At 61.0% G+C, this 113,651-nt stretch carries 99 protein-coding genes, 1 tRNA gene and 4 pseudogenes (2 of these 104 cut by a window edge); 48 read left to right on the top strand and 56 right to left on the bottom strand.

Annotated elements, in window-relative coordinates:
- From ACIGHL_RS13460 to ACIGHL_RS13445, 4 genes are all read right to left on the bottom strand, one after another.
- Positions 1–553, bottom strand: the 5' portion of a protein-coding gene (locus tag ACIGHL_RS13460) for a xanthine phosphoribosyltransferase (RefSeq protein ID WP_045431064.1). Its footprint begins 20 nt before the window's first position; only the first 553 of its 573 coding nucleotides appear in the window; it begins with the start codon at positions 551–553; its stop codon lies off the left edge, out of view.
- A 190-nt stretch (positions 554–743) separates the two neighbouring features.
- Positions 744–1,334, bottom strand: coding sequence for a 3-keto-disaccharide hydrolase (locus ACIGHL_RS13455; RefSeq protein WP_128120231.1), 591 nt, complete (start codon positions 1,332–1,334; stop codon positions 744–746).
- A gap of 5 nt (positions 1,335–1,339) precedes the next feature.
- Positions 1,340–2,959 (bottom strand): alpha-amylase family protein, encoded by a 1,620-nt coding sequence (locus ACIGHL_RS13450; RefSeq protein ID WP_128120232.1) that lies wholly within the window; start codon positions 2,957–2,959, stop codon positions 1,340–1,342.
- Positions 2,960–2,961: 2 nt separating this feature from the next.
- A complete protein-coding gene (locus ACIGHL_RS13445) occupies positions 2,962–4,497 on the bottom strand; it encodes an alpha-amylase family glycosyl hydrolase (protein ID WP_128120233.1) in 1,536 nt (511 codons plus the stop codon).
- Between the two features lie 175 nt (positions 4,498–4,672).
- Between ACIGHL_RS13445 and gap the strand changes: the two genes are divergently transcribed.
- The 5 genes from gap (at position 4,673) to ACIGHL_RS13420 (ending at position 10,402) form a co-directional block, all read left to right on the top strand.
- Positions 4,673–5,692, top strand: a complete 1,020-nt coding sequence (gene gap / locus ACIGHL_RS13440; protein ID WP_128120234.1) for a type I glyceraldehyde-3-phosphate dehydrogenase — start codon at positions 4,673–4,675, stop codon at positions 5,690–5,692.
- 12 nt (positions 5,693–5,704) lie between these two features.
- Entirely contained in the window at positions 5,705–6,304 is a 600-nt protein-coding gene (locus ACIGHL_RS13435; RefSeq protein ID WP_128120235.1) for a cyclodeaminase/cyclohydrolase family protein, read from the top strand.
- Positions 6,305–6,724: 420 nt separating this feature from the next.
- Positions 6,725–7,891 (top strand): iron-containing alcohol dehydrogenase, encoded by a 1,167-nt coding sequence (locus ACIGHL_RS13430; protein ID WP_128120236.1) that lies wholly within the window; start codon positions 6,725–6,727, stop codon positions 7,889–7,891.
- 3 nt (positions 7,892–7,894) lie between these two features.
- Positions 7,895–9,397 carry a CoA-acylating methylmalonate-semialdehyde dehydrogenase gene (locus ACIGHL_RS13425; RefSeq protein ID WP_128120237.1) on the top strand — a complete coding sequence of 501 codons (1,503 nt, stop codon included), beginning with the start codon at positions 7,895–7,897 and terminating at the stop codon, positions 9,395–9,397.
- Positions 9,398–9,637: 240 nt separating this feature from the next.
- Positions 9,638–10,402, top strand: a complete 765-nt coding sequence (locus tag ACIGHL_RS13420) for an IclR family transcriptional regulator (RefSeq protein WP_128120238.1) — start codon at positions 9,638–9,640, stop codon at positions 10,400–10,402.
- 322 nt (positions 10,403–10,724) lie between these two features.
- Here the strand turns inward: ACIGHL_RS13420 and rep are convergent, their stop codons facing one another.
- Positions 10,725–12,734, bottom strand: a complete 2,010-nt coding sequence (gene rep / locus ACIGHL_RS13415) for a DNA helicase Rep (protein WP_128120239.1) — start codon at positions 12,732–12,734, stop codon at positions 10,725–10,727.
- 265 nt (positions 12,735–12,999) lie between these two features.
- On the opposite strand from rep, the gene ACIGHL_RS13410 reads away from it, so the two are divergent.
- A complete protein-coding gene (locus ACIGHL_RS13410) occupies positions 13,000–14,640 on the top strand; it encodes a putative bifunctional diguanylate cyclase/phosphodiesterase (protein ID WP_128120343.1) in 1,641 nt (546 codons plus the stop codon).
- A 37-nt stretch (positions 14,641–14,677) separates the two neighbouring features.
- On the opposite strand, the gene ACIGHL_RS13405 is transcribed toward ACIGHL_RS13410, so the two are convergent.
- From ACIGHL_RS13405 to ACIGHL_RS13395, 3 genes are all read right to left on the bottom strand, one after another.
- On the bottom strand, positions 14,678–16,648 hold the full coding sequence (locus ACIGHL_RS13405) for a BCCT family transporter (protein ID WP_046162946.1): 1,971 nt from the start codon (positions 16,646–16,648) through the stop codon (positions 14,678–14,680).
- Positions 16,649–16,872: 224 nt separating this feature from the next.
- Positions 16,873–18,372, bottom strand: a complete 1,500-nt coding sequence (locus ACIGHL_RS13400) for a YifB family Mg chelatase-like AAA ATPase (RefSeq protein ID WP_128120240.1) — start codon at positions 18,370–18,372, stop codon at positions 16,873–16,875.
- A gap of 33 nt (positions 18,373–18,405) precedes the next feature.
- Positions 18,406–18,669 carry an accessory factor UbiK family protein gene (locus tag ACIGHL_RS13395; protein WP_127838288.1) on the bottom strand — a complete coding sequence of 88 codons (264 nt, stop codon included), beginning with the start codon at positions 18,667–18,669 and terminating at the stop codon, positions 18,406–18,408.
- Between the two features lie 395 nt (positions 18,670–19,064).
- Here ACIGHL_RS13395 and glnK point away from each other — a divergent pair, with 395 nt between their 5' ends.
- The 5 genes from glnK (at position 19,065) to sutA (ending at position 23,111) form a co-directional block, all read left to right on the top strand.
- Positions 19,065–19,403: a P-II family nitrogen regulator gene (glnK, locus tag ACIGHL_RS13390; RefSeq protein ID WP_003096476.1), complete on the top strand. Its 339-nt coding sequence runs from the start codon at positions 19,065–19,067 to the stop codon at positions 19,401–19,403.
- Between the two features lie 124 nt (positions 19,404–19,527).
- A complete protein-coding gene (locus tag ACIGHL_RS13385; protein ID WP_128120241.1) occupies positions 19,528–20,844 on the top strand; it encodes an ammonium transporter in 1,317 nt (438 codons plus the stop codon).
- A gap of 80 nt (positions 20,845–20,924) precedes the next feature.
- A complete protein-coding gene (locus ACIGHL_RS13380) occupies positions 20,925–22,178 on the top strand; it encodes an ammonium transporter (RefSeq protein ID WP_045430941.1) in 1,254 nt (417 codons plus the stop codon).
- 97 nt (positions 22,179–22,275) lie between these two features.
- Positions 22,276–22,701 carry a secondary thiamine-phosphate synthase enzyme YjbQ gene (locus ACIGHL_RS13375; RefSeq protein ID WP_128120242.1) on the top strand — a complete coding sequence of 142 codons (426 nt, stop codon included), beginning with the start codon at positions 22,276–22,278 and terminating at the stop codon, positions 22,699–22,701.
- Between the two features lie 74 nt (positions 22,702–22,775).
- Positions 22,776–23,111 carry a dormancy-specific transcriptional regulator SutA gene (sutA, locus tag ACIGHL_RS13370; RefSeq protein ID WP_128120243.1) on the top strand — a complete coding sequence of 112 codons (336 nt, stop codon included), beginning with the start codon at positions 22,776–22,778 and terminating at the stop codon, positions 23,109–23,111.
- A gap of 110 nt (positions 23,112–23,221) precedes the next feature.
- Here the strand turns inward: sutA and ACIGHL_RS13365 are convergent, their stop codons facing one another.
- From ACIGHL_RS13365 to lptM, 6 genes are all read right to left on the bottom strand, one after another.
- Positions 23,222–23,917 carry an HAD family hydrolase gene (locus tag ACIGHL_RS13365; protein ID WP_128120244.1) on the bottom strand — a complete coding sequence of 232 codons (696 nt, stop codon included), beginning with the start codon at positions 23,915–23,917 and terminating at the stop codon, positions 23,222–23,224.
- Positions 23,914–24,813, bottom strand: coding sequence for a tyrosine recombinase XerC (gene xerC, locus ACIGHL_RS13360; protein WP_128120245.1), 900 nt, complete (start codon positions 24,811–24,813; stop codon positions 23,914–23,916). The genes ACIGHL_RS13365 and xerC overlap by 4 nt, the downstream gene beginning before the upstream one ends.
- Positions 24,814–24,894: 81 nt before the next feature.
- Positions 24,895–25,590 carry a DUF484 family protein gene (locus ACIGHL_RS13355; RefSeq protein WP_128120246.1) on the bottom strand — a complete coding sequence of 232 codons (696 nt, stop codon included), beginning with the start codon at positions 25,588–25,590 and terminating at the stop codon, positions 24,895–24,897.
- Positions 25,587–26,417, bottom strand: coding sequence for a diaminopimelate epimerase (gene dapF / locus ACIGHL_RS13350; RefSeq protein ID WP_216706992.1), 831 nt, complete (start codon positions 26,415–26,417; stop codon positions 25,587–25,589). Before dapF ends, ACIGHL_RS13355 begins: the two co-directional genes overlap by 4 nt.
- 10 nt (positions 26,418–26,427) lie before the next feature.
- The gene (gene lysA, locus ACIGHL_RS13345; protein WP_128120247.1) at positions 26,428–27,675 is read right to left on the bottom strand and encodes a diaminopimelate decarboxylase; all 1,248 of its coding nucleotides are present in this window, start codon (positions 27,673–27,675) and stop codon (positions 26,428–26,430) included.
- Positions 27,676–27,685: 10 nt separating this feature from the next.
- Entirely contained in the window at positions 27,686–27,826 is a 141-nt protein-coding gene (lptM, locus tag ACIGHL_RS13340) for an LPS translocon maturation chaperone LptM (RefSeq protein ID WP_019341253.1), read from the bottom strand.
- 200 nt (positions 27,827–28,026) lie between these two features.
- On the opposite strand from lptM, the gene cyaY reads away from it, so the two are divergent.
- Positions 28,027–28,359, top strand: a complete 333-nt coding sequence (cyaY, locus tag ACIGHL_RS13335; RefSeq protein WP_128120248.1) for an iron donor protein CyaY — start codon at positions 28,027–28,029, stop codon at positions 28,357–28,359.
- 151 nt (positions 28,360–28,510) lie between these two features.
- Positions 28,511–28,918: a nucleoside diphosphate kinase regulator gene (gene rnk, locus ACIGHL_RS13330; protein WP_128120249.1), complete on the top strand. Its 408-nt coding sequence runs from the start codon at positions 28,511–28,513 to the stop codon at positions 28,916–28,918.
- Positions 28,919–28,951: 33 nt separating this feature from the next.
- On the opposite strand, the gene ACIGHL_RS13325 is transcribed toward rnk, so the two are convergent.
- The 3 genes and pseudogenes from ACIGHL_RS13325 to ACIGHL_RS13315 all read right to left on the bottom strand — a co-directional run.
- Positions 28,952–31,783, bottom strand: a complete 2,832-nt coding sequence (locus tag ACIGHL_RS13325; protein WP_128120250.1) for a class I adenylate cyclase — start codon at positions 31,781–31,783, stop codon at positions 28,952–28,954.
- A gap of 169 nt (positions 31,784–31,952) precedes the next feature.
- Positions 31,953–32,198, bottom strand: coding sequence for a TIGR02647 family protein (locus ACIGHL_RS13320; RefSeq protein WP_128120251.1), 246 nt, complete (start codon positions 32,196–32,198; stop codon positions 31,953–31,955).
- A gap of 78 nt (positions 32,199–32,276) precedes the next feature.
- Positions 32,277–32,534: pseudogene (locus ACIGHL_RS13315) on the bottom strand (hypothetical protein); the annotation flags it as partial.
- Between the two features lie 155 nt (positions 32,535–32,689).
- Here ACIGHL_RS13315 and ACIGHL_RS13310 point away from each other — a divergent pair.
- Positions 32,690–33,655 (top strand): magnesium transporter CorA family protein, encoded by a 966-nt coding sequence (locus tag ACIGHL_RS13310; RefSeq protein ID WP_216706991.1) that lies wholly within the window; start codon positions 32,690–32,692, stop codon positions 33,653–33,655.
- On the opposite strand, the gene ACIGHL_RS13305 is transcribed toward ACIGHL_RS13310, so the two are convergent.
- The 5 genes and pseudogenes from ACIGHL_RS13305 to ACIGHL_RS13285 all read right to left on the bottom strand — a co-directional run.
- Positions 33,656–34,183 (bottom strand): hypothetical protein, encoded by a 528-nt coding sequence (locus ACIGHL_RS13305; RefSeq protein ID WP_128120252.1) that lies wholly within the window; start codon positions 34,181–34,183, stop codon positions 33,656–33,658.
- Positions 34,184–34,254: 71 nt separating this feature from the next.
- The gene (locus ACIGHL_RS13300) at positions 34,255–34,737 is read right to left on the bottom strand and encodes a GNAT family N-acetyltransferase (RefSeq protein WP_128120253.1); all 483 of its coding nucleotides are present in this window, start codon (positions 34,735–34,737) and stop codon (positions 34,255–34,257) included.
- Positions 34,738–34,795: 58 nt separating this feature from the next.
- Positions 34,796–36,190: an argininosuccinate lyase gene (argH, locus tag ACIGHL_RS13295; RefSeq protein WP_128120254.1), complete on the bottom strand. Its 1,395-nt coding sequence runs from the start codon at positions 36,188–36,190 to the stop codon at positions 34,796–34,798.
- Between the two features lie 98 nt (positions 36,191–36,288).
- Positions 36,289–36,840 (bottom strand): annotated as a pseudogene (locus ACIGHL_RS13290) (methyl-accepting chemotaxis protein); the annotation flags it as partial.
- A gap of 306 nt (positions 36,841–37,146) precedes the next feature.
- A pseudogene (locus tag ACIGHL_RS13285) lies at positions 37,147–37,449 on the bottom strand (HAMP domain-containing protein); the annotation flags it as partial.
- 1,041 nt (positions 37,450–38,490) lie between these two features.
- Between ACIGHL_RS13285 and ACIGHL_RS13280 the strand changes: the two are divergent.
- The 9 genes from ACIGHL_RS13280 to ACIGHL_RS13240 all read left to right on the top strand — a co-directional run bounded on the left by ACIGHL_RS13280 (position 38,491) and on the right by ACIGHL_RS13240 (position 46,923).
- Positions 38,491–39,573, top strand: a complete 1,083-nt coding sequence (locus ACIGHL_RS13280) for a sensor histidine kinase (RefSeq protein WP_128120256.1) — start codon at positions 38,491–38,493, stop codon at positions 39,571–39,573.
- Positions 39,570–40,316 (top strand): LytR/AlgR family response regulator transcription factor, encoded by a 747-nt coding sequence (locus ACIGHL_RS13275; protein WP_045430882.1) that lies wholly within the window; start codon positions 39,570–39,572, stop codon positions 40,314–40,316. Before ACIGHL_RS13280 ends, ACIGHL_RS13275 begins: the two co-directional genes overlap by 4 nt.
- A 134-nt stretch (positions 40,317–40,450) precedes the next feature.
- Positions 40,451–41,389: a hydroxymethylbilane synthase gene (hemC, locus tag ACIGHL_RS13270; protein WP_128120257.1), complete on the top strand. Its 939-nt coding sequence runs from the start codon at positions 40,451–40,453 to the stop codon at positions 41,387–41,389.
- Positions 41,386–42,156 carry a uroporphyrinogen-III synthase gene (locus tag ACIGHL_RS13265; protein ID WP_128120258.1) on the top strand — a complete coding sequence of 257 codons (771 nt, stop codon included), beginning with the start codon at positions 41,386–41,388 and terminating at the stop codon, positions 42,154–42,156. Before hemC ends, ACIGHL_RS13265 begins: the two co-directional genes overlap by 4 nt.
- A gap of 16 nt (positions 42,157–42,172) precedes the next feature.
- Complete coding sequence (locus ACIGHL_RS13260; protein ID WP_216706990.1) at positions 42,173–43,450, top strand: uroporphyrinogen-III C-methyltransferase; 1,278 nt, start codon at positions 42,173–42,175, stop codon at positions 43,448–43,450.
- Positions 43,447–44,685: a heme biosynthesis HemY N-terminal domain-containing protein gene (locus ACIGHL_RS13255; protein ID WP_128120260.1), complete on the top strand. Its 1,239-nt coding sequence runs from the start codon at positions 43,447–43,449 to the stop codon at positions 44,683–44,685. Before ACIGHL_RS13260 ends, ACIGHL_RS13255 begins: the two co-directional genes overlap by 4 nt.
- 129 nt (positions 44,686–44,814) lie before the next feature.
- On the top strand, positions 44,815–45,306 hold the full coding sequence (locus ACIGHL_RS13250) for a disulfide bond formation protein B (protein ID WP_045430867.1): 492 nt from the start codon (positions 44,815–44,817) through the stop codon (positions 45,304–45,306).
- A gap of 251 nt (positions 45,307–45,557) precedes the next feature.
- Positions 45,558–46,022: a sigma D regulator gene (rsd, locus tag ACIGHL_RS13245; RefSeq protein WP_128120261.1), complete on the top strand. Its 465-nt coding sequence runs from the start codon at positions 45,558–45,560 to the stop codon at positions 46,020–46,022.
- Positions 46,023–46,137: 115 nt separating this feature from the next.
- The gene (locus ACIGHL_RS13240) at positions 46,138–46,923 is read left to right on the top strand and encodes an AlgP family protein (protein ID WP_128120262.1); all 786 of its coding nucleotides are present in this window, start codon (positions 46,138–46,140) and stop codon (positions 46,921–46,923) included.
- Here ACIGHL_RS13240 and ACIGHL_RS13235 read toward each other — a convergent pair.
- Positions 46,896–47,375: a TIGR02444 family protein gene (locus ACIGHL_RS13235; RefSeq protein ID WP_216706989.1), complete on the bottom strand. Its 480-nt coding sequence runs from the start codon at positions 47,373–47,375 to the stop codon at positions 46,896–46,898. The two genes, ACIGHL_RS13240 and ACIGHL_RS13235, sit on opposite strands and share 28 nt — an antisense overlap.
- A 68-nt stretch (positions 47,376–47,443) precedes the next feature.
- Between ACIGHL_RS13235 and ACIGHL_RS13230 the strand changes: the two genes are divergently transcribed.
- Genes ACIGHL_RS13230 through ACIGHL_RS13210 form a run of 5 tightly spaced genes read left to right on the top strand, consistent with a single transcriptional unit; the run spans position 47,444 to position 51,860 of the window.
- On the top strand, positions 47,444–49,354 hold the full coding sequence (locus ACIGHL_RS13230; RefSeq protein WP_128120264.1) for an ATP-binding cassette domain-containing protein: 1,911 nt from the start codon (positions 47,444–47,446) through the stop codon (positions 49,352–49,354).
- Positions 49,351–49,932: a mechanosensitive ion channel family protein gene (locus tag ACIGHL_RS13225; RefSeq protein ID WP_128120265.1), complete on the top strand. Its 582-nt coding sequence runs from the start codon at positions 49,351–49,353 to the stop codon at positions 49,930–49,932. The genes ACIGHL_RS13230 and ACIGHL_RS13225 overlap by 4 nt, the downstream gene beginning before the upstream one ends.
- Positions 49,933–49,937: 5 nt before the next feature.
- A complete protein-coding gene (locus ACIGHL_RS13220) occupies positions 49,938–50,699 on the top strand; it encodes a TerC family protein (protein ID WP_128120266.1) in 762 nt (253 codons plus the stop codon).
- Between the two features lie 52 nt (positions 50,700–50,751).
- Complete coding sequence (locus ACIGHL_RS13215; RefSeq protein ID WP_128120267.1) at positions 50,752–51,384, top strand: LysE family transporter; 633 nt, start codon at positions 50,752–50,754, stop codon at positions 51,382–51,384.
- Entirely contained in the window at positions 51,381–51,860 is a 480-nt protein-coding gene (locus tag ACIGHL_RS13210; RefSeq protein ID WP_045430843.1) for a YaiI/YqxD family protein, read from the top strand. The genes ACIGHL_RS13215 and ACIGHL_RS13210 overlap by 4 nt, the downstream gene beginning before the upstream one ends.
- 48 nt (positions 51,861–51,908) lie before the next feature.
- Here ACIGHL_RS13210 and ACIGHL_RS13205 read toward each other — a convergent pair whose 3' ends face one another.
- Positions 51,909–52,376 carry a thioesterase family protein gene (locus ACIGHL_RS13205; RefSeq protein WP_128120268.1) on the bottom strand — a complete coding sequence of 156 codons (468 nt, stop codon included), beginning with the start codon at positions 52,374–52,376 and terminating at the stop codon, positions 51,909–51,911.
- Between the two features lie 156 nt (positions 52,377–52,532).
- Positions 52,533–53,195, bottom strand: coding sequence for an isoprenoid biosynthesis glyoxalase ElbB (gene elbB / locus ACIGHL_RS13200; RefSeq protein ID WP_128120269.1), 663 nt, complete (start codon positions 53,193–53,195; stop codon positions 52,533–52,535).
- Between the two features lie 315 nt (positions 53,196–53,510).
- Here elbB and hemB point away from each other — a divergent pair, with 315 nt between their 5' ends.
- Together hemB and ppk1 are read left to right on the top strand one after the other, a co-directional pair.
- A complete protein-coding gene (gene hemB, locus ACIGHL_RS13195) occupies positions 53,511–54,524 on the top strand; it encodes a porphobilinogen synthase (RefSeq protein ID WP_128120270.1) in 1,014 nt (337 codons plus the stop codon).
- A 19-nt stretch (positions 54,525–54,543) separates the two neighbouring features.
- Complete coding sequence (gene ppk1, locus ACIGHL_RS13190; protein ID WP_128120271.1) at positions 54,544–56,748, top strand: polyphosphate kinase 1; 2,205 nt, start codon at positions 54,544–54,546, stop codon at positions 56,746–56,748.
- 46 nt (positions 56,749–56,794) lie between these two features.
- Here ppk1 and ppx read toward each other — a convergent pair whose 3' ends face one another.
- Positions 56,795–58,297 (bottom strand): exopolyphosphatase, encoded by a 1,503-nt coding sequence (ppx, locus tag ACIGHL_RS13185; protein ID WP_128120272.1) that lies wholly within the window; start codon positions 58,295–58,297, stop codon positions 56,795–56,797.
- A gap of 200 nt (positions 58,298–58,497) precedes the next feature.
- On the opposite strand from ppx, the gene trxA reads away from it, so the two are divergent.
- The 4 genes from trxA (at position 58,498) to ACIGHL_RS13165 (ending at position 62,909) form a co-directional block, all read left to right on the top strand.
- Positions 58,498–58,824 (top strand): thioredoxin TrxA, encoded by a 327-nt coding sequence (gene trxA, locus ACIGHL_RS13180; protein WP_019341284.1) that lies wholly within the window; start codon positions 58,498–58,500, stop codon positions 58,822–58,824.
- Positions 58,825–59,053: 229 nt separating this feature from the next.
- On the top strand, positions 59,054–60,313 hold the full coding sequence (rho, locus tag ACIGHL_RS13175; protein ID WP_045430829.1) for a transcription termination factor Rho: 1,260 nt from the start codon (positions 59,054–59,056) through the stop codon (positions 60,311–60,313).
- Between the two features lie 124 nt (positions 60,314–60,437).
- Positions 60,438–61,904 (top strand): 4-hydroxy-3-polyprenylbenzoate decarboxylase, encoded by a 1,467-nt coding sequence (gene ubiD / locus ACIGHL_RS13170; RefSeq protein ID WP_128120273.1) that lies wholly within the window; start codon positions 60,438–60,440, stop codon positions 61,902–61,904.
- 33 nt (positions 61,905–61,937) lie between these two features.
- Positions 61,938–62,909 carry a CDP-6-deoxy-delta-3,4-glucoseen reductase gene (locus tag ACIGHL_RS13165; protein WP_128120274.1) on the top strand — a complete coding sequence of 324 codons (972 nt, stop codon included), beginning with the start codon at positions 61,938–61,940 and terminating at the stop codon, positions 62,907–62,909.
- An 84-nt stretch (positions 62,910–62,993) separates the two neighbouring features.
- Here ACIGHL_RS13165 and ACIGHL_RS13160 read toward each other — a convergent pair whose 3' ends face one another.
- From ACIGHL_RS13160 to ACIGHL_RS13150, 3 genes are all read right to left on the bottom strand, one after another.
- Complete coding sequence (locus ACIGHL_RS13160) at positions 62,994–63,653, bottom strand: SPOR domain-containing protein (protein WP_216706988.1); 660 nt, start codon at positions 63,651–63,653, stop codon at positions 62,994–62,996.
- Complete coding sequence (gene argS, locus ACIGHL_RS13155; protein ID WP_128120275.1) at positions 63,654–65,396, bottom strand: arginine--tRNA ligase; 1,743 nt, start codon at positions 65,394–65,396, stop codon at positions 63,654–63,656.
- A 115-nt stretch (positions 65,397–65,511) separates the two neighbouring features.
- Entirely contained in the window at positions 65,512–67,734 is a 2,223-nt protein-coding gene (locus ACIGHL_RS13150; RefSeq protein WP_128120276.1) for a primosomal protein N', read from the bottom strand.
- A 204-nt stretch (positions 67,735–67,938) separates the two neighbouring features.
- Between ACIGHL_RS13150 and rpmE the strand changes: the two genes are divergently transcribed.
- The 3 genes from rpmE to ACIGHL_RS13135 all read left to right on the top strand — a co-directional run bounded on the left by rpmE (position 67,939) and on the right by ACIGHL_RS13135 (position 70,367).
- Complete coding sequence (gene rpmE / locus ACIGHL_RS13145; protein WP_019341291.1) at positions 67,939–68,151, top strand: 50S ribosomal protein L31; 213 nt, start codon at positions 67,939–67,941, stop codon at positions 68,149–68,151.
- Between the two features lie 26 nt (positions 68,152–68,177).
- Complete coding sequence (locus ACIGHL_RS13140) at positions 68,178–68,972, top strand: thermonuclease family protein (protein ID WP_128120277.1); 795 nt, start codon at positions 68,178–68,180, stop codon at positions 68,970–68,972.
- A gap of 126 nt (positions 68,973–69,098) precedes the next feature.
- On the top strand, positions 69,099–70,367 hold the full coding sequence (locus tag ACIGHL_RS13135) for a malic enzyme-like NAD(P)-binding protein (RefSeq protein ID WP_128120278.1): 1,269 nt from the start codon (positions 69,099–69,101) through the stop codon (positions 70,365–70,367).
- A 130-nt stretch (positions 70,368–70,497) separates the two neighbouring features.
- Here ACIGHL_RS13135 and ACIGHL_RS13130 read toward each other — a convergent pair whose 3' ends face one another.
- A complete protein-coding gene (locus ACIGHL_RS13130; RefSeq protein WP_128120279.1) occupies positions 70,498–72,951 on the bottom strand; it encodes a penicillin-binding protein 1A in 2,454 nt (817 codons plus the stop codon).
- Between the two features lie 184 nt (positions 72,952–73,135).
- Between ACIGHL_RS13130 and ACIGHL_RS13125 the strand changes: the two genes are divergently transcribed.
- From ACIGHL_RS13125 to hemE, 11 genes are all read left to right on the top strand, one after another.
- On the top strand, positions 73,136–74,200 hold the full coding sequence (locus ACIGHL_RS13125) for a pilus assembly protein PilM (RefSeq protein WP_045430802.1): 1,065 nt from the start codon (positions 73,136–73,138) through the stop codon (positions 74,198–74,200).
- A complete protein-coding gene (pilN, locus tag ACIGHL_RS13120) occupies positions 74,200–74,772 on the top strand; it encodes a type 4a pilus biogenesis protein PilN (protein WP_128120280.1) in 573 nt (190 codons plus the stop codon). Before ACIGHL_RS13125 ends, pilN begins: the two co-directional genes overlap by 1 nt.
- Positions 74,769–75,392, top strand: a complete 624-nt coding sequence (gene pilO, locus ACIGHL_RS13115; RefSeq protein WP_046162909.1) for a type 4a pilus biogenesis protein PilO — start codon at positions 74,769–74,771, stop codon at positions 75,390–75,392. Before pilN ends, pilO begins: the two co-directional genes overlap by 4 nt.
- Entirely contained in the window at positions 75,389–75,916 is a 528-nt protein-coding gene (gene pilP / locus ACIGHL_RS13110) for a type 4a pilus biogenesis lipoprotein PilP (RefSeq protein WP_128120281.1), read from the top strand. The genes pilO and pilP overlap by 4 nt, the downstream gene beginning before the upstream one ends.
- 51 nt (positions 75,917–75,967) lie before the next feature.
- A complete protein-coding gene (locus ACIGHL_RS13105; protein ID WP_128120282.1) occupies positions 75,968–78,079 on the top strand; it encodes a type IV pilus secretin PilQ in 2,112 nt (703 codons plus the stop codon).
- A 5-nt stretch (positions 78,080–78,084) separates the two neighbouring features.
- Entirely contained in the window at positions 78,085–78,630 is a 546-nt protein-coding gene (aroK, locus tag ACIGHL_RS13100) for a shikimate kinase AroK (RefSeq protein WP_128120283.1), read from the top strand.
- 23 nt (positions 78,631–78,653) lie between these two features.
- Positions 78,654–79,745: a 3-dehydroquinate synthase gene (gene aroB / locus ACIGHL_RS13095; RefSeq protein WP_128120284.1), complete on the top strand. Its 1,092-nt coding sequence runs from the start codon at positions 78,654–78,656 to the stop codon at positions 79,743–79,745.
- 20 nt (positions 79,746–79,765) lie between these two features.
- Complete coding sequence (locus ACIGHL_RS13090; protein WP_128120285.1) at positions 79,766–81,259, top strand: AAA family ATPase; 1,494 nt, start codon at positions 79,766–79,768, stop codon at positions 81,257–81,259.
- A gap of 171 nt (positions 81,260–81,430) precedes the next feature.
- Positions 81,431–85,879: a glutamate synthase large subunit gene (gltB, locus tag ACIGHL_RS13085; RefSeq protein WP_128120286.1), complete on the top strand. Its 4,449-nt coding sequence runs from the start codon at positions 81,431–81,433 to the stop codon at positions 85,877–85,879.
- A gap of 111 nt (positions 85,880–85,990) precedes the next feature.
- Positions 85,991–87,409: an FAD-dependent oxidoreductase gene (locus ACIGHL_RS13080; protein WP_128120287.1), complete on the top strand. Its 1,419-nt coding sequence runs from the start codon at positions 85,991–85,993 to the stop codon at positions 87,407–87,409.
- 163 nt (positions 87,410–87,572) lie between these two features.
- Positions 87,573–88,637: a uroporphyrinogen decarboxylase gene (hemE, locus tag ACIGHL_RS13075; protein ID WP_128120288.1), complete on the top strand. Its 1,065-nt coding sequence runs from the start codon at positions 87,573–87,575 to the stop codon at positions 88,635–88,637.
- 55 nt (positions 88,638–88,692) lie between these two features.
- Here the strand turns inward: hemE and ACIGHL_RS13070 are convergent, their stop codons facing one another.
- The 26 genes and pseudogenes from ACIGHL_RS13070 to dnaG all read right to left on the bottom strand — a co-directional run.
- Positions 88,693–88,986 (bottom strand): hypothetical protein, encoded by a 294-nt coding sequence (locus tag ACIGHL_RS13070; RefSeq protein ID WP_128120289.1) that lies wholly within the window; start codon positions 88,984–88,986, stop codon positions 88,693–88,695.
- 143 nt (positions 88,987–89,129) lie between these two features.
- Positions 89,130–89,570 (bottom strand): excinuclease, encoded by a 441-nt coding sequence (locus tag ACIGHL_RS13065; RefSeq protein ID WP_128120290.1) that lies wholly within the window; start codon positions 89,568–89,570, stop codon positions 89,130–89,132.
- 33 nt (positions 89,571–89,603) lie between these two features.
- The gene (locus tag ACIGHL_RS13060; RefSeq protein ID WP_128120291.1) at positions 89,604–90,830 is read right to left on the bottom strand and encodes a beta-ketoacyl-ACP synthase; all 1,227 of its coding nucleotides are present in this window, start codon (positions 90,828–90,830) and stop codon (positions 89,604–89,606) included.
- Positions 90,830–91,558: a 3-oxoacyl-ACP reductase FabG gene (gene fabG / locus ACIGHL_RS13055; protein ID WP_045430769.1), complete on the bottom strand. Its 729-nt coding sequence runs from the start codon at positions 91,556–91,558 to the stop codon at positions 90,830–90,832. Before fabG ends, ACIGHL_RS13060 begins: the two co-directional genes overlap by 1 nt.
- Positions 91,555–92,007: a hotdog family protein gene (locus ACIGHL_RS13050; protein WP_128120292.1), complete on the bottom strand. Its 453-nt coding sequence runs from the start codon at positions 92,005–92,007 to the stop codon at positions 91,555–91,557. The genes fabG and ACIGHL_RS13050 overlap by 4 nt, the downstream gene beginning before the upstream one ends.
- Positions 92,004–93,190, bottom strand: a pseudogene (locus ACIGHL_RS13045) (beta-ketoacyl-[acyl-carrier-protein] synthase family protein). The gene ACIGHL_RS13050 and the pseudogene ACIGHL_RS13045 overlap by 4 nt, the downstream one beginning before the upstream one ends.
- A complete protein-coding gene (locus ACIGHL_RS13040; RefSeq protein ID WP_128120294.1) occupies positions 93,187–93,714 on the bottom strand; it encodes a DUF3261 domain-containing protein in 528 nt (175 codons plus the stop codon). Before ACIGHL_RS13040 ends, ACIGHL_RS13045 begins: the two are co-directional and overlap by 4 nt.
- Positions 93,711–94,964, bottom strand: a complete 1,254-nt coding sequence (locus ACIGHL_RS13035) for an NAD(P)/FAD-dependent oxidoreductase (protein ID WP_128120295.1) — start codon at positions 94,962–94,964, stop codon at positions 93,711–93,713. Before ACIGHL_RS13035 ends, ACIGHL_RS13040 begins: the two co-directional genes overlap by 4 nt.
- A gap of 148 nt (positions 94,965–95,112) precedes the next feature.
- Positions 95,113–97,452: an MMPL family transporter gene (locus tag ACIGHL_RS13030; protein WP_128120296.1), complete on the bottom strand. Its 2,340-nt coding sequence runs from the start codon at positions 97,450–97,452 to the stop codon at positions 95,113–95,115.
- Positions 97,436–98,056, bottom strand: a complete 621-nt coding sequence (locus ACIGHL_RS13025) for an outer membrane lipoprotein carrier protein LolA (protein ID WP_241509130.1) — start codon at positions 98,054–98,056, stop codon at positions 97,436–97,438. Before ACIGHL_RS13025 ends, ACIGHL_RS13030 begins: the two co-directional genes overlap by 17 nt.
- A complete protein-coding gene (locus tag ACIGHL_RS13020) occupies positions 98,053–98,478 on the bottom strand; it encodes an acyl-CoA thioesterase (protein ID WP_128120345.1) in 426 nt (141 codons plus the stop codon). Before ACIGHL_RS13020 ends, ACIGHL_RS13025 begins: the two co-directional genes overlap by 4 nt.
- Complete coding sequence (locus tag ACIGHL_RS13015; protein ID WP_128120297.1) at positions 98,471–100,009, bottom strand: HAL/PAL/TAL family ammonia-lyase; 1,539 nt, start codon at positions 100,007–100,009, stop codon at positions 98,471–98,473. Before ACIGHL_RS13015 ends, ACIGHL_RS13020 begins: the two co-directional genes overlap by 8 nt.
- Positions 99,996–100,937 carry a lysophospholipid acyltransferase family protein gene (locus ACIGHL_RS13010; protein ID WP_128120298.1) on the bottom strand — a complete coding sequence of 314 codons (942 nt, stop codon included), beginning with the start codon at positions 100,935–100,937 and terminating at the stop codon, positions 99,996–99,998. The genes ACIGHL_RS13015 and ACIGHL_RS13010 overlap by 14 nt, the downstream gene beginning before the upstream one ends.
- Complete coding sequence (locus tag ACIGHL_RS13005; protein ID WP_413818139.1) at positions 100,934–101,758, bottom strand: glycosyltransferase family 2 protein; 825 nt, start codon at positions 101,756–101,758, stop codon at positions 100,934–100,936. Before ACIGHL_RS13005 ends, ACIGHL_RS13010 begins: the two co-directional genes overlap by 4 nt.
- Entirely contained in the window at positions 101,755–103,434 is a 1,680-nt protein-coding gene (locus tag ACIGHL_RS13000) for an acyl-CoA synthetase family protein (protein ID WP_128120299.1), read from the bottom strand. Before ACIGHL_RS13000 ends, ACIGHL_RS13005 begins: the two co-directional genes overlap by 4 nt.
- Positions 103,431–104,009: a COG4648 family protein gene (locus ACIGHL_RS12995; protein WP_128120300.1), complete on the bottom strand. Its 579-nt coding sequence runs from the start codon at positions 104,007–104,009 to the stop codon at positions 103,431–103,433. The genes ACIGHL_RS13000 and ACIGHL_RS12995 overlap by 4 nt, the downstream gene beginning before the upstream one ends.
- A gap of 82 nt (positions 104,010–104,091) precedes the next feature.
- Positions 104,092–104,349, bottom strand: a complete 258-nt coding sequence (locus ACIGHL_RS12990; RefSeq protein ID WP_045430740.1) for an acyl carrier protein — start codon at positions 104,347–104,349, stop codon at positions 104,092–104,094.
- A gap of 1 nt (position 104,350) precedes the next feature.
- Positions 104,351–104,623, bottom strand: coding sequence for a phosphopantetheine-binding protein (locus tag ACIGHL_RS12985; protein WP_045430738.1), 273 nt, complete (start codon positions 104,621–104,623; stop codon positions 104,351–104,353).
- Entirely contained in the window at positions 104,604–105,413 is an 810-nt protein-coding gene (locus tag ACIGHL_RS12980) for a lysophospholipid acyltransferase family protein (protein WP_127838333.1), read from the bottom strand. Before ACIGHL_RS12980 ends, ACIGHL_RS12985 begins: the two co-directional genes overlap by 20 nt.
- The gene (locus ACIGHL_RS12975) at positions 105,389–106,108 is read right to left on the bottom strand and encodes a beta-ketoacyl synthase chain length factor (RefSeq protein WP_128120301.1); all 720 of its coding nucleotides are present in this window, start codon (positions 106,106–106,108) and stop codon (positions 105,389–105,391) included. Before ACIGHL_RS12975 ends, ACIGHL_RS12980 begins: the two co-directional genes overlap by 25 nt.
- Positions 106,109–106,431: 323 nt before the next feature.
- The gene (gene trxC, locus ACIGHL_RS12970) at positions 106,432–106,866 is read right to left on the bottom strand and encodes a thioredoxin TrxC (RefSeq protein WP_128120302.1); all 435 of its coding nucleotides are present in this window, start codon (positions 106,864–106,866) and stop codon (positions 106,432–106,434) included.
- 104 nt (positions 106,867–106,970) lie between these two features.
- Positions 106,971–108,248: a bifunctional O-acetylhomoserine aminocarboxypropyltransferase/cysteine synthase gene (locus tag ACIGHL_RS12965; protein ID WP_128120303.1), complete on the bottom strand. Its 1,278-nt coding sequence runs from the start codon at positions 108,246–108,248 to the stop codon at positions 106,971–106,973.
- Between the two features lie 92 nt (positions 108,249–108,340).
- Positions 108,341–110,131 carry an SLC13 family permease gene (locus ACIGHL_RS12960; RefSeq protein WP_128120304.1) on the bottom strand — a complete coding sequence of 597 codons (1,791 nt, stop codon included), beginning with the start codon at positions 110,129–110,131 and terminating at the stop codon, positions 108,341–108,343.
- Between the two features lie 214 nt (positions 110,132–110,345).
- A tRNA-Ile gene (locus ACIGHL_RS12955) sits at positions 110,346–110,422 on the bottom strand.
- Positions 110,423–110,540: 118 nt separating this feature from the next.
- The gene (gene rpoD, locus ACIGHL_RS12950) at positions 110,541–112,397 is read right to left on the bottom strand and encodes an RNA polymerase sigma factor RpoD (RefSeq protein ID WP_128120305.1); all 1,857 of its coding nucleotides are present in this window, start codon (positions 112,395–112,397) and stop codon (positions 110,541–110,543) included.
- Positions 112,398–112,464: 67 nt separating this feature from the next.
- Positions 112,465–113,651, bottom strand: the 3' portion of a protein-coding gene (dnaG, locus tag ACIGHL_RS12945; protein ID WP_128120306.1) for a DNA primase. 748 nt of this gene lie beyond the right edge of the window; 1,187 of the gene's 1,935 nt are visible here — the last part of the coding sequence; its start codon lies beyond the right edge, outside the window; its stop codon occupies positions 112,465–112,467.

Here is a 113,651-nt window from a genome sequence, read left to right as displayed (position 1 = left end):
GGCCGTCGCTGAGGGCGGCCACGCGAGCTAGGGATTCAACCCGGAAGCCCGCTTCTTCCAGTTCCTGCCGGCCGGCCTGGAAGGATTTCTCGATGACGATGCCAAGCCCGGCGATGCTCGCGCCGGCCTGCTGAATGATCGAAATCAGACCCTTGGCCGCTTTACCGTTGGCCAGGAAATCGTCGATGACCAACACCCGGTCGTTTGGCGACAGGTGATTGGTGGAAATCGCGATGGTGCTCTCGACCTGCTTGGTAAAGGAGTACACCGAGGCCGTCAGTAGGTGATCGGTCAGGGTTAGCGACTGATGCTTGCGAGCAAAAATGACCGGCACGCCCAGTTCCAAGCCAGCCATGATCGCTGGCGCGATGCCCGAGGCTTCGATGGTGACGATCTTGGTGATCTTCTCGTCGCGGAACCGGCGCGCGAATTCCTGGCCGATCTGCTGCATCAGCACAGGGTCGATCTGATGATTTAGGAAAGCATCGACCTTCAGTACGCGGTCGGAGAGTACGATGCCTTCATTGCGGATCTTCTGTTTCAGCTGTTCCACGAACGCGCTACCTCAAGCGTGAGCGGCCGGGTTTGCCTGACCAATCGGGGTGCTGAAAACCAGTTGGGCGCTGCGCCATGGAGGCGAGCGCCCAGCTCGTTTCGATTCTGCATCCGTCCGTCACTGCTTACCGCAGCCTGGAAAGCCGCGCATTCTCGCTCAATTCTGCTCGCAGGTCCAAGTGGACCGTTCAGTCCGGTGTTTCGATCGACAGGCGGCGGAAGCGCGCCGCTTCGCCGTGGTGTTGAAGCACCACGTGGCCTTCGAAGGATTGGGCAAAGCGAGGATAGCCACTGAATTTACTCTGGGTGATACGTTCCCGCAGCGCCGGCTCATCGAGCCGGTAGCGCAGCACCCGTTGCCCGTCTAGCCAGTGCTCGACTTCGCCGTTGCGAAGGCTCAACGCCGCTTCGATGAACTGTTCGGGCTCAGTCTGCGTTTCGATATCAGGTCGCAGCAAGCCGTAGAGCGCGCCGTTGCGCGTTGTCGGTTCGCGGCCATCGGGATGGCCGCGGTCATCGAGCAGCTGCATTTCCGGGCCGCTGTGCCAGCTGAGATCAGCACCTTCGTCGACGCAACAGAACACACCGGAATTGCCGGCAAAGGGCAGGGCGAATTCGAAGCGCAGGATGAAATTCCGGTAGCGTTGCCGGGATATCAGATCGATGCGCCGCGAACCGGCCAAGGCGCAGAGCTCGTCGCCTGCAACACTCCAGCAATCGTGAGGAAAGTCGTCTCCATGCCAGGCGCGCCATTGGGATGCATCGAGCTGGTGGGGCATCTGGATTACCCGAACAGTTGCTGTTTGCGCCGCAGCCAACGGTAGCCGTACGGCCCGAGGCGGATTTTCAGCGGCGAGCCTTCGGGCTGATCGTAGTTGCTGTCGGCGAGCACATCGACCATGTCCTGTAGATCGTCGGCGGTGATTTCCACTGTGGTTTCCTTGTCGGCCAGGTTGACCAGCATAAGCACGCTGGAGCCGTTGTCGTGGCGGATGGCGAACACCGCCGGATCCTCGACTTCCACCGTCTGCCGCTTGCCGATACCGATTTCACGCAGCCCGACCCGCGTGCGGATCATGTTGCCCGTGCGGGCCATCAGTGAATCGCTGCGCAGGGTCTGGGCGAATACATTGATCTTGTCGTAGGCGAAGGGGCCTTCATCGATCAGCGGCGCCGCCAGCTCGCCGGCGGTGCAGGAAAACCCGGCGTTGGGCTCGTTGGACCACTGCATCGGCGTGCGCACGGCCTGGCGCTCAGGGCGCTCCATGTCGTCGCCCATGCCGATTTCCTCGCCATAGCGGATGATCGGTGTGCCCGGCAGCGAAAACAGTAACGCATGCGTGGCGGCGATTCGGCGCTCATCGCCATCGAGCATCGGTGCGAGCCGCCGCCGAATGCCGCGGTTATACGCGCGCATCTTCGGATCGGGGGCGAAGGTGTCCATCACCTCGTTGCGCTCATCTTCTTTCAGCCGATCCAGGCTCAGCTCGTCATGGTTGCGAATCCACAGTGCGTACTGCGAATGGCTGGGCGGCAGCGGTTGGCTGTTCAAGGCGCGGACCAGCGGCTCGGCCTGTTGCCGGGCCAACGCCAGGAAGAGGTGGTTGTTGGTCCAGAAGTCCAGCAGCAGGGTGACGCGGTCCGCCTCGTCCCCGAAGTACTCGACATACTTTTCCGGGTCGGTGTCGATCTCGCCGAGCAGTACGGTTTCCGGGCGGCGCATGGTGACGAAGTCGCGCATGTGTTCCAGCAGCCAGTAGCCCTTTTTCAGATCCCCACCACCGGCCTGGCGCACCATGTGTACCGCGGCGTCGATGCGAAAGCCGGACACGCCCAGGCGCAGCCAGAACGACATGATCCGCTCGATTTCGTGAATGACCCTTGGGTTGGCGAGGTCCAGGTCCGGCTCGTGCTTGTAGAACAGGTGGCGGTAGTACTGACCGGCTTCCTCATCCCAGGTCCAGATACTGTCTTCGACCGTCGGAAAGATCGGCGCCATCGAAGTGTCCGGCTCATCTGCCCAGATGTAGTAGTCGCGGTACGGCGAATTTCGGTCGCGGCGCGCCTCCTGGAACCATTTGTGCTCGCTGGAGGTGTGTTGCACCAGCAGTTCGACGATCACGTGCAGGCCGAGCTCCTCGGCCTTTTCCAGCAGCGCCACCATGTCAGCCAGATCACCGAATTGCGGGGCGATCTGCAGGTGGTCGGTGACGTCGTAGCCGGCGTCGAGGAACGGCGAAGCGTAGCAGGGCATGATCCAGACGGCGGTGGCACCCAGGCCGCGGATGTAATCCAGTCGTTCGGTGATGCCGCGCAAGTCGCCGCAGCCGTCGCCGTTGCTGTCACGGAAGAGTGCGGGATCGACCTGATAGATCACCGCGTTGCGATACCAGAGTGGACGCATGCTCAGCTCTCCGCCGGGCGCAGGACCAGCGCCTGCCCGGCTGACAAATTGCCATTAAAGGGTTCGCCTTCCCCGACGCCATCGCTGGCGATCTCCACCAGCCAATGGGCGCTTTGGGGAAACGCGTGTGGGTGATCGGCAAAATTGATACAGACCAGGCGGCAGTCGTCGCCCTGCTGTCGGTGGTAGGCCAGAACATCGGGGTGCGATGGCAGCTCTGCAAAATCGCCGTGATGCAGCGCCGGGCTGGCCTTGCGCGCGGCGAGCAGGCGCTGGTAAAGCGCAAACATCGAATTCACCGCGCCGGTCTGGCGCTCGGCCGCCAGTTCGTCGGCCTCGGGTGGGAAGGGCAGCCAGGGTGCAGCGCCGTCCCAGCCATGCGGCGGCTCAGCTTGCCAGGGAATCGGCGCCCGGCAACCGTCACGGCCGCCCGGATCGACACGGGTCTCGGCAGTGATCACCGCGTCTTCCAGCCCCAGCTCCTCGCCCTGATAGATGAAGGGTGTGCCGCGCAAGGTCAGCAGCAGCACTGCGGCGGCACGGGAGGCCCGTTCGGAGCCTTGATAGCGGCTGCGCTGGCGCACATTGTCGTGGTTGGACAGTACCCAGGTGGGCCAGGCGCCGGCCGGTTGCAGCCAATGCTGCACGTCGCGGATGCAGGTGCGAAACAGCACCGGGTCCCAGGGCGCGTCGAGCGGGTTGAAGTTGAAGGCCAGGTGCAGCTCGTCGCCGGCGCCGTAGTACTGCAGCACGCGTTCGGTGGAGCGGATATTCACCTCGCCCACCAGCATGCGGTCGCCGGGGTAGCTGTCGACCAACTTGCGCAAGCCGCGCAGCACTTCGTGGCTGTAGGGCTGGTCATTGAAATCCGACAGCGGTTGGCCGGCCTGGCAGCGCGGGTCGTCAGCAAAGCTCGGGTCCTTGCCGGTGCAGTGGATGACGTCGATGCGAAAACCGTCGATGCCGCGATCAAGCCAGAAGCGCAGCACGTCGTGCATCGCCTCCACCACTTCGGGGTTGCGCCAGTTCAGATCCGGCTGCTTGGCGAGGAACAGGTGCAGGTAGTACTGCTGGGTCTGCTCGTCCCAGGTCCAGGCGCTGCCGGCGCCCAGCGCGGCACGCCAGTTGTTGGGCTCGTCACGCCAGATGTACCAGTCCCGCTTGGGGTTGTCCCGCGAGCTGCGCGACTCGACGAACCAGGGGTGTTCATCGGAGGTGTGATTGGGCACGAAATCAAGCAGTACGCGAATGCCGCGGGCGTGGGCTTCGGTGATCAGCCGGTCGATATCGCTCAGCGAACCGAACAGGGGGTCGATGTCGCAGTAATCGCTGATGTCGTAGCCGGCGTCGGCCATCGGCGAGCGGAAGATCGGCGACAGCCACAGTGCGTCGACGCCGAGCTGCTGCAGATGGTCGAGATGCCGCAGTACGCCGTTGAGGTCGCCAATGCCGTCACCGTTGCTGTCAGCGAAGGACCTTGGATAGATCTGATAAATGGTGGCGCCTTTCCACCAGGGTGCTGGGAATGACTCGCTCATTGCTCGTGGCCCTTCTCCTGAGTGCGGCAAGCCCGGCGTAACGGGCCTGTGAGAGTTACGACTGACGAGCGGTGCCTGGGTTTCCCCGATTCATTGATCTCCGTCGGACGGTACTGAACGCCACCGCGGATACTCCGACTAACCTTCACCAGCCTCAACGACCCAGGAGAGCACCATGTTGCGAGTTGCTATCAATGGTTATGGCCGTATCGGCCGAGCTGTACTGCGAGCCCTGTTCGAGCGAAACCTGGAAAACCAGATCCATATCGAAGCGATCAACGACCTCAGCGAGCGCTCGGCGATGGCGCATCTGACGCGCTTCGATACCACCTTCGGCCGTTTCCACGGCCAGGTCGACTTGCGCGATGACGTGATGCAGATCCGTGGCCAGTCGATCCGCCTGCTTCAGGAACGCGATCCGACGCAGCTGCCGTGGAAACAGCTAGGTGTCGACGTGGTGCTGGAGTGCTCGGGGAAATTCAAGAAGCGCGACCTGATCGATCAGCACCTGCAGGCCGGTGCCCAGCGGGTGTTCGCCTCGCACCCACTGGACGGCGCGGATCTGACGGTCGTCTACGGCGTCAACCATGAGCTGCTCGACAGCAGCCATCGTGTGATCTCCAACGCCTCCTGCACTACCAATTGCTTGGCACCGCTGGCCAAGGTGTTACATGAGTCAGTGGGGATCCGCCAGGGCCTGCTGAACACGGTGCACTCCTATACGAATGACCAGAGCCTGCTGGACAAGGCGCACAAGGATCTCTACCGCGCCCGTGCCGCAGCCGAATCGATTATTCCGTCGACCACCGGTGCGGCCAAGGCTATCGGTCTGGTGTTGCCCGAGCTGGCCGGGCGTCTGGACGGGTTGGCGGTTCGGGTGCCGACACCGAACGTGTCGCTCGTCGACCTTACCTTCACCTCCGAGCGAGCTCCGGGAAGCGTTGAGGCAATCAACCAGATCCTCCGCGAAGGCGCCCAGAAAATGCCGCTCGGCGTCATGGAGTGCAACGACCTGCCGCTGGTCTCGCGCGATTTCTTCGGTCACCCGACCTCGTGCGTAGCCGACCTCAGCCACACGCGCGTACAGGGCGACCTGGTCAAAGTGCTGGCCTGGTACGACAACGAATGGGCCTTCTCCAACCGCATGCTCGACGTGCTGCTCCATTGGGGCGACGGTAATGCGCAGGCTAGCTGACGGATCGACCGGATGAGCGATGAGGCGAGCATCTGGACGCAACGGCTGGCCGATTTCCGGGCGGCTACGGCGGCCAACCAGCCAACGCCCGGTTGCGGTGCGGCCGCTGCTGTTACGGCCGATATCGGGCTTGCGTTGGTGCTCAAGGGTCTGCGTATCAGCGAGGCCCACGGGTCCGATCCGACTCGCCGCGCGCTGTTGCAAGCGGCGGAAGCACTGTCGGGCAGGCCCGGCACGTTCGCGGATGATGACGTCCAGGCTTTCGGGGACTACCTCAATGCTGCTCGGAACGGTGAACCCGAACAGAAGCAGGCCGCGTCTCGTCAGGCTTGTGCCGTGCCGCTGGCTTTGGCGCATTGCTGCCTGGAGGCGCTCGAGCTGGCGGTTGATGCTTGGCCATGTACCGACCCGAACGTGCAAAGCGATGCCCAGGCCGGCGCCGTGCTCATTCATGCCGGGCTCAGCGCAGCCTTGATCAACGTGGATGCGGATATGGCAAGTCTCGAAGACGCCGCCACCCGTGATCAGGCCGTGCAGACTCGCACGCGCTTGCAGGCTGAGGGCGACGACCTGTTGCAGCGTCTGTTCGGTCAGGCGTTGTCCCGTTCTTAGTGCAGATTGATCGCCAGCAAGCTGGCTCCTACGAAAGCCTGCGTCGACGGCCACTCGTGGTCTGTACGTGCCCCCGCGCTGACGATCTCACCAACAATGAAAAGGCAGGGTTCAGTGCGGCAGTGGCATAACTAGCCCCACATTCCGGTAGGAGCCAGCTTGCTGGCGATCCGGTCCCGCTCCCTCGTCACGTTCATCAAGTAGCCATACGGCCCTGACACACCGGTTCTCACGATAACGAGAATAAACGTCTCGTTTTAGGTTGACGCCTACCGTCATTGTTTCTAGTCTCCAGCCACCTGAGACGAACTTTCTCAATCGAGACCTGAAGTTTTCTTATGCAATCCGTTCATATAGCGCCTCATCTGGCTGGCCTTTAGACCTGTCCGAGCGCAGCGCGAAACCTAATCGGAGAAGCCAATGAGCCATCGCATCGTCCTGCCGCGCCTGATGGAAGTCGGCGCCGGCGCCAGTCAGCAGATCGTCTCTGTGCTGCATAACCTTGGCTGCAAACGACCACTGATCGTGACCGACCGGATGATGGTCGAGCTGGGCTATGTCGCCCGAATCAGCGAGATCCTGGCCAACGCGGATATTCCCAGCGACTGCTTCGCCGACACGCTGCCGGAGCCGACTGCGGCATCGATTCGTGCCGGCGTCGAGATGGTGCGTCAGGGTGATTACGATTCGATCATCGCCCTCGGTGGCGGGAGCCCCATCGATTCGGCCAAGGCCATCGGCATTCTTGGCAAATTCGGTGGCGAGATGCGCGACTACCGTTTCCCGCGTGACGTCAGCGAGGCGGGTCTGCCGCTGATCGCTATTCCGACTACAGCGGGCACCGGCTCGGAAGCGACCCGTTTCACCATCATCACCGACGAGACCAGCGACGAGAAAATGCTCTGCGCCGGCCTCGGTTTCATGCCGGTCGCCGCGCTGATCGATTACGAGCTGACCCTGTCGCTGCCGCCGCGGGTTACTGCCGATACTGGCATCGACGCGCTGACCCACGCCATCGAGGCCTATGTCAGCCGCAAGGCCAGCCTCTACAGCGATGCCCAGGCCCTGCAGGCCATGCGCTTGCTGGCGCCGAATCTGCGTGCGGCCTATCACGAGCCGAGCAACCGCCAGGCCCGCGAGGCAATGATGTTGGGTGCGACCCTGGCTGGCATTGCCTTCTCCAATGCATCGGTGGCGCTGGTGCACGGCATGAGCCGGCCCATCGGTGCGTTTTTCCATGTGCCGCACGGGCTGTCCAACGCCATGCTGCTGCCGGCGATCACCGCGTTCTCGATTCCCTCCGCGCCGGAGCGTTATGCCGACTGCGCGCGTGCCATGGGCGTGGCGGGCGAGGGCGACAGCGTCGAGGCAGCCAACGAAAAGATGCTGACCGAGTTGCGCGCAATCAACAAGGAGCTGCAGGTGCCCAGCCCCGAGCAGTTCGGCATCACCCGCGAGCGCTTCTTCGAACTGCGCGAAACCATGGCAAAGCAGGCGCTTGCTTCGGGTTCGCCCGGCAACAACCCGCGAGTGCCCACGGAAGCTGAAATCATCGACCTCTACGAAATCGTCTGGAACCAGGAGTGACCCATGCAGACCCTCGGTAATCTGATCAACAACGAGGCGGTCGCTGGCCGTTCCGAACGCCATTCGACCGTTTACAACCCCGCTACCGGTGAGCCACGTCTTTACGTCTCGCTGTCCTCGGCCGACGAAACCCGTGAAGCCATCGCTGCCGCCCAAGCTGCGTTCGAAGGCTGGTCCAAGACGCCCCCGCTGGTCCGTGCTCGCGTCATGTTTCGCTTCAAGGCGCTGCTCGAAGAACGGCGCGACGACGTCGCGCGGCTGATCTCGCTGGAGCACGGCAAGGTGTTCTCCGATGCCCAAGGCGAAGTGACCCGCGGCCTCGAAGTGGTGGAGTTCGCCTGCGGCATTCCGCACCTGCTCAAGGGCGAGTTCTCGCCCAACGTTGGGCGCGATATCGATTCCAACTCGCTGATGCAGCCGCTGGGCGTCTGTGTCGGCATCACACCGTTCAACTTCCCGGTCATGGTGCCGCTGTGGATGCTGCCGGTGGCCATCGCCTGCGGTAACACCTTCGTCCTCAAGCCGTCGGAAAAGGACCCGAGCGCAACCATGCTGCTCGGTGAATTGCTGGCCGAAGCCGGGCTGCCCGCAGGCGTGCTGAATATCGTCAATGGCGACAAGGAGGCCGTGGACGTGCTGCTGACCGACGAGCGCGTGCAATCGGTGAGCTTCGTCGGCTCGACGCCCATCGCCGAATACATCTACAGCACTGCGTCGGCCCACGGCAAACGCTGCCAGGCGCTGGGCGGGGCGAAGAACCACATGGTGATCATGCCCGACGCCGATCCGCAGCAAGTGGTCGGCTCGCTGATGGGCGCCGCGTATGGCTCGGCCGGTGAGCGCTGCATGGCGATCTCGGTCGCGGTCTGTGTCGGTGATGAGGTGGCGGACAACCTGGTCGAGATGCTCAAGGGCGAAATCAGCCAGATGCGCACCGGCCCAGGCACGGGCGTTGAACCCGAGCCGCACATGGGGCCACTGGTCACACGCGAACATCAGCAGAAGGTGTCCGGCTACATCGATCTGGGGGTGGAAGAAGGCGCGACCCTGGTCTGTGACGGGCGTGGGCTGACGGTCGAGGGTTACGAGAACGGCTTTTATGTCGGCCCGACACTGTTCGACCGGGTGACACCGCAGATGCGTATCTACAAGGAGGAAATCTTCGGTCCGGTCTTGGCGGTCGTGCGCGTCAACACCTTCGACGAAGCGTTGAAGCTGGTTAACGACCACGAGTTCGGCAACGGCACCTCGATCTTCACCCGTGACGGCGACACCGCGCGACAGTACGAGGAAGAGGTCAAGGTCGGAATGGTGGGCGTCAACGTGCCAATCCCGGTGCCAATGGCCTTCCATTGCTTCGGTGGTTGGAAGCGCTCGATCTTCGGCCCGCTGAACATGCATGGCCCTGACGGTGTGCGTTTCTTCACTCGGATGAAGACCGTGACTCGGCGCTGGCCGACCGGTATCCGTGCGGGTGCGGATTTTTCGATGCCGACTATGAAGTAGACATCGCGGCGTCGTAGGGTGGGCTTCAGCCCACCGATCGGCAGCGGCAAGGCGTAACTGCTGACGAAGCGTGCTCGTTCTGATTCGCGTGCCGACGCGCATGGTTTTTGCGGCTGGTGGGCTGAAGCCCACCCTACCGATTACGCTGCGGGCCCCGCGCTCCGTGCTGGTCCGCGATCTATCCTTTAGACTTTGCCGCCCTTCGGGCGGCTGTTTTCTTCTACTGCAACGGGATTGACCATGCGCAGTACCCCCCGTGAAAAAGGTTCATCCATTACCCGCGTGCTCGAGATCATCGAAGCCGTAGCCAGCGCCGCGGAGCCGCTGACCCCAAGTGCATTGGCGGACAAGCTGGACATTCCCAAGCCCAGCGCTCACCGCCTGGTGCAGACGCTGGAGAAGGAAGGTTTTCTGCAATTCGGCCTCAAAGGCGGCCTGCTGCCGGGCGATCGGTTGCATGCGACGGCGGTGAATATCCTCGGCAGTGGTCGTCACAAGGCGTTGCGCCAGGCGATCCTGCGGCAGTTGTCCGATGAGATCGGGGAAACCTGCGGCTTGTCGGTGCCCGATGGTCTGGACATGCTCTATTTCGACCGCGTGCAGACCAACTGGCCGCTGCAGATCAACCTGCCCATCGGTAGCCACACGCCGCTCTGGTGCACCGCCAGCGGCAAGCTTTACCTGGCCTCGCTGCCGGACGACCAGCTGGAGCGCATCCTACCCAGGCTGCCGATCCGGCAGATGGCGCGCAACACAGTCACCGATTTGAGTGCCTTGCGTGACGACCTGGTGCGGATACGTGAAGAGGATCTGGCCACCGATTCAGAGGAGTTCATCGACGGGATGGTCGCCTGCGCCGTGCCGGTGCGCGATGCCCGCGGCGAATTGAGCGCCTGTTTGTTTACCCATGCACCGGTGATTCGTTGTTCGATGGAATCGCTGCTCAGCTTCGTACCGCGCCTGCGTGCGGCGGCGAAGGAGCTCGAGGCGATCGTCTCCGGCTGATAGTCCACGCTGTATGCCAAACGACAAGACGGCCCCAAACTGACTGTAGGAGCCAGCTTGCTGGCGATCCGCGGCCCCGCGAATGCCATGATCGCGAGCAAGCTCGCTCCTACATAGAGCGCAGCAGCGCCGTTCGATGTTGCGGGTGTCGCCAGCAGGTAGGGTGGATGACGCTCTTTTCATCCACCGTGATCCCGCTCGGTGGAGCGCCACTCCACGAATGGGTAAAGCGCCACCCGGTGGATCGCCATCCGGTATATCGTCCCCAGTGAATCGGTGAAGCGTGATCCGCCCTACGTCTGCATGAGCCACGCTGGCGCTGCTACTTCTTCAACATCGCCCGCATCGCGGCCAGCGCGTCGTTGCCGCGGGCAGCTTTCACCTCCACCGGCGCGTCTTCCTGGCCTTCCCATTCCAGGTCTTCCTGCGGCAGTTCGTCGAGGAAGCGGCTGGGCATGCACTCGATGATCTCGCCGTACTGCTTGCGCTTGGCGGCAAAGGTCATCGCCAGGTTCTGCCGCGCCCGGGTGATGCCCACATAGGCCAGGCGGCGCTCTTCCTCGATGGTGTCAGCCTCGATGCTGGAGCGGTGTGGGAGGATTTCTTCCTCCATGCCAAGGATGAAGACATAGGGGAATTCGAGTCCTTTGGACGCGTGCAGGGTCATCATCTGCACGCCGTCAGCGCCTTCTTCCTCTTCCTGCTGACGTTCGAGCATGTCGCGCAGCACCAGTTTGGCGATGGCTTCCTCGATGGTCATCTCGCCTTCTTCGTCTTTCTCCAGCGTGTTTTTCAGCGCGTCGATGAGGAACCAGACATTGCCCATGCGGAAGTCGGCAGCCTTGTCACTGGACGTCTGCTGGCGCACCCAGGTTTCGTAGTCGATATCCATGACCATGCTGCGTAGCGCGGCGATGGGGTCGTTCTGCGCGCACTGCATGCGCAGGTTGTCCATGTAGCGCTTGAAGCGGGACAGCCGGTCGGTGAAGCGGCTGTCGAGGTGTTCACCAAGACCCAGCTCGTCGCAGGCGGTGTACATGGAAATCTTGCGCGTGGTGGCGTAGTTGCCGAGTTTTTCCAGAGTGGTCGAACCGATTTCCCGGCGCGGCACGTTAATCACCCGCAGGAAGGCGTTGTCATCGTCCGGATTGACCAGCAAGCGGAAGTAGCTCATCAGGTCCTTTACTTCCTGGCGGGCAAAGAAGCTGGTGCCGCCCGACAATCGATAGGGGATCTGGTGGTGCTGCAACTTCAGCTCGATCAGCTTGGCCTGGTAGTTGCCGCGGTAGAGGATCGCGAAGTCGCTGTAGGGCCGCTGGGTCTTCAGGTGCAGGGTGAGAATTTCCATCGCCACGCGCTCGGCCTCGGCTTCCTCGTTGCGGCAGCGAATCACCCGGATCGCGTCGCCATGCCCCATCTCCGACCAAAGCTGTTTCTCGAAGGCGTGCGGGTTGTTGGCGATCAGCACGTTCGCGCATTTAAGGATTCGGCTGGTGGAGCGGTAGTTCTGCTCGAGCATCACCACCTTCAGCGAGGGGAAGTCGTCCTTCAGCTGCATCAGGTTTTCCGGCCGCGCGCCGCGCCAGGCGTAGATCGACTGGTCGTCGTCGCCCACCACAGTAAAGTGGGCGCGCTCCTGCACCAGCAGCTTCACCAGCAAATACTGGCTGGCGTTGGTGTCCTGGTATTCATCGACCAGCATGTAGCGGACCTTGTTGCGCCACTTCTCCAGCACCTCGGGGTGGTTCTGGAACAGCTTCACCGGCTGCATGATGAGGTCGTCGAAATCCACCGCGTTGTAGGCTTTGAGCGTGCGCTGGTAGTGGGTGTAGACGATGGCGGCGGTTTGTTCCTTCGGGTTGCGCGCGTTGGCCAACGCTTCTTCGGGAATGATCAGGTCATTCTTCCAGCTGCCGATGTAGCCCTTGATCTCGTCCACGCCGTCATCGCCGGCGTATTCCTTCTGCATGATGTCGGTCAGCAGCGCCTTGATGTCACCTTCGTCGAAGATTGAAAAGCCGGGCTTGTAACCCAACTTGGCGTATTCCTTGCGAATGATGTTCAGGCCGAGGTTGTGGAAGGTCGAAACCGTCAGACCGCGGCCTTCGCCGCCGCGTAGCAGGCTGCTGACACGCTCCTTCATTTCGCGGGCGGCCTTGTTGGTGAAGGTCACGGCGACGATGTACTGGGCACGGATGCCGCACTGCTGGATCAGGTAGGCGATCTTGCGAGTGATCACGCTGGTCTTGCCGGAGCCGGCGCCGGCGAGCACCAGCATGGGGCCGCCGACGTAGTTCACGGCTTCCTGCTGCCGGGGATTGAGTCGGGACATCGTCGTTTGGTCTATCGAAACGGGGGCGAGAGTTTAGCAGGGCTATGGCTGTGAATTGGTGCTGTCGACCGGCTGCGGCTACCGGTCGTCGCCAGCGAGGCTGGGTTATCCATTGCAATGCTCTAGTCTATGCGCCGCGGCGCCCGCTTTAGGCTGCTCAGCTTGCCGCCCCGCTTCACACAGGGAGGTGTATCCGTCGAGGTGGCATTGCCACCTTCTGCTCCGTACGAACCGGGGAAACACCGTGACATCTTCTATACAACCCATGCGTCTGGTTCTGCTGGCCGATGTGCCCACGTGGACCGAAGAGCTTCAGGTTGCCCTGTCGTCCGTGCGCGGCCGCCATCGGCTGAGCGTGGCTGAAGACTGGTCGGCCGCCATTGATCTGCTTGCCGAGTCCGGTCACGCCTTGTTGATTGCCACGCCGGGCTGTCGCCCCGCCTCGGCGCACTTCCCCTGGCCTACCGTTCTGTTGCTCGAAGACGAACCCGCGGAGCTGCCGGAAGGTGTCATTGACTGGCTTCCCGGCCCCCGTTTGAGTACCGACATGCTGCGGCGTTGTGTGCGCTATGCCCGCGAACGGTGCAACTTGGAGGGCGCCCTGCAAAGGCTGGCCGTGCAGGACCCGCTGACAGGCATTGCCAATCGCCAAGGCTTTCAGGCATTGCTTGCATCGCGCCTGGCCGAGCACGAAGGAGAAGGACTGACGCTTGGGTGCCTGGATCTGGATAACTTTCGCCGGGTCAACGATGCCCTGGGGCATCAGGCTGGCGACCGCCTGATTCTGCAAGTCGTGGCGCGCCTGAAGGCACAGCTGGAGGTGGGTGACACCCTGGCCCGCCTGGGTGGCGACGAGTTTGCATTGTTGCTCGATACCGAGCGGCAGCCTGATCGTGCTGGTCGGATCGCTGACCGTATTGTCGAGGCACTGGCCGAGCCCTACTGGATTGACGGCGACACCCTGATGCTCGGCTGCAGTCTTGGGCTGGCGAATGCGAAGGCCGATACGGACCCCGACCAACTGCTCTGGCTGGCGCAGGTGGCCATGCGTCAAGCCAAGGCGAGTCAAGGCTGTTCCTGGTATCTGTACAACGAGCGGGTCAACCGCAGCGCCAGTCACCTTGCTGATCTGGAAGGCGAGTTGCGCCGTGCGCTGCGGCGCGATGACCTTGAGCTGCACTATCAGCCGCGACTTTGCATCGACACCGGCCGCATCGTTGGTATGGAGGCGCTGGTTCGCTGGCCGCATGCCGAGCGTGGTCTTCTCGGGCCAGACGAGTTCATCCCCATGGCCGAAGAAAGCGGCTTGATTGTGCCGCTCGGCTACTGGGTGATCGCACGGGCGCTGCGCGACATGCAAAGCCTACGCGAAAGCGGTGCAGGCGAGCTGCACATGGCTGTCAATCTATCGTTCCGCCAGTTTCAGGACAGCCAGTTGCTGGCAACCCTGAAGCGGCTGATCGAGGAACGCGGCGTGGATCCGCATTGGCTGGAGTTCGAACTCACCGAAACCGCAGTGATGCGCCGCAGCGATCAGGTTCGCGGCACCATGAACGCCCTGGCGGCACTAGGTGTGCGCTTCTCGCTGGATGATTTCGGTACCGGTTTCTCCTCGTTCGTACACCTGAGTCGACTGCCGATCAGTCTGCTCAAGATCGACAAGAGTTTTGTCGGTCAGATGGCGGCGCGCCCGCAGAATGGGCGGCTGGTGCGCGCGATGATCAGCCTCGCGCATGACCTGGGTCTGGAGGTGGTAGCCGAAGGGGTGGAGGGCGCCGCTCAGCTCGGTCAGCTGCGTCGCTTCGGAGCCGATCAGGTTCAAGGCTATCTGATCAGCAAGCCGCTGCCGCTTGCGGAGCTCAGGCCCTTTCTCAATCGTGGCCGGACGGCCGAAGCCAGTTGCTGAAACGAAGCGCCGGGCTTAGAGCCCGGCGCGTTGTTGCTTAGCGAACCATGTGCAGGAAGTGCATGTGCTTCTCGTACTGGTCCAGGATGTCGCCAATCACGCCATCACGGCTCCAGCCCATCACGTCATAATTTTGCCCGCCTTCCCTGAGGTGAACCTCGGCGCGGAAGTAGGTCGCCTCGTCAGAATCGCCCTCTTCGGTGGCGACAAAACTCGGCATCGGATAGCCGCGCGGGCGGATCTGATAGATGAAATCAGGCGCGCCCTCATGGGTGATCTGCAGCCCGGTGCGGTTGTCTTCACCGCCTGTAAGCTCCACGGCGTACCCCTGCTTGCGCAGTTCTTCCGCCACTTCAGCGCACGCGGGCGCCGCAATTGCAACGATGAAGCGCTCCACGTCGCGACGGCGTGGGTACTTGGTCAGGTTCTGCACTCGACGGCGCCAGCCACCTTCAGACTGTGGCGCTGTGGGCGTGGTGCTGACCGTCTGATAGCGCAAGCCTTGCTTGGTGGCATCCACGCGCAACGCCTTGAGCAAACCCCACATGGCGCAGAGCAGCACGATGGTGAAGGGCAAGGCACTGGCAATGGTTGCGGTCTGCAGCGCGGTCAAGCCGTCCGCGAGCAGCAGGGCGATGGCGACCGCTCCCATGGAGCCGGCCCAGAAGACGCGCTGCCACACAGGTGTCTGGCCCTGACCGCCGGAGGCGAGCATGTCCACGACCAGCGCACCGGAGTCCGCCGAGGTGACGAAGAACACCACCACCATGATGATTGCGATCAGCGACAGCAGCGAGGCGAAGGGGAAGTACTCGAGGAAGGCGAACAGTGCCAGTGAGCTGTCTCGCTCGATGGCTTCGCCCAGGCTGGTGACGTGTTCCCAGAGGATCATGTGGATCGCTGTATCGCCGAACACTGTCATCCACAGCAGGGTGAAGGCTGTCGGGACCAGCAGCACGCCGGTGACGAATTCACGGATGGTGCGGCCTCGCGAAATGCGCGCGATGAACAGCCCAACGAAGGGCGACCAGGCCAGCCACCAGCCCCAGTAGAACAGCGTCCAGCCGCCGATCCAGTCGTTCGGCTCGTAGGCGTAGAGGTTGAAGGTCGCAGTGACGATCTGTGAGAAGTAGTTACCGGTGTTCTGCACGAATGTCTGCAGGATGAACACGGTCGGCCCGGCGATCAGCACCAGCAACAGCAACAGAACGGCCAGCGTCAGGTTCAGTTCCGAGAGTCTCCGTACGCCCTTGTCCAGGCCAGTCACCACCGAGATAGTCGCCAGCACGGTGGTGCCCGCAATCAGAGCGATCTGCACCGGGACGGAAATGGGCACGCCATACAGGTGATTCAATCCAGTGTTGATCTGCGTGACGCCCAGTCCCAGCGAAGTGGCGACGCCGAGGACGGTGCCGATAATGGCGAAGATGTCTACCGCATGGCCTATCGGCCCGTAGATGCGTTCGCCAATCAGCGGGTACAGGGCGGAGCGCAGCGTCAGTGGCAAGCCCTGGCGATAGCTGAAGTAGGCCAGAATCATCGCGACGATCGCGTAGATGGCCCAGGCATGCAGGCCCCAGTGGAAGAAGGTGATCTTCATGGCCTCGCGCGCAGCCGCGACGGTGCCGCCTTCGCCAACCGGCGGCGAGAGGAAGTGCATGACCGGCTCGGCGACGCCAAAGAACATCAGGCCGATGCCCATGCCTGCCGAGAACAGCATCGAAAACCAGGTCAGATAGCTGTAGTCCGGCTCGCTGTGGTCAGGGCCCAGCTTGATCTCGCCATAACGGCTGAGCGCCAGCAATACAACCATCAGCAGGATGACGGCGACTGCAAGAATGTAGAGCCAGCTGACATTGGCGATGATCCAGGCCTGGACGTCGCTGAACATGCCTTGAGCATGTTCCGGAGTGGCGACGCTGTAGATCACTAGCAACAGGATGAGCACGGCAGAACCGTAGAACACCGGGGGATTGAGGGTGGGAGAGGAAGACTTGTTGGCCTCCATGCTGCGCTCCTTGATAACCGATTGGGGAGTGGCCGCCTGTGGCGAAGAGGACGCAATCTAACATACTGGTCAGCTTTCGACCGGGCCCGCTCCGCGGCGATGGGGTTGGACCCTTGGTTCTGACCGCACCAAGCAGCAAGTTTCGGCGTATTTTTCTCACCTTGTCGGGAGGCTGTTCGAGCCCTGCCGACGCCCGTTGCGCCGGGCAGGAAGCTGTTCGGGTTTCAGCCCGTCTGGTTGCCGGGTCGGTATTGCAATGCCTCGGCCAGGTGTGCGCGACCAATGGCGTCGGCCGGCTGAAGATCCGCCAGTGTGCGTGCGACCTTCAGGATCCGATGCGCAGCGCGTAGCGACAGTCCCAGGCGTTCGCAGGCGCGCTCGAGCCATTGCTGGTCCTCCGGCTGCAATGAGCAATGGTTGCGCAAACCGGCAAGATCGAGGAAAGCATTGGCGCAGCCCTGTCGCTTGAGTTGAATACGCCGCGCTTCGGCCACCTGCGCTGCGACCCGCTGCGTGGTTTCGTTGCCAGCCAGTGGTGCGTTCAGCGCCGTGGCTTCGCGAGCGACCGTCAGATGCAGGTCGATGCGGTCGAGCAGCGGCCCGGAGAGCTTGCCGCGGTAGCGTTGAATCTGGTCTGGCGAACAGCGGCAGCGACCGGTGGAATCGCCCAGGTAACCACAGGGGCAGGGGTTCATCGCCGCGACCAACTGGAAGCGTGCTGGAAAGCGCACCTTGTCGCGCGCGCGGGCGATGACGATACAGCCTGATTCCAGGGGCTCGCGAAGCACTTCCAGGACCTTGCGGTCGAATTCCGGCAGCTCATCGAGAAACAGTACACCTTGATGCGCCAAAGTGATTTCCCCCGGCCTTGGCCGACTGCCGCCGCCAACCAGGGCTGGCCCTGATGCGCTGTGATGGGGCTGTCGAAAAGGGCGCTGTGGCCAGTGCGCCAAGGGAGACTGGCTGGCGACAGACTGAATTGCTGCGACTTCCAGCGCTTCCTGTTCTTCCAGAGGTGGAAGCAGGCCGGGTAGCCGGCTGGCAAGCAATGTCTTGCCGGTACCAGGCGGACCGGATAACAACAGGTTGTGGCCACCCGCGGCGGCCACCAGCAGCCCACGCTTGGCGGCAGCCTGGCCCTGTACATCTGCGAGATCAGGGTAGGGCAGCACCTGGCGCAACAGGCCTTGGGCTTGAAACGGTTCGATGGGAGTCACGCCGTTGAAGTGCGCAGCGACTTCCAGCAGGTGGTCGGCGGCGTAGACCACCAATCCCGACGCCAGGCTGGCCTCCTCGGCATTGGCTCGCGGCACCAGCAGGGCGCGCCCGGCCTGGCGGGCCGCGAGCGCGGCGGGCAACACGCCTTGTACCGGCCGCAGTGCGCCGGAAAGCGCCAGCTCGCCCAGGCATTCGAGCGTGTCCAGCCGGTCCGCAGGGATCTGGCCACTCGCCGCCAATATGCCCAGCGCGATGGCCAGATCAAAACGGCCACCATCTTTAGGCAAATCGGCTGGCGCAAGATTGAGCGTGATTCGTCGGGCCGGGAAGTCGAAGCCGGACGTCAGGATCGCGCTGCGCACGCGGTCTTTGCTTTCCTTGACTGCCGTTTCCGGCAGGCCGACCAAGGCCAGCGAAGGCAGGCCATTGGCAAGGTGCGCCTCCACCGTCACGGTGGGCGCTTCCACGCCGACCTGGGCGCGGCTGTGGACGATTGCGAGGGACATCCGATCACTCCTTTGATCGTGACGCCAGCCGGTCTATTCGGACGCGGGTGGCGCGAGTTTCTCTTCCAGCTCGGCGACCTTGGCTTCGAGGGCTTCAAGCCTCGCCCGGGTGCGTGCAAGCACGATCATCTGGCTGTCGAATTCTTCACGGCTGACCACATCGAGCTTGCTCAGCGCACCTTGCACGATGCCTTTGAGCTGGGCTTCGACTTCCGCACGGGGCAGGGGATTTTCACCGCTGAATAGCCGCGAGGCCTGGGCGCCGACGGCGTCGAGAAAAGCTTTGGGTGGGAACATGAGCATTACCTGTTTCTGAGCGACGCGCAGTGTAACACGGGCTATTCGACCGTCCTGCCGACGCGCGTGCACGTTTGCGGGCATGCCGTTGCGGTGTCGTGCACCGGCATGGTGCGCTATCCGGGCGGGCGAGCCGTGATGTGGCCGCGCACGCCCTTTGCGAAGCGCCACACGCCGGGCATTGCAAAAAGCTGGCATCGATTCTGCTTAGCTCCTCACGACGCATGCACCAGCAGGTAGCGGTGCAAAGGCGATTCGGGACGTTTCGTCGGATCGGTTGATGGTGTCGGATGGTCGCTCGGCAACGCCGGCGCGTTACAAGAGCCAGACACTGCGCTTAGACTTGAGCCGGGTTCGTACTTCTGGGGCAAGTCCACCTAAACGGGAGAAGTTTCATGAAACTAGTCACTGCCATCATCAAGCCGTTCAAGCTGGACGACGTACGCGAGTCGCTGTCCGAGATTGGCGTCCAGGGCATCACGGTCACCGAGGTCAAGGGCTTCGGTCGCCAGAAAGGCCATACCGAGCTCTATCGCGGGGCTGAATACGTAGTCGATTTTCTGCCGAAGGTGAAGATCGACGTAGCAATCGCCGATGACCAACTCGATCGCGTGATCGAGGCGATCACCAAGGCGGCCAACACCGGAAAAATCGGCGACGGCAAGATCTTCGTCGTGAATCTGGAACAGGCCATTCGCATCCGCACAGGCGAAACCGATACCGACGCAATCTGACGGCCCGACGCGTAGCGCGCGTTTGAGCGGGCGGCAACGCCCGACACGTCGCCACGCACCGCCCAAGCATTTGCGATTGCCTGCCTAGCAGGCCTACGAACCCCCACGCCCCAGGAGTAAAACCATGACTCTGCGAAAATTCGCAGGGCTAGGAGCCCTTTTGTCTCTGATAAGCCCAGGCATCGCCATGGCGCAGGAGGCAACGCTTGATTCCGGCGATACGGCATGGATGCTTACGGCCACCGCGCTGGTGCTGTTCATGACGATTCCGGGCCTGGCGCTGTTCTACGGCGGCATGGTCCGCTCCAAGAACATCTTGTCGGTGATGATGCAGTGCTTCGCCATCACCGGGCTGATGAGCATCCTCTGGATGGTCTACGGCTACAGCCTGGCGTTCGATACCACCGGCATGGAAGCAGGCGTCACCAACCTCAATTCCTTCGTTGGAGGCCTGGGTCGCGCCTTCCTCAGCGGCCTGACGCCTGACAGCCTCACCGGTACCGTACCGGAGAGTGTATTCATTACCTTTCAGATGACCTTCGCCATCATCACCCCGGCGCTGATCGTCGGTGCGTTCGCCGAGCGCATGAAGTTCTCCGCGATGCTGGTGTTCATGGGCGTCTGGTTCACGCTGGTCTACGCACCGATCGCGCACATGGTCTGGGGCGGCGATGGCGGCCTGATGTGGGACTGGGGCGTGCTTGATTTTGCGGGTGGCACTGTGGTGCACATCAATGCCGGTATCGCTGGCCTAGTGGCGTGCATCGTGCTCGGTAAGCGCAAAGGCTTCCCCACCACGCCGATGGCGCCGCACAACCTTGGCCTCACCCTGATCGGCGCGGCGATGCTCTGGATCGGCTGGTTCGGTTTTAACGCCGGCTCCTCGCTGGCTGCTAACGGCACAGCCGGAATGGCCATGTTAGTGACCCAGATCGCAACCGCTGCGGCTGCGCTGAGCTGGATGTTCGCGGAGTGGCTCACTCACGGCAAACCCAGCGCCCTGGGCATTGCTTCGGGCGTCGTGGCCGGTCTGGTCGCCATCACACCAGCCGCCGGTACGGTCGGCCCGATGGGCGCGCTGATTATCGGTCTGGCCTCCGGCGTCATCTGCTTCTTCTGTGCCACCAGCCTGAAACGCAAGCTCGGTTACGACGACTCTCTGGACGCTTTTAGCGTGCACGGAGTCGGCGGCATCGTGGGTGCGTTGCTGACTGGCGTGTTCGCGGCCCCGGCACTGGGCGGCTTTGGTGAGGTGGAAAACATCGCACTGCAGCTGTGGATCCAGTTCAAGGGCGTGCTCTTCACCGTCGTCTACACCGCCATCGTCACCTTCGTGATCCTCAAGGTGATCGATGTGGTGATGGGGCTGCGGGTCACCGAAGAAGAAGAAGCCATAGGCCTGGATCTCAGCCTGCACAACGAGCGCGGCTACAACCTGTAAGCACACGGAGTGCGCCCGGAGCCAACCCGGGCGCCTTAACCGAACAGCGCTGCGAGGCGCTCGGCAAAAGGTGATAAAAAATGGATAGCACAGCTTTGATACCCGTCCAGTACGGACTCGATACCTTCTACTTCCTCATCTGCGGTGCGCTGGTGATGTGGATGGCGGCCGGTTTCTCCATGCTCGAAGCCGGTCTGGTTCGGGCGAAGAACACTGCGGAGATTCTGACCAAAAATATCGTGCTCTACGCCGTGGCGTCGATCATGTACCTGCTGATCGGTTACTACATCATGTACTCCAGCCCGGACGGCGGCATCCTGCCGAGCCTGGGCTTTCTGATCGGTGATGAGAACGCGGTGGACGTGGTTGCCGCTGGTGGCGAAGACGCACCGTACTACTCGACCCGTGCCGACTTCTTCTTCCAAGTGGTATTCGCCGCCACCTGCATGTCGGTGGTGTCGGGCGCGGTGGCCGAGCGGATGAAGCTCTGGGCGTTCATCGCCTTCGCCGTGGTGATGACTGGCGTGATCTATCCCGTACAGGGCTTCTGGAAGTGGGGTGGCGGTTTCCTCGATGCGGCCGGTTTCCTGGACTTCGCGGGCTCTGGCCTGGTGCACATGGCGGGTGCTTCGGCGGCCCTGGCAGGCGTGCTGCTGCTCGGCCCGCGTAAGGGCAAGTACGGTCCGAACGGCCAGATCAATGCGATCCCTGGCGCCAACCTGCCGCTGGCGACTTTGGGTGCGTTCATCCTGTGGATGGGCTGGTTCGGCTTCAACGGCGGTTCGCAGCTGAAGATGAGCACTATCGAAGACGCCAATGCCGTCGCTCAGGTGTTCACTAATACCAACATGGCGGCCGCTGGTGGCCTGGTTGCGGCATTGATTACCGCCCGTCTGCTGTTCGGCAAGTCGGACCTGACCATGGTCCTCAACGGTGCGCTGGCCGGTCTGGTCGCCATTACCGCTGAACCACTGACCCCGAGCGCGCTGCAGTCCGTATTGATCGGCGGTGTGGGCGGCGTACTGGTCGTGTTCAGCATCCTCGGCCTGGACAAACTCAAGCTTGATGATCCGGTCGGCGCCATTTCGGTGCATGGCGTTGTGGGTATGTGGGGGCTGCTGGCGGTGCCGCTGACCAATGCGGACGCGACATTCGGCGCGCAGTTGCTGGGTCTGGTGTCGATCTTTGCCTGGGTATTCATTGCCAGCCTGATCGTTTGGGGCATCCTCAAAGCGGTCATGGGGCTGCGTGTCAGCGAAGAGGAAGAGTACGAGGGTGTCGACGTTGTCGAGTGCGGCCTCGAGGCCTACCCCGAGTTCACCAACAAGCGTTGATTTCTCCGCTGTCGACAAGGGCGCCTCAGGGCGCCCTTTGTTTTTTCTGGCGCCGCGCTAGAATGCGCGCGTTCAGGAGCCGAAGGGGTCTTTGAGAATGTGGCGACAGACACTCATCACGCTGCGCCCGAGGCCGCGAGGCTTCCATCTGATAACCGACGAGCTGCTTGCACAACTGCCGGAACTGCAACAATGCGAGACCGGTCTGTTACACCTGTGGCTGCGTCATACCTCGGCTTCATTAACGGTCAACGAGAATGCCGACGGCGCAGTCCGGCGCGATTTCGAACGGTTTTTCAACCGTCTGGTACCGCAGGGCCAAGCTGGCTACGAACACGATTACGAAGGACCGGACGATCTACCGGCGCATTTCAAGGCGAGCCTGCTGGGTTGCCAGGTAAGTTTGCCCGTCAGCGAGGGGCGGCTGGCATTGGGGACTTGGCAGGGTATCTACCTGGGTGAGCACCGGGATGAAGGTGGCGCCAGGCAGGTTCTGGCCACGTTGCACGGGATGGCAAGTTGAATTTTTTTTGGCGATGGCGAACAAAGCACATCGCTGGGCTATAACTTCCGCTTTGGCAAGGTACGAGGTTGAACATGAGCGACGAAGAATTAGAACAAGACGATCTGGACACGAACGACGAGGACGAAGGCGAGGAGCTGCCTGCTGCCGATGACGGCGAAGCAGATAACAGCGCCGACGACGAAAGCACCGACAGCGACCGTGCTGCGCCGGCCAGTAAAAAGAAAGCGAAGGCGGTTGTGGTAGAAGAGCTGCCGAGCCTGGAAGCCAAGCAGAAGGAACGTGACGAGTTGGCTCGAGCAATGGAAGAGTTTCTGGCACGCGGGGGACGCGTACAGGAAGTCGAACCCAATGTGGTCGCGGATCCGCCCAAGAAGCCCGACAGCAAATACGGCAGTCGTCCTATCTAAGGTCGCAGTGACCGGGATCGGACAACCCCCGCGAATCGCGAAGGCGTGACCGCAACAAAGCCCAACACAGTGGTGTTGGGCTTTGTCGCATCTGCGTTGTCGTTAAGCGGCTATCGCCACCGTGCGAGCAGAGCGGGGAGCTCCGCCAGGCTGCGAGCCTCGGCGTCGGGCTGGCCTTCGTGCTGCCAGGCTTTTCCGCCCGGATTGAACCAGATGGCACGAACGCCGGCGCGCTGCGCCCCGCCAATATCGTCGTCGGGATGGTCACCGATGTGGACCGCGTGTTCAGCGGCTACGCCCGCTCGCTCGAGCGCTTCCTGAAACGGCCTTGGGTCCGGCTTGCCAATGCCCAGTTCTTCTGCACACAGCGTGAACTGAAAATAGTCGGCCAACCCCAGTCGTCGGACGTCCGCGTTGCCGTTGGTCAGCACGCCGAGGGTGTAGTGATTGGCCAGATGCTCCAGCGTTGGGTGAACGTCAGGAAACAGGTCGATGGCGTGCCGTGCTTCGAGAAAGACTTCGAACGCCCGGCCGGCAAGGTCTCTTGCCTCGCCCTCCGGGTAGCCGGCGTCATGCAAGGCGTGGAAAAGGATGCGTCGACGCAGCTCGCTGATGCGGTGCTTCAGCGCTGGTTCGGATTCGATCAGCATGCGGCGGATCGCGGCGAGCGATTCCACTGGAAAGCCCCCCAGCCGAGGTGCTTGCTCGCCGAGCCAGTCGCGCAGAGTGTTTTCTGCACTGTGGATGACTGGGCCGACATCCCACAGCGTGTCGTCGAGGTCAAAGGTGATCAGGCGAATGCTCATTGGTCGCTGCCTTGCTTGCGTTTGGCGCGTGGGTGCGCCTGGTCATAGACCTTGGCCAGGTGCTGGAAGTCCAGGTGGGTGTAGATCTGGGTGGTACCGATGTCGGCATGGCCGAGCAGCTCCTGCACCGAGCGCAGATCCTGGGAGGACTCCAGCATGTGACTGGCAAAGCTGTGCCTGAGCATGTGCGGGTGTAAGTGCTGACCCAGTTCACGCACGCCTGCCTGGCGCACCCGTAGCTGCACCGCTCGCGGACCCAGCCGGCGGCCCTGCTGGCTGACGAACACGGCGCCATCCGGCGGATTGCTCAGCGCACGCATTGGCAGCCACGCTTCGAGGGCTTCGCGTGCTTTGCGGCCCACGGGCAGCACCCGTGCCTTGTTGCCCTTGCCTTGGACCTGAACCAGTCCCGCGGGCAGGTCCAGCTGGTCGAGGTTCAGCCCGACCAGCTCGGCCAGGCGCAACCCTGAGGAATAGAACAGCTCCAGCATCGCCTGATCACGATGGCCGATGAAATCGTCTTCAACGCCGCCATCGAGTAGCTGCATGGCTCGGTCGGTATCTAGCAAGCGCGGCAGGCGCCGCTCGCCCTTGGGTGCGGAAATGCCGGCAGCCGGATCATGGGCGCAGCGGCCCTCCTGGTTGAGGTACCGATACAGCCCGCGTAGCGACGACAACAGCCGAGCGAGGCTGCGTCCCGACTGGCCGTGGCGATGCTGCTCGGCAATAAGCTGGCGCACGTGCGGGCTTTTGAGTTGCCCCCATTCGGCCAGCCGCTGCTTTTCGCAGAAGGAGAGCACTTTGACCAGGTCGCGACGATAGCCGTCGAGGGTATGCGGCGATACCTGTCGCTCGGTGCGCAGGTGTTCGAAGTAGGCGTCTAGTTCGGTTTGCATGAGCGGCTTCCTGGGAGTGCCGGCTCGCTTAAGGCTGGGCCTGGCACTCAGGTTTTGGCCCGTAGCGGGTGGTCTGTGTTCTCAACGCACCGAACGCAGCGGCGTGGAATAGGAGGGCAGTACGCGCGTTAGCACTTCGGCGATGTAGCCGAGGAACAAGGTGCCCAGTGAGCTCTTATAGTGCTGTGGGTCCTCGCTCCCAATCGCGAGGATGCCCTGCTGCTGGTTCAGGGCGACCACCGCTGCTGAGCCGATGCTGCGACTTTCTTCTTCTCCAAAGAGGAAGGCGAGTTCGTGCGGTCGAAGGACACCACAGACTGTCTTGCCGCTGCCAAGCAACCCACTGATGGCTTGTTGGGCTTCGGCGCTGGTGACGCTGCGGCCGACTGGCAGCGGCGTTTCACTGAACAGGATCAGGCTCACGAAGGGCACCTGGAACTCGTGCCGCAGGCTTTCATCCACCGCGCCGATGACTTCTTCCAGGCTGTTGGCATCCAGCAGATCGAGCACCAGCCGACGCGTCTTGTCGAACAGCCGATCGTTGTCACGGGCCACGTCCATCAGATGCGACAAGCGATGGCGCATTTCGATGTTGCGCTCGCGCAGCAGCTTAACTTGCCGCTCGACCAGCGACACGGCGCCGCCGGGCAGGTGAGGGATGCGCAGTTCGGGAATCAACTCGTCGTGATCGACAAAGAATTCCGGATGGGCTCGCAGATAGGCCGCGACGGCTTCTGCGTCCGGCAGCTGTGGCTTGTCCTGGTTTTGCTCGGTCATAGGCGAACCTGTCCTTCGAATACGCGAACAGCGGGGCCGGTCATCATAACGGGGTGTCCAGCGCCCGCCCATTCAATGGACAGACGGCCACCGAGCAGATCGAGCTGCACCGGGGAATCCATCCAGCCTTGTTGGATGGCGGCGACTGCCGCGGCGCAGGCGCCGGTCCCGCAGGCCTGGGTTTCGCCTGCGCCACGCTCCCAAACACGCAGCTTGGCGTGCTGGCGATCGACCACCTGAATGAAACCGGCATTGACCCGCTGAGGAAAGCGCGAATGGTGCTCGATCTTCGGCCCGAGCTGGTGCACCGGAGCATTATCGACATCCTCCACACGCATCACGGCATGGGGGTTGCCCATGGATACGGCCGCGATGTCCAGCTGCTGATCATCGACCTGAAGCGGATAACTCAAGGCTTGTTGGTCGGCCTGGAAGGGGATCTCAGTCGGGATCAGGCGAGGCGGGCCCATGTCGACGCTGATCTGCCCGTCGGGCCGCACGATCAGCTCGATAATGCCGCCCTTGGTCTCGACGCGGATTTGCCGCTTCATGGTCAGGCGCTTGTCCAGTACGAAGCGGGCAAAGCAGCGCGCACCGTTACCGCATTGCTCCACTTCCGATCCGTCGGAGTTGAAGATGCGATAGCGGAAATCTACATCGGGGTTGTGCGGCGGCTCGACCAGCAGCAGCTGATCGAAGCCCACGCCTGTATGCCGGTCGCCCCATTGCTTGGCGTGCTTGGGTTGGATATGCGCGTGCTGGCTGATCAGGTCGATGACCATGAAATCATTGCCCAGGCCGTGCATCTTGGTAAAACGCAAAAGCATCGTCGTGGCCTCAGGCAGGCAGCAGGCTTTCGCCGGCATAGAGCTCCTGCACGCTTTCGCGGCGGCGCACTTCGTAGGCTTCGTCGCCGTCAACCAGCACCTCGGCTGCGCGGCCGCGGGTGTTGTAGTTCGAGCTCATGACGAAACCATAGGCACCGGCGGAACGGACCGCCAACAGGTCACCTTCAGCCAGCACCAGCGGGCGCTCCTTGGCGAGAAAGTCTCCGGTTTCGCAGATCGGGCCGACGATGTCGTAGTGACGCGCCTCGCCCTCGCGCGGCTGCACCGGTACGACATCCATCCAGGCTTGGTACAACGCCGGGCGGATCAGGTCGTTCATCGCCGCATCGACGATGGCGAAATCCTTGTGCTCGGTGTGCTTGAGGTATTCAACACGGGTCAGCAGCAGGCCGGCGTTGGCGACGATCGAGCGGCCGGGTTCGAACACCAGCGCCAAGTCGCGTCCGTCGATGCGCTTGCGCACGGCCTGGATGTAGTCGCCGGCCAGCGGGGGCTGCTCCTCGCGATAGCGCACGCCCAGCCCGCCGCCCAGATCCAGATGTTTGATTCGGATGCCGCGCACAGCGAGGCGGTCGATCAAGGCGAGCAAACGGTCGAGTGCATCAAGGAACGGCGGCAGCGTGGTGAGCTGCGAGCCGATGTGGCAATCGACGCCAACAACTTCCAAGTTGCCCAGCTCGTGAGCGCGGGCATAGACCTCCTCGGCGTCGGCAATGGCGATGCCGAACTTGTTTTCCTTGAGGCCCGTGGAGATGTACGGGTGGGTTCCGGCATCGACGTCCGGATTGACCCGTAGCGAAACCGGTGCCACTGCGCCCAGCTCGGCGGCAACCTGCTGCAGCCGTTCGAGCTCCTCGGTGGACTCGACGTTGAAGCAGTGCACACCGACTTCCAGCGCGCGGCGCATGTCGTCGCGGGTCTTGCCTACGCCCGAGAACACGATGCGGTCAGGCTGACCACCGGCCGCCAGTACGCGCTCCAGTTCGCCACGCGAAACGATGTCGAAGCCGGCGCCCAGGCGGGCCAGTACGTTGAGCACGCCAAGGTTGGAGTTTGCTTTGACCGCAAAACAGACCAGATGCGGCATGCCTTGCAGCGCGTCGGCATAGGCGCGGTACTGCGCCTCGATGTGAGCCCGAGAATAGACGTAGGTGGGGGTGCCGAAGCGTTGCGCGAGAGCGGGCAACGCCACGCCCTCCGCGAAGAGCTGACCGTCGCGGTACGAGAAGGCCTCCATGATTGCCTCCTTACAGTTCGAATCGGTCTTTGGAACGTTCTTTGGCAGTTGCCTCGTCGTCCGGAAGGTAGAGCGGGCCTTTCTGGCCGCAGCCGGTTAGCGCGGAAGCGAGAACCGCCAGTGCGATGAGTGGAAGCAGCAGACGCTTCATTGGGGTGCAATCCTAGAAAAATCGATGGGCCGGAGTATACCCAGCACCCGTCGGATTGCCTATGTGGCCGCGCTCGCCGGTCCCACCTTGAACGTCTGCCCGGACAGCCGCTCGCTAGACGCGGCGGTGGCCTGCTAAGCTCGCCAGCATCGTCGGCGGCCCCGTTGCCGCCATGCAACCCGTACCGAGGAAATCGATTCATGAGCCTGAGCGAAGCCCGCTTTCACGATCTTGTTGACGCTGCGCAGGAGGAAATCGAGGACGTGTTCGATCACAGCGGAATGGACGTCGACCTGGAGAATTCCGGTGGCGTGCTGACCGTGCGTTTCGAGAATGGCACCCAGTTGATTTTCAGCCGTCAGCCCCCGCTGCGCCAATTGTGGGTGGCGGCGCGTTCCGGTGGTTTTCATTTCGACTACGACGAGTCCAGCTCGTTGTGGATCTGCGATGCCAACGATGAGCGTCTCGGTGAGCTTTTGTCCCGGGTTACTCAGGAGCAGGGCGGCGAGGCGCTGGAATTCGAAGACCTGTAAAGGGTGGCGGGCGGCAGGCCCAAGCCATGATTCCGGCACCCTTGCTTATTTAATGAGCTGTGATAGGGTCGGTTGCAGGTTAAATAACCCCGCCTTCGGGCGGGGTTTTGTTTTTTTGTCTGTTTAATTTTCCAGGAGCTTACCCGCACCCATGACCAGCGCACCGCCCATCATCATCACTCAACCCGATCTCCAGCGGCTCGAGCGTTTGCTTGACGGCCTGGCTGACTACGGTCCGGCCGCCGAGGCACTCGAGGAAGAGTTGTCCCGCGCCCAGGTGGTCGAGCGCAGCGAGCTGCCCGCTGGCGTGGTGTCTATGAACTCCCGCGTCCATTGTCGCGAGGAGGGTGTCGGCAAGGATTACCATCTGACATTGGTGTTTCCTCAGGATGCCGGCAAGGAGGGTACTGTCTCGGTCCTGGCACCGGTAGGCACAGCGCTGTTAGGCATGACGGTGGGGCAGCACATTGATTGGCCGACGCCCAGCGGCAAGGTGCTCAAGCTGACCCTGCTGGCTGTCGAATATCAGCCGGAAGCGGCGGGCGACGTCAATCTCTGAGAAGTTTGGAAGGAAGCGCGTTCGCACTCCTGCTCAGAGTGACTTCAGCGCCTGGTTGAGCGCCGCCTCCAGGTGCGCTTTGTAGCGCAGGTGCTGAACAGTTTGGGCGCGGCCAGTGCCGTGCAGGCCGGACATGTCGAGGTCGGTTATATAACAGGGGTAGCGCTCGGCGCCGCGTCGCTGCGCAAGAATGAAATGCGCGACTGCGGCGAACAGCTCTGCGCCATATTCCAGGCTCGAAAACTCTTGATGATTGCAGTACAGGGTCACCCGTGAGCGGCCTCGTTCGCTGTGTTCGACGATTGCCTGCACGTCATAGTAAGGATCGCCGATGTTTTCCCGTGGCGGCGGTCTCCGCTCGATGTTCACTGTCTGGCCCGCTGCAGGTGCCATGAGCCGGTAGAACAGGATATCCATTGCTGCCAACCGGCTCTCCTCGAATGGAAGCTGGGTGTTGCGCCGGTAACTCACCGACTGCAAAAACCGCAGCAACGGTGTCAGCAGGCTCTGCTCGTCTCGATAGGGCTGTTGCTGGCGCCAGAGCGCGTTGAATTCATCCAGTACGGTTATTTCCGCCAGGCTTCCCTGAACGCGATAGAAGACTTGCAGGCAGTCCGCCCTGGCTTGTCCAAGAATCAACGGCAGGTCGGTTCCTTCGAGTGCGTGTCGTTCCACGCGAATGGGCCGTACGCTGTGGTGAGCCTCGCCAAGATGTTCCAGCAGGGCAGGCATGTCACTCAATGTGGTATGCCGGACATTCCCGCTCACCAGATCGAGCAGGTGGTAGTGCTGGCGAACCTGCAGCAGATAGCGGCTTTCTCCTGGCTCGTCCAACAGCGCCTGGGCATCGGTAAAGACAGTGTTGATACGCCGCGCGAGAGCCATGCCGGCGTTTCGACTGAAGCAGCGTATCTGCAGGTCCGGCCGCTCGCCACGAACGGGTAGTTCCTGCAAGAAGTCACGCAGGCAGTCCGGCAACGGGGATGTGCCTTCATAGCGCGTCGCGATCAGTTCGCTCCAGCTGTTCAGCGTCAGTTGATCGATGCTGAGCACCAGGTTGTCTCGCGTAACGGCATGTCGCAGCGATTCGGTTAGCTCGTCGAACGACAGTGGTTGCTGAGGATTCAATGGATCAAGCCCGACGTTTATCAGCAGCAGGACCTTCACGGGACTGGCCGCGATCAGCAGCGCTTCGTCTGCGAGCGCCGCGGGCGGCATCGGGAATGCCTGGCGGATATCGGTCAGTAGTGCGAACAGCTCGGCTTCGGTCAGGCCACTGTCCCCGGGGTGCAGGGCGACATGCGTGGCCGTATCGATAATGCCGTTTCTATGGCACCAGGCCAGCAGCGGAACCAGCTCTCGGGAGCGCTTCAGCGGGGAAAAGTTACTGAGCTGCTGAGCATTCAGGTTGCCCTCGTAGAGCGCCCAGTAGACGTCATCTGCAGCGTCATAGCCCTGGATGAGGGTCAGGCTATGCTCGGCAAGGTCGGGCGCGATGCCCAGGTTAATGGCCTCGACCTTGCCCGCCTTGCGTTCGATCGCAGCATGCAGGCGCCTGCCAAGTACGCCGAAATCCCGCCCGTTGATACTGCTGGTGATCTGCAGGCGTCGCGCAAACTCACTGAGGAATCGGTAGCCGTAGGTCAGTTCGTTGACCAACGCTCGACGTTCCTCCACAACCCGCCGCACTTTCCACTGGCTGCGTGCGTCGAGTTGAGCAAATTGTCGATGATCCCATTGCCACTCCGCCGTCAGTCGTTCGATCAAACGCCTTTTCCAGCTTTTGCTGCGGCCGCTGGGCGGCTGACTGAGGGGCTTGTTGACCTTCAGGTAAAGACATCGACGCAGCAACGCCAGGCGTTCCTGATCGCCTCGGCTGGCGAGGTAATGCTCGATTCTGCGGTAGGCGACTATGTAAGGATCGAGGTCGTCCAGGTCGAGTCGATTGGCATATACCGCCTGTTTGAAATCGAGGCTCAGACAGCGCACCTGCGGGTGTTCGCTGGCGTACACCTCAACCAGCAGTAGCTTGAACAGCGACTTGTAGGGCGACTCGATGGCCTTGTACAGCTGCCAGAGGCCCGCGCCGAGATACTCGCCGGGCGGGATACTGGCGAGACTGCCGAGATCCAATACCTCGTCGCTGCGCACGAAGCGCTTGTCCAGCAAGGTGCGCACGTAGTCATGGTAGCGGTGCTCTTCATAATCAGGCACGAGCCACCATATTGGGGTACGCCCACCCAGCCAGATCGCCGTCCGGTAGAACTCGTCGAGCAGCAGGTAATGTTGGGTGGTTCCGCAATCATCGGAGGTCAGCTTGGCTTCGCGCTCGCCCTGAGTGAAGCGGAGCGGGTCGACCAGAAAAAAATGCGCCTCGCTGCCTTGCGTTGCTGCCCATCCCTGGAGGAGCTCGCACTTGCGCTGCAGTTCGCTGAGTTGCCCTGCCGAAAGATGGGGATCATGGCAAACCCAGACGTCCAGATCGCTTTGGTCGTCCTGCGCCACAGTGCCAAGACTGCCCATCAGAAACAGGCCGAGAATGGGTTGCGGCGGCTTACCGCGCAAAGGCTTGTAGCTGAACGACCGGCTCAAGCGCTGGGCTTCGGCCAATGTCTCGGCGTCAGGCTCGAAGCCCGCCAGTCCCGCTGGCGTGAGACTGGAAACGTATCCGGGCAGCATCGGATGGTTTACATGGAATAGCAGCGGCAACAGCGTGAGCACGGCTTGTTGGCGGGACGACATGGCCAGGCGTGTACGTTCCAGGCGCGCGGTATTCAATGAAAGAAAGCGAGCACGAAGCGCGGTAAGCACCTTGCGATCGATTCCCTCTTCGAGGATTGGACGGATTTCCTGGGCGCGCGTCATGAGGCGATTCGTTCAGGCAAACGATGTTGTCCGACATGTTGATCGAGGCGAAAGGCGAAAACTAGCACGGGGAAGCTTAAGCCGCAGCTGTAAGCGGCTGGTATAGCCGAGCGCCTGTACCGTGCTCTACCGGCAAATGCGTGCTCGGCTATGGTTGGTCTCTTCACGCTTAAGCCGGAACGGTCTCCGAGAGGATTGTCAGCAACACTTGGGCGTGCTCCGCGGCATCGCGCCCAAGGCTTGTCAGGTAGCCGCCGTCGGGTAGGGTTGTCAGACCTTTGCTATGCAGGCGCTGGGCGGCAGCGATCGCCGTGTCGCCGGCGTCGTGGTGGACTTTCAGGCCTTCGAGTGAGTTGTCGAGGTTGAACAGGCGAAGAATTTCCAGCTCGGCTACCACTTCTGGGGTGTAGGACATGTCTGCTCCTCGGATGATGGGCGTTGGCCCTGTTTGCGGAAGTGTAGATGCTACATGCGCGCCTGCCGCCGTCTAAGACTATTCGGCTAGGTCGGGTAGGTTGCGCAGCTGCGTTTCGTACCCTTCGATATCGAACGGGCGGTCCTGCTCGAGCATCTGCCGGATCTCCCTGGCGAGCACGAGCGCCATCAGCTTGAGGATCTCGTCGCGCTCGTAGCCGACCAGTGTCAGTTTGTTCAGCGTAGCCTGGGCAGCGGCGGGTTCACCGGCTTCAAGCTGGTTTTCGATTGCCTGGATCAGCGTTTCCTCGGCAAAGGTTTCATCATCATCGGACGTGGCATCGTTCATGTCGCAACTCTCGTCAGGGAAGTTCTCGATAGCGTGTTGAGGTGACTACCGGCAAGCTGGCTTCAGGCGGAAAGGCCGGCTGAACGCTTCGCTTGGGTCGGTTTCTACTCTTACTATGACTTATCGAGAACACGACTACAGCAATGATCATCTTTCACTGTCTTGAAAACGGCGCGCTGGTGCGGCGCGTTGCCGAAAATCTGCAGACGCTCCCTGACAATATGCTGTGGGCCGATCTGCTGTCGCCTGATTCGCAGGAAGAGCGTTTTATCGAATCGTCGTTGGGACTGGACATTCCGACCCGCGAAGAACTCGCCGAAATTGAAGACTCGTCGCGCTTCTACGATGAGGATGGCGCCATCTTCATGACCACAACGGTGGTGATGGGGATCGCCGATCGGCGGCCGGAAAACGCCGAAGTCACCTTTGTCCTGACTAAGCGTTGCCTGGTGACCGTACGCTATACCGAGCTCAGTGCGTTCCGGCAGTTCGAGACGAAGAGTTCTCGGCAGCCGTCGACCTATTCCTCCAGTCATCAGATCTTTCTCGCCCTGGCGGACGCTGTGGTTGATCGCATTGCCGACGTGCTGGAAAGCGTTCAGGTCGAGCTCCAGGCTTTATCCAGGTGCATCTTCGACGTGCGAAAGGAGCAGCGCACGGACCTGCAGCAGATCATCCAGCAGCTTGGGCAGCACCGTTCGCTCCTGTCGCAGCTGGGCGAAAGCTTGTTCAGCTCAACCCGTCTGTTGGCGTTTTATCGCCTGCATGCTAACGAGCCCAGGCAGGGTGCCGCCAAGGGCCTGCTGAAGGCGCTGGAGCGTGACGTGCGTTCGCTTGGGGAGCATCAGGCGAGGCTGTTGGGCGATATCGCTTTTCTGCTCGACGCCACGCTGGGCCTGATCAATATCGAACAGAACGCCATCATCAAGGTGTTTTCCATTGCGGCGGTACTGTTCCTGCCGCCAACGCTGGTGGGCACGGTATATGGCATGAACTTCGAGAGCATGCCCGAGCTCAGTTGGTCGTTTGGCTATCCGATGGCCCTTGGGATGATGGTGATTTCAGCCATCATCCCCTACGCCTGGTTCAAGTTCCGCGACTGGCTTTGATCAGCCGAAGAAATACAGAACGATGCAGAACGCGCCCAATAGCGCCCATACGGCGCCAAAAATGATGGGCGTGCGCAGCGAGAACAGCAGTGTACGTTTGTAGCGCTTCCCTCCCGGCGGGCTATTGCCTTCACCGAACAGAGCGGAATCGTGGTTGGGCAGCAGGCCGACATTGCCTTCGGTCTGCAGCAGCTCGGCTTGCTTGCGATGCCAGCGCTCGATCACGTCGAAGCTCGCGCGAATGCCGGGGATTGCATGCAGCGAAGTGAGCAGCCCAAGCAGCGCCAGGACGCTCGGCACCACCAGCCTGAACAGGCTTCCCCAGTCGGGATTAGTGTTGGCCATGGACGAGGCGAAGGCGATCATCAGAAACGACTGCGAAGACAGGTAGCCGCTGGTGCGGCTGGCCAGCAGCGTCGACTCGAAGTGGATTTCCGAGCGATAGAAGTTCAGGCGCTCCTTAGGTGAGTCGAATACTTCGGCACCTTGGGTGTCCTGATTGAGCAGCAACGTTTTGAGGTCGGGCATAAGAGGGAGCAATCTCGGGCGTCAAGGCGTTTGGCGCCATCCGACCGGTTGAGTTCCCGCTCGTGTCAATCTCAGGCCTGCTCCGCCAACGCCTGTAGCGCTTCACCGGTCAGGCGATAGGTGGTCCATTCATCCTGGGGACGCGCACCCAGTGATTCGTAAAACTGAATGGCCGGTTCGTTCCAGTCCAACACCGACCACTCGAAGCGCCCGCAACCACGCGACACTGCCAAACGCGCCAGGTATTGGTGCAACGCCTTGCCTGCACCGGTGCCCCGGGCCTCGGGTGTGACGTAAAGATCTTCGAGATAAAGGCCATTGCGGCCAAGCCATGTCGAGTAATTGAAGAAATACACCGCATAGCCGATCGGCTGGCCGTCGCGCTCGCAGATCAGCGCACTGGCACTGGCATCTTCGGCGAACAGGCTGGACTCGATGCCCGCGACATCGGTTTTCACTTCCTGCTCGGCGCGCTCATAGATTGCCAGCTCGGTGACGAAGCGCAGGATCAGCGCGGCATCATCGCGGCTGGCGGGGCGAATGTTCAACGACATGAAAAACTCTCCGGTCTGACAGGCACGAGCCGCCTCGCGCCTGCCCAGGTGACTTGGCTCAGCGAGTGACCAGCAATTCACGGCCGCGCTGAACGGCTGCGCGAACCTGCCTGGGTGCCGTACCGCCGATGTGGTCGCGGGCGTTCACCGACCCTTCCAGAGTCAGCACGGCGAAGACGTCCTCACCGATCTGGTCGCTGAATTGGCGCAGCTCGGCGAGGCTCATTTCAGCCAGGTCCTTGCCACTCTCCAGTCCGTACTTCACCGCATGGCCAACGATCTCGTGGCAATCACGGAAGGGCAGGCCCTTGCGCACCAAGTAGTCGGCCAGATCGGTTGCTGTGGAGAAACCACGCAGTGCGGCTTCACGCATGATTTCGCGCTTGGGCTTGATCGCCGGAACCATATCGGCAAAGGCGCGCAGCGAGTCGCGCAGGGTGTCGGCGGCGTCGAACAACGGTTCCTTGTCTTCCTGATTGTCCTTGTTGTAGGCCAGTGGCTGGCCCTTCATCAGCACCAGCAAACCGGCGAGCGCGCCGAATACCCGGCCGGTCTTGCCGCGCACCAGCTCGGGCACGTCCGGATTCTTCTTCTGCGGCATGATCGAGGAACCGGTGCAGAAGCGGTCCGGCAGGTCGATGAACTGGAACTGTGCGCTGGTCCAGAGCACCAGCTCTTCAGAGAAGCGCGACAGGTGCATCATCGCCACCGAGGCGGCGGCGCAAAATTCGATGGCGAAGTCGCGATCAGAGACGCCATCCAGCGAATTGCCGGAGATCGCCTCGAAACCCAGCAGTTCGCAGGTGATTTCGCGCTGAATTGGATAGGTGGTGCCGGCCAGTGCTGCCGAACCCAGCGGCATGCGATTGGTGCGCTTGCGGCAATCAACCAGCCGCTCGTAGTCGCGCGACAGCATCTCGAACCAGGCCAACAGGTGATGGCCGAAGGTCACCGGCTGCGCGGTCTGCAGGTGCGTGAAGCCGGGCATGATGGTGTCCGCTTCTGCTTCGGCCAGGCCCAGCAGGCCCTCTTGCAGTCGTGTGATTTCGCCGAGGATCAGGTCGATTTCATCGCGCAGCCACAGGCGGATGTCGGTGGCGACCTGGTCGTTGCGCGAGCGGCCGGTGTGCAGCTTCTTGCCGGTGACGCCGATACGGTCGGTCAGGCGCGCTTCGATGTTCATGTGCACGTCTTCGAGATCGACGCGCCAGTCAAAGGTGCCGGCTTCGATTTCGCTCTGGATTTCTTTCAGATTGGCGATGATCTGGTCGCGTTCGGCATCGGTCAGCACGCCGGCCTTGGCCAGCATCGTCGCGTGGGCGATCGAGCCCATGATGTCGTGGCGGTAGAGGCGCTTGTCGAACTCGACGGAGGCGGTGAATCGGGCGACGAAGGCGTCGACGGGCTCGCTGAATCGGCCGCCCCAGGACTGGTTGGTCTTGTCGGTGCTCATGAATGCGCTCGCTGAATCGGATGGGCAAATTGGAGGGCCCGAATAATAACAGGGTTACGCGCGGCTTCCGTGCTGGCGCTCCGCAGCGAGCGGCTCTATCAGGCCTTGAACTGGCCGAGACTGGCTTCGAGCCTCTGCGCAAGCACGCCCAGTTCCTTACCGCTGGCCGCGGTTGCAGTCACCGCGTCGGCGGATCGTTCGGCTTCGGTCAAGATGACTTCGACCCGCTCGCGCACGGCCGTTGCGGTGCTGGCTTGGTGTTCTGCGCCTTTGGTTGCCTCCCTTACAACCTGGTGCACTTGCTCGACGGCAGTCTGCAAGGCGCGCTGTAGCTCGCGGCTACTGCCTAGTGAGGCCGCGCCGCTTTCGGCTTGCTTGCCAGCCGTGTTGATCGCCAAGACGGCGTCACGTGCACCCTGTTGTAGGCTTTCGATATGCGTCTGGATATCGCCGGTGGACTGCTGAGTCTTGCTGGCGAGCGCTCGCACTTCATCGGCCACCACAGCGAATCCACGACCACTCTCCCCGGCGCGAGCGGCTTCGATGGCAGCGTTCAGCGCAAGCAGATTCGTTTGCTCGGCGATGCCCTTAATCACGGTCAGTACCACCTCGATCTGTTCGCTCTGCTTGGCCAGTTTTTCGATCACCGAGGCGCTTGTCTGTACGCCACTGCCAAGCGCTTCGATCGTACGGCCCACCTGCTCGGAAATCGCCTCGTTATCTACCGCAGCCTTGCGAATCGAGGCAACCTGATCAAGTGCAGTCTGCATGGCGCGGCTTTCATTCTGCGCGTGCTGGGTCATGTCGGCCAACGCCTGCAGGCTTCGGGCGACCTCGTCACGTTGGCGCTCGGCAGCGGCTGCAGCGGAGCGGCTGCGGTTGCCCAGTGTGTCGATTTCCGCCCCGGTCTGTACGGCGATAGCGCGTGCTTCCTGGACGATCGGCTGGAGCTTGGCCAGGAACAGATTGACCGCGTCAGCCATCTCGCCCACCTCGTCTGCGCTGTGAATCTTCACGCGCTGGGTGAGGTCGCCGTGGCCGGCCGAAAGGTCGCGCAGCGCGGTGCTGAGCAGGCCCAGCCGGCGCAGTACCTGGCGGCCGAGCACCAGCGTGACGGCGAGCAGGAGCAGTGTTCCGATGACAGCAAGGCCAACGCTGATTTTCCAAAGCAGCGCCGACGCGGAGCGCTCCACTGCCTTCTGGCTATTGGACTCGATGCTTTGTGCCACCTCCGTCGCCGCGGCCAGGCCAGACGCCATGATTTTTGCGCTGTCGCTGGCGGTGGTTGCGAGACCGGCTTCCACCAGCTTCGCTCCGCTGGCGACCAGTGTCTGGAAACGGCTGTCGAACGCCGCCAGTTCCGTGCTCACCGCTGAGGTGGAGAAGCCGAGGATCACCTGGCCGATGTCCGCCCCCTTGGGGTTGATCGATGTCTTGGCGAGATAGAGCGTTGGGTCGATCTCGGCCGCGGACAGTACCTTGTCGAACGCGGTGCGTCCGGTGCCCTTGCCCAGCAGTGCTTTGACTCGGGGGTCCTGGCGGTTCAAGTGACGGGTGAGCTGGTTGCCATTGGCATCGAAATAAACGACGAAGACCACCGCCGGGTTGCGGTGAGCCATTCTGACGAACTCGGTCAGCGCCGGTACGTCGTTGTCCCAGATCGCAGCTGGCGCAACGCCGGCAAGCAGTGTGGCGAGGTCGTCTCCAGACTGCTTGAGGTGACGCTCAAGCACGTCTTTCAGCTGATTCTGCTCTTCGGTCAATTGCTGCGTCAGTCCCTGGGATAGATCGCTGGTCATGCGTTCGGCCAGGTTGGTAAGCCCGCCCCTGACTTCGGCATCTGCCGAGCGCAGCGCTTGCAGCAGGCGCGCCGAATCTTCGCCCAGGCTTTGCTCGATGTCTTGTTCGAGCCCGTCGATGGTGCCCCGGGTCAATGCGAGAGCAACCAGTACTTGCACCAGAACGGCGCCGCACAGCGTCAGGAATACCGGGCGTAGCAAGCGGCTACGCAGAGAGGAAAGCAGCAGCACGGTTCAATACTCCTGGGGCAGCGGTAGCAATTGGTGGGTCGATGATGGGATGCAAGCATTGCGCCATCATGCGCCAAAACGAGTCGTTCGTAGAACACCTTGTATCGGCCGATACAGCCGCATTCATGACTGCCGAGGCGTGGAACTGGCGACCGTTCGTCATCATTGCAACGTTCCAAGTCGATAGACTCAGCTCCCTCTGCGCAACGGCAGTGGCCGCCTTGCCGGGCTCGCCTTGCTTTGCGCTCCTGCGGCGCGGAAACTCAATTCATGCGAACACATAAACTCGATCGAACGCGGCCGGCGGCCCCTGTCGATGACTTCTTCGTGCCTGAGCTCTGCCAGCCCGACGCGTTGCTCGGCCTGGTGCTGCTCGCCGAGTTGATGGTGCTCGTGCTGGTGCTCGCCGAGCCGATGCAGCCAGGTTTCAATTGGATGCGCCTGGCGCTGGCGTCGTTGTTCGTGCAGTGGGTGATGTTGCTGTCGGCCGGTTTGACTTGTCAGCTGCGACCGCTGCTGGCGCGATTGCCGGCTTGGCTGGCAGGGCTTGCTTGCTGTGCGATGGTGGTCGGGCTGACGCTGGCGTGCACGGCGGTTGCCGATATCTATCAGCTTGGCGGTCCGCTGACGCGCGTCGGCGAGGTGAATCTGTATCTGCGCCATGCATTGATCAGCCTGATCATGTCCGGCCTGCTGCTGCGCTATTTCTATCTGCAGAGCCAATGGCGGCGGCAAGAGCAGGCCGAGCTTCGCGCTCGCATCGAGTCTTTGCAGGCGCGCATCCGACCGCATTTTCTGTTCAACAGCTTGAACAGCATCGCGAGCCTGGTGGTCACCGATCCAGCCAAGGCCGAGCAAGCGGTGCTCGACCTGTCCGATCTGTTCCGTGCCAGCCTGGCGCGCCCCGGCACCCTGGTGCCTTGGCGCGAAGAGCTGGAATTGTCACGCCGATACCTTTCAATCGAGCAGTACCGGCTCGGCGAGCGGCTGAAAGTTGAATGGCAGGTCGATACCGTGCCGGATGATTTGCCGATTCCCCAGCTGACCCTGCAGCCGCTTCTGGAGAACGCGCTTATCCACGGAATTCAGCCAAGAATCGAGGGCGGGGTGGTCAGCGTGGCGGCGTACTATGCTGATGGCGTGTTCCATTTGCAGGTGAGTAACCCCTTTGATGAGACGGCTCCAAAGCTGCCATCTAGAGGGACTCAGCAAGCGCTGCTCAATATAGACGCACGACTAACGGCACTTTTCGGTCCCGCGGCGAGTCTCAGCGTGGAGCGGCGTAATGCCCGTTACTACACCTGTCTACGCTATCCGTGTGCGACACAAAAGCAGGAAGCCAGAACTGTATGAATGTGCTGATTGTCGATGACGAACCTCTAGCCCGCGAGCGCCTCAGCCGACTGGTAGGTGACCTTGACGGCTATCGTGTCCTGGAACCTTCCGCCTCCAATGGCGAAGAGGCGCTGTCCCTGATCGAGGAACTGCGTCCCGATGTTGTGTTGCTGGATATCCGTATGCCGGGGCTTGATGGCCTCCAGGTTGCAGCCAAGCTGTGCGAGCGCGACGCTCCCCCTGCGGTGATCTTTTGCACCGCCCACGACGAGTTTGCGCTGGACGCCTTCCAGGTGAGCGCGGTCGGTTATCTGGTCAAGCCGGTACGGCCCGAACACCTCGCCGAAGCATTGAAGAAAGCCGAGCGGCCCAATCGTGTGCAACTCGCGGCGCTGACGCGTCCTGCGGCGGTGAGTGGCACTGGCCCGCGCAGCCATATCAGCGCACGGACCCGCAAAGGCATCGAACTGATCCCCTTACCTCAGGTGATCTATTTCATCGCTGACCACAAATACGTCACCCTGCGCCATGAGGGCGGCGAGGTTCTGCTAGATGAGCCGTTGAAGGCGCTCGAAGATGAGTTCGGCGAGCGTTTCGTCCGCATTCACCGCAATGCGCTGGTCTATCGCGACCGTATCGAGCGATTGCAGCGCACCCCACTTGGACATTTCCAGCTGTTTCTCAAGGGGCTTGAGGGCGAGCCGCTTACCGTAAGCCGCCGCCATGTCGCCGGTGTTCGCAAGCTGATGCAAAACCTCTGATTCGAGCCTGGCGCTAAGGACCGGCGCCCGTTCCAGCTCAACCGTCCCCGGACGGCTTTCCTTGATCCCCGCCAACCCGATCGCTGTTCCTGGCCTGTTATCATCGCCGGCAGTTCATCTGTCTGGAATTGTTCATGTCCCGCGAAATTCGCATCGCCACCCGCAAGAGTGCCCTGGCCCTGTGGCAGGCCGAATACGTCAAGGCGCGCCTGGAAGCCGCTCATCCGCATGTGACGGTGAGCCTGGTGCCGATGGTGAGTCGGGGCGACAAGCTGCTCGATGCACCGCTGGCAAAGATCGGCGGCAAGGGTCTTTTCGTCAAAGAGCTGGAAACAGCCCTGATGGAGAACGAAGCGGATATCGCCGTGCACTCCATGAAGGACGTGCCCATGGAATTCCCCGAGGGGCTCGGCCTGTATTGCATCTGTGAGCGGGAAGACCCGCGCGATGCGTTCGTCTCCAATCACTATGAGAATTTTGATGCGTTGCCTGCCGGCGCGATCGTAGGCACCTCCAGTCTCCGGCGCCAGGCGCAGCTGCTGGCGCGCCGCCCCGATCTGAAGATCCAGTTCCTGCGCGGTAACGTCAACACTCGCCTGGCCAAGCTTGACGCAGGTGAGTACGACGCAATCATCCTGGCGGCGGCCGGCCTGATCCGTCTTGGTTTCGGTGACCGCATCCGCGCCAGCATCAGTGTCGAGGACAGCCTGCCCGCGGGCGGTCAGGGCGCGGTCGGGATCGAGTGCCGGACCGGCGATACCGAGCTGCATCAGCTGCTTCAATGCATGAACGATCCCCATACCGCCATTCGCGTGAGCGCCGAGCGTGCCCTGAACCGCCACCTCAATGGGGGCTGTCAGGTGCCGATCGCCTGTTATGCCGTACTCGAAGGCGATCAGCTTTGGTTGCGTGGGCTCGTCGGTCAGCCCGATGGTGCCTTGCTCCTACGCGCTGAAGGCCGTGCGCCCAATGCCGAAGCCGAAGCGCTTGGTGTGCGCATCGCAGAAGAATTGTTGCAGCAAGGCGCTGGCAAGATCCTTCAGGATATTTATGGTGAGGCCGGCAAGGCGTGAACGGCTGGCGTCTCTTGCTGACGCGGCCCGCAGAAGAATGCGCCGCCCTGGCGGCCATCTTGGCGGGTCAGGGCATCCACAGTGCCAGCCTGCCCCTGCTCGCTATCGAGGCACTCGACGAAACGCCCGAACAGCGCGAGGTCATGCTGGAGCTGGATCGTTATGCTGCCGTGGTGGTGGTGAGCAAACCGGCTGCCCGTTTGGGCCTGGAGCGGCTCAGTCGTTATTGGAGAGTGCCCCCTGCTGGGCCAGTTTGGTTCAGCGTGGGCGCAGCGACTGGCGCCATTCTTGAAGAATACGGCCTGGATGTGTCCTGGCCCGCCAGTGGCGACGATAGCGAAGCGCTGCTGGCGCTGCCGCGACTGGCCGAGACGCTCGAGGTGGCAGCTCCGAAAGCGCTCATTCTGCGCGGAGAGGGGGGGCGTGAATATCTTGCCGATACGCTTCGCTGCCGTGGCGTTCAGGTCGACAGCCTCGAGCTGTACCGGAGATACCTGCCTGATTACCCATGCAACATGTTGATCGAACTGGTTCGTTCGGAACGGCTGAATGCCATGGTGGTCAGCAGTGGGCAGGGTTTGCAGTCGTTACGCGAGTTGGCAGGATTCGATTGGTCAACGCTGCGTGAACTACCCTTGTTCGTACCCAGCCCTCGTGTGGCCGAGATGGCCGAGGCGTTGGGCGCCAAAAGAATCGTGGACTGCCGTGGTGCTGGAACCGCGGCTTTGCTGGCGGCGCTACGGGACAATCCCGGGCCCGCTTCCTGATGCAAAGGATGGAAACGTGAGCGAAGTAGATTCCGACAAGGCACCTCAGCAACCGAAGGGCAACGACTCCGTCGCCGCTCAAAATCCTGTGAAGAAAGAGCCGCAGAAGGATTCGAAAGAGGCGCCCAAGGCGCCACCACCGAAAACGCCGGCCGGTTCCACCGCCGATGCGCGTGGCGGCGGCAAAGGATTGGCCGGTCTGGCCTTGCTGGTCGGCTTGGCGGGTCTGGCAGCAGGGGGCTACAGCGTCTGGCAGACTCAGCAGCTGGCCGATCAGGAGCAGCAACAGCAACAGTCGGCACAGACTACGAGCGAACAAACCCGACAGTTGAGCGAGCGCAGCGAGCAACTGGCCAGCCGCCTCGGCAAGCTCGAGCAACTGCCCTCGGCCGACCAGCTTGAGGAACGTCGCCGCTTGCTTACAGAGCTGCAAAGCGATCAGCAGCGCCTGGCGGGGCGTGTCGAGCAGGTTCTTGGGGCCAGTCGTGAGCAGTGGCGCCTCGCTGAAGCCGAGCATCTGTTGCGCATGGCGATGTTGCGTCTGTCGGCGATGCAAGACGTGAACAGTGCCGAATCGCTGCTCGCCGAGGCGGATCTGATCTTGCGTAAACAGGATGATCCGGGGGCGTACGCCGCTCGACAGCAATTGCTCGAAGGGCTTGAAGCGTTGCGCAGTCTGCCGGAGCTGGACCGGACCGGGTTGTTTCTCCAGCTTGGAGCGTTGCGCGGTCAGGCCAATCAGCTCAATGGCCTGGCTCCTGAATTCGAGGAGGGTCAAGGCGCCGCAGGCGGCCAGGCCGATAGCGGCTGGCAGCGTTGGCTAAATGAGCTGACACGTTATGTCCGTATCGATTTCGACGCTGGCAATAGCGCCAAGCCGCTGCTTGCCGGTCAGAGCCTGGCGCAGGTGCGGTTGGCGTTGTCGCTGGCCATCGAGCAGGCGCAGTGGGCCGTGCTCAATGGCAACGAAAAGGTCTACCGGCAATCGTTGGATCAGGCGGGGCAGCTGATCAAGGATCACTTCAGCGAGGAAAACGGTCAGAGCCGAGGGCTGCGCGACCGTATCGAAGAACTGAAAAAGCGCCAAGTGTCGGTCAGCCTGCCGGACCTCTCACCGGCGCTCCGCGCATTGCAGACCTATGTGCAGAAACGTGAGTCGTCCGAAAGCGCTGGGTCGCCTGCTGACAGCGGCCCAGCACAGCCCACAGACAAAGCGACCCCGGAACCTGACCAGCCGACAGCCGATGAGCCAGCTTCCGATGAGCCGCCAGCGGAAGAGGGGCAGCGCGCATGAAGCGATTCGCCTTTGTCCTGATCCTGTTTATCGCGATTGTCGGGTTCCTCGGCTGGGCTATCGCACAGGACCCGGGCTATGTCCTGATCAGCTATGACCGCTTCCGTTACGAGTCGAGCTTCTGGATCTTTCTTGGTTTGATCGCATGCCTCTGGTTGTTGGCGATGGTGGTGCACTGGTTGCTCGGTCTGTTGCACACGTCTGGCGCACTGGTCAATCCGTGGTCGCGTCGTCACCGTGAGCGTCGTGTCAGCAAGGCATCACGCAGCGGTTTACGCGAGTTGGCCGAGGGACAATGGAATCAAGCCTTGGGTCATTTGCGCTCCGCTGCCGAGCACGACCACCAGCCGTTGGTGCATTACCTTGGCGCCGCACGTGCCGCCAATGAACTGGGCGAGCACGAGCAAAGCGACGAGCTGCTCCGCAAAGCAAGGGAGCGCGACCCCGAGTCAGGCCTTGCGGTTGGCCTGACCCACGCTCAGCTGCAAATTGCGAGGGGCCAATATGGCGAGGCGCGGGAAACACTCAACGCGCTGCACAGCGACCATCCCCGTCATCCCTACGTGTTGACCTTGTTGCAGCAGCTGTACGTTCAGCTCGAAGACTGGTCGGCTTTGTGCAGTTTGCTACCCGAGCTGCGCAAGCACCGCGTGTTGCCACCGGCTCGCCTGAGTGAGCTTGAATTGCTGGCTTGGACAGCGGCGATTGAGCAAAGTGGTCAAGCCCCGGCAGCCAGTAATGAGGACGCGTTGCAGGCCCTCAATCAGAAGTGGCAAACCGTACCGTCGGGGTTGCGCAGTGAGTCGCTGCTGGTGCGAGCCTACGCTGACGGTCTGTCCCGCTTGGGGGCGGATGCTAAAGCCGAAGAGGTGCTCTACGCAGCGCTCAAGCGACAGTACGATGATCGCTTGGTCGAGCGCTACGGCCGGGTGCGCGGTCAAGACCCGGCGCGTCAGCTGGCGAATGCTGAAGGCTGGCTCAAGGCTAATCCGGAGAATGCAGAGCTGCTGCTTGCGCTTGGCCGGCTGAGCATGCGCAACGCGCTTTGGGGCAAGGCACGCGATTATCTTGAGGCCAGCCTGCGCTTCGAACACCGTCCGGAAACCTGCGCCGAGCTGGCCCGGTTGCTGGCCCAGCTAGGGGACAACGAGCGCAGCAACCGGCTGTTCCAAGAAGGGTTGGGGCTCCTCGATCAATCCAGCGCCAACCGGATACAAACCACCAGCAGCAGTTAGCGGTTGGCAGTCGGCGCGGCAGCCCGGGTAGTGACGCCCGTCCCGCGCCGCCGCGGCGATTTGCGTATGGCTTGCAGCTCGCCGCCTGCCGCACTACCGTAGCGAACTTTTCCTGTCTGCGGAGTTGCCATGAACCTGGCCAGCCCACGTTCGCTGTTTCTTCTGGCCTTCATCGGCTGCGCGTTGATGATGGTCGCTGCCCTGTATCTCGAGCACGTTGTCGGGCTGGTTCCCTGCCCGCTTTGCATCGTTCAGCGTATCTGCGTTATCGGCTTCGGCCTGGTCTGTCTGGTCGCTGCGCTGCATGGCCCACGCAAGACCGGTCGCCGTGTTTACTCGGTCATGGCACTGCTGTTCGCCGTTGCTGGAGGGGGCACGGCGATACGCCAGATATGGCTGCAGAACATGCCTGCCGATCAGCTGCCGAGCTGCCTGCCCAGTCTCGAATACATGATGGATGCGTTGCCGTTCCAGGAAATTGCCCGCTTGGTGCTTCACGGTACCGCCGAGTGCGCCGAAGTTACCTGGACACTGCTCGGAATGAGTATTCCGGAGTGGACGCTGCTCGCATTCATTGCAATGGCCCTGTTCTGTTTCTGGCAGTTGCTGCGCCGCGACTAGGCTTTTTGTCGAGGCGGGGCGAATGATCGCGCCGCCTGATGGTCAATGAGCAGGGCGAAGCGGTCACGCTAGTGATGCCGGTTGAATTTCATCCTTGCTGCTTGATGCTTCGTTCCGCGCAGCTTAGTCTGCCCTGGCGGCGTCGGTTTTCTGCCAATTTCGCTGTCACTCACCCAAGGCCGATATCCCAAGACAAAAAACCGTCTCGGAAGGCGCAACAGGCATCATCGATTAGGGAAAGTGAGGTCATCATGCTCGAGAGCTGTCGGAACGCCCAGGAACGCTGGGGAGGTGTGCACCTGCTGATCGACCGCTGGCTGCAGGAACGCCATGCATTGATCAACGCATTCGAAGGGTTGCATGAGGGTGCCGAAGCGGCTACTCGCCCGGCCTTGCAAAAATTCTGCGAAATCTTGCTCGACTATGTGTCGGCTGGTCATTTCGAGATCTACGAGCAACTGCTTAACGAAGCAGAAGCCTTTGGTGACAAGCGAGGGCTGGATCTGGCGCGTCAGATTTATCCTCGTATCGAGGCGATTACCCAGGTGGCGGTTGCTTTCAATGACCGGTGCGACAACGGCGACTGTCTCGAAAGCCCTGGCCTTCCAGAAGAGCTGAAGCGTCTGGGCCAGTTGCTGCACGAGCGCTTCGAGCTTGAAGACTGCCTGATCGAAGTGCTGCACACCGCGCATAAAGAGCCTGCTGCTACCGCCTGACCGATGCCGGTCAGCTGCAAGCGAAGGATCGCTTGTAGCACGCTTCGCTGATCGGTTGGCGGATCGCTGCGGCCCGTCTAGTATGGCTGCACCATTTCCGCCAGGAGGCACTTCCATGCCAGCAAAGAAAAACGCGGTCACTACCCCGCTGCACTTGCTTCAGCAGCTATCGAAAAGTCTGGTCGTGCATCTGGAAAAAGCCTGCACTGATGCACAGAAGGAAGCAGAGATCCTCTTGGCCAAGCTTGAAAAGCAGCGTGGCAAAACGCAGGAAAAACTGATCAAAGCGCGCGCCAAGCTCGACGAGGCCGGCAATGCTGGAAAGTCGAAAGCGCAAAGCAAGGCTCGGTCGAAACTGGCCGAACTGGATGACATGCTTGCCTTGCTGCAGTCACGGCAGAACGAGACCTTGAGTTACCTGGCTGACCTCAAACGCGACGCCGAGCAGAGCTTGAACCTGGCGCAAGGTGTCGCTCAGGTTGAAAAGGCTGCGGCGCAAGCACTGGCATCGCGCAGCAAGGCCACGCCGTCACGTTCGGCTTCAGCGCAACGCAAGGCTGCGCCAGCGTCAACCAAGCCAGCTCCTGCCAAGCAATCTTCCAGCAGCTCGAGCCCGGCAGCGAGCAAGCCAGCCACAACCCGCGCCCGAACTGCAGCCTCAAAAGCTGCGGATAGCAAGTCCTCCACGACTAATGCGCCCAGCGGCTTGGGCGCAGCCGAAAGTGGCGCTCCGAAACGTCCCGCTAGGCCTGCCAATAGCCGTGCGAAGCCAAAACCTGCTCCCACCAAGTCATCCAGCTCTGCCAAGCCCGCTGCAGCGCGCAAGCCTGCAGCCACACGCAAGCCCGCATCAACCAAGGCCGGCAGTGCGGATCAGTCCGCCCCGCCGGCATCCAGCTGAGAAGCTGCACGGCGCAGCACGGTCAGCAATGCATCGGGGGCGCCGTCGATCCCCGTGCATAGCTGGTTCAGCCAATTGTCAGATCCACCCTCCCGCGACCAATGCTGCGTTGCCTGCTGCAGGCGATCGAGCTGAGTTCGTTCGGCGTCTAGCTCCAGCGTTTTGACGCGCTGGCGCAAGCTGGCGAGTTCCGTGTCGATGGCTGCCTGCTCACGCCACGCCTGACGCAGATTTCGCAGGGGCAATACCACTGCGCTCTGCCAGTCCTTGCTGAGCAGTTTCAGGTCTTCCAATCGCTGCGCGTTTTGGCGGATGCCCCGAATTTCCAACCAGACGCAGGCGAGCAGCAAGCAGACGTCCATCCCTAGCGCTTGCAACTCAAGACACGCCTTTTCCACGCCGGGCTCTGCGTAACAGGCGAGGGCAAAATTCCAGAGTTCGTCGTTGTTCATCTGTAATTGGTTTTTTTCATGAGCAGCCGGATGGATTTCCGGGCGACCTGATAAACTCCGCCGCCATTATGATCCGACTTCAGAACCTGACTCTACAGCGCGGCCCGCAGCGTTTGCTGGAAGGCGCCGAGCTGACCCTTCATCCTGGCCATAAGGTCGGGCTGGTTGGCGCCAATGGCGCCGGTAAGTCCAGCCTGTTCGCCTTGCTGCGCGGCGAATTCACCCCCGACGAGGGCGACTGCCAGCTGCCGCCCGACTGGCGCATTGCACACATGCGCCAGGAGGTCGATACGCTCGATCGGTTGGCGGTCGATTACGTGCTGGACGGCGATACCGAGCTGCGCCGCATTCAGGGTGCGTTGATCGAAGCTGAAGCAGCCTCTGACGGCGGGGCACTGGCTCGCTTGCATACCGAGCTCGATAACGCCGACGGCTATACCGCTGACGCACGGGCACGCAAGTTGTTGGCCGGCCTGGGTTTTGCCAATGAGCAAATGGATCTGCCAGTAAGCAGCTTCTCGGGAGGTTGGCGGATGCGTCTGAATCTGGCGCAGGCGCTGATGTGTCCGTCTGATCTGTTGCTGCTCGACGAACCCACCAACCACCTCGATCTGGATGCCATTCTCTGGCTGGAAGCCTGGCTTAAGAGCTATCCGGGCACACTGATGCTGATTTCCCATGATCGCGACTTCCTCGACGAGGTGGTCGGTCATGTGGTGCACGTCGAGCAGCGCAAGCTGACGCTCTATCGCGGGGGCTACTCGGCGTTTGAGCGGGCCCGGGCCGAGCGCCTGGCGCAGCAGCAGCAGGCGTTCGAAAAGCAACAGGCACAGCGCGAGCACATGGAGGACTTTATTCGGCGCTTCAAAGCCAAGGCGAGCAAAGCGCGGCAGGCGCAGAGCCGGATCAAGGCCCTGGAAAAGCTTGAGGAGTTGGCCCCGGCGCATATCGATTCGCCGTTTGACTTCGTTTTTCGCGAGGCGGATAAGGTCTCCAGCCCGCTGCTGGATCTGGAACAAGGAAGCCTTGGTTACGGTGACAAGATTGTGCTGGACAAGGTCAAGCTGCAGCTGGTACCTGGCGCCCGTATCGGTTTGCTTGGCCCCAACGGAGCGGGGAAATCTACGCTGATCAAGACGCTGGCCAACGAGCTGCAGCCCTTGGGTGGACGCCTGCAGCGCGGCGAGAATCTCGTCATCGGCTATTTTGCCCAGCATCAGCTAGACGCTCTGGACGCCAAGGCCAGCCCGCTGTTGCATCTGCAGCGTATCGCCCCTGGCGAACGGGAGCAGGTACTACGTGATTTTCTCGGGGGTTTCGATTTCCGCGGCAATCGCTGCGATGAGCCGGTCCTTAACTTCTCCGGCGGTGAAAAGGCCAGGCTCGCGCTAGCGCTGATCGCCTGGGGCAAACCCAATCTGTTGCTGCTCGACGAGCCGACCAACCACCTCGATCTCGAGATGCGGCTGGCGTTGACGCTGGCCTTGCAGGACTTCGAGGGGGCCGTGCTCGTCGTGTCCCACGACCGGCACTTGCTGAAAAGCACGACCGATGAATTCCTGCTGGTTGCAGAAGGCCGGGTAGTGGAGTTCGAAGGTGACCTTGAGGACTACGCTCGCTGGCTGGTCGACTACCGTTCCCGCCAGCAGCCGCTGAGCCCAGTGGAGGCCACGGGTGAAAAGACTGATAAACGCGCCGCCCGCCAGGCTGCGGCTACCTTGCGTCAGCAATTGGCTCCGTTGAAACGGCAAGCCGAAAAGCTCGAAAAGTCTTTGGCTGATATTCACGAAAAGCTCGCGCCGCTGGAGGCGCGTCTCGCGGATTCGGATGTATACGAGTCGGCTCGCAAGGATGAGCTGCGCGAGCTGCTGGCCAAGCAGGCTGAACTGAAGGTGCGCGAAGGCGAATTGGAAGAGGCTTGGCTGGAGGCGCTCGAATCGCTCGAAGTTCTACAAAGCCAACTCGAGGCGAGCCTGTGAGCGAGCGGTGGTTGATTTTTTCGCAAAGATGGAGCGATCAGTTACTGCTCGGATTGCAGATACTGTTGATTCTGCTGGTCGCCTATATTCTTCAGCGGCTCGTCGTACGTGGGCTTTCACGGCTCGGCAGTCGCTATCCGCTTCCGCCTGAACTGCTTTTGCCGCTGCGTGGCGGGATTCGCTGGTTCATTATTGGCGGTGCGCTGATCATGGTGCTCGAGCGCGTCGGAGTTTCGGCCACCGTCATTTGGACCGCCTTCTCCGGGTTCGTGGCAGTCGCAGCTGTGGCCTTCTTTGCGATCTGGAGCGTGCTCTCCAACCTGCTCTGCGCTGTGCTCATCATGACCGTTGGGCCGTTTCGGTTGGGTGACATGGTGGAACTGGTGGAGAGTTTCGACAAGCCCATCGTCAAGGGCCGAGTCATCGATATAAACCTGCTTTACACCACGCTGGAGGAGTCAGCCGATAGCGGAACCGGCGCGATCGTTCAGGTTCCTAACAGTCTGTTCTTCCAGAAGGTGTTGCGCCGCTGGCGTGGCACCGAGATCCAGCCCCCTCATCACAACGCACACGAGTAGCACGCATGGAATGGCTTAGCAGCCCCGAAATATGGGTCGCCTTTTTGACCCTGACTGCCCTGGAAATCGTCCTGGGTATCGACAACATTATCTTCATTTCCATCCTCGTCGGGCGTTTGCCGAAGGAACAGCAACCCAAGGCGCGTTTCTTCGGCCTGGCCTTGGCAATGGGCACGCGGATTCTCTTGTTGCTATCGATCGCCTGGGTCATGCGCCTGACCAATGATTTGTTCACCGTATTCGAGCACGGTGTGTCCGGGCGTGACCTGATCCTGTTTTTCGGCGGCTTGTTCCTGCTGTTCAAGAGCACCATGGAAATCTGGCATAGCGTTGAAGGGGAAGAAGAGTCGGGCGGCACCACGGGAGGTGCGGTCAAGGCAGGCTTCGTTGGCATCATCCTGCAGATCGCAGTGATCGATATCGTCTTCTCGCTGGACTCGGTGATCACCGCAGTGGGCCTGGTGGACAACGTGCAGGTGATGGTGGCCGCAATCGTGATTGCCGTCGGGGTAATGATGCTCGCCGCTGGCACCATCAGCGACTTCATCGAGAAGCATCCGACGCTGAAAATCCTCGCGCTGTCGTTCCTGATTGTGGTCGGCACCCTGCTGGTGGCGGAAGCCTTCGGCGCGCATGTGCCCAAGGGCTACGTGTACTTCGCCATGGCGTTCTCGCTAGGGGTTGAGGCGATCAACATTCGTATGCGCAAAGCGATGAATCGCAAGCTGAAGGAGCCGGTCAAGCTCGGCAAAGACATACCGGACTAAGGGCTGTGCTGAAAGCTGCGCCTGTCAGGCGCAGCTTCTTGGGGGATCAATCATGACGCTCGAAACCTGGCTTGCCTTTCTTGTTGCCTGTTGGGTCATCAGCCTGTCTCCAGGGGCGGGTGCGATCGCCTCGATGTCGTGTGGATTGCAGTACGGCTTCTGGCGCGGTTATTGGAACGCGATCGGTTTGCAGATTGCGCTGGCGATGCAGATAGCCGTAGTGGCCGCGGGTGTCGGCGCGGTGCTGGCGACCTCGTCGCTCGCCTTCAGCCTGATCAAATGGTTCGGGGTCATCTATCTGTTGTGGCTGGCGCTTAAGCAGTGGCAGGCGGTGCCATCGATGCTTGACGACAGCGCTGCGCCGCGACCGATCGGCCGCCCGTTAGCCTTGGTGTTCCGCGGTTTTCTGGTCAATGCCAGCAATCCTAAAGCCATTGTGTTCATTCTCGCTGTGCTGCCGCAGTTTCTCGATCCACAGCGCGATCTGGTACTGCAGTATCTGCATATGGGAACGACGATGGTGGTGGTCGACCTGATCGTCATGGCGGGCTATACAGGATTGGCTTCCCGGGTTTTGCGCTTGCTGCGCACGCCGCGTCAGCAGCGCCTGGTCAACCGTAGTTTTGCCGCTATGTTCGCCGGTGCTGCCGCTTTGCTGGCTACGGTGCGGCGGGCTGTGGCATGACGGGGGCTGCACCGCTTCGGGTATGGGTTGACGCTGATGCCTGTCCCAAGGCAGCCAAAGAGCAGCTGATCAAGTTCGCCCTCAAGCGCAAGTTCGAGGTGCTGCTAGTGGCGGGCCAGAGCCAGATCAAGCCGGCCTTCGCCTGTGTTCGTCTCATCGTCGTGCCGAGCGGCCCGGACGCGGCAGATGACTATCTGGTCGAGCATGCGCAGCCTGGCGAACTGGTGATTTGCAGCGATGTGCCTCTGGCCGATCGACTGGTGAAAAAAGGCGTGGCGGCCCTCGATCCGCGCGGTCGTGAATTCGACGAGCGCAACATGGGCGATCGTCTAGCGGTGCGCAACCTGTTCACTGACTTGCGTGAGCAGGGTCAGGTGGGCGGTGGGCAGGGTGCCTACGGCGACCGCGATCGGCAAGCGTTTGCCAACGCGCTGGACCGCCTGCTGACGCAGCTGGCTCGAGCCGGCGTACGCTAAGCAAACACGACTGGCGCGAGGTGCTGTTCCGCTTAAGGTCGCTTCGGATCAGCCGCAAAGATAGGTGCCGGTCCCTACTGCGATCAGCACCCCTTCTTCGTTGTGCAGTTCGGAGCGAACCACCGCTACCTTGTTGCCGGAGCGCAATAGGGTAGCGCCGGCACTGAAGCGTTTGCCGCGTCCTGGGCGTAGGTAGTCGATTCGCAGATCGATGGTGCCGAGGCGCGAGAGGCGCAGGGCGCGCTCTTCGGTGGTCAGGTGCTGATGTTTCTCGAAGGTTCCGATCATAGCCATGGCGCCGCCGACGACGTCGAGAAGCGACGCGATCACGCCGCCATGCAAAATGCCGTGAAAGAAATTACCGACCAGCTCTTGTTTCATTGGCAGGTGCATCACCACGCGCTGGCGGGACACCTCATCCAGTTCGATACCCAGGTATTCATTGAACGGAATGCGCTCGAACAGCTGGCGCACCGCGTGCTGTTGCTCTTCGATGGTATCGATTGGGTGGTTCATTCGTGCGGCTCTCCGGCAGATCCAACTAAGCTGCCGGAGGGAGGGGGGATTGACCAGTGGCGCGGCGGGAGCGCCGGTAAGATTGGCGGTATCGCCACGCCGATGCCTCAGCTCCCACGCCTTGGCTCGAAAGCTGGGGCAAGGTCAGCCGAGGCGCTATTTGCCGGTCAGTGCCAGCACCCTATCGACCAGCTTGTAGATGCCCGTAGCCGCGTCGCTGATGGATTGGGCCAACATATAGGCAGGAGTGGTCACCAGGTTATGCCGCGAGTCCTCGACGATCTCAGTGACTTCGCACGGTTGATGTTCGACGCCCATCTCCCGTGCCGCCGCTGCAGCCGGATCGTCGTCATTGCCCAGGGTGCAGACCACGCCGCGGCCAAAGATCTGGGCCGCCATGGTAGGCGCGATGCACATCATGCCGACCGGCTTGCCGGCCGCGGCGAAGGCTTGGGCCAGCGCTAACACTTCGGGAAGCACCTTGCAGCTGGCGCCCTGGGTGGCGAAGTCGGACAAGTTTTTCGCAGCGCCAAAGCCGCCTGGCACGATCAGCGCGTCGAACTCCTCGGCATTGGCTTCGCGAAGATCCTTGATCTCTCCCCGTGCCAAGCGCGCGGATTCGATCAGCACGTTGCGGTTTTCCGGCATTTCTTCACCGGTTAGGTGATTGATTACATGCATCTGGTCAATATTCGGCGCAAAGCACTGGACCTTGGCGCCACGCTGATCCAGGCGCAACAGCGTGATCACGCTCTCGTAGATTTCCGAGCCGTCGTATACGCCACAGCCGGAAAGAATCACGGCGACTTTTCTGTTCATTGAGATACTCCTGGTCAGTTCAGCAGCCTGGCAACTGCGCCAGGCGACAGCCTTCGATGCTAGCCCTTGGTGGAGCCCAAGGTAAGTCCATCGCGATGAGGGTTGGATGCCTTATCGCGACGGGTGTTCAACTGTGCGCGCGTCTGGCCTAGGCACTTCAGCTCGGCGATACACTGCTCAAAGCACTGGCAGTGCCCGCGCTTGGTGGCGACAATGAGGGCAATCTCCGGCCAGCGCGGATTGCTTGTCATCAAGCTGTCACGATGTCGGCTTATAAACGTCATATTCGCCCGTTCTACGGGCCAGGAGTTCGTTGTGAGTTTCGTTCCTGCCAATCGCTTGTTCCCCGCTACACGGCTGCGCCGCAATCGTCGTGATGATTTTTCCCGTCGACTGGTACGTGAGCATCGATTGAGCGTGGATGACCTGATCCTGCCCGTGTTTGTTCTCGATGGCGAAAATCGCCGCGAGCAGGTGCCGTCGATGCCCGGCGTGGAGCGTCTTTCCATCGATTTGTTGTTGGAAGAAGCCGCGGAACTGGTCGCGCTGGGTATTCCTGCGTTGGCGCTGTTCCCGGTCACGCCGCTGGAGAAGAAATCCCTCGATGCGGCGGAAGCCTGGAATCCTGAGGGCATCGCCCAGCGCGCCACCCGGGCCCTGCGCGAGCGCTTCCCGGAGCTCGGCATCGTCACTGACGTTGCGCTGGACCCCTTCACCACTCATGGCCAGGACGGGATTCTTGACGAGCATGGCTATGTGCAAAACGATGTCACGGTCGACGCGCTGGTCCGTCAGGCCCTGTCCCACGCTGAGGCGGGCGCGCAGGTGGTTGCGCCATCGGACATGATGGATGGGCGCATCCAGGCGATACGCGAGGCGCTGGAGGTAGCTGAACATCACAATGTGCGGATCATGGCTTATTCGGCCAAGTACGCCAGTGCCTACTACGGGCCGTTCCGCGATGCGGTAGGTTCGGCGGCGAATCTGGGTAAGGGCAGCAAGAACACTTATCAGATGGACCCGGCCAATGGTGACGAGGCCTTGCACGAAGTCGGCGCCGACCTTTCAGAGGGCGCTGACATGGTCATGGTCAAACCGGGCATGCCCTATCTGGACATTCTCTGGCGGGTTAAAGATGCCTTTCGGGTGCCGACCTTCGTCTACCAGGTCAGCGGCGAGTATGCGATGCACATGGCAGCAATTCAGAACGGCTGGCTGACCGATGCCGTGATTCTCGAATCGCTGACCGCCTTCAAGCGCGCAGGTGCCGATGGCATCCTCACCTATTTCGCCAAGCAGGCGGCACAACAATTAAAACAGGGGCAATGAGCCCTCCCGAGGCAGATCGATGACTAATCAGGGACTTAGCGAAAGCGAAATGCAGGCTGCTGCCATTGAAGTGCATCCCCTAGAGGAAATGGCCCCGTCAGCGCCTGAGGTGGAGAAGACAGAGGAAGCGCCAGCGCCACCGGCTCCCCCGCCGAATCTGGACGACAACAGCCTCTACATCCACCGCGAGCTGTCACAGCTGCAATTCAACATTCGCGTGTTGGAACAGGCGCTGGACGAGTCCTATCCGCTACTGGAACGGCTCAAATTCCTGCTGATCTTTTCCAGCAACCTCGATGAGTTTTTCGAAATTCGTGTTGCGGGGCTGAAGAAGCAAGTCACGTTCGCGCGTGAGCAGGCAGGTGCAGACGGTCTGCAGCCGCACCAGGCGCTGGCGCGTATTTCCGAACTGGTCCACGAGCAGGTCAGCCGGCAGTATTCGATCCTCAACGAGATCGTGCTGCCGGAACTGGCCAAGCATCAGGTGCGCTTCATTCGTCGGCGAAACTGGACAACCAAGATCAAGGCCTGGGTGCGCCGTTACTTCCGTGACGAAATCCTTCCGATCATTACGCCGATCGGTCTGGACCCCACCCATCCGTTCCCGTTGCTGGTCAATAAAAGCCTCAACTTCATCGTTGAGCTGGAAGGTATCGACGCCTTCGGCCGTGATTCCGGGTTGGCAATCATCCCGGCGCCTCGGTTGTTGCCGCGGGTCATACGGGTGCCAGAAGAAGTCGGTGGGACAGGCGCGAACCATGTGTTCCTGTCCTCGATGATTCATGCCCACGCCGATGATCTTTTCCATGGCATGAAGGTAAAGGGTTGTTACCAGTTCCGTCTGACGCGTAATGCCGATCTATCGGTCGATACCGAGGACGTCGAAGACTTGGCGCGTGCGCTTCGTGGCGAGCTGATTTCGCGCCGCTATGGCGACGCGGTACGGCTAGAGGTGGTGGATACCTGTCCGAAGCACCTGGCCGACTTCTTGCTCAAACAGTTCACTTTGAGCGAGAGCGAGTTATACCGTGTCAATGGGCCGGTCAACTTGACTCGGCTGTTCAGTATCACGGGGCTGGAAAGCCACCCGGAACTGCAGTACACCCCTTTTACGCCTGCAATTCCCAAGTTGTTGCAGAACAGCGAAAACATTTTCAATGTCGTTGGCCGGCAAGACATCTTGCTGCTGCATCCCTACGAGTCGTTCACACCGGTGGTCGATCTGTTGCGCGAAGCGGCGAAGGATCCCTGCGTTCTCGCCGTCAAACAGACGCTGTACCGCTCAGGCGCCAACTCCGAGATAGTCGATGCCCTCGTGGAAGCGGCGCGTAACGGCAAAGAGGTTACGGCGGTCATCGAGCTACGAGCGCGCTTCGATGAGGAATCCAATCTGCAGCTGGCCAGCCGCCTGCAGCAGGCCGGCGCCGTGGTGATCTATGGCGTGGTGGGCTATAAGACGCACGCCAAAATGATGCTGATCCTGCGACGCGAGAATGGCGAACTTCGGCGTTACGCTCATCTGGGTACCGGCAACTACCATGCCGGCAATGCGAAGCTCTACACTGATTACAGCCTGCTTACTTCCGATGATGCGCTTTGTGAGGACGTGTCGAAGTTGTTCAGCCAGCTGATAGGCATGGGCAAGACCATGCGTATGAAAAAGCTGCTGCACGCGCCCTTCACCCTAAAGAAGGCGTTGCTGGACATGATCATGCAGGAGACGCAACACGCCAGCGAAGGCAAGCCGGCGCATATCATTCTCAAGGTCAACTCGCTGACCGACGCGAAAATGATCCGGGCGTTGTACAAGGCCAGCCAGACCGGCGTGCGCATCGATCTCATCGTCCGCGGCATGTGCTGCTTGCGTCCAGGCATTCTCGGGGTTTCACACAACATTCAGGTGCGCTCGATCATTGGCCGCTTCCTCGAGCACAGTCGAGTGTTCTATTTCCTCAACGGCGGTGACGAGAAGCTCTACCTGTCCAGTGCCGACTGGATGGAGCGCAACCTGGATCGGCGGGTCGAGACCTGCTTCCCGGTCGAGGGCAAGAAGCTGGTGACACGGGTGAAGAAGGAGCTGGAGGGCTTCCTGACCGACAACACCCAGAGCTGGGTGCTGCAGTCTGACGGCAGTTATCTGCGTAACAGCCCAAGCGGCAATCAGAATCCACGCAACGTGCAGAACACGTTGCTGGAGCGTCTAGGAAGCCCGACTGCGCGATAAACGTCCGGTTATTGGGATGGCGGCGGTTCGTCCACCGCTGCCAAACTCAGCGCACGCTGAAGGTGAAGTCGATCCGCTTGAGCCAATCCGCCTCCAGGGCAAAATCGGCTTGTGTCAGCGGGTTTTGAGCCAGCCAGCCTTCAGGAAAAGCCACGTCCAGACTGTTATCGCCGGCCTTGAGCTGAAACGCTGGCGCTTGCTGCGGCCCACGGATGTGGTGGAAAAGAATCGCGAAGCGCAGCAATACACAGAGTCTGGTCAGCTTCACGCCGTCCTCGCTCATTTCCTCGAATTTCTGTTTGGGTATATTGCGGCGGTGGCCGCGAACCAGCAACGCCAGCATCTGTTGATCCTGACGTGAGAAGCCGGGGAGGTCGGAGTGCTCGATCAAGTAGGCGCCGTGCTTATGGTAGTGGTAGTGCGCGATGTCCAGTCCGACCTCATGTATCCGTGCCGCCCAGCTGAGCAGTTCTCGCAGCCATTCTTCATCTAATGCCCAATCGGAAGCGACCTGATCGAAGGCTTCCAGCGCCTTGCTTTCGACCCGAGCGGCCTGGTCAGTGTCGACGTGGTAGCGCTCCATCAGAAAGCTCAGTGTGCGATCGCGGATGTCTTCCTGGTGGTGTCGGCCGATCAGATCGTAGAGCACGCCTTCGCGCAGTGCGCCTTCGGAGTGCGCCATGCTGGTCAGCTCCAGGGCGTCGAAGATCGCTTCGAGAATGGCCAAGCCCGCAGGGAAGATGCCCTTACGGTCCGGCTTGATACCGTCCAAGTCGAGCTTTTCGACATCGCCCAGCTTGAACAGCTTGCGCTTGAGCCAGCCGATGCCATCGGCCGTGACTTCGCCGTTGCTAAGCCCGGCGCTCTTGATCGCGAGACCGACGGCGCGAATGGTGCCGGACGCACCCACCGCATCCTGCCAGCCGAGCCGGTGCAGGCCGTGCTCGACACTCATCAGCTCCAGCCTCGCGGCGGTATAGGCCTGCGCGTAGCGGGCCGGCGTAATTTTGCCGTCCTGAAAAAACCGCTGAGTAAAGCTCACGCAACCCATTTGCAAGCTTTCACGCAACAGCGAATCGAAACCTTCCCCGATGATGAATTCGGTGCTGCCACCGCCAATGTCAACGACCAGCCGCTTGCCGCTAGATGCGGGAAAGGTATGCGATACGCCAAGGTAGATGAGTCGCGCTTCCTCTCGGCCGGAAATCACCTCGACCTGATGCTGGATGATCGTCTCAGCTTGGCGAATGAACTGGGCGCGGTTGCGCGCCTCTCGCAGGGCATTGGTGCCGACCACGCGCACCGCGCCCTGGGGGAGATGATTGACCAACTGAGCGAAGCGGCGAAGGCAGTCCAGGCCGCGCTGCATGGCAGCTTCGTCGAGCTGTCTGTTCTCATCAATGCCGGCGGCCAGCTGGACCTTTTCGCCGAGTCGCTCGAGGATTCGCATCTCGCCGTTGCTGGTGCGGGCCAGCACCATGTGGAAGCTGTTCGAGCCGAGATCAAGGGCGGCGATCATCGGAAAGGGTTCGGCGGCTGTTGGGCGCATGGGGCAGTCTCTGTGCAAAACCCCGACATCCTGACATGATCGCCTTCATCCGCCAACGCGCAGCGCTGCGCCATAGCGCGCCGTCATCGATCCATTGTGCCTTCCATGGTCTATTGCCCAAGCGACAGGCTGCGACTTTCGATCCGCACCAAGCCGGGCTATGATGGCGTCACTTCTGATTTTGACCCTGGAGAAACTCCATGAGCGAATACATCAACAATGTCAGCGACAGCAGCTTCGAGCAGGACGTGCTCCAGGCCGATGGTCCTGTTCTGGTCGATTACTGGGCCGAGTGGTGTGGCCCGTGCAAGATGATTGCTCCAGTGCTCGATGAGATCGCCAAGGAATACGAAGGCAAGCTCAAAGTCTGCAAACTGAACATCGACGAGAACCAGGAAACTCCGCCGAAGTACGGCGTACGCGGCATTCCGACGCTGATGCTGTTCAAGAACGGCAATGTCGAGGCCACCAAGGTGGGCGCTCTGTCGAAATCGCAGCTGGCAGCGTTCCTCGATAGCAATATCTGATTCACGGTTGCTGCTTTCAAAAAGCCCCCGCAAATGCGGGGGTTTTTTATAACTGCAGGGTGGACGCTTCGCCTGCACGGTGCTAAATTCGGCCCTGCGACGCTTCTCCGTCGCCCTCTGCATGCCGTCGCCGACGCACTTCAGCCTGATAAAGCACAACGAACCTGTTCGTCTCCTGCTGCGCGGCTTCTCAAGCTAATCGCTTTCTTCATCCCTTCTGACTCTTTCTATGAATCTGACCGAACTTAAGCAAAAGCCCATCACCGAACTGCTGGAAATGGCCGAACAGATGGGCATCGACAACATGGCCCGTTCGCGCAAGCAGGACGTGATTTTCTCCCTGCTGAAAAAGCACGCGAAAAGCGGTGAGGAAATCTCCGGTGATGGCGTGCTGGAGATTCTGCAAGACGGCTTCGGCTTCTTGCGCTCCGCGGATTCGTCCTATCTCGCCGGCCCGGATGACATCTATGTCTCGCCGAGCCAGATCCGCCGCTTCAATTTGCGCACCGGCGATACGATCGTCGGCAAGATTCGCCCGCCTAAAGAAGGCGAGCGTTATTTCGCGCTGCTCAAGGTTGATACGATCAACTTCGATCGCCCGGAAAACGCGAAGAACAAAATACTGTTCGAGAACCTGACTCCGCTGTTCGCCAACAAGCGACTCACGATGGAGGCCGGTAACGGCTCCACGGAAGATCTCACCGGCCGGGTGATCGACCTTTGCGCCCCGATCGGTAAAGGTCAGCGCGGTCTGATCGTCGCACCGCCGAAAGCGGGCAAGACGATCATGCTGCAGAACATTGCGAGCAACATCACCCGTAACAACCCCGAATGCCACCTGATCGTTCTGCTGATCGATGAGCGCCCGGAAGAAGTGACCGAAATGCAGCGCACCGTGCGTGGCGAAGTGGTCGCCTCTACCTTCGACGAGCCACCGACCCGCCACGTGCAGGTCGCTGAGATGGTGATCGAGAAGGCCAAGCGCCTGGTCGAGCACAAGAAGGACGTGGTCATCCTGCTGGATTCCATTACCCGTCTGGCCCGTGCCTATAACACGGTGATTCCTAGCTCCGGCAAGGTACTGACGGGCGGTGTCGACGCCCATGCCCTGGAAAAGCCCAAGCGTTTCTTCGGCGCCGCGCGGAACATCGAGGAAGGCGGTTCGCTGACTATTATCGCCACCGCACTGGTGGAAACGGGCTCGAAGATGGATGAGGTGATCTACGAGGAGTTCAAGGGCACTGGTAACCTCGAGTTGCAGCTTGATCGCCGTATCGCCGAGAAGCGGGTATTCCCGGCGATCAACATCAACCGCTCGGGGACTCGTCGCGAAGAATTGCTAACCAGCGAGGAAGAGCTGCAGCGCATCTGGATTCTGCGCAAGCTGCTGCATCCGATGGACGAAAGCGCTGCGATCGAGTTTCTGCTCGACAAGCTGAAGGACACCAAGACCAACGAAGAATTCTTCATGTCAATGAAGCGCAAATAAGGTCTGGTCGTTGCTGCCGAGGCCGGGGAAACCCGGCCTTTGTCTGTCTGCAGGTTTTGTATCGACCTGCGCCAAGGCTACACTTTCCGCCCGGACACCCGCCGGCCCCTGCGAGGCTCAAGCAATGCAGTATCGCGATCTGCGCGACTTTATCCGAGGCCTGGAACAGCGCGGTGAACTCAAGCGCGTTTCAGCCGCCGTTTCTCCAGTTCTGGAAATGACCGAGATATGCGATCGAACCTTGCGCAAGCAGGGGCCGGCGCTGCTCTTCGAGAATCCGACCGGCTTCGATATGCCGGTTCTCGGAAATCTCTTCGGCACACCCAAGCGCGTTGCCCTGGGCATGGGGGCAGAGGAAGTGTCCGAGCTACGTGAGATCGGCAAGCTCTTGGCCTTTCTCAAGGAGCCGGAGCCGCCCAAAGGGCTGAAGGATGCCTGGAGCAAGCTACCGATCTACAAGAAGGTCATCAGCATGGCGCCCAAGGTGCTCAAGGATGCGCCCTGTCAGGAGCTGGTCGTCGAAGGTGACGATGTTGATCTGTCTCTGCTTCCGGTTCAGACCTGCTGGCCAGGCGATGCTGGGCCACTGATCACCTGGGGGCTGACAATCACCAAGGGCCCTAACAAGGAGCGGCAGAACCTTGGTATCTATCGCCAGCAGGTGATTGGTCGCAACAAGGTGATCATGCGCTGGCTCAGCCATCGAGGCGGTGCGCTGGACTTTCGTGAGTGGTGCGAGAAGTACCCCGACCGACCCTACCCAGTGGCGGTGGCGCTCGGCGCTGATCCGGCCACGATCCTCGGCGCTGTTACACCGGTTCCGGATTCGCTCTCCGAATATGCCTTTGCTGGCTTGTTGCGCGGCAGCCGTACCGAGCTGGTCAAATGCCGAGGCAGCGATTTGCAGGTGCCGGCCGGTGCCGAAATTGTTCTGGAAGGTTACATTCAGCCAGGCGAGATGGCCGATGAAGGGCCGTACGGTGATCACACCGGCTACTACAACGAAGTCGATCGCTTCCCGGTGTTCACCGTGGAGCGCATCACTCGACGTCGCGACGCTATCTATCACAGCACCTACACCGGTCGGCCGCCAGATGAGCCGGCGATACTTGGTGTCGCGCTCAACGAGGTTTTCGTACCGATCCTGCAGAAGCAGTTTCCCGAAATCACTGATTTCTATCTGCCGCCGGAAGGCTGTTCCTATCGCATGGCGGTGGTAACCATGAAAAAACAATACCCCGGCCACGCCAAGCGCGTGATGCTGGGCGTATGGAGCTTTCTACGGCAGTTCATGTACACAAAGTTCGTCATCGTTACCGACGACGATATCAACGCTCGGGATTGGAATGACGTTATCTGGGCCATTACTACGCGCATGGATCCCAAACGCGATACGGTGCTGATCGAGAACACACCAATCGACTATCTCGACTTTGCCTCGCCGGTGTCCGGTCTCGGCAGCAAGATGGGCCTCGATGCCACTCATAAGTGGCCCGGCGAGACTACTCGTGAATGGGGGCGGGCCATCGTGCAGGATGAGGCGGTGAAGCGTAGGGTCGACGAACTCTGGACCGAGCTTGGCATCGACTGATGATAGCCGCGCATTTACTCAGGTTTTGAATTGATGAAAGTAACCCTGCAACCCTCCGGGGCAGTGCTCGACGTCGAGCGTGGTGAGTTGATCCTCGATGCCGCGCGCCGGTTGGGCTACGACTGTCCGCAAGCATGCCGCAACGGTAATTGCCTGATATGCGCTGCACTGCTGGTTGACGGCCGGGTGCGTCAGCGTGGTGAAAGCCATGATCATGGCGAAGTTTTTGCCTGCCTGGCTGAGCCAGAGGAAGATTGCGTCCTGCTGTGGGATGGTGTGCTTGCGCCGGGGGAACTGCCGGTGCGTACGCTGAGTTGCCAGCTCGTCAGCTGTGATGAGGTGGGGGGCGACGTGTTTCGCCTGCTACTCCGTGCGCCGGCTGGAAAACTGCCGCGCTACCACGCTGGGCAGTACTTGTTGCTGGAGCGGGAGGATGGCGAATACAGCGCCTTTTCGCTAGCGTCCGCGCCAGGACGCGGACGTGAGCTGGAGCTCCATGTGCTGGCGCGTGAATCCTCAGCGATCGACCTGCTGCAGCAAATCAGGCGCACCGGGACGGCTCGCGTGCAGATGCCGTTCGGCGATACCCACCTCGCCGAGCTGCCAGAGGGACCGTTGGTGTTGATTGCTGCAGGCACCGGAATGGCGCAGATGCACAGTTTGATCGAGCATTGCCGAGCCGAGGGCTTCGCCTATCCGGTGCATCTATATTGGGGGGTGCGGCGCCCGGAAGACTTCTATCAGTTGACGCATTGGCAGGAATGGCAACAGATGCCCAATTTGTTTCTGCATCAGATTGTCAGTGATGCTTGTGAGTGGGCGGGGCGGCGCGGCATGTTGCATGAAGCAGTCTGCGAGGACTTCACCGATCTGCAGCCGGTTCACGTCTACGCCAGCGGGTCTCCCGCAATGGTCTACGGCACGTTGGATGCGTTGGTGGAGGCCGGGATGGATGCGAAGCAGATGCGTGCAGATGTTTTCGCCTATGCGCCACGGGAGCGTTAGGACAGAGGTTCGCGCTGTCCTAACGGTTAGTAGCAGGGCGGCGCGGTTTACAACACCGCCCCTGCGCTTGAGTAAAGGCTCGGTTCAGCGCGCTTGGCGCTGTTGAAGTAGCAGGTTGTTGTAGCCACTCGCTGATAACGCCTTCTGGGCCTGACCAAGTTTTTCCCGGTCGGCAAATGGCCCGACCAACACTCGATACCAGTCCTCGTCACGCACGGTCACGTTCTCCACCCGGACATCCTGCCCGAGCAGAATGATCTGCGCTCTGACCTTTTCCGCCTCCGGCTTCTTGCGGAATGAGCCGGCCTGCAAGAAAAACTGAGTCACCGGTGCCTTGGCTACTGTAGGCGGAGGCGGTGGTACCTGGCCATTCAGAGCGGCTTCGGCACGCGCTGCATCGATCTTGGCAGCCTCTTCCGGTGTAACCGGCTTGGGCGGTTCCGGCTTTGATGCTTCTGGCGGTAGGATCACTTCCGACTCAGGCAGCAGCGTATAGAAGTCGTACTTCGGTTTCGCTGGCTGGCCCGTGGCGGTAGGCGAACGCTTCGGCTGCTCCTTGGATTTCGCTGTGTCCTTGCTGCGCTTGATCTCTTCGCCGCCGGGTTCGAGGTTCATCAGGAACACGATAAAGCCCCCAATAACCAGGCCACACAGGAGCCAGACCCAGCCAGGTACTGGCTTCTTGGCGGGGGCCTGGTAGCGGCTCGCGCCACGTTTCGGGGCGGGTTTTTTCCTGGCTGCCACTTACATCCGCTCCAGCGTTTCCAGGCCAAGCAGGGCAAGGCCCTGTTTCAGCGTTTTGCCGGTCAGGGCGGCGAGGCGCAGGCGACTCTGTTTAACCGTCTCGCTCTCAGCGGTGAGTATCGGGCAATGCTCGTAGAAGCTGGAGAACAGCCCCGCCAGATCGTAGAGATAGCTGCACAGTAGGTGGGGAACACCCTTCTCACCGACACCGTTAAGCACCTCTGCGAACTGAGCCAGCTTCGCGCCTAGCGCTTGCTCTTGTTCGGCTTCCAGTTTGATCTCGCCGCCGAGTCCGTCCATGCCGGTGCCCAGCTTGCGAAACACGCTGGCCACTCGGGTGTAGGCGTAGAGCAGGTAAGGGGCGGTGTTGCCCTCGAAGCTGAGCATTTGCTCAAAGTTGAAGCTGTAATCGCTGGTGCGATGCTTGGACAGGTCTGCGTATTTCACCGCGCCGATGCCGACAGCGTGGGCGATTTGCCGCAGCTCCCCTTCGTCAAGATCGGGGTTCTTACCTTTAACCAAGCTATAGGCGCGCTGTTCGGCTTCGTCGAGCAGGTCGACCAGCTTCACCGTGCCCCCATCACGGGTCTTGAAGGGGCGGCCATCAGCGCCGTTCATGGTGCCGAAACCCATGTGCTCGAGCTGCATGTCGCTGCGGACGAAGCCGGCGCGCCGAGCCACCTCGAAGGTCATTTGGAAATGCAGCGCTTGGCGCTGATCGACAAAATACAGCGCGCGATCAGCCTTTAGCTGCTGACTGCGGTAGCGCATGGAGGCCAGGTCAGTGGTGGCGTAGAGGTAGCCGCCACCGGCTTTCTGCACAATCACCGGGAGCGGGTTGCCTTCGGCGTTCTTGAATTCATCGAGAAAGACGCATTGGGCTCCATTGCTCTCACTCAGCAGTCCTTTGACCTTGAGCGATGCGACTATGTCGGCAAGTTCGGCGTTGTAGGCGCTTTCGCCTTTTACGTCGTCCGGGGTGAGCATGACATTGAGGCGGTCGTAGACTTCTTGCGCATGGCTGAGTGAGAGTTCATTGAATTGCTTCCACAGCCGCAGGCATTCGGCATCGCCTGCTTGCAGCTCCACGACTAGCTTGCGCGCGCGTTCGGCAAACTCTGCCGATTCGTCGAAACGTTGCTTCGCTGCGCGGTAGAAGCCTTCCAGGTCTGCCAGCTCCGGTGAGTCGAAACCTTTCGGTTGTTCCTTCACGTAAGCCAGCAGCATGCCGAACTGGGTGCCCCAATCGCCGACGTGGTTCTGCCGGATAACCTCGTCACCGAGGAATTCGAGCACGCGCGCCACGGCGTCGCCGATGATGGTCGAGCGCAGGTGGCCGACGTGCATTTCCTTCGCCAGGTTCGGTGAGGAGAGGTCGACTACAACGCGTTGCTTGGAGCCCGTTTTGCTGACGCTGAGATGAGGGTCGGCAAGGGCGGCGTCCAGCCGCTGCGCCAACGCAGCGCTGTTTTGGAAGAAATTGAGAAAGCCCGGGCCGGCGATCTCAACCTTGCTGACGCTGGGGTCTGCTGGCAATGCTTCGATGAGCTTTTGCGCCAGATCGCGCGGCTTCATCCCTGCGGGCTTTGCCAGCATCATCGCGACGTTGCTGGCAAAGTCGCCGTGGGTCTTGTCGCGGGTGTTCTCCACCTGAATGGTCGGGTTCGACCCCTCCGGCAGCACGCCTTCAGCGGTGAGACGGGCCAGGGCTTGCTGGATCAGATGGCGAATGCTGTCTTTCATGATGTGCTCGGTCGGCCGAAGGCTTTGGTCGAAAACTGGGCATTATCGGTGCCCAGAGGCCGAACCTTCAAGGCTTAAGGCGCTAGTTGCGCTGGAGTCGTGCGATTGACCAACATCAGAACAGGTCGATCGGGTCAACATCCAACGACCAGCGCACGGTGCGGCTACCCGGCAGTGCCTCTACCTGCGGCATCCAGGCGTTCATCAGGTTATGCAGTGGTGCGCGGGCGTTAGCTTGTAGCAGTAGCTGCGCACGAAAGCGCCCGGCTCGTCGCTCCATCGGAGCGGGCACTGGTCCCAGCAGCTCGACACCCGTCAGGCCGAGTTGCGCTATCAGCTGTTCGGCCTGGATACAGGCTTGATCGAGGAAGTCTTCGGCCTGGCCGGGTTTCACCGCCTCGGCCCGCAACAGCGCAAGATGGCTGAACGGTGGCAAGCCAGCCGCGCGACGCTCGCTCAGCGCCTGTTCAGCGAAGGCGAAGTAGCCCTGCTCGGTCAGCTGAACCAGCAGCGGGTGGTCAGCCAGGTGGGTCTGGATGATCACTTTGCCGGGCTCCTCGGCCCGCCCAGCGCGGCCGGCTACCTGCACGATCAGCTGAGCCATTCGTTCGCTGGCGCGGAAATCGGCCGAGAACAAGCCACCATCCGCATCAAGAATGGCGACCAAGGTCACGCGCGGGAAGTGGTGGCCCTTAGCGAGCATTTGAGTGCCCACCAGCACGCATGGCTCGCCACGGTTGATGGTAGCCAACAGCTGCTCCATCGAGCCTTTGCGAGAGGTGCTGTCACGATCGATGCGCAGCACCGGGTAGTCAGGAAAGAGCGTTGCGAGTCGCTCCTCCGCTCGCTCGGTGCCCGCGCCTACGGGCCTCAGGTCGAGCTTGTTGCAGTCTGGACAGCTATGCGGCGGGCGTTCGGCATGCCCGCAGTGGTGGCAACGTAGCTCGTTATGGCGCTGATGCAGCGTCATCCTGGCGTCACAGCGAGGACACTGGCCGATCCAACCGCAATCGTGGCACAGCAGCGAGGGGGCGAAGCCGCGCCGGTTGAGGAAAACCAGCACCTGCTGTCCGGCGGCAAGTGTCTGCGCCATTGCCTGCTGCAACGGGCCGGAAATGCCGGAGTCGAGCGGGCGGCTCTTTATGTCCAGGCGCAGGAAGCGTGGCGCTTGGGCCCCTCCGGCACGCTCGGTCAGCTTCAATAGTCCGTAGCGCCCGCTATGCGCGTTGTGCAGGCTTTCCAGCGACGGCGTCGCCGACCCCAGCAAAATCGGGACGTTCTCTTGGCGCGCTCTGACCACGGCGAGGTCGCGTGCGTGATAGCGCAGGCCTTCCTGCTGTTTATAAGAGGCATCATGCTCTTCATCGAGAATGATCAACCCCGGGTTTTTCATCGGGGTAAACAATGCTGAGCGGGTGCCGATGATGATGTCGGCCTCGCCGTCCCGCGCCGCAAGCCAGGCATCTAGACGCTCGCGGTCGTTGACATTGGAGTGGAGCAGGGCGATGCGGGCATTGAAGCGTTTTTCGAAGCGCGCCAGGGTCTGTGGCCCGAGGTTGATCTCGGGAATCAGCACCAGAGCCTGCTTGCCAGCCTCCAACACCTGATGGATCAGCTGCAGGTAGACCTCGGTCTTGCCGCTCCCGGTGACGCCGGCGAGCAGGTATGCCTGAAAACCGTCCAGGCCGGAGCGAATGGCTTCGAAAGCGGCGCGTTGCTGCTGGTTAAGTGGGAGTTCCGCCTGCAGCAGCCAGCTGCCCTGGTGCCGCAGAGTCTGGTGGCAGCGCCGGGTCTCGACGCGCAGCAGGCCTTTTTGCAAAAGCAAATCGAGGCTGTCTTTGCTCAGCTGCAGCTGCGAAAGCAGGGCATGCGCTACGCCGTGAGGATGCTGAGCGATGGTCTTCAGTGCTTCACGTTGGCGTGGCGCCCGGCTCAGTCTCGGGTCTTCGGGCCGCGCGCCGTTGACCACATGCCAGAAGCGCTCCTGTCTCGCCTCGGCGGGTTCGCCCTGGCGCAGCAGGACCGGCAGCGCCCAGCTGAGCGTGTCGCCGAGGCTATGCTGGTAATACTGGGCAGTCCACAGGCATAGTTTGAACAGCGGTGACGGTAGGGGCGGTCGCGCATCGAGCAACTCCAGAGCCGGTTTGAGCTTGGCGTCGGGGACTTCGCTGTGACTGACGACCTCTACCAGTATCCCGATGATTTCGCGTCGGCCAAACGGCACGCGCAGGCGCATACCCGGCTGCAGTCCGGCGCTTGAGACGCCAGCAGGTGCGAGGTAGTCGAAGAGTCTGCGCAATGGCGAGGGCAGCGCGAGGCGGAGTATGGATCGGGGCACACGAAAGTCCTTGGCGGCGAAAGCCGATCTTAAACGATCCGGCGGGGTAGCAGGCTGGCCTGTAGTCTCGGGCTGTGGGGTTAGGCGAATATCTGTCCGATCAGCAGCCCTTGCATCGCCTACTTGCTCTGTTATTATTCGCGCCCTTCCGTGCGGTACTCGACATAGGGTCGGGTGGCGGCACAAGTCCTCGAGGATTTTTCCATGAAAGCCGATATCCATCCTAATTACGTAGAAATCGACGCCACTTGCAGCTGCGGCAATGTCATCAAGACTCGCTCTACGCTGGCCAAGAACCTGAGCATCGACGTTTGCTCCGAGTGCCATCCGTTCTACACCGGTAAGCAGAAAGTGCTGGATACCGGCGGCCGTATCGACCGCTTCAAGCAGCGCTTTGGTGTGTTTGGCGCCAAGTAACAAGCTGTCGTCGCTACGGGAATCCGATGAGATTCTCCGAGCAACTGAAAAAGGCGTCCCTGGGGGGCGCCTTTTTCGTTTCTATCTTCTTCAGCTTGCAGGCCGCGGCGCTTTGCCCGGCCAGCGAGCCGCTCTCGCACGTGAAGGTCGCGACAGTTATTGATGGCGATACGCTGCGGCTGGTCGATGGTCGCAGTGTGCGACTCATTGGGTTGAATGCCACCGAAATGGGCCGTAAAGGGCGCAGTGCCGAGCCGTTTGCAGAGGCTGCACGAAATCGGCTGCAATCGTTGGTGAGCACCGATGATGGTTATGTCGGCATGAGGATTGGTCGGCAATCCAGGGATCACTACGGACGCGTTCTTGCTCACGCCTTCGACAAACATGGCGAAAATCTGGAAGCGCAAATACTTGCCGAAGGATTGGGCTTCTTTGTCGCCATCGCGCCGAACGTGTTGTTGGCCGAATGCCAGCGAGCGGCGGAGCTGCAGGCGCGTTCTGCTGGCAAAGGGGTTTGGCGGCAATCTCCTGTGATCGCGGCGGACCGCGTGCGTGGCGGTGGATTTGCGATTGTCAGGGCCCGTGTCGAGCGCATGGAGACCAACCGGGGAGGTGTTTGGTTGGAGCTGGGTGGTTCGCTTGTGGTGCAGGTCCCTCCTCAGGTCGTTGCCGCTTTCGATGATGCGTTGAAGGGGTTGTCTGGCAAGGATGTCGAGGTCAGGGGGTGGGTTATCGACCGAAAGAGTCGTGGTGATCGGTCGCGGCGGGCGCGTTGGTTGTTGAAGCTAAGCCACCCGTCGATGCTCATGCCTTTGTCCTGAAGCCGTCGCCAAAAGTCGTACGGCCAGACCTTGACAGTCAGGTTTTCCGTTCCCTTGTGACGGCGCTCGGTCTTGGCGTATCCTCGACCACCTGTCTGTCCCAGTAAAATAAGCGGAATTGCCCCCATGACTGACCTGAAAACTGCCGCTCTCGACTACCATTCCCAGCCCCGTCCGGGAAAGTTGAGCGTCGAGCTGACCAAGCCCACGTCCACCGCTCGCGATCTTTCGCTGGCCTACAGTCCTGGTGTGGCGGAACCGGTCCGGGAGATCGCCCGAGATCCTGAGTTGGCTTATCGTTACACCGGCAAAGGCAATCTGGTTGCGGTGATTTCCGATGGCACTGCGATTCTTGGTCTTGGCAACCTTGGGCCATTGGCATCCAAGCCGGTTATGGAAGGCAAGGGTGTACTGTTCAAGCGATTCGCTGGGGTTGATGTGTTTGATATCGAAGTCGATGCGGAGAGTCCGCAGGCCTTCATCGATACGGTCAAGCGTATCTCCATCACCTTTGGCGGGATCAATCTGGAAGACATCAAGGCGCCTGAGTGCTTCGAAATCGAACGGACCTTGATCGAACAATGCGACATTCCCGTGTTTCATGACGATCAGCACGGCACGGCTATCGTCACTGCAGCAGGCATGCTCAATGCGCTGGAAATTGCCGGCAAGTCTTTGGAACAGGCAAAGATCGTCTGCCTCGGCGCCGGCGCCGCTGCAACTTCCTGCATGAAGTTGCTAATTAGCATGGGCGCGAAAATCGAGAACATCTTCATGATCGATCGCAAGGGTGTTATCCATGCGGGTCGTGACGATCTAAACCAGTACAAGGCAGTGTTTGCACATGAGACAGACAAGCGCACCCTGGATGACGCGCTAGACGGTGCCGATGTCTTCGTGGGCCTGTCAGGCGCCAATCTGCTGAGTGCCGAAGGTCTCAAGCGTATGGCGGCCAATCCGGTCGTATTTGCCTGCTCCAACCCGGACCCTGAGATCAGTCCGGAGCTGGCACACGCGACGCGCTCCGATGTAATCATGGCAACCGGCCGTTCGGATTATCCGAATCAGGTCAACAACGTGCTGGGCTTCCCGTTCATTTTCCGCGGTGCGCTGGATGTCCGGGCCAAGCGCATCAACGAGGAAATGAAGATAGCAGCCGCGCTGGCGCTGCGTGACCTTGCCAAGCTGCCGGTGCCGGCCGAGGTGGCGGCCGCCTATGGCGTTGACAGTCTGGAGTTCGGTCGGGAGTACATCATTCCGAAGCCTATGGATCGGCGCCTGATCACGCTGGTTTCCGATGCGGTCGCCAAGGCTGCCATAGAAAGTGGCGTGGCGACCCTGCCCTACCCCTCGAACTACCCACTTAAGTCTGTCGACGACGTCTTCGGTGGTTGAATGGTTGTCTGTGGCTCCGCTTTGACGGGGCTGTAGTTAGAAAAAACCGGCCAATGGCCGGTTTTTTATCATCTAAATCCCGCAGAACACTTAGCGGAGCTCGGCTACGCTCTCACCTAGTACTCGACTTTTAAAAAAGATCCATAGGTGCCGTTTCGCTGGCCGGTAGCGGACTACCGGGGATGGTTGCGCCTTGCATCAGCTCATCGTTCATGCCAGGCGGCGAATCTTCGCTTCGGAATATTTCGAAATAGGCATCTGGTGTCCCTGGTGCCGCTGCGCGGCCGCTGTCAGGGTCGATGCGCAGGGTCAGGATGCCTTCAGGCTCAGCGGGGGCATGTTCAGGTTTGCCCTCAAGCACAGCGCTCATGTATTTCATCCATATGGGCAGGGCCACAGTGCCGCCGTACTCACGGCGACCTAAGCTCTGAGGCTGATCGAACCCGGTCCAGACGGTGGTGACGATGTCGGCGTTATAGCCCGAGAACCAGCTGTCTTTTGATTCGTTCGTGGTCCCGGTCTTTCCCGCGATATCGCCACGGCCCATCGCCAAGGCTTTTCTGCCCGTGCCTCGTTTGATGACGTCTTGCAGCATGCTGGTCATGATGTAAGCGGTCCGATCATCAATGATCTGTTCGGCGTGCCTGGGGGGCTGAGGGGCCAGCTCTGAGCTGTCGTTGGCAATGAACGAGTCGTTCTGTGCGTAGGCAATGGCTGTCGCCTCGGGCGCGGCTCCAGAGGTTGGATCAGCAGTGTTGCGTTCTGGCACGCGCACAGGATCTGCGCTGAATATCACCTTCCCGTCCCTCTCCTCGATCCGCTCTATCAAATAGGGCTCTATCTTGTAGCCGCCATTGGCAAATGCTGTCCAGCCGGTAGCGATTTCCATTGGTGTCAAGGTTGCTGTGCCAAGCGCAAGCGACAAGTTCGCTGGCAGGTCTTCGGGCTTGAATCCAAAGCGTGTGATGTAGTCGATGGTCTGCGGGATGCCGAGTGTTTGCAGCAGGCGAATCGACACTAGGTTGCGTGATTTGTACAGCGCCTCTCGCAAGCGGATCGGGCCGAGGAAGGTGTTGTTGTCGTTCTTGGGTCGCCAAACGCGGTCTAGGCCTTCTTCGACGAACACTATGGGGGCGTCGTTAACAAGCGTGGCAGGGGTGAACCCAGCATCCAGTGCGGCGCTATAAACGAAGGGTTTGAAGCTCGAGCCGGGCTGGCGCTTGGCCTGAATGGCGCGGTTGTAATTGCTTTGCCCAAAGGAAAACCCTCCAGTCAGCGCTTCGATGGATCCATCAAGCGGATCGAGAGATACCAGTGCGCCCTGCGCCTGGGGTATCTGGCTGAATAGCGCTTCGCCTTCGACAATACGGATCCGAATGACATCTCCCGGTTTGACCACGTCGGACGGTGCCTTCGGTTGTGGCCCCAGGCTGTTGGTATTAATGAATGGGCGGGCCCACTTCATACTTTCCCAGGCGATGCTGTGTTCGCTGCCGTCTCGAAGTAGCGCCTGGACGGATTCTTTTGAGGTACTACTGACGACTGCCGGGTGCATCCCGGACTGGCTGCGATAGTCACCGAGCTGTCTCAGCCAGTCTGCTTCATCGGTTCCGGGCAGGTGAGCTTCCGGGCCACGATAGCCGTGGCGCTGGTCGTATTCGATCAGACCCTGGGTAAGGGCTTGGTTGGCGGCGATCTGACGTTCGCTGCTGACGGTGGTATAGACGCGAAATCCGTCAGTGTACGCAGCGCTGCCGAAGCGGCCGACCATTTCGGCGCGTGCCATTTCGGCAATATAAGGTGCGTCAAGTTCGGGCGAGGAGCCATGATAGGACGCATCGACGAGTTCAGCCAATGCTTGGTGATAGCGGGTCTCGTCTAGTTTTCCGAGGCGATACATTCGTCCGAGAATCCAGTCCCGTCGCTCCTTGGCGCGTTCCTTGTTAGCGAGCGGATTGAAGGCTGAAGGTGCCTTGGGCAGGCCAGCTATCATCGCCATCTGCGCCAAGCTCAGCTCGCTGATTGATTTGCCGTAGTACACCTGCGCTGCAGCTTCTATTCCGTACGCGCGGTTGCCTAGGTAGATCTTGTTAACGTACAGCTCAAGAATCTCATCCTTGCTCAGTTCTCGTTCAATCTGAAGAGCGAGGAGGATTTCATTGATCTTGCGCGAGAAGCTGCGCTCGCTGGTAAGGAAGTAATTCTTCGCCACCTGCATGGTGATGGTGCTGCCGCCGGTCTGAATATGGCCGGTTTTCAATAATTGCGTGGCAGCGCGCATCAGGCTGGAAACATCGACGCCATAATGATTCGCGAAGTTATCGTCTTCTGCCGACAGCAAAGCGGCGATGAAATCCTTGGGTATTTCATCGAAGCTGATAGGGGAACGACGCATTTCGCCATATTCGGCGATCAGCTTGTCATCGTGGCTGTAGACACGCAGCGGAATCTGGAGCTGTATGCTGCGTAGTGAGTCGACAGATGGCAGGTTGGGGCTGAGATAGAGAAACGCGCCACTGAGACTGAGCAAAAGTCCGCAGAAAATAGCCAAGCTCGACCATAGGAAAAACTTCAGAAAACGCATCGGGTTTCGTTGAATCCAGGATGGGGAATGAGGTGTATGCCGCAGACGGTGCCGAAAGGAAAAACCGTTCACATTATAAGCGGTTTTTCTGTAGGGGAGCCATTTGCGCTTCTGTCAAGGCTGTTATCTAATGCTGACATACATAATTAATCCGTAAGTAGCGGATAGAGATAGGAAATCAGCCGTGCTAGGGCTATTCACTAAGAAAGCGAACACGCTGCTTGGGATCGACATCAGTTCGACGTCCGTCAAGCTACTGGAATTAAGCCGCTCAGGTTCCCGGTATCGGGTTGAGTCCTATGCGGTTGAGCCACTCCCGCCAAATGCTGTGGTTGAAAAAAACATCGCTGAGCTGGAGGGCGTGGGGCAGGCGCTTTCCCGACTGTTAGGCAAGGCAAAAACTGGAGTCAAGTCGGCTGCTGTAGCGGTATCTGGTTCGGCGGTCATCACTAAAAGCATCGAGATGGAAGCCGGGCTCAGCGACGAAGAGCTGGAAAACCAGTTGAAGATCGAAGCTGACCAGTACATTCCCTACCCTCTCGAAGAGGTCGCCATCGACTTCGAGGTGCAGGGTCCTGCCCCTCGTTCGCCTGGTCGGGTTGAAGTGTTACTGGCAGCGTGCCGCAAGGAAAACGTGGAAATACGTGAAGCGGCGCTCGCCTTGGCGGGGCTGACGGCAAAGGTCGTTGATGTCGAAGCCTATGCGTTGGAGCGCTCCTATGGCTTGCTGGCGCCCCAGTTGGGTGCTGGACATGACGAGCTGACCGTCGCGCTCGTCGACATCGGCGCGACCATGACCACACTTAGCGTATTGCACAACGGCCGTACTATTTATACGCGAGAACAACTGTTCGGTGGTCGTCAGCTCACCGAGGAAATACAGCGGCGTTATGGGTTGTCAATGGAAGAGGCGGGCCTGGCCAAGAAACAGGGAGGCCTCCCAGACGACTTCGACAGCGAAGTGTTGCAGCCGTTCAAGGAGGCGGTCGTTCAACAGGTTTCGCGCTCTCTGCAGTTCTTCTTCGCGGCCGGGCAGTTCCACGATGTGGATTACATTCTCCTGGCAGGCGGCACGGCATCGATCCCAGGGTTGGATCGGCTGATTCAGCAGAAAATCGGAACCCAGACTTTAGTCGCCAACCCGTTCGCCGATATGGCATTGAGCAGCAAGGTCAACGCTGGCGCTCTCGCCAGTGATGCGCCGTCCCTGATGATCGCTTGTGGGTTGGCCTTGAGGAGTTTCGACTGATGGCCCGGATTAACCTTTTACCTTGGCGCGAGCAGCTACGCGAAGAGCGTAAACAGCGTTTCCTGGTGTCGCTGGCCGGGGTGGCCGTTGTGGCAGTGGGTTTATTGTTTCTTGCAGACCAGTACTTCACCCATGCAATCGAGCAACAGAACGCGCGTAATGATTTCGTTCGCAAGGAAATTGCTGTTCTGGATACCCGAATCGCAGAAATCAAGGAGTTGAGAGAACGTCGGCAACAATTGCTCGAGCGGATGAAGATCATCCAGGACCTGCAGGGTAATCGGCCGATCATCGGTCGAGTATTCGACCAACTGGTTCGCACGCTTCCCGATGGCGTTTACTTCACCGGGTTGAAGATGACCGGGAAGAACATCGCCATCGTTGGTGCTGCTGAGTCAAACAACCGAGTCTCTAACCTGATGCGTAATTTGGATGGCTCTGATTGGCTGGATGCACCGAACCTGAACGAAGTGAAGGCCGTCACCGCAGGGGCGGTCGACCAGGAGAACGTGTTCCAGTTAACGGTACAACAGACACAACCGGCTGCTGCTGTCGAAGGAGAGAAACCATGAGTCTGGCTAGCTCGATGGAGAGTCTCCGTAGCGTCGATCTTTCTGATCTGGACATGAACAACCTGGGGTCCTGGCCCGCAGCGGTAAAAGTCATCGCTGCGATATTGCTGATGGCCCTGATTCTCGGCGGTGGTTACTACTTCTATCTCAGTGATTTGCAGGCCAGCCTAGACCAGCAAGTGGCAGAGGAAGATAGGCTCAAGCAACAGTTCTCCACGAAAGCATTTCAGGCGGCGAACCTGGAGGCGTACAAGGCGCAGATGCTTGAGATGGAAGCGTCTTTTGGTGCTCTGCTGCGCCAGTTGCCGAGTGATACCGAGGTGCCGGGTTTGCTTGAGGATATCACCCGTACTGGCCTGGGCAGCGGGCTCGAATTCGAAGAAATCAAGCTGCAGCCAGAAGTGACACAGCAGTTCTATATTGAGTTGCCGATACAGATCAAAGTCGTTGGCGCTTATCACGACCTCGCCACTTTCGTCAGCGGCGTATCGAGCTTGCCACGCATCGTTACCCTGCATGATTTCGAGATTAAGCCGAACAGTAAGGATTCGTCTTCCAAGCTGCACATGAGCATCCTGGCAAAGACCTATCGCTATAACGACAAGGGGCTGCAGAAATGAAAGGAGCCCGACTTGTGGCGATGGGCCTGGGCATGGTGGTGCTGGCTGGGTGCGGTGTTAGCGGCGATTTCGAAGATCTGCGCAGTTACATGAATGAAGTGCGTGCCAAGCCGAAAGGTTCGATCGAGCCCCTTCCAGCGTTTCTGCCGTACGAGGCGTTTACCTACAGCGCGGCGTCGTTGCGCCATCCCTTCCAGCCGCCTATGAAGATTGATCTGACTCAGCGGCAGAAAGGGACAAAGGACATAAAGCCCGATGAAAGCCGCATCAAGCAGTTTCTTGAGGAATTCAACATTGAAAACTTCGTCATGGTTGGCACGCTGGCCAATGGCGCAGGTAACTACGCCTTGATCAAAGGTGGTGACGGGGTTCACCGAGTCAAGGTCGGTGACTATCTGGGGCGCAACCATGGCCGTATCGTTGAGATCAGCGAAGCCGAGGTGGGTGTGCTTGAAATCGTTCCGGACGGAGAGGGTGGGTGGCTTGAGCGCCCGCGTAGCCTGACCTTGAAAGAGCGCTCTTGAGTCATGGCAAAAATGGAAAACCTTTACCGGTCTGCACAACGGAAGCCCTTTATGAATACCACTCTCACTCGTCTCGGTTTGTCGTTGCTGGCAGCGCTCATTTCGCCTGCATTGCTGGCAGCAAATCTGAATTCTCTTGATGTCGCATCGTTGCCCGGTGACCGCGTTGAGCTGAAGCTGGCTTTCGACGAACCGGTTCCCACTCCTCGTGGCTATACGCTCGACCAGCCAGCCCGCATCGCTCTTGATCTGCCAGGCGTATCCAGCAAGCTGGGGTCGAAAAATCATGAGCTGGGTGTCGGTAATGCGCGAAGCGTGACCGTGGTGGAGGCGCAGGGGCGGACCCGACTCATCGTGAATCTCACTTCTCTGGTTCCGTACTCGACCCGTGTTGACGGCAACAATCTGTTCGTTGTGCTCGGCGAAACCGCTAGTGCCCCAGCTGCTGCTTCAGCTGCTCCTGCGGTCTCGACGAAACCGGTCGCACCAAACGCTTCCTTGGCTATTGGAAAATCCATCAGCAATATCGATTTTCGCCGTGGGGACGACGGGGCCGGCAATGTAGTCATCACCTTGTCTGACCCTTCGATCAGTCCAAGTATTGAAGAGCAAGGCGGTAAAATTCGAGTTTCCTTCGCCAAGACGCAATTGCCGGAATCGCTGCGTGTTCGGCTGGATGTCCAAGACTTTGCTACGCCAGTTAAATTTGTCGATTCAAGCAGCAAGGCAGATGGCGCCAGTATTGCTATCGAGCCCAGCGGTCGATACGACTACCTGGCGTACCAGACCGACGACAAGCTGACCATTAGCGTCAAGCCGCTCAGCGAGGCAGATGCCGAGCAACGCAAGGCCGAACATTTCACCTATTCCGGTGAGAAGTTGTCGCTGAATTTCCAGGACATTGACGTTCGCTCTGTTCTGCAGCTAATAGCGGATTTTACTGATCTGAATCTGGTGGCTAGCGATACCGTACAGGGCAACATCACTCTACGTTTGCAGAACGTACCTTGGGATCAGGCGCTGGACCTGGTGCTGAAAACCAAAGGTCTCGACAAGCGCCAGGTGGGGAATGTTCTGCTGGTGGCGCCGGCAGACGAGATTGCCGCGCGGGAGCGTCAAGAGTTGGAGTCCAAGCGGCAAATTGCCGAGCTGGCGCCCCTCCGCCGTGAAGTCGTCCAGGTGAATTACGCTAAGGCAGCGGATATTGCGAAGCTCTTCCAGTCGGTGACTGCGGTTGATGGGCAGGCTGACGAGCGGGGCTCCATCGCGGTTGATGACCGCACAAACAACATCATCGCCTACCAAACCCAGGAACGTTTGGATGAACTACGCCGTATCGTAACTCAGCTGGATATTCCAGTTCGCCAGGTCATGATTGAGGCGCGGATTGTTGAGGCAAACGTTGGCTACGATAAAGCGTTGGGCGTACGGTGGGGTGGTAACGTTGTGAACGATCAGTGGACTGCCTATGGCAAGGATGGCGCCAGGGGAGTCGACGACGACGGGATCTTGAGACCGCCAGGAACGAAAAAGGTCGGTAGTTATACGCTGGAAGAGGGCACGGCTCCGGTTCCTTTTGTGGACATGGGAGTACTAGGGAGCACGTCCGGCGTGGGCATTGGCTTTCTTTCTGATCACCTCCTATTGGATCTTCAACTCTCTGCAATGGAGAAAACCGGAAACGGAGAGGTCGTATCCCAGCCGAAGGTCATGACGGCGGACAAAGAAACGGCGAAGATTCTGAAGGGTACGGAAATTCCCTATCAGGAGGCCAGCTCCAGTGGTGCTACAAGTACCTCATTCAAAGAAGCGGCTCTATCCTTGGAAGTAACCCCTCAAATCACGCCGGATAACCGCATCATTATGGAGGTCAAGGTCACTAAAGACGCACCGGACTTCCGCAATGCGTTGAACGGCGTCCCTCCAATCGATAAGAACGAAGTCAACGCCAAGGTTTTGGTAAACGATGGAGAAACTGTCGTGATCGGTGGTGTGTTCTCCAACAGCCAGTCGAAAAGCGTCGACAAGGTTCCGTTTCTAGGCGATGTGCCTTATCTTGGCCGCTTGTTTCGTCGCGATGTCGTGACGGATGCCAAGTCTGAACTGTTGGTGTTCCTTACACCTAGAATCCTGAACCATCAGGCCATCGCCGTGAATCGTTAACGTCATTGAAAAATATTATCCTCGTGGGTCCGATGGGGGCTGGAAAAAGCACCATCGGACGCCTGCTTGCCAAGGAGCTTCGTCTCCCCTTTCGGGACTCCGACAAGGAGATCGAGCAGCGCACCGGTGCCAGCATTCCGCTGATATTCGATGTTGAAGGTGAGGAGGGTTTTCGGGAGAGGGAACACGTCGCCATTCAGGAGCTATGCCAAATGCACGGCGTCGTGCTGGCAACGGGTGGCGGTGCGGTGCTTAGAAAGGACAATCGCGAGGTGTTGCGCACAGGGGGGCAGGTTATCTACCTGTGCACTTCGGTCGATCAGCAGCTTGACCGTACCTCCCGGGATCGCAATCGACCGTTGCTGCGAGCTTCGAACCCCCGCGAGGTGCTGACCGGTTTGATGGCTGTGCGGGACCCGTTGTATCGCGAAATTGCCGACATCATTATTCAGACGGACGAGCGCCCTCCGCGCATAGTGGTGCAGGAGATCCTCAGTCAGCTCCAGTCTCCTGGGCCTCGTGAAAGCTTGGGCCGATCTGCGCTATCCTAGTCCCCTTTAATCATGGGGGCCCCATGCAAACTCTACAGGTCGATCTCGGCGAGCGAAGCTACCCGATCATGATTGGTGCGCAGCTCATCGATCAGGGTGAGCTGTTGGCCCGCCATATCCGTGGCAAGCAGGTAGCAATCGTTACCAATGACACCGTTGCGCCGCTCTATCTCGAGCGCCTTTCGCGCAGCCTCGGCGAGTTCAAGCTGACTCCGATCGTGCTCCCCGACGGAGAGGCGCAAAAGAACTGGCAGACCCTGCAGTTGATCTTTGATGCGTTGCTATCGGCTAGGCATGATCGCAATACCACTATTGTTGCCCTGGGCGGCGGTGTGATCGGCGATATGGCCGGTTTCGCAGCGGCCAGCTACCAGCGAGGCGTCGATTTCATTCAAGTTCCGACAACGCTGCTATCCCAGGTCGATTCCTCGGTGGGCGGCAAGACGGGTATCAACCATCCGCTCGGCAAGAACATGATCGGTGCGTTCTACCAACCGCAGGCAGTGCTGATCGACACTTCCACGTTGGTCACTCTGCCGTCGCGCGAGTTGTCCGCCGGGCTAGCCGAGGTTATCAAATACGGATTGATCTGTGATGAGCCGTTTCTCGGCTGGCTTGAGGAGAATGTCGACAGGCTTCGAGCTTTGGATCAAGTAGCGCTTACCGAGGCGATAAAACGTTCCTGTGAGGCGAAGGCCAAGGTGGTTGGGGCAGACGAGCGAGAGGCAGGCATTCGTGCCACGCTCAATCTTGGTCATACGTTCGGCCATGCCATCGAGACCCATCAGGGCTATGGAGTATGGCTGCACGGCGAGGCGGTCTCGGCGGGCACGGTCATGGCCCTCGAAATGTCGAGCCGGCTGGGGTGGATTAGTGCCGCTGAGCGAGACCGCGCAGTGCGCTTGCTGTCGCGTGCCGGTTTGCCAGTCGTGCCTCCAGTCGACATGAATGCTGAGGATTTCCTAAAGCACATGGCAGTCGACAAGAAAGTGCTTAACGGCCAGTTGCGATTGGTGCTGCTCAAGCGCCTGGGCGAAGCCGTGGTGACTGGCGACTTCCCCCGTGAGGTGCTAGAGGCCACATTGAGCGTCAACTACGACGCGCTTACGCAATAGTCAGAACCTAAGAGATTTCCATGTCCAGTTTGTCTGCCGACGATTCGTATCTGAATCATTACGGGTTCAGTCATGATCCCTTTGCTGCACGCGTACCCGGCTTCAAGTTCTTCCCAGCTCAGCGCAAGCCAGTGCTTGGGCAGTTGCATCACCTTGCTCGCTACAGCCAGTTGCTGCTGGTAGTGACGGGCCCCGAGGGTAGCGGCAAAACACTGGTGCGTCAGGCCCTTGTGGCCAGCAGCAACAAGCAGGCGGTTCAGAGCGTGGTCGTCTCGCCCCAGGAAACGCTCGATTCGAACATTCTTTTGCAGCAGATCGCTCAAGCGCTTGGCAGTCAGCGCGCCGACTTCGACTCGATCATGGCGCAGATTATTCAATTGGCGTTGACCGGTCAGGAAGTGTATCTGCTGGTCGATGATGCCGAACGGCTTACGGGGGCGGCCGTCGAAACCTTGCTGCGACTCGCTCAGGGTAGCCCTGAAGGGCGGCCGCACGTTTTTCTCTTCGGTGAGCATGCGCTGGTGGCGCGTCTGGAGGCGTTGGTAGAAGGTGAAGAGCGCTTCCATGTGATTGCGCTTCAACCGTACGAGCAAGATGAAACTCGGGAGTATCTCGCGCTGCGCCTCGAAGGGGCTGGGTCTGGGCTGGATTGTTTCACTGAAGAGCAGGTCGAGCGAATTCATGTCGATTCCGGCGGTTGGCCGGGGGCTATAAACCAGACCGCTAGAGAGGAGCTTCTTGAGGCAATGCAGCAGTCGAAAGGGCGTCGGAAGTCGGCCGGATGGAGTTTGCCGCTACCCATGAAGCACGTGCTGGCGCTGGTTGTCGTCGTTTTTTTTATCGTCTTGATCACCTTGCTGATGCGTGACTCGAATGACTCGTCAGCAACGCCTGTCACCACCACATTGCCGCTGGGGACGGCCCCGGTAACCGAGGCGCTTGACGAGGAGTCCGATACGGCGTCGGAGATCGTCCAGGTGCCGCCTGCTCAACCGGTTATCCGAGAGCCACTTGCTGCTGCTGGTAGTGCCGAGGCGGATGATTCATCGACACAGGCTATCGAGGAGCCGGCGCCAGTTAAGGAACTGGCTGACGACAGTATCCAAGCGCCTGCAGAAATCGCCGCCCCGGTGGCAGTGGAGCCTCCAGCCGCTCAGCCCAATCGTGTAGCCGAAGTGCCGCAGGAGCCTGTGCGTCAAGTTGTAGCGGATGCGCCTCCCGCCCCTGCGAACTGGTACGCCAACCAGTCCAAAACCAACTATTTGGTTCAGGTGCTGGGTACGCGGACCCAAGCGAACGCTGAGGCATTGGTTAAACAGCAAGGTGACGGTTTCCGTTATTTCGTCAAGCAGCATGAGGGTAGGCCTCTATATGTTGTGACCTACGGCAGTTTCCCCAGTCGCAATGCTGCGTTGGAGGCCATCAAGAAATTGCCGCCCTCGCTGCAGGCTGGTAAGCCTTGGGTGCGGAGTTTCACGAGCGTCCAACAGGAAATTTCGCCGACTCGCCAGTGAGCGCTCCAAAATAGTGCGCAATGCCCCATTTTGGGGCTTGCAAAAATAAAATTGTGTCGCTCTACCGGGCTTTGTAAACTGCTCCCCCTTTTGCCCACGTGTATGACGGGGCGATTCTGTGCGCCGTCAATAAGGGGTTGATTTACAACGCATTTAGCTGGTGGAGTGCCTATGAGAGCAGGTCTGTTTCGTCCTGAAGAGTTCAAGGATAACTGCGGCTTCGGTCTGATCGCCCACATGCAAGGCGAGGCAAGCCATCACCTGCTTCAGACCGCAATTCAATCACTCACCTGCATGACTCACCGGGGCGGCATCAACGCTGACGGTAAGACCGGCGATGGTTGCGGCCTGCTGATGCAGAAGCCTGACGCGTTTCTTCGCGCCATGGCCAAGCAGCATTTCGATGCCGATCTGCCGGCGCACTACGCCGTCGGGATGATCTTCCTCAGCCAGGATGCGGCCAAGGCGGAAACGGCCCGGACCAGCCTCAACGAACAGATTGCTGCCCAGGGTCTGACCCTGGTTGGCTGGCGTGAGGTTCCAGTCGATACCACCGTTTTGGGCCGTCTCGCCTTGGAGCGCCTGCCGCGCATCGAACAGGTATTCGTCGCTGCGGAAGGCCTGTCTGAGCGTGATTTCGGCATCAAGCTGTTCTTCGCTCGTCGCCGTGCCGAAGTTGCCCTCGCAGATGACAAGGAATTCTACGTCTGCAGCCTCTCCGATAAAGACATCATCTACAAAGGTTTGATGATGCCGGCGGACCTGGCGCAGTTCTATCCCGATCTCGGCGATGAGCGTCTGGCCACGGCCATCTGCGTGTTCCATCAGCGCTTCTCCACCAACACGATGCCGCAATGGCCGTTGGCTCAACCGTTCCGTTTCCTCGCTCATAACGGCGAGATCAACACCATCACTGGTAACCGCAACTGGGCGCAGGCGCGCCGACTGAAGTTTGCCAATGAGCTGCTTCCGGACCTGGAAGCCCTCGATCCGCTGGTCAACCGTACGGGCTCCGACTCCTCAAGCATGGACAATATGCTGGAGCTGTTGGTCACCGGCGGTATGGATTTGTTCCGTGGCCTGCGCATGATCATTCCTCCGGCCTGGCAGAACGTCGAGACGATGGATCCCGATCTGCGCGCCTTCTATGAATTCAACTCCATGCACATGGAGCCTTGGGACGGTCCTGCGGGCGTAGTGCTCACCGATGGCCGCCATGCGATCTGCCTGCTCGACCGCAATGGTCTGCGCCCTGCGCGATGGGTTACGACGACGAACGGCTACATCACTCTGGCTTCCGAAGTGGGTGTCTGGGATTACAAGCCGGAAGACGTGATCGCCAAGGGTCGTGTCGGGCCGGGGCAGATCCTGGCGGTGGATACCGAAACCGGACAGGTACTGCATACCGATGACATCGATAACCGTCTGAAGTCTCAGCATCCGTACAAGACCTGGTTACGCCAGAACGCGTTGCGTATCCAGTCGACCCTGGACGATAACGACCATGGCTCGGCGTTTTACGATGCCGACCAGCTTAAGCAATACATGAAGATGTTCCAAGTCACCTTCGAAGAGCGTGATCAGGTTCTGCGTCCTCTTGCGGAGCAGGGTCAGGAAGCTGTCGGCTCCATGGGCGACGACACCCCGATGGCTGTGCTGTCGCGCCGAGTTCGCTCACCGTTCGACTACTTCCGTCAGCAATTTGCGCAGGTCACCAACCCGCCGATTGACCCGCTGCGCGAGTCGATCGTGATGTCACTGGAAACCTGCCTGGGCGCAGAGCGTAACGTCTTCGAAGAAACCGCCGATCACGCCAATCGCGCGATCCTGACCACACCAGTGATCTCTCCTGCGAAATGGCGGACGATCATGGAGCTCGATCGTCCAGGTTTCGAGCGCCATCTGATCGACCTCAACTATGACGAGTCCCTCGGCCTGGAAGCGGCGGTTCGCAATATCGCTGACCAAGCTGAAGAGGCCGTGCGCAGCGGCAAGGTCATGCTGATCCTCAGCGACCGCAATATCCAGCCGGGCAAGCTGCCGGTGCATGCATCGCTGGCCGTAGGTGCGGTGCACCACCGCCTGATCGAAACAGGCCTGCGCTGTGACTGCAACATTCTGGTGGAAACCGCCACTGCACGCGACCCACATCATTTTGCCGTTCTGATCGGTTTCGGTGCGACTGCAGTCTATCCTTTCCTGGCGTTCGAAGTGCTTGGCGACCTGATCCGCACTGGCGAAGTACTTGGCGACCTCTACGAGGTGTTCAAGCACTACCGCAAGGGGATCTCCAAGGGCCTGCTGAAAATCATCTCGAAGATGGGCATCTCGACCATCACCTCGTACCGTGGCGCCCAGCTGTTCGAGGCCGTGGGTCTGGCGGATGAGATTGTCGATGTCAGTTTCCGTGGGGTCGCCAGCCGTATCAAGGGCGCTCGCTATGCTGATCTGGAAGCCGAGCAGAAGGCTCTAGCGACCGAGGCCTGGAGTGCACGCAAGCCGATCCAGCAGGGCGGCTTGCTGAAGTTCGTCTACGGTGGTGAATACCACGCCTACAACCCCGACGTCGTAGCGGCGTTGCAGGTCGCCGTGCAGGAAGGCGACTACAGCCGCTTCAAGGAATACACCGCACTGGTCGACCAGCGTCCGGCCGCGATGCTGCGCGACCTGCTCAAACTGAAGGTGTCTGATCAGCCACTGGCGCTTGAAGAAGTCGAGCCGCTCGAGAAGATCCTCAAGCGTTTCGACTCCGCCGGCATTTCGCTCGGCGCGCTGTCCCCGGAAGCGCACGAGGCGATTGCCGCGGCGATGAATCGCATTGGCGCACGCTCAAACTCCGGTGAGGGCGGCGAAGATCCCGCGCGTTATCGCACCGAGCGCAGCTCGAAGATCAAGCAGGTGGCCACTGGCCGCTTCGGTGTCACGCCTGAATACCTGGTCAACGCCGAAGTGCTGCAGATCAAAGTCGCACAGGGTGCCAAGCCCGGCGAAGGTGGCCAGCTGCCGGGTGGTAAGGTCAACGGCCTGATCGCCAAGCTGCGTTACGCGGTGCCGGGCGTCACGCTTATTTCGCCACCGCCGCACCACGACATCTATTCGATCGAGGATCTGGCCCAGCTGATCTTCGACCTCAAGCAGGTCAATCCCAAGGCGCTGGTTTCGGTCAAGCTGGTGGCCGAGCCTGGGGTCGGCACCATTGCCGCTGGCGTTGCTAAGGCCTACGCCGACCTGATCACCATCTCCGGCTACGACGGTGGCACAGGCGCCTCGCCGTTGACCTCCATTCGTTATGCCGGCTCCCCCTGGGAACTCGGTCTGGCCGAAACGCACCAGACCCTGCGTGGCAACGACCTGCGGGGTAAGGTTCGCGTACAGACCGACGGCGGGCTGAAGACCGGCCTGGACGTGGTCAAAGCCGCTATTCTCGGCGCCGAGAGCTTCGGTTTCGGCACCGCCCCGATGATTGCGCTGGGTTGCAAGTACCTGCGTATTTGCCATCTGAACAACTGCGCCACCGGTATCGCCACGCAGAACGATCAGCTACGCAAAGACCATTTCATCGGCACGGTCGACATGGTGGTCAACTTCTTCACCTTCGTCGCCGAGGAAACCCGCGAGTGGCTGGCTCGGCTTGGTGTGCGCACCCTGCAGGAACTGATCGGGCGTACCGATCTGCTCGAGCTGCTGCCAGGTGAAACCGCCAAGCAGAACCATCTGGATCTGTCGCCGTTGCTCGGCAGCGATCACATTCCGGCCGACAAGCCGCAGTTCTGTGAGGTAGAGAAGAACCCACCGTTCGATCAGGGGTTGCTGGCCGAGGAAATGGTCAAACTCGCTCGTGCTGCCATTGATGCCAAGAGCGGCGGTGAGTTCGAACTGGACATCTGCAATTGCGATCGCTCCATCGGCGCTCGTGTCTCCGGCGAGATCGCCCAGGTGCATGGCAACCAGGGCATGAAGGACGCGCCGATCACCTTCCGCTTCAAGGGCACAGCCGGTCAGAGCTTCGGCGTCTGGAACGCGGGTGGCTTGCATCTGTATCTGGAAGGGGATGCCAACGATTACGTCGGTAAAGGCATGACCGGTGGCAAACTGGTGGTTACCCAGCCCAAGAGCAGCGTTTTCGAATCGCAGCATTCGGCCATCGTTGGCAATACCTGTCTGTATGGCGCCACGGGCGGCAAGTTGTTCGCTGCGGGTACCGCGGGTGAGCGTTTTGCCGTGCGTAACTCTGGCGCCCATGCGGTTGTGGAAGGCACCGGCGATCATTGCTGTGAGTACATGACCGGCGGTTTTGTCTGTGTCCTCGGCAAGACCGGCTATAACTTCGGCTCCGGTATGACCGGCGGTTTCGCCTATGTTCTGGACATGGACAACAGCTTCGTCGACCGGGTGAACAACGAGCTGGTCAACCTGCAGCGGATCACAGGTGAGGCCATGGAAGCCCACCGTAGCCATCTACAGGAAGTGCTGCGCGAATATGTCGCCGAAACCGGCAGCGCATGGGGCGCGAAACTCCTGGAAAACCTCGACGACTATCTGCGTCGTTTCTGGCTGGTGAAGCCAAAGGCGGCCAACCTGGCGTCACTGCTGTCGAGCACTCGGGCCAACCCCCAATAAAAAGCAGGTTCAAGCGGCAAGCCTCGGCAAGATGCCCGAGGCTTGCCCCGCTCCGTGATTGTCACGCAGTCTGCAGCCTTGGGCTTGCGGCTGCCGCTAAGAGGTTTTGAAATGACTGAACGTCTGAATAACGACTTCCAGTTCATCGAAGTCGGGCGCAAGGATCCGAAGAAAAAGCTGCTGCGACAGCGCAAGAAAGAGTTCGTCGAGATCTATGAACCGTTCAAGCCGCAGCAGGCCTGCGAGCAGGCCCACCGCTGCCTGGGTTGCGGCAACCCCTACTGCGAGTGGAAGTGCCCGGTTCACAACTACATTCCCAACTGGCTAAAGCTGGTTTCGGAAGGCAACATCCTCGCCGCGGCCGAACTGGCGCACCAGACCAATACCCTGCCGGAAGTCTGCGGGCGCGTCTGCCCGCAGGATCGCCTGTGCGAGGGTGCCTGTACGCTGAATGACGGTTTCGGCGCGGTCACCATTGGCTCGGTGGAAAAGTACATCGCCGATACCGCCTTCGCCATGGGCTGGCGACCCGATATGTCCAAGGTCAAGCCGACCGGCAAGAAAGTCGCCATCATCGGGGCTGGACCGGCCGGTCTGGGCTGTGCTGACGTACTGGTGCGCAGCGGCGTGACCCCGGTGGTGTTCGACAAGAATCCGGAAATCGGCGGATTGCTGACCTTTGGTATTCCAGAGTTCAAGCTGGAGAAGACGGTCCTCAGCCGTCGCCGTGAAATCTTCACCGGGATGGGGATCGAGTTCCGCCTGAACACCGAAGTGGGCAAGGACGTGACCATCGACCAGTTGCTCGCCGATTACGACGCCGTGTTCATGGGCATGGGCACCTACACCTACATGAAGGGAGGCTTCCCCGGTGAAGACCTTCCTGGCGTCCACGATGCGCTGGACTTCCTGATCGCGAACGTCAACCGCAACCTCGGGTTCGAGAAGTCGCCGGAAGACTTCGTCGACATGAAAGGCAAGAGAGTCGTGGTTCTGGGCGGTGGCGACACGGCGATGGACTGCAACCGCACCTCCATTCGCCAGGGCGCCAAGAGCGTGACCTGCGCTTACCGTCGTGACGCGGCGAACATGCCAGGCTCGCGCAAGGAAGTGAAGAACGCCAAGGAGGAGGGCGTTAAGTTCCTCTTCAACCGGCAACCCATCGCCATTGTCGGCGAAGGCAAAGTTGAAGGCGTCAAGGTCGTCGAGACGCGTCTTGGCGCGCCGGATGCCCGTGGCCGTCGCAGCCCCGAGCCGATTCCTGGTTCCGAAGAAGTGCTGCCAGCCGATGCCGTGGTGATTGCCTTTGGCTTCCGTCCGAGTCCGGCTGACTGGTTCGAAGGCAAGAGCATCCAGACCGATAACCAGGGAAGGGTCGTCGCGCCAGAGATGGGCCAGTTCAAGCACCAGACCAGTAACCCGAAGATCTTCGCGGGTGGCGATATGGTGCGCGGCTCCGATCTGGTGGTGACGGCAATCTTCGAAGGGCGCCAGGCTGCCGAAGGCATCCTCGACTATCTCGAAGTTTGATTTGGAAGGCGGGTCATGCTCCTCTGACCCGCCGAACGGGCGCGCCGCATACGTTGGAAAAGCCTGACTAGAATCAAGCCCATAGATAAAAGGCACGGCGCCCGCCGTGCCTTTTGTTATCTGCTTTGCGACAATGCCGCCACTTTTTCGCTGGAACCCAGACATGACTGCCTTGAAGAATGATCGCTTTCTCCGCGCCTTGCTCAAGCAACCTGTCGACGTCACCCCGGTGTGGATGATGCGACAGGCCGGGCGCTACCTCCCGGAATACCGGTCTAGCCGCAGCAAGGCGGGCGACTTCATGAGCCTGTGCATGAATCCCGAACTGGCCTGTGAAGTCACCCTTCAGCCGCTCGAGCGCTACCCGCTGGATGCGGCGATCCTGTTCTCCGACATCCTCACCGTGCCGGACGCGATGGGTCTGGGGCTGTACTTCGAGACAGGCGAAGGGCCACGGTTCAAGAAAGTCGTCAGCAACATGGCCGATATCGAAGCGTTGCCGGTTCCGGATCCCGAGAAAGACCTGGGTTACGTGATGGACGCGGTACGCACCATTCGCCGCGAGCTTAACGGCCGCGTACCGCTGATCGGCTTTTCCGGAAGCCCTTGGACCTTGGCAACCTATATGGTCGAGGGCGGTTCGTCGAAGGACTTCCGCAAGTCCAAAGCCATGCTCTACGAAAATCCCCAAGCGATGCATGCGCTACTGGATAAGCTCGCGCAGTCGGTGACCAGCTACCTCAACGGGCAGATTCTCGCCGGTGCCCAGGCAGTGCAGATTTTCGATTCGTGGGGTGGCAGCCTTTCTGCCGCCGCATATCAGGAGTTCTCCCTGGCCTATATGCAGAAGATCGTCGATGGGCTGATCCGTGAACAGGATGGTCGCCGTGTGCCGGTGATTCTGTTCACCAAAGGCGGTGGGTTGTGGCTGGAAACCATGGCAGATACCGGAGCTGAAGCGCTGGGCCTCGACTGGACATGCGATATCGGCAATGCGCGGGCGCGAGTGGGCGACAAGGTCGCGCTACAGGGCAATATGGATCCCAGCGTGCTGTTCGCCAAGCCGGATGCCATTCGTGCCGAGGTCGGGCGCATCCTGGCCCGCTTCGGTCATGGCAACGGGCATGTATTCAACCTGGGTCACGGCATTACCCCCGAAGTCGATCCGGCTCACGCCGGCGCGTTCATCGAGTCGGTTCACGAGCTCTCGGCGCAATACCACCGCTGATTCGTTGCCGAAAAAAGAGCCGCTTAAAGCGGCTCTTTTTTGTTCAGGCTTTCGCTCAGGGCTGTTGATAGTGGCCTGGCGTAGTGCCTGGTTCATGTTCGTGAACCAGTTTGGTTACGCGGATATCGGTAATACCGATGACTTCGGCCTGTTCAAGTATCTTGCCCTCGTCAGCTCCCGCCTCCGGCATCACCAGGCTGTTTTCGGCGTCGCCGTTGTGAAGCTCGATGAGATGCCGAGCGGCACTGGCCTGCGACATGCGTTCTTCTTCCGAGTCAATGACGTGGTTACGCGGCTCGCTCTGGAAGAGGTAGTTGATTTCGAACTTGTGCGTTGACTTGCCAAACATGGGCAGCTCCTTGAAGGGGAAGGTTCTGCTTCTGTTGACTCGCCGGTCCAGTTATTCGTTCGGCAAGGAAGACAACTGGATCGTTGTCTCGCGCGCCGGGTGCAGCGCTCGGTTTCGCTCTATGGCCCCGAGCGCTGCGGGCTTTACTTGACCTTCGCCAGGTTGCCCTTGATCGCAACCCCGGCCATGATCGCGCCGGCATGGCACTCGTACTTCTGACTGTCTTTGTATTCGACGTGCTTGTAATTGCTGGCGATGTCCACCACGGCATTGGCGCCAGCCGCCTTGGCGGCCTGCTGCATGCCGATCAGCGCCGATTGCATTGCCCAGCTGCAGGCACCCTCGTCAGTTTTGTTGAACGCGTTGGTTTTCTTGCTGGTGGTAACGTCACGGCGGATGACTTGGGCGCCCTTGGGTGTCCTGCCAGCCAGGTAGAACTTCACGCTGCCGTCGAGTTTGCCTGAGGCCGTTGCCTCGGCCACTACCTGATCGAATGGCAGGTAGTGAGTGGTGTCGCGCGCCTGGCTGATTCCGGGTAATGCGCAGAGCACCAGTGCTGCGCCGATCCATGTGTTCTTGTTCATTGCTTTTTCCTTGCGGTGTTTTGGTTGAAAGGGTCAAGTCCAGCGGCGGAAGATTAACGAAGTGTTGATGCCGCCAAAGGCGAAATTGTTGTTCATCACGTATTCGTGCTGCATCGCACGGGGTGCGTCGATGAGGTAGTCCAGCTCGCCACAGCGCGGATCGATGCTGTTCAGATTCAGGGTATGAATATAACGGTCGCTATTCATCATCTCGATGCTGAACCAGGATTCCAGAGCGCCGCAGGCGCCTAGCGTGTGGCCGAGGAAGCTCTTCTGCGAGCTGATCGGCATGCCGCTGCCGAATAGCGATTGGGTGGCCAGGGTTTCGGCGATATCGCCCTGCTCGGTGGCGGTGCCATGACCGTTCACGTAGCCAATGGCGTCGGGTTGCAGACCGGCGTCTTCCAGCGCCAGCTCCATGGCGCGACGCATGGTCAGCTGTTCGGGCTTAGTCGCGTGCTGGCCGTCGGCATTGCTGCCAAAGCCAATCAGTTCGGCGTGGATCGTGGCGCCACGGGCAAGGGCATGCTCGAGCTCTTCCAGCACCAGCATTCCAGCACCTTCGCCGATCACCAGGCCATCGCGGCCGGCGTCGTAGGGGCGCGGAGAGGTATGCGGCGCGTCGTTCTTCAGGCTGGTGGCATACAGGGCATCGAAGACCATGGCTTCGGTGGCGCAGAGTTCCTCGGCGCCGCCGGCAAGCATCATGGGCAGACGCCCAAACTTGATCGTCTCGTAGGCGTAGCCGATTCCCTGGCTGCCGCTGGTGCAGGCGCTCGACGTAGGAATCACACGGCCAGTCAGGCCGAAGAAGATGCTGATGTTGGCCGCCGTGGTGTGCGGCATCATGCGGATATAGGAGTTGGCGTTCAGCCCTTCGGCCACCGAGTTGAGTAGCATATTGCCGAAGGCCTTGATTTCCTCGGTGCTGCCGGTGGATGAGCCACAGGCGACGCCCATCCGGCCGTCACGGATCGACGGGTCATCGAGCAGGCCAGCATGGGTGAGCGCCTGTTCAGCGGCCTTCACCGACAGCCGCGAGACCCGTCCCATGCTGCGCAGTTGTTTGCGCGTCCAGTGCCTGGGGACGGCGAAGTCATCCACCGGTCCCGCCAGTCGGGTGTTGAGCTCAGTGAACCGGTCCCACTCGTGCATGTAGCGAATGCCGCTGCGGTCTCTGCTGAAGTGGGCTTCGATACTGGCCCAGTCGCTGCCCAGTGAGGTGATGCCGGCCATGCCGGTGACAACGACGCGTTTCATCAGCACAACCCGCCGTTGACCGCGAGAACCTGACGGGTGATGTAGCTGGCCTCTTCCGACATCAGAAAGTTGACCGCGCCAGCGACTTCTTCAGGCGTGCCCATGCGCTGTGCTGGAATCATCTTGAGCATCTCCTCGATGGGCAGGTTGTCGTCGAGCATGTCGGTATCGATCAGCCCGGGCGCGACGCAGTTGACGGTGATGCGTCGTTTACCGAGTTCCACAGCCAGAGCCTTCGCCGCGCCGATCACGCCGGCCTTTGACGCGCTGTAGTTGACCTGGCCGCGGTTGCCGATCAGCCCCGACACCGAGGTAATGCAGACGATTCGTCCAGGCTGGCGGCGACGTATCATCGGCATGGTCAGTGGCTGCAGGACATTGTAGAAACCGTCCAGGTTGGTGCGCATGACCAGATCCCAGTCGTCCTCGGTCAGGGCTGGAAAGGCGCCGTCGCGGGTTAGCCCGGCGTTGCACACCACGCCGTAATAGGCGCCATGGGTTTCGACATCGGCTTCCAGCTGTTCACGACATTGCGCGCGATCCGCCACGTCGAACTGCAGGATCCGCGCCGCGCGGCCCATTTCCTGAATCTGCGTCTGGACGGTTTCCGCCTCGTCCCGCCGCGCGCGGCAATGCAGGACGATGTCGTGACCACTTTGTGCCAGGCGCAACGCAATGGCGCGGCCGATGCCGCGACTGGAACCGGTGACGAGGATGCTGTTACTCATGGGGAAGGCTCTTGCAGATAGCTCGCCACTTCGGGCGGCCGGTACACGTTGAGGCGCGCCTCGGCATGGATGCCAGGCCCGTCGAGATGGCATTCGAACACGCCCATGCCGTTGTCATCCTGCAGCGAACGCAGCGCATGGATGCGTAACCGGCTACCGGCTGGGAACTGCTCTACATTGCATTGGAAGCGGCGGGTGCCCAGTAAAAAACCTAATTCCACTGGTTGTCCGGCCTGGCGCGCCTGGCAGCCAGCAAAGGCGGCGACCGTCTGCGCCATGATCTCGATGCCGACCCAGGCCGGCAGGCTGCCGTCGGCCAGGTTGAGCAGGCCGGCGCTTTTGACCCGCAGGTGGGTCGTGATGCTGTCCGCATCAAAAGACTCGACCGCATCGAGCAGGATCATGTCTCCCGCATGAGGCAGTAGTCCAGCTACTGGCCAATCAATCATGGCGCATCTCCCAGGATCAGGCTGATGTTATTGCCACCAAAAGCAAAGGAGTTGCTCATCGTTCGCCGCTGCCCGGCCGCTGTCGCTTGGGTGCCGGGTGCAACCAGACTCAACCATGGCAGGTCGGCGTCTTGCTCGCCGTCCCAGCGATGCGGCGGCAACTGCTGTGCAGGGTTATGGTCGGATAGGGTCAGCCAGCAGAACGCCGCTTCCAGCGCTCCGGCGGCACCCAGGGTATGGCCGGTGAGCGGCTTGGTGGACGAGCAGGGCACGCCGGCTGGAAACACCGAAGCCACAGCCAGGCTTTCCATTGCATCGTTGTGTCGCGTAGCGGTGCCGTGCAGGTTCAGGTAGCTGATCTGCTCGGCAAGAACTGCGGCGCTGCCCAATGCTTTGCCCATCGACTCTATCGCGCCTAGCCCCTGCGGGTCGGGGGCCGAGATGTGATGCGCATCGGAACTGGCGCCGCCGCCTAGCAGGGCAATCGGGGCGCGTTCACGGGTCATCAGGAACACAGCCGCCGCTTCGCCAATATTGATGCCGTCCCGGTTGACCGAGAACGGATTGCAGACATGGGCGCTGGTCGCCTCCAGCGAGCTGAAACCACGAAGGGTCAGGTCACACAGCGAATCCACCCCGCCACATATAACCGCATCGCAGACGCCCGCATCCAGCAGTCGTTTGGCACTGAGCAGTGCGCGTGCACTCGACGTACACGCCGTGGATATCGCGTAGCTCGGGCCGCTGAGCTGCAGTCGCTCACTGATGAAGCTGGCCGGTGCACAAAGCTCTTGATGGGTGTAGTGATAGCTGGACGGCAATTGGCCGTCACGTACCAGACGGGCTATTCCCTGGGTCGCCTCCTGAATACCGGAGGTGCTCGTCCCATGACCACGCCGACACGGCTTGGGCCGAAGCGGGAAATTGCTTCATCCACTTCGCATGCGATTTCGTCCAGGGCAGCCAACAGCAGCTGGTTGTTGCGGGTGGCGTGCTGCAGCGGCGCATCGGCAAGCGAGGGTAGCTCGACAGTGGCGGCGCCGACCGGCAGACGGCGACCGGCAATCATCTGGGGATGCGGCTGCATACCTGAGCTGTCGCCTGCCAGCAGGCGGCGTGCGACTTCAGCCTTGCCGCGCCCCAGGGCGCAAATCAGCCCGAGTGCATTGAGGTAGGCGGTCATTGTTGGCGGGCTCCGGCTGGCGCGATAGGCGCGACACGATAGGTCAGCGTCGGTTCGACGTCGAGTTCGAAGCCGCCATTTTTCTCATAGCGAACGTGCCAGGCCGAGGTATCGTCTGCCAGCGACCGGCCGTTTTGCTGAAGCGCCCAACGCTTACCAGCATAGAGCTCGTCCAGCTGCTCAGCGGGGCTGAGTGCGAATAGCAAGGCGGCAAACAGCGCACGCGCTTCGGCATTCGGAGGCAGCAGCCCATCGGCTTGCCAGCGTCCATCAAGGAGTAGCTGGCGCGCCAGCGGGACGCCCAGTGGGTTGAACAGCGACCAACGCAATGCAGCCCCTTCTTGCTGAATCACCAATAGCCAATCGTCGGTTTCGCCCTGCTCGTGACGCTGGATATGCAACTGCATCGGCAGCGACAGCCGTGGCGCCTGGCTCGGCAAGGGCTGTTGCTGCGCGCAGGCGCCGAGCAACAGCAGCAGCGGTAGCCAGATCAGACGTGACAGCTTGTGTTTCATCGAAATCATGCAGGCGCCGGAGTGGCGCAGAGCTCGGCCAATACGCGCAAGCGGCGTCTGGGCTCCGCGACGTAGGGGTTGCTGTTGTCCCAGGCGTAACCGGCGAGGATCGAGCAGATCATGCGGCGAATCTCCGGCTGGGCGCGTTCGTAGTAGATCACGTCCTGAAAGCTACCGTCGTACCAGCCCTCGACATAGGCGCGGAAGGTATCCACGCCCCGCTTCAGAGGGGTCGAGAATTCGCCGTCCCAGTCCACGGTCTCGCCGTTCAGCTGCCGGTGCAGTACCGCAGCCGCCATGCTTGCCGAGCGCATCGCAATGGTGACCCCGGACGAAAAAACTGGGTCGAGAAACTCGGCCGCATTGCCCAGAAGCGCAAAGCCGGGGCCGTGCAGCGCTTTGACGTTCGCCGAGTATCCGTTGATCAAGCGTGCCGGCGTGTCCCATTCAGCGTGCTTGAGGATGCGCTGCAGGTTAGGGGCCTCCAAGACGAACGCCTTGAGACAGGCGTCCAGATCCAGCGGGCGTCCAGCGTAACGCTCCGCGCTGGCGACGACGCCCAGAGAGCAGCGGCCGTCGCTGAAGGGGATGGTCCAGAACCATACATCGCGCCATTCAGGGTGGGTGGTGATGAGGATTTTGTTGCGGTCGAAATGCGGGTCTTCAATGTTGTCCCTGATGTGAGTGAACACCGCACGGCGCAGCGGAAAGTTCGACGGCGCTTCCAGGTCGAGCAAGCGCGGCAGCACCCGGCCGTAGCCACTGGCGTCGAGGACAAAGTCGGCATGCAGCGCATATTCGCTACCGTCGAGGCGGCGGACCTGCAAGTACGGGTGCGGGCCGTCGAAATCCGCGGCGGTAATTTCCTCTTCGTAACGAATCTCTACGCCTTGCAGAGCGGCCTGGTCGGCCAACAGCTGGTCGAAATCCGCGCGCTGCACCTGATAGGTGCTGCCGTGGCCTTCGGTGAATTTGTCGCGGAAATCGAACTCGGTGTAGCGGTCACCGCAACCGAACGCTGCGCCATGTTTGATCTGAAAACCTGCGGTCTGTACCGCTTCGAGCATCCCGGCTTCCTCGATGAAATCCAGGCAATGCGAAAGCAGGCTCTCTCCGATCGAAAAGCGTGGAAACCGCTGTCGTTCGATGATCAGCACGTCATGCCCCTGACGCTTGAGCAGGGCAGCGGCGATGGCCCCGGAAGGCCCTGCGCCAATAACGACGACGCTACGTTTTTCTGAATGCGAGGAAGCCTTCATGTATTCGACTCGACAAGGGTGGCGGATGCCGGTTGTTGCCGGCGGGTTTGATAAGACAGGTGGTTATTCGGGCGATTGCCTTGGTCTGGTCGCGTTGGAAACTCAGCCAAGGGCCGCCGAGGCCATAACCAGGCATTACGCTGGGCAGTCAAGATGCTGGCTCTTCGGTGGTTTTTGCCGCCCAAGGCGCGAGCAGAAACGCAAATACCAGACCGATGCCCACCGCCAGGCCAAAGTTGCTCACAGCCGGTGTGCTCGACAGGGCCAGGAGGCCGAACGATAGCCAGGTCGTGACGGCCGCGAGTAGCGTGCCGACCAGGCTCACCGCAGCGCCACCGATCCGCTCACGCATGAGAATCGCGTAGTCCACCCCGATTGCCGTGACCAATAACAGGCCGAACAGGCCAAACAGGGTCAATGGCTGGCCCAGCCAGCCGAGGCAGGCAAGGCTGCCAAGCGCTGCAAGTAGCGGAACAGCCAGGCAGCGCAGGGCGCCGCTCCAGCCGAACGGCAGGCACAGCAGAGCCAGGATAACGACAGCGGCAAACGTCTTGAGCAGTGCCGCCTGGCGCTGGGTCTCGGCAAATAAGCGATTCAGCTCTGCGGGCCGGTCGATGAGGCTGACCCCGTCAATACCGTCTGCCAGGCCGTGCAGCGCCGAACTGTCGCGCAGTCCTTGCAGGCTGATCAGGCCGGCAACCGTGCCGTCGCTTCGCGTGCCCAGCCAAAGCGGGCGCCACGGTTCGGCAATCGGTCCTGCCAGCACCTGATCCAGGCCTGTCACTGGTTGTGCCTGCAGGGCGGCAAGTTCCTTTTCGAGCGCCCCAGCAGTCATGCCAAGCGCCAGCAGTGGCTGGCTGTGTTCCAGCAGGCGCGGCAGGGCGAGATGCAGGTTTTCCTGGGCGACGGTCGAGGCCGCCAACTGGCTCAGGGCTAAATAACCGTGCAGCTTCTGCTCCGCCACCAGCTGGTCAAGGCGAGTGCCGAGCGCTCCCTGGCGCTCCAGTAACTCGTCAGCCGTCTGCGCGCGAACCAGGAAATACTGGCTGGTCGGCTCGAAGCCAGTGATTTGCCCGATGCGCTCGGCTTGTTGTTGCAGCGCCGGCGCGCGGCTGACCCATTGGCGCAGGTCATCCTTGAACGACACCTGGCTGATGCCGGCCAGGCAGAACACCACGAAGCCGGCCAGCAGCCAGCTCGACGGTAGCCGACCGAGCAGCCGTTGACGCAGAGCCAAGGCGCGTTCAGCCCAGCTCAGTGGGGCCGCCCACGGCTGCAGTGGCACGTTCACCAGCGAGGGGAGCAGGCAGGTCGCACAAGCGAAGGCACCCAGCAGTCCTGCGGCAGAAAAGACGGCGACCTGGCTCAGTGCCGGAAACGGGGTAAATGCCATGGCTAGATAGCCGATGACGTTGGTCGCCAGCGCCAGGGCCAGGCCGGGCAGCGTCAAGCGTAAGGCCCGAAATGCCTGCCAGGGCTGCAGCGTCCAGCTTTTGGACAAATAATGCAGCGGGAAATCGATGCTGACACCGACCAAGCTGGCCCCGAGCACGAGGGTCAGCACATGGATCTGACCGAACAGTGCAACGCAGGCCGCGGCGCCGCTGAGCGCCCCGACCAGCACCGGCAAGGCGACCAGCAGGACGCGCGGTGTACGAAACAGCAGATGGAGCAAGGCGAGCGTGGCGACGAGCGAGACGCTGCCAATAAGGCTCGCTTCCTCACGCGCCTGGCGCTGCCCGTATGCCGCATGTAGCACGCCGCCAGCCGCGAGCAGTTTGCCCTGCTGGGACTCGACCCGGTGGCGAGCGGCGCGGACCTGATCGTCGACCAGGAGTGGCAGCTTGTCATCAAAGGCGTCGCCGTGGATTTGCGCATGGATCACGGCCCAACGCTGGCCGTCATGTTCGGCCAGCAATGCGCCATCGAGGCGCGGATGGATATTGCCCGGATGCGGGAGCCGACGCTGCGCCAGGTCGGCCAAGCCGAACCAGTCTTCTTCGACCGGCACGAGGCTGGTGCTTTCGAACGGGCTGAACAGGCGCTGCAGGCGTTGTTGAATGAAGTCTTGGGGTGAGGCGATCAGGGCTTCGCGGCTGGCCCGGTCGAGCAATACCAGTCGTTGATCCAGCAACTGCTGGCGCATCGCTGGCAAATCGGCCTGCACAGAGCGACGAACCTGTGCGAACAGGCCGCTGGCCTTGAGGTTGCCAGCGGCTTCCTTGGCCAGCGCGACGGCCGTGTCTTCGTCTTCATGCTGAACCAGCAGCATCAGGTCGCGATTGAGCGGGGCCTGCACGCGCTGCTCGGCGAGTTGCTCCAGTTCCCCTGGCGCGCCGCTGGGGAGCAGCTGTAGCAAATTGGCGCTGATCGGCGGGCCATTGCGCCATTGCCATGCGGTCAACGCGACCAGTCCGAGTAGCGCCACAAAGAATAGCGAGGAGAGCCAGGCCGGCAGCCTGAGCGCGTGATCAGTCGGCGAGGTCATGGTGTTCGCTGGGGCTCAACTGATCGTCGATCTGAATGTCAGTCAGCAGTAGCAGGGTGCTGTCGCCCTGGGCTTCGACCAGCTCGACACGCTCGGCGGTGGCACCCCCCTGAATCAGAATGGTGGAGAAGATCTGTGCAAGCAGTCGGGAGCGCGGCGTCAGGGTCAGCGCCCAGGCCTGCGCAGTTCCCGTCAGTTGCAGTTCAAAATCGCGCTGCAGGGCTTCGGTATCGCCCTGCAGTACGGCTAGAAAAAGCTCGTTCTGTCGCGCCGCAGGCCCTTGCTGACTGGTCTGCTTCCAGCCGCTGGGCGTGCGTCGGGCAATGCCGGCGGCGCTGATGCGGTAATCCTGTTGCACCGGAGCTTGCAGGAACCACAGCAGACCGCTGTCGCGCGCCAGGACGAAGCTGCCCACGCTGACCAGCGGTTGGGGCAGTGCGCGCAGGTATTTCTCCTGGGTGAAGGTGCCACGAACAACCGTGGGTTCGCGCAACTGCAGGCTGAGTTGGACCAGATCGAAGGCGTTGGCGCGGGTGGTCAGCGCCAACAGCAGGCTCAGTGCGACCAGCAAGGCCCAGCAAGGGCTGTTGAATAAACGCTTCACAGCAGCGCGCGCTCCACGGCTTCGACCAGCACCTTTGGCGAAGCCAGCAGCATTTCGCGGCTGGCGATCTCCACGGCAACTTGCACGGTGCTCCCGCGCGTCATGCGCTCACCGGTTTCGGCGTCGCTGATCAGGTAGTTGATCTTCAGGCGGTTCTCCCACTCGACCAGGTCGGCGCGAACAACGATGCGCTGATTGAAACGGGCGCCGCGCATGTAGCGCAGCTGTACGTCGATGATCGGCCAGGCGTAGCCGGCTTCTCTCATCTGCACATAGTTGTGGCCAATGCGGTCGAGCAGAGCGCAGCGCGCCATCTCGAAATACTTGACGTAATGGCCGTGCCAGACGATGTCCATGGAATCGACGTCGAAGAAGGGCACCAGCACTTCGATCTCTGCCTGCAGTACGCCGCTCTTACGCATAAAGCCCCCAATGCTGCGCACGAATTCGCTCGAGGCAAAGGCGCAGTTCGCCTTCCAGCGCACGGTCTTCGATCAGCGGTGGGAAGTCTTCGCCAAGCGCCTCGTGCATCCGCGATAGCGGTGCCGGTAGCGGCCGCGCGCCCTGCTGACGTTGACGCAGCCAGACGCCCTGGTTCGCGGCGATCAGCGTGGCGGCGGCGACCTGCTCGGTCAGTTCCAGGCTGCGCAATGCGTCGCGCGCGGCAATGGTGCCCATGCTCACTTTGTCCTGGTTGTGGCACTCGGTCGAACGCGAAAAAACGCTGGCCGGCATGCTGTTCTTCAGGGCTTCCGCGGTCCAGGCGCTGGCGCCGATCTGCACGGCTTTGAAGCCATGGTTGATCATCGCTGTGGCTTCGGGGGCGCCGGACAGGTTGCTCGGCAAACCGTGGTTGTAACGAGTATCGACCAGCAAGGCGAGCTGCCGGTCGAGCAGGTCCGCGATGTTGGCGACGAGATTCTTCAAACTGTCCATGGCGAAGGCGATATGTCCGCCATAGAAATGTCCGCCATGCAGCACCCGCTCGTTTTCCGCGTCGATGATCGGGTTGTCGTTGGCGCTATTCAGTTCGGTTTCGATGAACTGCCGCAGCAGGCCCAGGCTGTCGGCGAGCACACCGAGCACGTGCGGGGCGCAGCGCAGCGAGTAACGGTCCTGCAGGCGATGCAGCGGCGCAGCCGGCGCCTCGATGGCCAAGTCCTGACGAATCCAGGCGGCCACTTGCATTTGCCCAGGGTGCGGCTTGGCAGCGAACAGGCGCTCGTCGAAATGTTCCGGGTTGCCTTCCAGTGCGATGACGTTGAGCGCGGTGATCCGGGTCGCCAGTTTCAGCAGGTAATCGGCGCGGGCATAGGCCAGACAGGCCAGGCCGGTCATCACTGCGGTGCCGTTCATCAGCGCCAGGGCCTCCTTGGGACGGAGAGTCAGCGGCGTCCAGCCAAGTTGGCGGTGTACCTCGGCGGCGCTGCGGCGTTCGCCCCGATACATCACCTCCCGCTCGCCAGCCAGGGTCGCCGCGACATAGGACAGCGGCGTGAGGTCACCGCTGGCGCCGACCGAGCCTTCTTCTGGGATCAATGGCAGCACGTCATGTTCAAGGAACGCCTGCATGCGCTCGAGCAACTCGATGCGTACCCCAGACATGCCGTGCGTCAGCGAACGCAGGCGGGCGGCCAGGACCGCGCGCGTGGCTTCCGCGTCGAGCAGCTTGCCCAGGCCGCAGCCGTGAAAGGTGAACAGATGCTGCGGCAGGGCCTCGACCTGGTGCAGCGGCACTGCCACCACGCAGGAATCGCCATAGCCGGTGGTTACGCCGTAGATCACACCTTCGCGGTCGAGCAGGGTGTCGAGAAACCGTGCACCGCGGGCGATCCGTTCGCGGAACGCCGCGTCGCTCTGCAGCCGGGCGGGCGCACGGCCCTGGGCCACGGCCAGCAGGTTCTCGATACGCAGGTGGTTTTCGCCAAAGATGACGGGTTCAGCGTTGTTCATGGGTGTCCCAGAAAGGGTAGAAGTTGAACCATTGCAAGGGGGCCTCCAGGCAGCGTGCCGCCAGTCGATCCGCGTAGCGCTGCACCCAGCGCTGCACAACGGCATCGCGTTCGCCTCGGCGCCATTCGATGCAGTCGGCGAAGGGCTCCAGATGGACATGAAATTGCTCGCCCTGTTTCAGGCAGAACAACAGATTTGCCGGACATTGCAGCAACCCGGCCAATAGCCAGGGGCCCTGTGGAAAAGCGGCCGGCTGTCCGAGGAAGTCGGCGGTGGCAATGCGCGCGCCCTGTAGCGGTACCCGGTCACCGGCGATGGCCAGCCATTCGCCTTGGTCCAGCCGGTGAGACAACTCCATCATGATCGCCGGGTCGAGCTCACTGACCTGGATCAGCCGCAAGTTATTCGCGCCGGACTCGTTCAGTAGCCGGTTGAATTGTTCGGCGTGGCGGGTATGTACCAGAACGTTCATTCTGACCTTGCGGCCCATTTCTGCCAGGGCTCGGCAGATCTCCAGATTGCCCAGGTGCGAGCCGACCAGCAGTTGGCCACGCGGCGCCTTGAGGTCAGCGTGCAGGTTGGCGCTGTCATGCAGCACCAGTCGATCCAGCCTCAGGCGTCCACCCCAGACATCGAGCTTGTCCAGCAAGGCATCGGCGAAGGCCATGAATTGGTGATAGACCGAGCGCCAGTTGGGCGCCAGATCGGCGCGGCCGCTGTACGCGGCGAGGTTCTGTTGGTACCGCCAGGCGCTCTGCCGTGCGCTGCGGTTGAACAGGTAGAAATACAGCACGATTAGGTACAGTAGCGGTGCCATGGCACGTCGGCCAAGCAGGCGCACGGCCCAGGCCGTTAGCTTCATCAAGGCAAAGCTGCCCTGCTCGCGGTGCGCGGCCCAATGCGAACCGGCTGCGGCCTTGTCGCTCATCCCCACCACCGGCGCCAGAGCAGCGCGGGCGCCCGCATGAGCATGCCGCCGAACAGTCGTGCGTGCATCGACGAGATCAACAGGTTGTCGCGCCACAGACGGAAATGCGAAACCCCATCGGCCGGGTAGTGCACCCGCGTCGGCAGCCAGACCATCGGCTGCTGTCGCCAGTGCAGGCGAACCAGGATTTCGGTGTCGAAGTCCATGCGCTGACCCAACGTCATCGCGTCGAGCAGGGCCAGGGTGGGGGGCAGCGGATAGACGCGAAAGCCGCACATGGAGTCGCGGATCGACAAGGACAGGGTGTTAATCCAGACCCAGACGTGGGTCAGGTAGCGCCCATAAAGACGCCCCTTCGGCACGCTCGAGTCGTACTGGGGATAACCGCAGATCAGCGCATCCGGCGCCTGGCTGGCGCGGTCGAGAAACAGCGCCACGCAGCCGAGGTCATGCTGGCCGTCGGCATCCACCTGCAGTGCATGGCTGAATCCCAGGCGCGCCGCCTCGCGCAGGCCGGATGCGACCGCTGCGCCTTTGCCCTGATTGTGGCGGTGGCGGAGCAGGTGCACCGAGGGATGTTCTGCCAGTTGATCGATAACCGCCGCCGCTGCCGGGCTGGAGCCATCATCAATGAGCACGCACTGCAAGTCTTCGGCGAGCAACGCGCGAACGACGCCAGGCAGGCTGGCCTCGTGGTTGTACACCGGCACCACCGCACAGGGCTTGAACCAGTCTTCGTCAATCGCTAGCGACAACTGTTGAGGGCTGTCCTTAACGGGCACAGTCGCCATCGCAGGCTCAAGCGGGGTAAGCATGGTCACAGCGGATCTCCCAGCAGAATGCGGCCGGACGAGCAGGGCGCGTCGCCGTTGCGGTATGCGAAATGCAGCTTGCTGCGCTCGCGGTCGAAGCGCAGCGTCAGACTCAACTGGTCTCCCGGACGGGCGAGCTGTTGGAACTTGAGCACTTCCATGCCTTGAAAGCTCGGTGGCAGGTCGGCGATCAGCTCGCGGGCGAGGCCGATGGCCCAGTCGATCTGCACCACGCCGGGCAGAACCGGGGTTTGCGGGAAATGCCCGGTGAAGTGCGCGAGGTCCAGCGGGATGGCCAACTGGAGCTGCCACTGGTCTTCTTCTTGGGAAGCACTGAGTCGCTCCGGCTGCAGCGGGCGCGGCGCCTGCAACAGCGCGTCGAGTTGTGCCTGCGCGAGCTTGCCCTGGCTGTTGCACGGCAGCTGGGCGACTAGCCTCCAGCGGCGCGGTAAGGCTAGCGCTTCGCAGTGGTTTGCCAAGTGCTTACGCAACGTCTCGGTCAATGCGCGTCGACCCCCGTTGCGCAGCGCATGCAGGCCGGCTTCGCTCAGTGCGACCAGTGCCGCGAGGTAGGCGCGATTGTCATTGATCACCCCGAGCCGCGCGTCACTGACGAAAGAGTGAGCGGCCAACGCTGTTTCGAGCATCGGCAGAGCAATGCGTTTCTCTTCCAGCTTGACGATGCGATCCAGCCGGCCGAGCAGCTCGAAGCGTCCGTCTGCTTCGATTCGCGCTGCATCGGCCGTTTGCTCGACGTGGCCTGGGGGCAGGCAAGGCGAGGCGATGCGCAGTGCTCCATGATCGTCCTGGCTCAACTGCACGCCGGCGAAGGGCTGCCACAGGGCGCCGCCTTGGCGCCAGGCGATGCCACCGGTCTCGGAGCTGCCGTAGATCTCGGTCGGTAGCTGACCCAGGCGCTGCTGCAGTCGCTGCCCAGCCTCGGCATCCAGCGCTCCCCCCGAGGAAAAGACCCGGCGCACGCTGCGCAAAGCCGGCCAGTCGAGGTTGTCCCCCATCCGCTTGAGCAACGCCGGGCTGGCCACCCAGCAGAAGCGCGGATGCTGACGGCTGGCCAGCTGGAGGTCTTCGGAGAAAGGTTGCGCGCGGCGCAGAAAGGGACGGCCCGCGCACAACGGCCAGAGCACGCGGAACAGCAGTCCATAGATATGCTGCGCGGCGACGCTGGCAATCACGCAGGCATCGCCGAGGTCGGCGCCCCAGCAGGCTTCGAGTGTTTCCACTTCGTTCGCCAGCTGGCGCAGGCGTTTGTCGATCAGTTTCGGCTCGCCACTGGAGCCGGAGGTGCAGAGCAGCAGTCGGCACTGGTCCAGATCCAGCTTCGCCCCTTCGAGCGGCTCGGCGAACAGCTCCGAGAGATGAGCATCGCCGTCCTGATCGGTCAGCCAGAGATCGGCCTGGTGGGCCAGTCGCGCACGGCTGGCAGGCTGCAGGTCGGCTGGTAGCAATACTGTTACGCCGGCTCGCCAGGCGCCGAGCAGGGCAATCGCCAGCTCGCTGGCGTCCTCCAGATGCACTGCGAGCCTGGCGACGCCGCGGTTACGCAGCCCAGCAGCCACACGCAGCGCTCGTTGGCGCAGCTCGGTATGCTCCAGGGCGGGATCGAGCGTGACCGGTCGCGACGCTGGCGTCTGGGCGAGCAGATGTTCGAGGGGAATCCAGTTCATGTAACGTTCCTGACGCGCTGGCGTATCAACCACTCTCCGGCAAACAACAGTCCCATCAGCAGATAGGCGATCAAGCCGGTGTAAAGCGTCCACCAGCTCAGCGGCGCCCAGAGCGCGAGTGCGCTGGCGATACCGGCGTTGACGATGAAATAGCCCACCCAGACCCAGGTCACCTGCCGGGTATAGCGCACCGCCGCGGGTGGGAGCTCGGGTTCGCTTAGCCGCGCGAGGCGTTCGATGATCGGCATGCCGGAGTAGAGGCTGCCGGCAAACAGGCCAAGCAGCGCCAGGCTGATCAGTACGGGATACCAACGTAACAACGCCGGCTCGTCAGCCAGCCCCAGCAACAGGCAGAACAGCAGCGCGGTCGCTGCCACCGTATTGCTCAGCGGTGTCTGCTTGCCACTGCATAGGCGAGCCAGCCAGAGCGCGCCGAGCAGCAGCGCAAAGAGCCGAGGCGACAGCTGCTCCAGGCCCACATACACAACGAACGGGTAGGCGAGGCCGACCAGCAACAGGGCGAGGCCTGCTAGCCGACTGGCGTTCGCAGTGCCTGTTCGAGCGGGTGTCTGCATCGTGCCGTCCGTTTGCGCATAGGAGCTTGATCCGGGGAGCTCTGGGCTCACCGGACAATGCTTGGTTGGTTGATCGGGTGGGTCAGGCCGGTTGCGGGTTCACCAGCCGATACACCGCCTCGACGACATCGCCCACGGTTCGTACCGACTTGAATTCCTCAGCGGCAATCTTCTTGCCTGTCTGGCGCTTGATGTGATCGATCAGGTCGACGGCGTCGATGCTGTCAATTTCCAGATCCTGGTACAGGTTGGCTTCCAGGCTGATTCGCTCGGGCTCGAGTTCGAATAGCTCGACCAGCGCATCGCGCAGGGTCTGGAAGATTTCGTTGCGGCTTTCCATTTCAAGCCTCCTCGGTGACGGCGCGGTTGGCGCTGACGTAGGCGGTCAGGCTATCGACACTGGCGAAATGCTTGCGGGTGTCCTTCGCATCGGCGTCGATCTTGATGCCGAAGCGCTTCTGGATCGCCAGACCCAGCTCCAGCGCATCGACCGAATCCAGCCCGAGCCCTTCGCCAAACAGCGGCTGGTCGGCCGCGATGTCGTCCGGGCCGAGGTCTTCCAGACCCAGGGCGTCGATGATCAGTTGCTTGATTTCAAGCTGCAGTTGGCTCATCGAGTGCGAGCTCCTTTATGAAGTGTCGATGCAGATGGTCGTTGAGTTGCCGAGAGGCAATGGGTGCTGCGCCACGCGAAGCGAACATCTGCGGGTCGATATCCTCACCGACGCGCAGATGAAAATGAAAACGTCTTGCCGGAATCCGATACCAGGGCTCGGCTTTGGTCAGGGTGGTGGGCGTGACGGTGATCACGACGGGCGTAACCAGGCGTGCGCCACGCAGCGCGATAGCCGCCGCGCCCCGATGAAACTGCGGCGCCTGGCCCGGCGTGGTACGCGTGCCTTCGGGAAAAATGATCAGTGTCTGGCCTTGCCTCAGCGCATCGGCTGCTTCGTCGAGCATCTCCGCGCTGCCGTTATTACTGATGTACTGAGCCGCACGTATCGGCCCGCGAGTGAAGGGGTTGTCCCACAGGCTCTGCTTGACCACACAGTTGGCGTCACGGATCAGTGCGATCAGCACCACCACGTCGATCAGCGAAGGATGGTTGGCGATCACCAACTGCCCTGGTCGGCCGAGCCGTTCGGCACCTTCGACTTCATAGGTCAGTACGCCGCTGCGGTACATGAACTGGACGAACAGCCAGAACAGCCGGCTCACGGTCTGCCGCGCCCGACTGCGGCGTTCGGTCGTGTCGCCTGGCAGCAGACCCAGCACAGGGAAAACGATCATTCGCAGGCAGAGCCCGCCGAGACCGAACAGGGCAAACGATAGCCCGGTCGCGACCAGGCGCCACAGCCAGGGCGCGCTGTATCGGCGGTTCAATAGGTTTGCTGCCAGTTCCATTGGCGGCTCTCCCACGTGTTTTGAAAGGTCGGTTGGTCCTTGAGCAGTGCGTGGACCAGTTTGATCGCATGCGGGTGCGATGCCGGCCTAGCGGCTGGCTCGGCTGTTTCGAGGCTCAATTGCCAGGTCTTACCCGGCTTCAGCAACAGCGCCACGGCATAAGGAAAGCTGACGTCGTTGATCCAGGGCGCATAGACCGCAGGGGGCTGATCTTCCGCAACCACCACCAGGACTTCGGGAGCGCCTTCGCCGAGCAACATGGCTGCTTCGAGCACGGCATGCTCCAGTCCGTCACCTTCAGCTGCTAGCGCCGTCATCTCGCTAGTGTTCTGCTGCTGAATGGACCAGAGACCGATGATCGCGTTGTGCACCGACAGGCTGAACTGGGTAGGGGATAGTGGCTCGTCGCTCGCCAGGTCATTGAGGATGGCGAAAGTGCGCGTGGTCTCACCGTGGCGGGAGGCGTAGACCAGCGGCATTGGCGCCCGGTTGGCCGCCAGCGGAGTGGCCACGGCGAACACCATGCGCGCCAGGCGACTCAGGCGGCGGCGCTGCATGGCCGGCAGGAAGCTGACGTCCGGTTGTGCGTCACTGCTTTCGAGCTCGCACGGATCCCCGGCCCAATTGGCCCAGTCATCAGTGCTCGCCAGGCCTGGAGCCCAAGCCTGCCATTGATCGATTTCGAATTGAATCACGCTGAACTCACCGGCTCATCCTCGAGCCTTTGTTATTGGCGTGTCGACGTCCTTGTACAGCGACTATCGGTAAATGTCTGCCGTGAAAGCGGCGGCATTATCCAATCGCGGTGGAGCCTAGGCAAACGTTGCTTGAAATATCCGGATAAAAGGCAGGCCTAATGCACGGAACTGCGGGGTCGGCCGGTGGTCTGTTCTAGGTTTGCCAAAAAGCCCGATCGCCAAGGCTGCGCGTGCCCGTGACGATGCCGGCGTCGAGCTGCTTGGCTACCAGACCTTCTTCCGCCTCCTCAGAAGCCGAACAGACTACTGCGTGGCGCCTGTCATACCCCGTGCTGTTGGAGCCAGGCCAGTAGCTGCGGCAATGGCATCGCACCGCTCTGGCGCGCCACTTCCTTGCCTTGCTTGAAGAGGATCAAGCTGGGGATCGAACGAATGCCGAGCTGGCTAGACAGTTGCGGACTGGCCTCGCTGTCCAGTTTGGCCAATCGGCAACGGCCCTGCAGCTGAGCGGCCGCCTGGGCGAAGGTTGGGGCGAAACTGCGGCACGGGCCGCACCAGCTGGCCCAGACATCCACCAGCAGCGGCAAATCACCCTTCATCTGATTGGCGAACTGATTCTGCTGCAGCTCGAACGGCGTGTTCGGTAAGGCTTCTTCTTTGCAACGTCCACAGCGCGGCGCGTCGTGCAGCCGGTCGGCGGGGATGCGGTTGAGGCTGGCGCAATGTGCGCAGGGGATGATCAGCGAGTCGGTCATGGCGAGGCTCCACAGCGGTCTGTCGCAGTAATGTGGAGCCTCGCTGGCCGATATCAAGCGATATCAAGCGATATCAAGCGTCGCGGGCGTAGCGGCTTGCGAAATCAGCCTTTGGCCGCGTCCAGGGCCTGGGTCAGGTCGGCCAGGATGTCATCGATGTGCTCGATGCCAATCGACAGCCGGATCAGATCCTGAGAAACGCCTGCCCGGGCGAGTTCTTCGGCGTTCAGCTGGCGATGCGTGGTGCTGGCGGGATGGCAGGCCAGAGACTTGGCGTCGCCAATGTTGACCAGTCGCACGATCAGCTTGAGCGCATCGATGAAGCGTGCACCGGCCTCCATGCCACCTTCGATGCCGAAGCAGAGGATTGATGCCGGCGTGCCGTTCATATAACGGCGCGCCAATTCATGCTCTGGATGATCGGCCAGGCCGGCATATTTCACCCACGCCACCTGCGGGTGTGCCTGCAGGTATTCGGCAACCTTCAAGGCGTTTTCGCAATGCCGCTCCATGCGCAGCGCTAGCGTCTCCAACCCTTGCAGAATCAGGAACGAATTGAACGGCGAAATCGCCGCGCCCATGTTGCGCAGCGGCACCACGCGGCAGCGGCCAATGAAAGCGGCGGGGCCGAACGCCTCGGTGTAAGTGACGCCGTGATAGGACACGTCAGGCGTGTTGAGCAGCGCGAAGCGCTCCTTGTGCTGTGCCCAGGGAAACTTCCCCGAGTCGACGACAATGCCGCCAATGCTGGTGCCATGGCCGCCCATGTACTTGGTCAGCGAATGCACGACGATGTCCGCGCCATGCTCAAAGGGGCGGCATAGCATCGGTGTGGCAACGGTGTTATCGACGATCAACGGTACGCCGTGGCGGTGTGCGGCGTCTGCCAGCGCGGCGAGGTCAATGACATTGCCGGCTGGGTTGCCGATGGATTCGCAGAACACCGCCTTGGTGCGCTCGTCGATCAGCGACTCCAGCGCAGCGATATCGTCGTGGGCAGCGAAGCGCACCTCGATTCCCTGGCGCGGCAGGGTATGGGCAAACAGATTGAAGGTGCCGCCATAGAGTTTGGCGACCGAAACGATGTTGTCGCCAACTTCGGCAATGGTTTGAATGGCATAGGTGATCGCCGCCATTCCCGAGGCCACCGCCAAGGCCGCCACGCCGCCTTCCAGTGCCGCGACGCGTTGCTCGAGCACGTCGGTAGTGGGATTCATGATGCGTGTATAGATGTTGCCCGGCACCTTCAGGTCGAACAGGTCCGCGCCGTGCTGGGTGTCGTCAAACGCGTAGGAGGTGGTCTGGTAGATCGGCACAGCCACCGCGCGGGTGGTTGGGTCTGGGCTGTAGCCGGCATGGACGGCGAGGGTTTCCAGCTTCATGGCGCGCTCCTTGTTCTTGTTCATCGGGGCAAAGGCCCGAGAGCATGAAACTGAACGCCGATGCGGTCAATGATCCAGGGCAAGCACCGTTATTAGAGCGGTGTGAGCGGCCAGAACAACGGGATGACCAGCGTTGCGACGACCCACAGCAACAGATTCAGCGGGATACCCACCTTGAGGAAATCAGCGAAGCGATAGCCGCCGGCGTTGTAGACGAAAGTGTTGGTCTGGTAACCGATCGGCGTGGCGAAGCTGGCGCTGGCAGCGAACATCACCGCGACGACAAAGGCACGCGGATCGATACCGAGCTGTTGGGCAAGGCCGATAGCGATTGGTGTGACCAGCACGGCGACGGCGTTGTTAGAGAGGATCTCGGTAAGCACCGAAGTGAACAGATAGATGAACCCGAGCATGAATAGCGGGCCGGCCCAAGGCGTCAGGTCTACCACGCTGGAAACAATCAGCTCGACCAGTCCGACCTTATTCATCGCGACGCTGATGGCGAGCATGCCGAAGATCAGGCTGAGGATCTTCCAATCGACCGCCTTGTAGGCGTCCTCCACGTCCAGGCAGCGGGTCGCCAGCACCGCCGCGGCACCGATGATCGCCAGGCCTTCGATCGGCATCACACCGAACGCTGCCAGCAGCATCACCATCAGCGTCGTGCCAATGGCGATCGGCGCCTTGTCTCGTCGAAAAGCGCGCTCCTGTACGGCGTTGAGGCTGATCAGCTCGCCGTTGTCGGCGAAACGCTTGATCTGCGCCGGTGTGCCCTCGACCAGCATCACATCGCCGAACTGCAGCTGGAAATCGTCGAGGTTGCCCTGGATGTTTTCGTCCTGCCGGTGCACGGCCAGCACATTGATCCCGTAGCGGGCGCTGAGGTCGAGGTCGCGCATCGGTCGGTGGCTGTAACGCGAGTTGCGTCCGACGATGGCTTCAGCGAGCACTTCATCCTCGCTGCTGAGGGTCTCGAAGGCGTCGCTGCGGTTGAAGCTCAGATGACCGCTGCCGCGTAGCTCAACTACATCCTTGACCTGGCCGTGGATGACCAACACATCGCCGGCCAGCAAGCTGAAATCCTGTTCCGGTCGGCTGTGCAAATGAACCCCGCGGTTCACCTGCAGCACCTGCAGTCCGCTGCCACCGTTGAGGTTGGCCTCGGCAATGCTCTTGCCGACCACGGGCGAGCCTTGAGGAACCCGCAATTCGCTCATGAAGGTGCGATCGAGCCTATGCCCGAGAAGCTTGGAGAGAGTGTCGCGCTCCGGCAGCAGCCGCTTGCCGATGGTCAGCATATACAGCATGCCGGCCGCGGCGAGCACCAGCGCAGCGCCGGTAATTTCGAACATGCCGAATGGCGCGAGGCCCGCCTTGCGCGCCACACCGTCGACCAGGATGTTAGTCGAGGTGCCGATCATCGTCAGCGTGCCGCCAAGGATGGTGGCGTAGGAAAGCGGAATCAGCAGTTTCGAAGGCGTGGTGCCGGCCCGCGTTGCCAGGGAAATGGCCACCGGTGTCAGGATCGCTACCACGGGCGTGTTGTTGAGAAAGGCCGAAATGACCAGCGCAGTAATCGTCAGCCCGCCGAGCACGCGGGTCGGGCTGGTGCCGACCAGCCCACCCAGCCAGTTACCCAACGCATCGATGCAGCCGGTGCGCTCCAGCGCCGCGGATATCACGAACATGCAGGCAATGGTGACGGGCGCAGAGTTGGACAAGACTCCAAGCACTTCCGAGGGGGTCAGCAACTGACTGGCGATCAACACCGCCACCGCAATCGCCACGACGATGTCCGGGCTCCATGTCTCCCGCACGAAAGACACCAGCACCCAGACCAGCAAGGCGCAGACGAAAAGCAGCGGCAGCGAATCGGAGAGCATGAACGTCCTTAACGTGGCGTAACGACCGGCCGCAGAACGGCCCCGCGCGAACGATAGGGTCGAGCACTTAGAGAGTCTAGGAACGTTTGTTTCAGTTTATATGCGTTTTGGGTATTAGCAGGATTGATAGAGGCTCTAGTCGCCTGGCGCGAGGCGTTGCAACAAGAAAGGTCGGAGGCAAACGAAAAAGCCGCGCAGTGCGCGGCTTCAAAGGTGGTGGGCCCACACGGACTCGAACCGTGGACCAAAGGATTATGAGTCCTCTGCTCTAACCAACTGAGCTATAGGCCCTCAGAGGCGGGCGGATTATACCGGTGGTGTTGCGCGTGCGCCAAGCGAAGCTGTGCGTACAGGCATGTTTTGACTGGCCTGAATGCAGAACCCCCGGCGCTGGCCGGGGGTTCTGGTCTTACTCGTCGAGGAAGGAGCGCAGGTGCTCGCTTCTCGTCGGGTGGCGCAGCTTGCGCAGCGCCTTTGCTTCGATCTGACGGATCCGCTCGCGGGTGACATCGAACTGTTTGCCGACCTCCTCTAGGGTGTGGTCGGTATTCATGTCGATGCCGAAACGCATGCGCAGTACTTTGGCTTCCCGTGCGGTGAGGCCGGAGAGGACTTCGCGAGTGGCTTCCTTGAGGCTCTCCACGGTCGCCACGTCGATCGGCGATTGCATGGCAGAGTCTTCAATGAAGTCGCCCAGATGCGAGTCTTCGTCGTCACCGATCGGAGTTTCCATGGAGATCGGCTCTTTGGCGATCTTCAGTACCTTGCGGATCTTGTCCTCGGGCATTTCCATGCGCTCGCCAAGCTCTTCAGGCGTGGGTTCGCGGCCCATTTCCTGCAGCATCTGACGAGAGATGCGGTTGAGCTTGTTGATCGTCTCGATCATGTGGACCGGGATACGGATGGTCCGCGCCTGGTCAGCAATGGAGCGAGTGATCGCCTGGCGAATCCACCAGGTAGCGTAGGTCGAGAACTTGTAGCCGCGGCGGTATTCGAACTTGTCCACCGCTTTCATCAGGCCGATGTTGCCTTCCTGAATCAGGTCGAGGAACTGCAAGCCGCGGTTGGTGTACTTTTTGGCGATGGAGATAACCAGACGCAGGTTGGCTTCGACCATCTCCTTCTTGGCCCGGCGAGCCTTGGCTTCACCGATCGACATGCGACGGTTGATGTCCTTGATGTCGGCGATCGCCAATATGCATTCTTCTTCCAGCGCGAGCAGCTTCTGCTGGCAGCGTTGGATGTCTTCCTTGCGTGCGGCGATGGCTTCGGCGTACTTACTTTTGCCGTTGGCCAGCTTGTCTGCCCAATCAAGGTCTGTTTCGTTGTTAGGAAACTGACGCAGGAAGTCGGCGCGGGGCATACGTGCGTCACGCACGCAGATTTGCATGATGGCGCGTTCTTGGGCGCGGACCTGGCTCAAGGCATCGCGTACGCGATCGACCAGCGCATCGTACTGCTTAGGGATGAGCTTGATCGGCATGAACAGCGTGGCGAGTTCCTGCAGGGCATCGGTCGCCTGCTGGCTACCGCGGCCATGCTTCTTCAAGGCCTTCTTGGCGACGTCCAGTTGCTCGGCAACGGCGCCGAAGCGAACGCGAGCAACTTCCGGATCCGGACCGCCATCGCCTTCTTCTTCTTCGCTGTCGGAATCGTCCTCTTCCTCGTCGTCCTTGTCGTCACCGGCCGGCTTTGCTGCTGCCTGCGGTGCGACGGGCTCGACTTCTGCCTGAGGGCCGGCCGCGCCGTCATCGTCAGGGTCGATATAGCCGCTGAGAATGTCGGAGAGACGCCCACCCTCGGTGGTGACGCGATCGTAATCGGCGAGGATGCTGTCGACGGTACCCGGGAAATGGGCAATGGCACTCATCACCTCGCGAATGCCTTCCTCTATGCGTTTAGCGATTTCAATCTCGCCTTCGCGGGTCAGCAGTTCGACAGTACCCATTTCACGCATGTACATGCGCACGGGATCGGTGGTGCGGCCGATGTCGGTTTCGACAGCGGCAAGTGCCGCCGCGGCCTCTTCGGCTGCGGCTTCATCGGTATCGGCTTCGGCCAGCAACAGGGCATCGGCATCCGGGGCAACCTCGAATACATTGATACCCATGTCGTTGATCATGCGAATGATGTCTTCCACCTGTTCCGGATCAGAAATATCTTCCGGTAGGTGGTCATTGACCTCGGCGTAAGTCAGGTAACCCTGCTCACGGCCACGCTGGATCAATTCTTTGAGACGGGACTGCTGTTGCGCTTTTCCGGACATATAACCCTATCCACTGACGGTTCTGGCGGGCTGAAAACAAGCTGAGCATTATAGCCGAGCAAGGACCTCACGCGCCAGTTGAGGTCGATATAGCGGGTGTTGAGTTGCGATTTAGCAGGCTGCGCAGCTGCTCTTTCTCCTCTGCGCTGAGTTCACCCTGGCGAGCTTTGCGCAGCAGCGTTTCAAGGCTGCGGTCGCGTTGTCTGGCAGCAAGGCTTGTTATGGTGTCGAAAAACTGTTGTTCAAGGTTATCGGCCGAGATTAGCCATTCTTTCTCGGCAAGTGCGCGCAAAAGTCGCCCTTGGTCGGTTCCATGCCAGCGTGCGATTAATTGCAGGCTGCGCAGTTTGGGGTTCTTTTGCAGCGTTCCGAGCAGGGCGACCAGTAGTTGTGCGTAGGTGTCGTCTTCCGCCGCGAAGTGGCTGGCATCTTCTACCTTTTGCGCAAGCTCTGGATGGTGCAGGAGCGTGCGCAGTGTGGTCAGGGCCGGTGGTTCTACTGTGGCAGGCGTTCTCGGTGCGCGTGGCTTTTTGAAGTCTGGACGCTGGCCGGGCTTTTTCCAGTCTTTTTTCCACTCTTTCTTGCCGCCGGTCTTCGGCTGGGTGGTGGTCGGCGGTGCGTAGTAGTCGCCTTCGTCGTGGCTCGCCGCGGTGTCGTAATACACGCTGTCGTCATATTCCGGCGCGGCGCTCGGCGATGCTGAGCCCATCTGCTGAAGTGCTTCGCTATGCAGACCGGTAATTTCCCCGAGGCGCTGCCGCATCAATGCGCGCAGGTTGTTGCCGGGGATTTTTTCGATGAGCGGTGCTGCAAGCGTCGCCAGGTGGGCCTTGCCTTCCAGGGAGCGCGGGTCTGCTTCTTCACTGAGCTGCTGGAAGAAGTAATCGGCCAACGGTTGCGCTTGTTGCTGGATTCGGGCCCTGAAGGCATCGGTACCTTCGCTGCGCACCAAGCTGTCTGGGTCCTCGCCTTCCGGCAGGAACAGAAAACGTGCGCGGCGGCCATCCTGCAGGTTGGGCAGCGCCGATTCTAGGGCGCGCCATGCAGCCTTGCGACCGGCTGCGTCACCGTCGAAACAGAACAACACGCTGGGAACGATGCGGAACAGGCGCTTGAGGTGTTCGTCACTGGTCGCGGTACCCAGTGTCGCGACGGCATTCCGTAGCCCTTGCTGCGCCAGTGCAATGACGTCCATGTAGCCTTCGACGACCATGATTTCATCCAGGTCGCGGTTGGCCTTGCGTGCCTCGTATA

Source organism: Pseudomonas sp. NPDC077451 (assembly GCF_044543345.1).
GTDB lineage: Bacteria > Pseudomonadota > Gammaproteobacteria > Pseudomonadales > Pseudomonadaceae > Stutzerimonas.
The sequence above is the reverse complement of the archived record's forward strand: the minus strand, read 5'-3'. Positions and strand labels throughout refer to the sequence as shown.

What these genes read in the sequence shown, in the direction of transcription:
- ACIGHL_RS13300 (WP_128120253.1), bottom strand. Translation starts at nt 34,737, where the DNA reads ATGTCGTTGAACATTCGCCCCGCCAGCCGCGATGATGCCGCGCTGATC.
- aroB (WP_128120284.1), top strand. Translation starts at nt 78,654, where the DNA reads ATGCAAACTCTACAGGTCGATCTCGGCGAGCGAAGCTACCCGATCATG.
- ACIGHL_RS13445 (WP_128120233.1), bottom strand. Translation starts at nt 4,497, where the DNA reads ATGAGCGAGTCATTCCCAGCACCCTGGTGGAAAGGCGCCACCATTTAT.
- sutA (WP_128120243.1), top strand. Translation starts at nt 22,776, where the DNA reads ATGAGCGACGAAGAATTAGAACAAGACGATCTGGACACGAACGACGAG.
- ACIGHL_RS12965 (WP_128120303.1), bottom strand. Translation starts at nt 108,248, where the DNA reads ATGAAGCTGGAAACCCTCGCCGTCCATGCCGGCTACAGCCCAGACCCA.
- trxC (WP_128120302.1), bottom strand. Translation starts at nt 106,866, where the DNA reads ATGACCGACTCGCTGATCATCCCCTGCGCACATTGCGCCAGCCTCAAC.
- ACIGHL_RS13140 (WP_128120277.1), top strand. Translation starts at nt 68,178, where the DNA reads ATGAGATTCTCCGAGCAACTGAAAAAGGCGTCCCTGGGGGGCGCCTTT.
- ACIGHL_RS13215 (WP_128120267.1), top strand. Translation starts at nt 50,752, where the DNA reads ATGACGCTCGAAACCTGGCTTGCCTTTCTTGTTGCCTGTTGGGTCATC.
- glnK (WP_003096476.1), top strand. Translation starts at nt 19,065, where the DNA reads ATGAAACTAGTCACTGCCATCATCAAGCCGTTCAAGCTGGACGACGTA.
- elbB (WP_128120269.1), bottom strand. Translation starts at nt 53,195, where the DNA reads ATGAACAGAAAAGTCGCCGTGATTCTTTCCGGCTGTGGCGTATACGAC.
- ACIGHL_RS13050 (WP_128120292.1), bottom strand. Translation starts at nt 92,007, where the DNA reads ATGATTGATTGGCCAGTAGCTGGACTACTGCCTCATGCGGGAGACATG.
- ACIGHL_RS13250 (WP_045430867.1), top strand. Translation starts at nt 44,815, where the DNA reads ATGAACCTGGCCAGCCCACGTTCGCTGTTTCTTCTGGCCTTCATCGGC.
- ACIGHL_RS13310 (WP_216706991.1), top strand. Translation starts at nt 32,690, where the DNA reads ATGATCATCTTTCACTGTCTTGAAAACGGCGCGCTGGTGCGGCGCGTT.
- gap (WP_128120234.1), top strand. Translation starts at nt 4,673, where the DNA reads ATGTTGCGAGTTGCTATCAATGGTTATGGCCGTATCGGCCGAGCTGTA.
- ACIGHL_RS13240 (WP_128120262.1), top strand. Translation starts at nt 46,138, where the DNA reads ATGCCAGCAAAGAAAAACGCGGTCACTACCCCGCTGCACTTGCTTCAG.
- ACIGHL_RS13220 (WP_128120266.1), top strand. Translation starts at nt 49,938, where the DNA reads ATGGAATGGCTTAGCAGCCCCGAAATATGGGTCGCCTTTTTGACCCTG.
- ACIGHL_RS13090 (WP_128120285.1), top strand. Translation starts at nt 79,766, where the DNA reads ATGTCCAGTTTGTCTGCCGACGATTCGTATCTGAATCATTACGGGTTC.
- ACIGHL_RS13135 (WP_128120278.1), top strand. Translation starts at nt 69,099, where the DNA reads ATGACTGACCTGAAAACTGCCGCTCTCGACTACCATTCCCAGCCCCGT.
- ACIGHL_RS13325 (WP_128120250.1), bottom strand. Translation starts at nt 31,783, where the DNA reads ATGACGCGCGCCCAGGAAATCCGTCCAATCCTCGAAGAGGGAATCGAT.
- pilP (WP_128120281.1), top strand. Translation starts at nt 75,389, where the DNA reads ATGAAAGGAGCCCGACTTGTGGCGATGGGCCTGGGCATGGTGGTGCTG.
- gltB (WP_128120286.1), top strand. Translation starts at nt 81,431, where the DNA reads ATGAGAGCAGGTCTGTTTCGTCCTGAAGAGTTCAAGGATAACTGCGGC.
- ACIGHL_RS13030 (WP_128120296.1), bottom strand. Translation starts at nt 97,452, where the DNA reads ATGACCTCGCCGACTGATCACGCGCTCAGGCTGCCGGCCTGGCTCTCC.
- ACIGHL_RS13280 (WP_128120256.1), top strand. Translation starts at nt 38,491, where the DNA reads ATGCGAACACATAAACTCGATCGAACGCGGCCGGCGGCCCCTGTCGAT.
- trxA (WP_019341284.1), top strand. Translation starts at nt 58,498, where the DNA reads ATGAGCGAATACATCAACAATGTCAGCGACAGCAGCTTCGAGCAGGAC.
- argS (WP_128120275.1), bottom strand. Translation starts at nt 65,396, where the DNA reads ATGAAAGACAGCATTCGCCATCTGATCCAGCAAGCCCTGGCCCGTCTC.
- ACIGHL_RS13380 (WP_045430941.1), top strand. Translation starts at nt 20,925, where the DNA reads ATGGATAGCACAGCTTTGATACCCGTCCAGTACGGACTCGATACCTTC.
- dapF (WP_216706992.1), bottom strand. Translation starts at nt 26,417, where the DNA reads ATGCTTTTGCGTTTTACCAAGATGCACGGCCTGGGCAATGATTTCATG.
- pilN (WP_128120280.1), top strand. Translation starts at nt 74,200, where the DNA reads ATGGCCCGGATTAACCTTTTACCTTGGCGCGAGCAGCTACGCGAAGAG.
- ACIGHL_RS13395 (WP_127838288.1), bottom strand. Translation starts at nt 18,669, where the DNA reads ATGTTCCCACCCAAAGCTTTTCTCGACGCCGTCGGCGCCCAGGCCTCG.
- ACIGHL_RS12960 (WP_128120304.1), bottom strand. Translation starts at nt 110,131, where the DNA reads ATGCTCTCCGATTCGCTGCCGCTGCTTTTCGTCTGCGCCTTGCTGGTC.
- rho (WP_045430829.1), top strand. Translation starts at nt 59,054, where the DNA reads ATGAATCTGACCGAACTTAAGCAAAAGCCCATCACCGAACTGCTGGAA.
- ACIGHL_RS13435 (WP_128120235.1), top strand. Translation starts at nt 5,705, where the DNA reads ATGAGCGATGAGGCGAGCATCTGGACGCAACGGCTGGCCGATTTCCGG.
- ACIGHL_RS13105 (WP_128120282.1), top strand. Translation starts at nt 75,968, where the DNA reads ATGAATACCACTCTCACTCGTCTCGGTTTGTCGTTGCTGGCAGCGCTC.
- ACIGHL_RS13275 (WP_045430882.1), top strand. Translation starts at nt 39,570, where the DNA reads ATGAATGTGCTGATTGTCGATGACGAACCTCTAGCCCGCGAGCGCCTC.
- ACIGHL_RS13455 (WP_128120231.1), bottom strand. Translation starts at nt 1,334, where the DNA reads ATGCCCCACCAGCTCGATGCATCCCAATGGCGCGCCTGGCATGGAGAC.
- ACIGHL_RS13210 (WP_045430843.1), top strand. Translation starts at nt 51,381, where the DNA reads ATGACGGGGGCTGCACCGCTTCGGGTATGGGTTGACGCTGATGCCTGT.
- ACIGHL_RS13130 (WP_128120279.1), bottom strand. Translation starts at nt 72,951, where the DNA reads ATGCGTTTTCTGAAGTTTTTCCTATGGTCGAGCTTGGCTATTTTCTGC.
- ACIGHL_RS12995 (WP_128120300.1), bottom strand. Translation starts at nt 104,009, where the DNA reads ATGCAGACACCCGCTCGAACAGGCACTGCGAACGCCAGTCGGCTAGCA.
- ACIGHL_RS13400 (WP_128120240.1), bottom strand. Translation starts at nt 18,372, where the DNA reads ATGTCCCTCGCAATCGTCCACAGCCGCGCCCAGGTCGGCGTGGAAGCG.
- ACIGHL_RS13080 (WP_128120287.1), top strand. Translation starts at nt 85,991, where the DNA reads ATGACTGAACGTCTGAATAACGACTTCCAGTTCATCGAAGTCGGGCGC.
- ACIGHL_RS13230 (WP_128120264.1), top strand. Translation starts at nt 47,444, where the DNA reads ATGATCCGACTTCAGAACCTGACTCTACAGCGCGGCCCGCAGCGTTTG.
- ACIGHL_RS12985 (WP_045430738.1), bottom strand. Translation starts at nt 104,623, where the DNA reads ATGAGCCAACTGCAGCTTGAAATCAAGCAACTGATCATCGACGCCCTG.
- ACIGHL_RS13425 (WP_128120237.1), top strand. Translation starts at nt 7,895, where the DNA reads ATGCAGACCCTCGGTAATCTGATCAACAACGAGGCGGTCGCTGGCCGT.
- ACIGHL_RS13305 (WP_128120252.1), bottom strand. Translation starts at nt 34,183, where the DNA reads ATGCCCGACCTCAAAACGTTGCTGCTCAATCAGGACACCCAAGGTGCC.
- argH (WP_128120254.1), bottom strand. Translation starts at nt 36,190, where the DNA reads ATGAGCACCGACAAGACCAACCAGTCCTGGGGCGGCCGATTCAGCGAG.
- ACIGHL_RS13355 (WP_128120246.1), bottom strand. Translation starts at nt 25,590, where the DNA reads ATGACCGAGCAAAACCAGGACAAGCCACAGCTGCCGGACGCAGAAGCC.
- ACIGHL_RS13430 (WP_128120236.1), top strand. Translation starts at nt 6,725, where the DNA reads ATGAGCCATCGCATCGTCCTGCCGCGCCTGATGGAAGTCGGCGCCGGC.
- rsd (WP_128120261.1), top strand. Translation starts at nt 45,558, where the DNA reads ATGCTCGAGAGCTGTCGGAACGCCCAGGAACGCTGGGGAGGTGTGCAC.
- hemE (WP_128120288.1), top strand. Translation starts at nt 87,573, where the DNA reads ATGACTGCCTTGAAGAATGATCGCTTTCTCCGCGCCTTGCTCAAGCAA.
- rpmE (WP_019341291.1), top strand. Translation starts at nt 67,939, where the DNA reads ATGAAAGCCGATATCCATCCTAATTACGTAGAAATCGACGCCACTTGC.
- hemC (WP_128120257.1), top strand. Translation starts at nt 40,451, where the DNA reads ATGTCCCGCGAAATTCGCATCGCCACCCGCAAGAGTGCCCTGGCCCTG.
- ubiD (WP_128120273.1), top strand. Translation starts at nt 60,438, where the DNA reads ATGCAGTATCGCGATCTGCGCGACTTTATCCGAGGCCTGGAACAGCGC.
- ACIGHL_RS13375 (WP_128120242.1), top strand. Translation starts at nt 22,276, where the DNA reads ATGTGGCGACAGACACTCATCACGCTGCGCCCGAGGCCGCGAGGCTTC.
- rep (WP_128120239.1), bottom strand. Translation starts at nt 12,734, where the DNA reads ATGTCCCGACTCAATCCCCGGCAGCAGGAAGCCGTGAACTACGTCGGC.
- pilO (WP_046162909.1), top strand. Translation starts at nt 74,769, where the DNA reads ATGAGTCTGGCTAGCTCGATGGAGAGTCTCCGTAGCGTCGATCTTTCT.
- ACIGHL_RS13040 (WP_128120294.1), bottom strand. Translation starts at nt 93,714, where the DNA reads ATGATTTCGATGAAACACAAGCTGTCACGTCTGATCTGGCTACCGCTG.
- ppk1 (WP_128120271.1), top strand. Translation starts at nt 54,544, where the DNA reads ATGACTAATCAGGGACTTAGCGAAAGCGAAATGCAGGCTGCTGCCATT.
- ACIGHL_RS13365 (WP_128120244.1), bottom strand. Translation starts at nt 23,917, where the DNA reads ATGAGCATTCGCCTGATCACCTTTGACCTCGACGACACGCTGTGGGAT.
- ACIGHL_RS12990 (WP_045430740.1), bottom strand. Translation starts at nt 104,349, where the DNA reads ATGGAAAGCCGCAACGAAATCTTCCAGACCCTGCGCGATGCGCTGGTC.
- ACIGHL_RS13450 (WP_128120232.1), bottom strand. Translation starts at nt 2,959, where the DNA reads ATGCGTCCACTCTGGTATCGCAACGCGGTGATCTATCAGGTCGATCCC.
- ACIGHL_RS13060 (WP_128120291.1), bottom strand. Translation starts at nt 90,830, where the DNA reads ATGAAACGCGTCGTTGTCACCGGCATGGCCGGCATCACCTCACTGGGC.
- lptM (WP_019341253.1), bottom strand. Translation starts at nt 27,826, where the DNA reads ATGAAGCGTCTGCTGCTTCCACTCATCGCACTGGCGGTTCTCGCTTCC.
- ppx (WP_128120272.1), bottom strand. Translation starts at nt 58,297, where the DNA reads ATGCGCCCAACAGCCGCCGAACCCTTTCCGATGATCGCCGCCCTTGAT.
- ACIGHL_RS13385 (WP_128120241.1), top strand. Translation starts at nt 19,528, where the DNA reads ATGACTCTGCGAAAATTCGCAGGGCTAGGAGCCCTTTTGTCTCTGATA.
- ACIGHL_RS13205 (WP_128120268.1), bottom strand. Translation starts at nt 52,376, where the DNA reads ATGAACCACCCAATCGATACCATCGAAGAGCAACAGCACGCGGTGCGC.
- ACIGHL_RS13070 (WP_128120289.1), bottom strand. Translation starts at nt 88,986, where the DNA reads ATGTTTGGCAAGTCAACGCACAAGTTCGAAATCAACTACCTCTTCCAG.
- ACIGHL_RS13420 (WP_128120238.1), top strand. Translation starts at nt 9,638, where the DNA reads ATGCGCAGTACCCCCCGTGAAAAAGGTTCATCCATTACCCGCGTGCTC.
- ACIGHL_RS13410 (WP_128120343.1), top strand. Translation starts at nt 13,000, where the DNA reads ATGCGTCTGGTTCTGCTGGCCGATGTGCCCACGTGGACCGAAGAGCTT.
- xerC (WP_128120245.1), bottom strand. Translation starts at nt 24,813, where the DNA reads ATGCAAACCGAACTAGACGCCTACTTCGAACACCTGCGCACCGAGCGA.
- ACIGHL_RS13235 (WP_216706989.1), bottom strand. Translation starts at nt 47,375, where the DNA reads ATGAACAACGACGAACTCTGGAATTTTGCCCTCGCCTGTTACGCAGAG.
- ACIGHL_RS13015 (WP_128120297.1), bottom strand. Translation starts at nt 100,009, where the DNA reads ATGAACAACGCTGAACCCGTCATCTTTGGCGAAAACCACCTGCGTATC.
- ACIGHL_RS13165 (WP_128120274.1), top strand. Translation starts at nt 61,938, where the DNA reads ATGAAAGTAACCCTGCAACCCTCCGGGGCAGTGCTCGACGTCGAGCGT.
- cyaY (WP_128120248.1), top strand. Translation starts at nt 28,027, where the DNA reads ATGAGCCTGAGCGAAGCCCGCTTTCACGATCTTGTTGACGCTGCGCAG.
- ACIGHL_RS13010 (WP_128120298.1), bottom strand. Translation starts at nt 100,937, where the DNA reads ATGAGCGACAAGGCCGCAGCCGGTTCGCATTGGGCCGCGCACCGCGAG.
- ACIGHL_RS13320 (WP_128120251.1), bottom strand. Translation starts at nt 32,198, where the DNA reads ATGTCCTACACCCCAGAAGTGGTAGCCGAGCTGGAAATTCTTCGCCTG.
- lysA (WP_128120247.1), bottom strand. Translation starts at nt 27,675, where the DNA reads ATGGAGGCCTTCTCGTACCGCGACGGTCAGCTCTTCGCGGAGGGCGTG.
- rpoD (WP_128120305.1), bottom strand. Translation starts at nt 112,397, where the DNA reads ATGTCCGGAAAAGCGCAACAGCAGTCCCGTCTCAAAGAATTGATCCAG.
- ACIGHL_RS13020 (WP_128120345.1), bottom strand. Translation starts at nt 98,478, where the DNA reads ATGCGTAAGAGCGGCGTACTGCAGGCAGAGATCGAAGTGCTGGTGCCC.
- ACIGHL_RS13405 (WP_046162946.1), bottom strand. Translation starts at nt 16,648, where the DNA reads ATGGAGGCCAACAAGTCTTCCTCTCCCACCCTCAATCCCCCGGTGTTC.
- rnk (WP_128120249.1), top strand. Translation starts at nt 28,511, where the DNA reads ATGACCAGCGCACCGCCCATCATCATCACTCAACCCGATCTCCAGCGG.
- ACIGHL_RS13035 (WP_128120295.1), bottom strand. Translation starts at nt 94,964, where the DNA reads ATGAAGGCTTCCTCGCATTCAGAAAAACGTAGCGTCGTCGTTATTGGC.
- ACIGHL_RS12980 (WP_127838333.1), bottom strand. Translation starts at nt 105,413, where the DNA reads ATGGAACTGGCAGCAAACCTATTGAACCGCCGATACAGCGCGCCCTGG.
- ACIGHL_RS13255 (WP_128120260.1), top strand. Translation starts at nt 43,447, where the DNA reads ATGAAGCGATTCGCCTTTGTCCTGATCCTGTTTATCGCGATTGTCGGG.
- fabG (WP_045430769.1), bottom strand. Translation starts at nt 91,558, where the DNA reads ATGAGTAACAGCATCCTCGTCACCGGTTCCAGTCGCGGCATCGGCCGC.
- ACIGHL_RS13065 (WP_128120290.1), bottom strand. Translation starts at nt 89,570, where the DNA reads ATGAACAAGAACACATGGATCGGCGCAGCACTGGTGCTCTGCGCATTA.
- ACIGHL_RS13000 (WP_128120299.1), bottom strand. Translation starts at nt 103,434, where the DNA reads ATGAACTGGATTCCCCTCGAACATCTGCTCGCCCAGACGCCAGCGTCG.